100 protein-coding genes and 1 pseudogene (2 of these 101 running past the window's edge) are annotated in these 115,343 nt (G+C 49.5%); 35 read left to right on the top strand and 66 right to left on the bottom strand.

The window, feature by feature from the left end; genetic code table 11:
• From AWQ24_RS12680 to AWQ24_RS12665, 4 genes are all read right to left on the bottom strand, one after another.
• Nucleotide 1 carries a 1-nt sliver of a DNA-binding protein gene (locus tag AWQ24_RS12680; RefSeq protein WP_065717020.1) on the bottom strand. Its footprint begins 197 nt before the window's first position, so only 1 of the gene's 198 nt is visible here; its start codon straddles the left edge of the window (only 1 of its three bases is visible, at nucleotide 1); its stop codon lies beyond the left edge, outside the window.
• Nucleotides 2-149: 148 nt separating this feature from the next.
• Entirely contained in the window at nucleotides 150-1,544 is a 1,395-nt protein-coding gene (locus AWQ24_RS12675) for a hypothetical protein (RefSeq protein WP_232318817.1), read from the bottom strand.
• 70 nt (nucleotides 1,545-1,614) lie between these two features.
• Nucleotides 1,615-1,959, bottom strand: a complete 345-nt coding sequence (locus AWQ24_RS12670; protein ID WP_065717019.1) for a hypothetical protein — start codon at nucleotides 1,957-1,959, stop codon at nucleotides 1,615-1,617.
• A 12-nt stretch (nucleotides 1,960-1,971) separates the two neighbouring features.
• Entirely contained in the window at nucleotides 1,972-2,439 is a 468-nt protein-coding gene (locus AWQ24_RS12665; RefSeq protein WP_065717018.1) for an ABA4-like family protein, read from the bottom strand.
• Nucleotides 2,440-2,592: 153 nt separating this feature from the next.
• Between AWQ24_RS12665 and AWQ24_RS12660 the strand changes: the two genes are divergently transcribed.
• Nucleotides 2,593-2,955 (top strand): DUF1815 family protein, encoded by a 363-nt coding sequence (locus tag AWQ24_RS12660; protein WP_012308076.1) that lies wholly within the window; start codon nucleotides 2,593-2,595, stop codon nucleotides 2,953-2,955.
• 132 nt (nucleotides 2,956-3,087) lie between these two features.
• Here AWQ24_RS12660 and AWQ24_RS12655 read toward each other — a convergent pair whose 3' ends face one another.
• The 4 genes from AWQ24_RS12655 to chlP all read right to left on the bottom strand — a co-directional run bounded on the left by AWQ24_RS12655 (nucleotide 3,088) and on the right by chlP (nucleotide 7,607).
• A complete protein-coding gene (locus AWQ24_RS12655) occupies nucleotides 3,088-3,966 on the bottom strand; it encodes a phosphatidate cytidylyltransferase (protein WP_030007643.1) in 879 nt (292 codons plus the stop codon).
• 227 nt (nucleotides 3,967-4,193) lie between these two features.
• Complete coding sequence (gene cutA / locus AWQ24_RS12650) at nucleotides 4,194-4,517, bottom strand: divalent-cation tolerance protein CutA (protein ID WP_065717017.1); 324 nt, start codon at nucleotides 4,515-4,517, stop codon at nucleotides 4,194-4,196.
• A gap of 48 nt (nucleotides 4,518-4,565) precedes the next feature.
• Nucleotides 4,566-6,194 (bottom strand): sensor domain-containing diguanylate cyclase, encoded by a 1,629-nt coding sequence (locus AWQ24_RS12645; RefSeq protein ID WP_065717016.1) that lies wholly within the window; start codon nucleotides 6,192-6,194, stop codon nucleotides 4,566-4,568.
• A 189-nt stretch (nucleotides 6,195-6,383) separates the two neighbouring features.
• Nucleotides 6,384-7,607 carry a geranylgeranyl reductase gene (gene chlP, locus AWQ24_RS12640; protein ID WP_030007645.1) on the bottom strand — a complete coding sequence of 408 codons (1,224 nt, stop codon included), beginning with the start codon at nucleotides 7,605-7,607 and terminating at the stop codon, nucleotides 6,384-6,386.
• A gap of 21 nt (nucleotides 7,608-7,628) precedes the next feature.
• On the opposite strand from chlP, the gene AWQ24_RS16280 reads away from it, so the two are divergent.
• The gene (locus AWQ24_RS16280; RefSeq protein ID WP_143596766.1) at nucleotides 7,629-7,808 is read left to right on the top strand and encodes a hypothetical protein; all 180 of its coding nucleotides are present in this window, start codon (nucleotides 7,629-7,631) and stop codon (nucleotides 7,806-7,808) included.
• 12 nt (nucleotides 7,809-7,820) lie between these two features.
• Here AWQ24_RS16280 and AWQ24_RS12635 read toward each other — a convergent pair whose 3' ends face one another.
• The 5 genes from AWQ24_RS12635 to AWQ24_RS12615 form a co-directional block, all read right to left on the bottom strand.
• Nucleotides 7,821-8,552: a hypothetical protein gene (locus AWQ24_RS12635; RefSeq protein WP_065717015.1), complete on the bottom strand. Its 732-nt coding sequence runs from the start codon at nucleotides 8,550-8,552 to the stop codon at nucleotides 7,821-7,823.
• 87 nt (nucleotides 8,553-8,639) lie between these two features.
• A complete protein-coding gene (locus tag AWQ24_RS12630) occupies nucleotides 8,640-9,779 on the bottom strand; it encodes a glycosyltransferase family 1 protein (RefSeq protein WP_065717014.1) in 1,140 nt (379 codons plus the stop codon).
• Nucleotides 9,780-9,867: 88 nt separating this feature from the next.
• A complete protein-coding gene (scpB, locus tag AWQ24_RS12625) occupies nucleotides 9,868-10,362 on the bottom strand; it encodes an SMC-Scp complex subunit ScpB (RefSeq protein WP_065717013.1) in 495 nt (164 codons plus the stop codon).
• 47 nt (nucleotides 10,363-10,409) lie between these two features.
• Complete coding sequence (locus AWQ24_RS12620) at nucleotides 10,410-11,012, bottom strand: ribonuclease HII (protein ID WP_065717012.1); 603 nt, start codon at nucleotides 11,010-11,012, stop codon at nucleotides 10,410-10,412.
• Between the two features lie 3 nt (nucleotides 11,013-11,015).
• The gene (locus AWQ24_RS12615) at nucleotides 11,016-11,894 is read right to left on the bottom strand and encodes a lipopolysaccharide assembly protein LapB (RefSeq protein WP_065717011.1); all 879 of its coding nucleotides are present in this window, start codon (nucleotides 11,892-11,894) and stop codon (nucleotides 11,016-11,018) included.
• Between the two features lie 179 nt (nucleotides 11,895-12,073).
• Here AWQ24_RS12615 and AWQ24_RS12610 point away from each other — a divergent pair, with 179 nt between their 5' ends.
• Together AWQ24_RS12610 and AWQ24_RS12605 are read left to right on the top strand one after the other, a co-directional pair.
• Nucleotides 12,074-13,288 (top strand): DUF790 family protein, encoded by a 1,215-nt coding sequence (locus AWQ24_RS12610; RefSeq protein WP_012308066.1) that lies wholly within the window; start codon nucleotides 12,074-12,076, stop codon nucleotides 13,286-13,288.
• A gap of 155 nt (nucleotides 13,289-13,443) precedes the next feature.
• A complete protein-coding gene (locus AWQ24_RS12605) occupies nucleotides 13,444-13,971 on the top strand; it encodes an NADPH-dependent FMN reductase (RefSeq protein ID WP_065717010.1) in 528 nt (175 codons plus the stop codon).
• A 201-nt stretch (nucleotides 13,972-14,172) separates the two neighbouring features.
• Here AWQ24_RS12605 and asnS read toward each other — a convergent pair whose 3' ends face one another.
• From asnS to AWQ24_RS12580, 5 genes are all read right to left on the bottom strand, one after another.
• Nucleotides 14,173-15,555, bottom strand: coding sequence for an asparagine--tRNA ligase (gene asnS / locus AWQ24_RS12600; RefSeq protein ID WP_012308064.1), 1,383 nt, complete (start codon nucleotides 15,553-15,555; stop codon nucleotides 14,173-14,175).
• 71 nt (nucleotides 15,556-15,626) lie between these two features.
• Nucleotides 15,627-16,028: a thiol-disulfide oxidoreductase DCC family protein gene (locus AWQ24_RS12595; RefSeq protein WP_065717009.1), complete on the bottom strand. Its 402-nt coding sequence runs from the start codon at nucleotides 16,026-16,028 to the stop codon at nucleotides 15,627-15,629.
• On the bottom strand, nucleotides 16,021-19,563 hold the full coding sequence (metH, locus tag AWQ24_RS12590; protein WP_065717008.1) for a methionine synthase: 3,543 nt from the start codon (nucleotides 19,561-19,563) through the stop codon (nucleotides 16,021-16,023). The genes AWQ24_RS12595 and metH overlap by 8 nt, the downstream gene beginning before the upstream one ends.
• 122 nt (nucleotides 19,564-19,685) lie before the next feature.
• Nucleotides 19,686-20,726 (bottom strand): bifunctional heptose 7-phosphate kinase/heptose 1-phosphate adenyltransferase, encoded by a 1,041-nt coding sequence (locus AWQ24_RS12585; protein WP_065711285.1) that lies wholly within the window; start codon nucleotides 20,724-20,726, stop codon nucleotides 19,686-19,688.
• A 12-nt stretch (nucleotides 20,727-20,738) separates the two neighbouring features.
• Complete coding sequence (locus tag AWQ24_RS12580; protein WP_065717007.1) at nucleotides 20,739-22,028, bottom strand: TonB family protein; 1,290 nt, start codon at nucleotides 22,026-22,028, stop codon at nucleotides 20,739-20,741.
• A gap of 135 nt (nucleotides 22,029-22,163) precedes the next feature.
• Between AWQ24_RS12580 and AWQ24_RS12575 the strand changes: the two genes are divergently transcribed.
• Together AWQ24_RS12575 and AWQ24_RS12570 are read left to right on the top strand one after the other, a co-directional pair.
• Entirely contained in the window at nucleotides 22,164-24,206 is a 2,043-nt protein-coding gene (locus AWQ24_RS12575; RefSeq protein WP_065717006.1) for a thioredoxin domain-containing protein, read from the top strand.
• Nucleotides 24,207-24,275: 69 nt separating this feature from the next.
• Complete coding sequence (locus AWQ24_RS12570; protein ID WP_065717005.1) at nucleotides 24,276-25,235, top strand: cation diffusion facilitator family transporter; 960 nt, start codon at nucleotides 24,276-24,278, stop codon at nucleotides 25,233-25,235.
• Nucleotides 25,236-25,290: 55 nt separating this feature from the next.
• Here the strand turns inward: AWQ24_RS12570 and mscL are convergent, their stop codons facing one another.
• Both mscL and AWQ24_RS16075 read right to left on the bottom strand, forming a co-directional pair.
• Nucleotides 25,291-25,728 carry a large conductance mechanosensitive channel protein MscL gene (gene mscL, locus AWQ24_RS12565; RefSeq protein WP_012308058.1) on the bottom strand — a complete coding sequence of 146 codons (438 nt, stop codon included), beginning with the start codon at nucleotides 25,726-25,728 and terminating at the stop codon, nucleotides 25,291-25,293.
• Between the two features lie 360 nt (nucleotides 25,729-26,088).
• A pseudogene (locus tag AWQ24_RS16075) lies at nucleotides 26,089-26,895 on the bottom strand (IS5 family transposase).
• Between the two features lie 181 nt (nucleotides 26,896-27,076).
• Here AWQ24_RS16075 and AWQ24_RS12555 point away from each other — a divergent pair.
• Together AWQ24_RS12555 and AWQ24_RS12550 are read left to right on the top strand one after the other, a co-directional pair.
• Entirely contained in the window at nucleotides 27,077-29,683 is a 2,607-nt protein-coding gene (locus AWQ24_RS12555) for an EAL domain-containing protein (RefSeq protein WP_083993531.1), read from the top strand.
• An 80-nt stretch (nucleotides 29,684-29,763) separates the two neighbouring features.
• A complete protein-coding gene (locus tag AWQ24_RS12550) occupies nucleotides 29,764-31,239 on the top strand; it encodes a leucyl aminopeptidase (protein ID WP_065717004.1) in 1,476 nt (491 codons plus the stop codon).
• A 73-nt stretch (nucleotides 31,240-31,312) separates the two neighbouring features.
• On the opposite strand, the gene AWQ24_RS12545 is transcribed toward AWQ24_RS12550, so the two are convergent.
• From AWQ24_RS12545 to glyS, 5 genes are all read right to left on the bottom strand, one after another.
• Nucleotides 31,313-31,777 carry a DUF4870 domain-containing protein gene (locus tag AWQ24_RS12545; protein ID WP_012308055.1) on the bottom strand — a complete coding sequence of 155 codons (465 nt, stop codon included), beginning with the start codon at nucleotides 31,775-31,777 and terminating at the stop codon, nucleotides 31,313-31,315.
• Nucleotides 31,778-31,848: 71 nt separating this feature from the next.
• The gene (locus tag AWQ24_RS16585; RefSeq protein WP_397428276.1) at nucleotides 31,849-32,001 is read right to left on the bottom strand and encodes a DUF433 domain-containing protein; all 153 of its coding nucleotides are present in this window, start codon (nucleotides 31,999-32,001) and stop codon (nucleotides 31,849-31,851) included.
• 233 nt (nucleotides 32,002-32,234) lie between these two features.
• Entirely contained in the window at nucleotides 32,235-33,860 is a 1,626-nt protein-coding gene (gene groL / locus AWQ24_RS12540) for a chaperonin GroEL (protein WP_012308054.1), read from the bottom strand.
• A gap of 83 nt (nucleotides 33,861-33,943) precedes the next feature.
• Nucleotides 33,944-34,255 (bottom strand): co-chaperone GroES, encoded by a 312-nt coding sequence (gene groES / locus AWQ24_RS12535; RefSeq protein ID WP_012308053.1) that lies wholly within the window; start codon nucleotides 34,253-34,255, stop codon nucleotides 33,944-33,946.
• Between the two features lie 230 nt (nucleotides 34,256-34,485).
• A complete protein-coding gene (glyS, locus tag AWQ24_RS12530; RefSeq protein WP_065717003.1) occupies nucleotides 34,486-36,627 on the bottom strand; it encodes a glycine--tRNA ligase subunit beta in 2,142 nt (713 codons plus the stop codon).
• A 69-nt stretch (nucleotides 36,628-36,696) separates the two neighbouring features.
• Here glyS and nth point away from each other — a divergent pair, with 69 nt between their 5' ends.
• Nucleotides 36,697-37,359 (top strand): endonuclease III, encoded by a 663-nt coding sequence (gene nth, locus AWQ24_RS12525; RefSeq protein WP_012308051.1) that lies wholly within the window; start codon nucleotides 36,697-36,699, stop codon nucleotides 37,357-37,359.
• A gap of 8 nt (nucleotides 37,360-37,367) precedes the next feature.
• Here nth and AWQ24_RS12520 read toward each other — a convergent pair whose 3' ends face one another.
• On the bottom strand, nucleotides 37,368-37,556 hold the full coding sequence (locus tag AWQ24_RS12520) for a hypothetical protein (RefSeq protein ID WP_198158658.1): 189 nt from the start codon (nucleotides 37,554-37,556) through the stop codon (nucleotides 37,368-37,370).
• Nucleotides 37,557-37,972: 416 nt separating this feature from the next.
• Here AWQ24_RS12520 and AWQ24_RS12515 point away from each other — a divergent pair, with 416 nt between their 5' ends.
• From AWQ24_RS12515 to AWQ24_RS12500, 5 genes are all read left to right on the top strand, one after another.
• On the top strand, nucleotides 37,973-38,365 hold the full coding sequence (locus tag AWQ24_RS12515; RefSeq protein ID WP_159457021.1) for an STAS domain-containing protein: 393 nt from the start codon (nucleotides 37,973-37,975) through the stop codon (nucleotides 38,363-38,365).
• Between the two features lie 71 nt (nucleotides 38,366-38,436).
• Complete coding sequence (locus tag AWQ24_RS12510; RefSeq protein WP_065717002.1) at nucleotides 38,437-41,046, top strand: TIGR03960 family B12-binding radical SAM protein; 2,610 nt, start codon at nucleotides 38,437-38,439, stop codon at nucleotides 41,044-41,046.
• Between the two features lie 68 nt (nucleotides 41,047-41,114).
• Complete coding sequence (locus AWQ24_RS12505; protein ID WP_083993529.1) at nucleotides 41,115-42,041, top strand: flippase; 927 nt, start codon at nucleotides 41,115-41,117, stop codon at nucleotides 42,039-42,041.
• Nucleotides 42,038-42,451 (top strand): polysaccharide biosynthesis C-terminal domain-containing protein, encoded by a 414-nt coding sequence (locus AWQ24_RS16070; protein ID WP_083993528.1) that lies wholly within the window; start codon nucleotides 42,038-42,040, stop codon nucleotides 42,449-42,451. Before AWQ24_RS12505 ends, AWQ24_RS16070 begins: the two co-directional genes overlap by 4 nt.
• 14 nt (nucleotides 42,452-42,465) lie before the next feature.
• The gene (locus AWQ24_RS12500; RefSeq protein WP_065717001.1) at nucleotides 42,466-43,548 is read left to right on the top strand and encodes a glycosyltransferase family 1 protein; all 1,083 of its coding nucleotides are present in this window, start codon (nucleotides 42,466-42,468) and stop codon (nucleotides 43,546-43,548) included.
• A 49-nt stretch (nucleotides 43,549-43,597) separates the two neighbouring features.
• On the opposite strand, the gene AWQ24_RS12495 is transcribed toward AWQ24_RS12500, so the two are convergent.
• Nucleotides 43,598-44,449 (bottom strand): glycosyltransferase family 2 protein, encoded by an 852-nt coding sequence (locus tag AWQ24_RS12495; RefSeq protein ID WP_012308045.1) that lies wholly within the window; start codon nucleotides 44,447-44,449, stop codon nucleotides 43,598-43,600.
• Between the two features lie 275 nt (nucleotides 44,450-44,724).
• Complete coding sequence (locus AWQ24_RS12490; protein ID WP_012308044.1) at nucleotides 44,725-45,132, bottom strand: CAAD domain-containing protein; 408 nt, start codon at nucleotides 45,130-45,132, stop codon at nucleotides 44,725-44,727.
• Nucleotides 45,133-45,503: 371 nt separating this feature from the next.
• Here AWQ24_RS12490 and AWQ24_RS12485 point away from each other — a divergent pair, with 371 nt between their 5' ends.
• The 3 genes from AWQ24_RS12485 (at nucleotide 45,504) to AWQ24_RS12475 (ending at nucleotide 50,372) form a co-directional block, all read left to right on the top strand.
• Nucleotides 45,504-47,510 (top strand): hypothetical protein, encoded by a 2,007-nt coding sequence (locus AWQ24_RS12485; protein ID WP_223209907.1) that lies wholly within the window; start codon nucleotides 45,504-45,506, stop codon nucleotides 47,508-47,510.
• Between the two features lie 21 nt (nucleotides 47,511-47,531).
• Nucleotides 47,532-49,199: an ATP-binding protein gene (locus AWQ24_RS12480; RefSeq protein ID WP_065717000.1), complete on the top strand. Its 1,668-nt coding sequence runs from the start codon at nucleotides 47,532-47,534 to the stop codon at nucleotides 49,197-49,199.
• 63 nt (nucleotides 49,200-49,262) lie between these two features.
• Complete coding sequence (locus AWQ24_RS12475) at nucleotides 49,263-50,372, top strand: alkene reductase (protein WP_315862337.1); 1,110 nt, start codon at nucleotides 49,263-49,265, stop codon at nucleotides 50,370-50,372.
• 110 nt (nucleotides 50,373-50,482) lie between these two features.
• Here AWQ24_RS12475 and folE read toward each other — a convergent pair whose 3' ends face one another.
• From folE to accA, 3 genes are all read right to left on the bottom strand, one after another.
• Complete coding sequence (gene folE, locus AWQ24_RS12470; protein WP_012308040.1) at nucleotides 50,483-51,202, bottom strand: GTP cyclohydrolase I FolE; 720 nt, start codon at nucleotides 51,200-51,202, stop codon at nucleotides 50,483-50,485.
• 57 nt (nucleotides 51,203-51,259) lie between these two features.
• Nucleotides 51,260-51,634, bottom strand: coding sequence for a hypothetical protein (locus AWQ24_RS16275; RefSeq protein WP_157096866.1), 375 nt, complete (start codon nucleotides 51,632-51,634; stop codon nucleotides 51,260-51,262).
• Nucleotides 51,635-51,919: 285 nt separating this feature from the next.
• Nucleotides 51,920-52,897, bottom strand: coding sequence for an acetyl-CoA carboxylase carboxyl transferase subunit alpha (gene accA / locus AWQ24_RS12465; RefSeq protein ID WP_012308039.1), 978 nt, complete (start codon nucleotides 52,895-52,897; stop codon nucleotides 51,920-51,922).
• Nucleotides 52,898-53,053: 156 nt separating this feature from the next.
• Between accA and AWQ24_RS12460 the strand changes: the two genes are divergently transcribed.
• Entirely contained in the window at nucleotides 53,054-53,782 is a 729-nt protein-coding gene (locus tag AWQ24_RS12460; protein WP_012308038.1) for a Bax inhibitor-1 family protein, read from the top strand.
• A gap of 68 nt (nucleotides 53,783-53,850) precedes the next feature.
• Here the strand turns inward: AWQ24_RS12460 and AWQ24_RS12455 are convergent, their stop codons facing one another.
• From AWQ24_RS12455 to AWQ24_RS12435, 5 genes are all read right to left on the bottom strand, one after another.
• Nucleotides 53,851-54,438, bottom strand: coding sequence for a TetR/AcrR family transcriptional regulator (locus AWQ24_RS12455; protein WP_065716998.1), 588 nt, complete (start codon nucleotides 54,436-54,438; stop codon nucleotides 53,851-53,853).
• A 78-nt stretch (nucleotides 54,439-54,516) separates the two neighbouring features.
• A complete protein-coding gene (locus AWQ24_RS12450; RefSeq protein WP_065716997.1) occupies nucleotides 54,517-55,407 on the bottom strand; it encodes a hypothetical protein in 891 nt (296 codons plus the stop codon).
• A 136-nt stretch (nucleotides 55,408-55,543) separates the two neighbouring features.
• Nucleotides 55,544-56,248: a hypothetical protein gene (locus tag AWQ24_RS16465; RefSeq protein WP_012308035.1), complete on the bottom strand. Its 705-nt coding sequence runs from the start codon at nucleotides 56,246-56,248 to the stop codon at nucleotides 55,544-55,546.
• A 187-nt stretch (nucleotides 56,249-56,435) separates the two neighbouring features.
• Nucleotides 56,436-57,335: an ROK family protein gene (locus AWQ24_RS12440; RefSeq protein ID WP_065716996.1), complete on the bottom strand. Its 900-nt coding sequence runs from the start codon at nucleotides 57,333-57,335 to the stop codon at nucleotides 56,436-56,438.
• Nucleotides 57,336-57,644, bottom strand: a complete 309-nt coding sequence (locus AWQ24_RS12435) for an urease subunit beta (RefSeq protein WP_065717378.1) — start codon at nucleotides 57,642-57,644, stop codon at nucleotides 57,336-57,338.
• A 117-nt stretch (nucleotides 57,645-57,761) separates the two neighbouring features.
• Here AWQ24_RS12435 and AWQ24_RS12430 point away from each other — a divergent pair, with 117 nt between their 5' ends.
• A complete protein-coding gene (locus AWQ24_RS12430; RefSeq protein WP_065716995.1) occupies nucleotides 57,762-58,610 on the top strand; it encodes a GNAT family N-acetyltransferase in 849 nt (282 codons plus the stop codon).
• 77 nt (nucleotides 58,611-58,687) lie between these two features.
• On the opposite strand, the gene AWQ24_RS16270 is transcribed toward AWQ24_RS12430, so the two are convergent.
• Both AWQ24_RS16270 and AWQ24_RS12425 read right to left on the bottom strand, forming a co-directional pair.
• Nucleotides 58,688-58,834 (bottom strand): hypothetical protein, encoded by a 147-nt coding sequence (locus AWQ24_RS16270; RefSeq protein WP_156785474.1) that lies wholly within the window; start codon nucleotides 58,832-58,834, stop codon nucleotides 58,688-58,690.
• A 203-nt stretch (nucleotides 58,835-59,037) separates the two neighbouring features.
• Nucleotides 59,038-59,823 (bottom strand): CsgG/HfaB family protein, encoded by a 786-nt coding sequence (locus AWQ24_RS12425; protein ID WP_065716994.1) that lies wholly within the window; start codon nucleotides 59,821-59,823, stop codon nucleotides 59,038-59,040.
• A gap of 260 nt (nucleotides 59,824-60,083) precedes the next feature.
• Here AWQ24_RS12425 and AWQ24_RS12420 point away from each other — a divergent pair, with 260 nt between their 5' ends.
• Both AWQ24_RS12420 and AWQ24_RS12415 read left to right on the top strand, forming a co-directional pair.
• Entirely contained in the window at nucleotides 60,084-61,241 is a 1,158-nt protein-coding gene (locus AWQ24_RS12420) for a glycosyltransferase (protein ID WP_065716993.1), read from the top strand.
• Nucleotides 61,242-61,290: 49 nt separating this feature from the next.
• On the top strand, nucleotides 61,291-62,025 hold the full coding sequence (locus AWQ24_RS12415) for a sugar transferase (protein WP_065716992.1): 735 nt from the start codon (nucleotides 61,291-61,293) through the stop codon (nucleotides 62,023-62,025).
• On the opposite strand, the gene AWQ24_RS12410 is transcribed toward AWQ24_RS12415, so the two are convergent.
• The 3 genes from AWQ24_RS12410 to glyA form a co-directional block, all read right to left on the bottom strand.
• Nucleotides 62,022-62,783 carry a 5-formyltetrahydrofolate cyclo-ligase gene (locus tag AWQ24_RS12410; protein WP_065716991.1) on the bottom strand — a complete coding sequence of 254 codons (762 nt, stop codon included), beginning with the start codon at nucleotides 62,781-62,783 and terminating at the stop codon, nucleotides 62,022-62,024. The genes AWQ24_RS12415 and AWQ24_RS12410 overlap by 4 nt on opposite strands.
• Nucleotides 62,784-62,788: 5 nt before the next feature.
• Entirely contained in the window at nucleotides 62,789-63,850 is a 1,062-nt protein-coding gene (locus AWQ24_RS12405; RefSeq protein ID WP_012308027.1) for a glycosyltransferase family 4 protein, read from the bottom strand.
• Between the two features lie 113 nt (nucleotides 63,851-63,963).
• Entirely contained in the window at nucleotides 63,964-65,247 is a 1,284-nt protein-coding gene (gene glyA, locus AWQ24_RS12400; RefSeq protein WP_065711720.1) for a serine hydroxymethyltransferase, read from the bottom strand.
• Nucleotides 65,248-65,487: 240 nt separating this feature from the next.
• On the opposite strand from glyA, the gene AWQ24_RS12395 reads away from it, so the two are divergent.
• A complete protein-coding gene (locus AWQ24_RS12395) occupies nucleotides 65,488-65,688 on the top strand; it encodes a hypothetical protein (protein ID WP_012308025.1) in 201 nt (66 codons plus the stop codon).
• Between the two features lie 113 nt (nucleotides 65,689-65,801).
• Here the strand turns inward: AWQ24_RS12395 and aqpZ are convergent, their stop codons facing one another.
• From aqpZ to AWQ24_RS12380, 3 genes are all read right to left on the bottom strand, one after another.
• Nucleotides 65,802-66,557 carry an aquaporin Z gene (gene aqpZ / locus AWQ24_RS12390; RefSeq protein WP_065716990.1) on the bottom strand — a complete coding sequence of 252 codons (756 nt, stop codon included), beginning with the start codon at nucleotides 66,555-66,557 and terminating at the stop codon, nucleotides 65,802-65,804.
• A 145-nt stretch (nucleotides 66,558-66,702) separates the two neighbouring features.
• Entirely contained in the window at nucleotides 66,703-67,824 is a 1,122-nt protein-coding gene (locus tag AWQ24_RS12385) for an LptF/LptG family permease (RefSeq protein ID WP_030006909.1), read from the bottom strand.
• Nucleotides 67,821-68,951 (bottom strand): lipopolysaccharide assembly protein LapB, encoded by a 1,131-nt coding sequence (locus AWQ24_RS12380; RefSeq protein ID WP_065716989.1) that lies wholly within the window; start codon nucleotides 68,949-68,951, stop codon nucleotides 67,821-67,823. The genes AWQ24_RS12385 and AWQ24_RS12380 overlap by 4 nt, the downstream gene beginning before the upstream one ends.
• Nucleotides 68,952-69,021: 70 nt before the next feature.
• Between AWQ24_RS12380 and ppk1 the strand changes: the two genes are divergently transcribed.
• The 4 genes from ppk1 to katG all read left to right on the top strand — a co-directional run bounded on the left by ppk1 (nucleotide 69,022) and on the right by katG (nucleotide 76,012).
• Nucleotides 69,022-71,178 carry a polyphosphate kinase 1 gene (gene ppk1, locus AWQ24_RS12375; protein ID WP_062435799.1) on the top strand — a complete coding sequence of 719 codons (2,157 nt, stop codon included), beginning with the start codon at nucleotides 69,022-69,024 and terminating at the stop codon, nucleotides 71,176-71,178.
• A 77-nt stretch (nucleotides 71,179-71,255) separates the two neighbouring features.
• Complete coding sequence (locus AWQ24_RS12370; protein WP_065716988.1) at nucleotides 71,256-72,749, top strand: SulP family inorganic anion transporter; 1,494 nt, start codon at nucleotides 71,256-71,258, stop codon at nucleotides 72,747-72,749.
• Between the two features lie 15 nt (nucleotides 72,750-72,764).
• The gene (locus AWQ24_RS12365; protein ID WP_065716987.1) at nucleotides 72,765-73,628 is read left to right on the top strand and encodes a universal stress protein; all 864 of its coding nucleotides are present in this window, start codon (nucleotides 72,765-72,767) and stop codon (nucleotides 73,626-73,628) included.
• Between the two features lie 161 nt (nucleotides 73,629-73,789).
• The gene (katG, locus tag AWQ24_RS12360) at nucleotides 73,790-76,012 is read left to right on the top strand and encodes a catalase/peroxidase HPI (protein ID WP_315862307.1); all 2,223 of its coding nucleotides are present in this window, start codon (nucleotides 73,790-73,792) and stop codon (nucleotides 76,010-76,012) included.
• A gap of 66 nt (nucleotides 76,013-76,078) precedes the next feature.
• Here the strand turns inward: katG and lepA are convergent, their stop codons facing one another.
• Together lepA and AWQ24_RS12350 are read right to left on the bottom strand one after the other, a co-directional pair.
• Nucleotides 76,079-77,887: a translation elongation factor 4 gene (gene lepA, locus AWQ24_RS12355; RefSeq protein ID WP_012308017.1), complete on the bottom strand. Its 1,809-nt coding sequence runs from the start codon at nucleotides 77,885-77,887 to the stop codon at nucleotides 76,079-76,081.
• A 133-nt stretch (nucleotides 77,888-78,020) separates the two neighbouring features.
• On the bottom strand, nucleotides 78,021-78,473 hold the full coding sequence (locus AWQ24_RS12350; RefSeq protein ID WP_159457019.1) for a helix-turn-helix domain-containing protein: 453 nt from the start codon (nucleotides 78,471-78,473) through the stop codon (nucleotides 78,021-78,023).
• Nucleotides 78,474-78,577: 104 nt separating this feature from the next.
• Between AWQ24_RS12350 and AWQ24_RS12345 the strand changes: the two genes are divergently transcribed.
• Nucleotides 78,578-80,155, top strand: coding sequence for a hypothetical protein (locus tag AWQ24_RS12345; protein ID WP_065716986.1), 1,578 nt, complete (start codon nucleotides 78,578-78,580; stop codon nucleotides 80,153-80,155).
• 86 nt (nucleotides 80,156-80,241) lie between these two features.
• Here AWQ24_RS12345 and dnaK read toward each other — a convergent pair whose 3' ends face one another.
• The 5 genes from dnaK to ispE all read right to left on the bottom strand — a co-directional run bounded on the left by dnaK (nucleotide 80,242) and on the right by ispE (nucleotide 86,756).
• Nucleotides 80,242-82,170, bottom strand: coding sequence for a molecular chaperone DnaK (gene dnaK / locus AWQ24_RS12340; RefSeq protein WP_012308014.1), 1,929 nt, complete (start codon nucleotides 82,168-82,170; stop codon nucleotides 80,242-80,244).
• A gap of 171 nt (nucleotides 82,171-82,341) precedes the next feature.
• On the bottom strand, nucleotides 82,342-84,252 hold the full coding sequence (locus AWQ24_RS12335; RefSeq protein ID WP_157096865.1) for a hypothetical protein: 1,911 nt from the start codon (nucleotides 84,250-84,252) through the stop codon (nucleotides 82,342-82,344).
• Nucleotides 84,253-84,353: 101 nt separating this feature from the next.
• Nucleotides 84,354-85,147 (bottom strand): IS5 family transposase gene (locus AWQ24_RS16060; RefSeq protein ID WP_157096829.1). Its coding sequence is split into 2 segments (ribosomal slippage): nucleotides 84,354-84,814 and nucleotides 84,814-85,147, totalling 795 coding nucleotides; the frame shifts between segments, so codons are not numbered across the junction.
• A 245-nt stretch (nucleotides 85,148-85,392) separates the two neighbouring features.
• Nucleotides 85,393-85,572 carry a DUF2214 family protein gene (locus tag AWQ24_RS16770; RefSeq protein WP_041443622.1) on the bottom strand — a complete coding sequence of 60 codons (180 nt, stop codon included), beginning with the start codon at nucleotides 85,570-85,572 and terminating at the stop codon, nucleotides 85,393-85,395.
• A 233-nt stretch (nucleotides 85,573-85,805) separates the two neighbouring features.
• Nucleotides 85,806-86,756 carry a 4-(cytidine 5'-diphospho)-2-C-methyl-D-erythritol kinase gene (gene ispE / locus AWQ24_RS12315; RefSeq protein ID WP_065716984.1) on the bottom strand — a complete coding sequence of 317 codons (951 nt, stop codon included), beginning with the start codon at nucleotides 86,754-86,756 and terminating at the stop codon, nucleotides 85,806-85,808.
• 195 nt (nucleotides 86,757-86,951) lie between these two features.
• Here ispE and AWQ24_RS12310 point away from each other — a divergent pair, with 195 nt between their 5' ends.
• From AWQ24_RS12310 to AWQ24_RS12295, 4 genes are read left to right on the top strand one after another with little or no spacing between them, the layout of a single operon-like run.
• Nucleotides 86,952-88,361, top strand: coding sequence for a DUF697 domain-containing protein (locus AWQ24_RS12310; RefSeq protein ID WP_065716983.1), 1,410 nt, complete (start codon nucleotides 86,952-86,954; stop codon nucleotides 88,359-88,361).
• A gap of 52 nt (nucleotides 88,362-88,413) precedes the next feature.
• Nucleotides 88,414-89,436, top strand: coding sequence for a DUF2325 domain-containing protein (locus AWQ24_RS12305; protein WP_012308010.1), 1,023 nt, complete (start codon nucleotides 88,414-88,416; stop codon nucleotides 89,434-89,436).
• A 7-nt stretch (nucleotides 89,437-89,443) separates the two neighbouring features.
• Nucleotides 89,444-90,439 (top strand): glutathione S-transferase family protein, encoded by a 996-nt coding sequence (locus AWQ24_RS12300; RefSeq protein ID WP_065716982.1) that lies wholly within the window; start codon nucleotides 89,444-89,446, stop codon nucleotides 90,437-90,439.
• Nucleotides 90,440-90,480: 41 nt separating this feature from the next.
• Nucleotides 90,481-92,169, top strand: coding sequence for a DUF2079 domain-containing protein (locus AWQ24_RS12295; protein ID WP_065716981.1), 1,689 nt, complete (start codon nucleotides 90,481-90,483; stop codon nucleotides 92,167-92,169).
• Nucleotides 92,170-92,251: 82 nt separating this feature from the next.
• Here AWQ24_RS12295 and AWQ24_RS12290 read toward each other — a convergent pair whose 3' ends face one another.
• The 5 genes from AWQ24_RS12290 to trmD all read right to left on the bottom strand — a co-directional run bounded on the left by AWQ24_RS12290 (nucleotide 92,252) and on the right by trmD (nucleotide 97,307).
• Nucleotides 92,252-92,482, bottom strand: coding sequence for a DUF3134 domain-containing protein (locus AWQ24_RS12290; protein WP_041443620.1), 231 nt, complete (start codon nucleotides 92,480-92,482; stop codon nucleotides 92,252-92,254).
• Between the two features lie 91 nt (nucleotides 92,483-92,573).
• Nucleotides 92,574-93,329, bottom strand: coding sequence for an MBL fold metallo-hydrolase (locus tag AWQ24_RS12285; protein WP_065716980.1), 756 nt, complete (start codon nucleotides 93,327-93,329; stop codon nucleotides 92,574-92,576).
• Between the two features lie 51 nt (nucleotides 93,330-93,380).
• Nucleotides 93,381-95,732: an HD family phosphohydrolase gene (locus tag AWQ24_RS12280; protein ID WP_065716979.1), complete on the bottom strand. Its 2,352-nt coding sequence runs from the start codon at nucleotides 95,730-95,732 to the stop codon at nucleotides 93,381-93,383.
• A 73-nt stretch (nucleotides 95,733-95,805) separates the two neighbouring features.
• Nucleotides 95,806-96,600 (bottom strand): hypothetical protein, encoded by a 795-nt coding sequence (locus tag AWQ24_RS12275; protein WP_065716978.1) that lies wholly within the window; start codon nucleotides 96,598-96,600, stop codon nucleotides 95,806-95,808.
• Complete coding sequence (gene trmD, locus AWQ24_RS12270) at nucleotides 96,597-97,307, bottom strand: tRNA (guanosine(37)-N1)-methyltransferase TrmD (protein ID WP_065716977.1); 711 nt, start codon at nucleotides 97,305-97,307, stop codon at nucleotides 96,597-96,599. The genes AWQ24_RS12275 and trmD overlap by 4 nt, the downstream gene beginning before the upstream one ends.
• 235 nt (nucleotides 97,308-97,542) lie before the next feature.
• Here trmD and AWQ24_RS12265 point away from each other — a divergent pair, with 235 nt between their 5' ends.
• The gene (locus AWQ24_RS12265) at nucleotides 97,543-98,382 is read left to right on the top strand and encodes a cyanophycinase (RefSeq protein WP_065717376.1); all 840 of its coding nucleotides are present in this window, start codon (nucleotides 97,543-97,545) and stop codon (nucleotides 98,380-98,382) included.
• Between the two features lie 205 nt (nucleotides 98,383-98,587).
• Nucleotides 98,588-101,281: a cyanophycin synthetase gene (gene cphA / locus AWQ24_RS12260; RefSeq protein ID WP_065716976.1), complete on the top strand. Its 2,694-nt coding sequence runs from the start codon at nucleotides 98,588-98,590 to the stop codon at nucleotides 101,279-101,281.
• 52 nt (nucleotides 101,282-101,333) lie between these two features.
• Here the strand turns inward: cphA and pheA are convergent, their stop codons facing one another.
• The 9 genes from pheA to AWQ24_RS12215 all read right to left on the bottom strand — a co-directional run bounded on the left by pheA (nucleotide 101,334) and on the right by AWQ24_RS12215 (nucleotide 108,813).
• Complete coding sequence (gene pheA / locus AWQ24_RS12255; RefSeq protein WP_065716975.1) at nucleotides 101,334-102,212, bottom strand: prephenate dehydratase; 879 nt, start codon at nucleotides 102,210-102,212, stop codon at nucleotides 101,334-101,336.
• A gap of 42 nt (nucleotides 102,213-102,254) precedes the next feature.
• Nucleotides 102,255-102,542 (bottom strand): hypothetical protein, encoded by a 288-nt coding sequence (locus tag AWQ24_RS12250; RefSeq protein WP_030006891.1) that lies wholly within the window; start codon nucleotides 102,540-102,542, stop codon nucleotides 102,255-102,257.
• A 30-nt stretch (nucleotides 102,543-102,572) separates the two neighbouring features.
• Nucleotides 102,573-103,793 (bottom strand): M20 family metallopeptidase, encoded by a 1,221-nt coding sequence (locus AWQ24_RS12245; RefSeq protein WP_065716974.1) that lies wholly within the window; start codon nucleotides 103,791-103,793, stop codon nucleotides 102,573-102,575.
• Between the two features lie 249 nt (nucleotides 103,794-104,042).
• Complete coding sequence (psaK, locus tag AWQ24_RS12240) at nucleotides 104,043-104,306, bottom strand: photosystem I reaction center subunit PsaK (RefSeq protein ID WP_012307997.1); 264 nt, start codon at nucleotides 104,304-104,306, stop codon at nucleotides 104,043-104,045.
• Between the two features lie 148 nt (nucleotides 104,307-104,454).
• Entirely contained in the window at nucleotides 104,455-105,000 is a 546-nt protein-coding gene (locus AWQ24_RS12235; RefSeq protein WP_065716973.1) for a DUF2854 domain-containing protein, read from the bottom strand.
• 58 nt (nucleotides 105,001-105,058) lie between these two features.
• Entirely contained in the window at nucleotides 105,059-106,003 is a 945-nt protein-coding gene (locus tag AWQ24_RS12230; protein WP_012307995.1) for a MoxR family ATPase, read from the bottom strand.
• Entirely contained in the window at nucleotides 105,984-106,979 is a 996-nt protein-coding gene (locus tag AWQ24_RS12225) for a bifunctional riboflavin kinase/FAD synthetase (RefSeq protein ID WP_012307994.1), read from the bottom strand. The genes AWQ24_RS12230 and AWQ24_RS12225 overlap by 20 nt, the downstream gene beginning before the upstream one ends.
• A gap of 41 nt (nucleotides 106,980-107,020) precedes the next feature.
• Complete coding sequence (locus AWQ24_RS12220) at nucleotides 107,021-107,932, bottom strand: MBL fold metallo-hydrolase (protein WP_065716972.1); 912 nt, start codon at nucleotides 107,930-107,932, stop codon at nucleotides 107,021-107,023.
• A 227-nt stretch (nucleotides 107,933-108,159) separates the two neighbouring features.
• On the bottom strand, nucleotides 108,160-108,813 hold the full coding sequence (locus AWQ24_RS12215) for a 1-acyl-sn-glycerol-3-phosphate acyltransferase (RefSeq protein WP_065716971.1): 654 nt from the start codon (nucleotides 108,811-108,813) through the stop codon (nucleotides 108,160-108,162).
• A 465-nt stretch (nucleotides 108,814-109,278) separates the two neighbouring features.
• Between AWQ24_RS12215 and AWQ24_RS12210 the strand changes: the two genes are divergently transcribed.
• Nucleotides 109,279-109,617 carry a DUF1830 domain-containing protein gene (locus AWQ24_RS12210; RefSeq protein ID WP_030006887.1) on the top strand — a complete coding sequence of 113 codons (339 nt, stop codon included), beginning with the start codon at nucleotides 109,279-109,281 and terminating at the stop codon, nucleotides 109,615-109,617.
• Between the two features lie 130 nt (nucleotides 109,618-109,747).
• Nucleotides 109,748-111,118, top strand: coding sequence for an FADH(2)-oxidizing methylenetetrahydrofolate--tRNA-(uracil(54)-C(5))-methyltransferase TrmFO (gene trmFO, locus AWQ24_RS12205; protein ID WP_065716970.1), 1,371 nt, complete (start codon nucleotides 109,748-109,750; stop codon nucleotides 111,116-111,118).
• Between the two features lie 165 nt (nucleotides 111,119-111,283).
• Here the strand turns inward: trmFO and gltB are convergent, their stop codons facing one another.
• On the bottom strand, nucleotides 111,284-115,343 hold the 3' portion of the coding sequence (gene gltB, locus AWQ24_RS12200) for a glutamate synthase large subunit (protein ID WP_065716969.1). 575 nt of this gene lie beyond the right edge of the window; 4,060 of the gene's 4,635 nt are visible here — the last part of the coding sequence; its start codon lies off the right edge, out of view; its stop codon occupies nucleotides 111,284-111,286.

Below are 115,343 nucleotides of genomic sequence, written 5' to 3'. Positions count from 1 at the left end.
CGGCGATCGCCCTCCTGATATTTTTGTGCTAAGTCTAGCATCGACTCCAAACATTTAAGGATATCGAGAGAGTATCCCCTTAGTGATGGATGGTGGCGATCGCCCCTCAACAGATGATTGCTGCCTTGATTTGCTGAATCTCTAAAAACTTATTCAACTGTTTTCCAAAGCCAAAAGCCAACGCCAAGTAATAGAGCAATTCCAGCAATCCACGCAAATTTCTTCCAATTTGAAGCAGGCTTCACCGGGGGAGTCGGTTCGACTTGAAATTTTGGCGTACAGAGATGTGAAAGTAGATTTTCCGGCGTGGCAATATTCTGAAAAATCTTCGTGACCCCAGGCCAAACATAATCAGTATTGTAAGCATTTGGGCCATCTTTAACGCCGCCAAAATCCTTAAATAAAGCATCGTCATAATATTGCGTCGAAGTCACGGCTTGATTATGAAAGGCGACCAGGGGCGGATCGTTTTCTGGGTTGGAATAGGAAAAATAAATCGCCTTATTTTCACTGGCGATCGCCTCATAATTAGAAGTAGCTTGTCCCCGCATCGGATCAACCCATTGACTGGGCGGCACCAAGGTATCAGAACCACCATGTAAGATTGCTACGGGCTGCTTTAGATCTGGCCCCGTATCCTGAATCAAAATCGGGGCTGCCGTAAAAGGAGACCGGAACAACTTCAAGATCCAAATCGCAATTTTGGGGATGCCCATTTCCGTACTGGCAGCGGGATCCGCTGTGACGATTTGCTTCGGGAAAAAGCGATTGCTAGGCGAATCTTTCAACGCCGCAGGGAGACTCAAGGCAATCAATCCCCCCAGAGAATGACCAAAGGCAAAGGTCTCTAAGCTTTCCTGATTCCAGTGGGCATAGCGTTCTTGGGTCGTTAAATATTCCCAAGCATCTTCTGGGAGGGCGATCGCATTACTCAGCCATTCCGTTGGTGAATGCACTAGGCTCAAACCTACCGTAGACAAAAGATGAATCAAATTTTTCCCATACTCCCGCCGAAACCAGCTACACACAGTCAGCAGCAAAATAATCACGACCAAGGCCCAGGCCACGCGGCGCAAGTCTCCCGTCGTAAAGGCAGATAGGCCACGGCTTAAACCCGTATCATTCTGTTCGTAAATTTCTGAAAATAGAGGGTGAATATCTTCTGTTGCTAAGGTCTTCTGGGCTGACTTTTGAGTTTGCGTCGCAGCCGCTAACCATTGCTGAATATGGGGCTGAGATTGTCGGGGTGGCGTTGGCGTTTGGGGTGCTGTATTCGGATAAAAACTCCGTTGAAAGTCAGGAAAAAAGACAATGTACCCCTGCTTTACCAACTCAAGCAGATGGGCCTCATAAAAAGAAGGCATACAGAGGGCAAACCCATGGAGATAAAGAATGGCATTCAGCTTTTTTCCAGGTTGCGAGGCGGACTCTGGGACATACACGCGAATAAACGTCCCGTCTGCATGGCTGCCGCCCTGGTACACATAATATTCCCCCTCCGGCACATGCTCGCACATCCAAGATTCAGAAGCCGCCAGTGACATAGATTGTAGATCCCCCTAATGAGATGGTGTAAACGCAGATTTATATAGTGTTTTGGCGCTAGTCATACTTTTAACGCTTTTCCTCAGTTTTGTGGTTGAGTTTATAATCAGCCGCTGGCCAAATTTCATTAATCTCATCGGCCTGGTGCTGGGCATTAAATCGCTCCCAGATAATGCCATTCACATCCACTTCTTGGGTAAATTCCACTGCCGTAGGATCTTCCCAACCCAAATGTCTCAGGGAACCTGGAGGGCAGGTAGAATTTTGGCGCACTGAGATGTTTAAACTGCTGGTTCTCCAGAGGGCATATTCCCCCGGAATGAATAAGCAAGGCGCTGTCCCTAAACGGGCTGTGTAGTCCGCAACGGTTGCTGCAATTTTGTCGGTAGAAAGGGCGAGGTGTAGTTTCTTCATCGCTATTTATTTTTAAGATTCTGGGGCATCGGTCGCCGCGACCTTACTTTGGTTTCGCCAAATACCAGTGATCCCAGCCGTCACAATATGAGACAACAACCCAGTCGGCCCCGCAAAAAGACATAGGGCGAGGGAATGGCGGGTAAAAATTCCTTTTTCTAACCCCTGTTGATAAATCCAGCGCCCGACAAACAAATCCATCACGAGAAAATGCGTCCAGCCAGTGGCCATCACCGGCGGTAACGAAAATAAAGCCGCTAAATCACCCAAGGTGGGATTTGACCAGATTGCAGCTTGGTCTGGATCGAGGGAAAGGGCGAACAAACCGACATATACAACGGCCAGAATCCCAAAGGGCACCAGGGAATCCATTAGTTTTTGGGTGCCTTGCCATTGGGGGGCAATGACCATTAATCCCCAAAAGGGCAATACAAATAAGTTTGTAAGATTAAATACAATGTCTAAGTTTTCTAACGTCATATTACTGATAAGTAACGGTATAGACAGGGTTTGCGGCCCATTTGGGTATGATAACCGTAGCGTATCAATCTTGCTGACTTTACACGGTAAATTTAAATCTTAAAAAAGTATTAATAAGGTTTAGAATAGGTGTGTCACTATGGAGACAATAAGGTGTTTATTCGACTGGCTCAACAACATCGTGATTTCGTAAAAGACCTCGTCATGAGTCTACAGGCCCTGGCGATCGCCCTTGAGAACCGTGGTTACCTCGCGTCCTGCTATACCTGCGGCACCGAACTCAATAGCGCTTCCTTTATGGTGAGTCTAGGCGAAAATCATCTCATTCGTTTTCTCGTTTCCGATTACGGCATCACCTGGACAGAAATGCGTGATGAGCGGGAGCTGATGAAGCTAGAAGGCGCAGAAGCGATCAGCCAACTCCAGGAGCTCGCCAACATGATCAAGTACGAGCGGGAACTGCCCAAAGAATTTTCTTACCAGCGTCCTGAGTCTGACTCTTTGGTCACCCTCTAGGCCCTGGTTCAATTGCTTCGTCTAGAAATGATTTTTTAATTTCTCCTCAATTTTCGGACTGACTGCCACGGGTCTCCCGAATGGGTGGAGATCTCTTTTGCTTGGCGACTCATACTTTTTAAGGGTTGCTGTTTAGGAGCCAAAAATCGGCAGAAAAATGGTCACGAACAGATAAACGACTGGCGCAGTAAAGACATAGCTATCGGTGCGGTCGAGGATACCGCCGTGGCCCGGAATCAACTGTCCAGAATCCTTAAAGCCCGCATCCCGTTTCATGATGGATTCGGTTAAATCTCCGAGGAGGGTGGTGACGCTAATGAGCAGCCCCAGGAGTGCGCCTGTAATGGGCCACCATGACCAATCCAAATACCAAGCACCGGCGATCGCCACGAAGATAGTCCCCAAGGCTCCAAATACAGCCCCTTCGACGGTCTTTTTAGGGCTAATGGCCGAGAGCTTCGTTTTTCCTAGCCATTTGCCCATGAAGTAAGCCCCAATGTCGGCGGCCCAAATACAAACCATCACGACAAAGGTCAACTTGAGGGCCTGGGGTAAATTAAACCACTCTCCCCAGGAAGCCGGAAGATAGCCATAGAAGGGTAAATTACTGACTGCTTCCGTTTCTGCGAGGCTGCCCATCCTCAGTCGTACCCAGTAGCTGGGCATATAACCGCCGTAGAAGAGTCCCAAAATTGAGGTGGAGAGATCGGCAATAGTTGCCATTTTGGGCTGGAATAGAAGATAAAAGCAGATAAACGTCCCGGCGAGGGGAAAAAGGGCGTCAGCAAGGCTCGGACTCAAGGTCGCAATCACAAGCAACAATTGAGACACGACTAGGGTGGTTTTTACCGCTGGTGCTAATCCCTTTGCCCGAACCATCCGGAAGTATTCCTGTTGGCCGAGAAAGACGAGGATGCCCATTCCCAAGGTAAAGTACCATCCCCCCAAGACAATGAGGGTCAAGGCCAGGGCGATCGCCACTACACCACTAATGATTCGCGACAAAGACATAAAACTGCAAGCTCACGGCTGGGGGCTTCAATAAAAGAATTAAAGCGGGTTCCCCAGGGTTGTTAAAGAAAATTTTATCAAACGTTAACAAGATTCACGGTACAGACGCGATGAATTCACCCGGTGGGCGCGTCCCTAGTGTTTCCTGTGACGAAGTACAGTACCCAAAAAATGCTAACACAACTCCTTTGGTCGTAGCTAAAGACCATGGCCTAGAAGTGATTCGGTTAGGGATGTTTGGAGGTGACACTGGCATCGATCCAATGGCCATAGGCGGTTTCTACTTGATCAAGGGCGATCGCATAGATGGTGGGCAGTTCGTAGGGGTGGTGGGCTTTGATCGCGGTTTCCAAGGCAGCATATTGGGCCGCCGTGGTCTTAAAGAGGAGTCGAAATTCTGGTTCCTGCTGTAGCTGACCTTCCCAATAATAAAAGCTTTCAACTTCACTAATGTGGATACAAGCCGCGAGACGGAGATCCATAATTTGTTTGGCGATCGCCTGGGCTTCCTGGCGACTGCTGACGGTAGTAACGGCCATGAGATATTGCATCGACTTGATGAATCATTTACGAATACTAAAATTCAAGTTTAAGCGGATTTAAACGGCCTTCCAACGGATGTAGCGGCGCTTGCCAGCTTGTTTAGCTTGATAAAGGGCTTTATCCGCGAAGTCTAAAACCAGCAACACATCTTCATGGTCAATGGGCCAGATTGCTAAACCGATGCTCGTGCCAATTTCGACGGTATGGTGACTCAGTTCAAAGGGCTGGGTCAGGGCGAATAAAACTTTTTGGGCAATGATCCTCGCAATATTTTCAGCTTGCGCCATGGGCAGAGGCAATAACAATAAAAACTCATCGCCCCCAAGTCGAACTCCGGCTTGGCCAACCCGCAATTCCATACGCAACCGATTGGCCACCGCTTTTAAAAGCTCATCCCCCACGCCGTGGCCGTGGTGATCATTGACCTGCTTAAACCCATCAAGATCGAGGGCCAGCACTGCCAGGGCTTGATCATTGGGAATCGCCCCTTCTGGATAATCCGCGAGAAACAACCGTAAACCTTCGCGATTGGTAAGACCTGTGAGGGGGTCACGGCGGGAGGCTTGTTCTGCCAACTGCCGGGCTTTTTTTTGTTGTTCGCCTTCGTACTGGAGGTGGCGGATGGTTTGCTCTACGGTCTGGATCTCATCTGGGGCACGATACCGAGAAGAAATAGGCGTTTCTGGTGTAGACCATGCCTGCTGGCTCATGCGACTCAGACGGCGCAAAGGACGACTCAGCCAACCGGATAAATACCAAATCCCCACAATGGATAAACTACCAATCAGCAAGGAATAAACCCAGATATTGCGGGCTAAGCTGCGGGCCGGGGCGAGGGCGATCGCCTCTGGTTGTCTGGCTACCGTAAACCAGCCTAAACCAGGGTAATTTTGATAACCTTGGGTGCGACGAATATCCGTTAAATAACGGGTGCCGCCGGGCCAACGCAACACGAGGGAACGGGATTCACCTGGGGCGAGCTCCTCAAGGGGCAAAAAACCCATCAATGTTCCATCACTCCATTCCTCTGGGCCAAGCAGTTTATTTCCCTCAGCAGAAATGATGAAGAGTTCTTTTTGCCTTTCCCCAGCAATGGGCTCCATTAAAGTTGACTGGGTATTATCGGCCCATTCCCAGCTTAAGTGGGCGGCGAGGACTCCCTGGAACACCCCATCAATGCTCTCGACTGGTATTGCAATATCGACAAATTGAATTGGTTCTCCGTTGGGAAGAAGGGGAAATTTATTGGCCAATAACACTGCGTCATGGACATCCCCGATAAATTCTCCTTGGCGGCCCTCCTGAAAAACTGGGCGGCTGGCAATGGACTGGCCTTCGAGGATTCGGTCGGTGGCAATGCTGACGGTTCCCTGGGGATCGAGAAAGCCGATCCAGGTAAACATGGGTACGAATTCTTGGGCTTGTTCCAAGAGCCGTCTGGCTTCAGGATCCCGTTGGCGATCGCCAAATACAGGAATCACCGCGAGGGTTTTGACTTCATTGAGCCTTGCCCACATCCGCAGATCCAGCAGACTCGCAAACTGACGATTAATGTCCCCCAGATGTTCGGCGGCGGCGGCTTTATTGCTAACAATCGCCTGTTGACCCACCAGGGCACTCACTAACCCCCCCACAAACAATAGGGCAAATCCATAGAAAATAGTGAGACGTTGCCGATAATTCATCTCGTGGCAAAGCGATCAATGCACCCTAAATGATAATGCTAGGGGATGCTGTTGTTTAGCCTAGGGACACCAAAGACAGAAATCAAGGTTTACTTGTTTTTTATTTACAACAAAAAATAGGGGGTCATAAAAATGCTCCCCCCAAAAAGTCAACTATTTAATCTGTTAATTTGAGATCCACAGGCATAACTAGGGTGCTAAAGCATTACCCCGCAGCAGGCTACCAATGGTTTTCGCGGTAATCTTCATCTGCTTAAGGGGATTAGCGGGGACGACGGTCTTGTACAGGTAGCTGTCAAAGGTGAGCTTCTGTACATCGATGTCGGCACACATTTCCACAAAGGCTTCGCGGGTAGCATCGGAACGGTAGAAAACCCGCTGGAGAATGTCCAGGACGAGGTAAGTCGCACCATACTGCTTATCCCAACGCTTCAGGTATTGCTTGAGATCAGCTTCGGTGGGAACGCGCTGACCATTGTTAGAAGCTTCGACGATCACCTCGGCACACATCCGCGCTGATTTTGCCGCAAAGTAAATGCCTTCACCAGAGGACTTGGTGACAGTACCGGCTGCATCACCAACGAGGGCGACACGACCGACAACGCGCCGGGGTCTGGGGTGTTCGGGAATGGGGTGGGCTTCTACTTTGATGATTTCACCACCTTCGAGGCGTTTCGCCGCGCGGGCCCGGATGCCAGCTTGTAATTGCTTGATTTTGGCTTGGTTGACTTTCATGGTGCCAGTCCCAACAGCCACGTGGTCATATTTCGGGAAGACCCAAGCGTAGAAGTCAGGGGATACATCGTCACCGACATACATTTCGGCCAGTTCTTCGTAGTAGGCCATTTTGTCTTCGGGAAGACGAATCCGCTCTTGGAAGGCGATCGCATAGTTATAATCACCAGCATCGATGGCTTTGGCAACACGGGAGTTGGCCCCATCAGCACCAATCACCAGATCCACTTTCAGGGTTTTCATTTCCCCTTTCACTTCTCCGTTGGAGTGGTCGGAGTAGTGGAGAACGTAGGGATCAGTATTGTTGTTGGGAATTTCAAGCTTAAATACGGTGCCGTTGATCAGCGTTGCGCCGAGGTCAGCGGCTCGGTTGCGCATGAAGCTATCCATCACTTCGCGGCGACACATCCCGATGTATTCGTCGTCCTTGAGGGTTTGACCAATGTTGACTTCGATATTGGAAGGGGAAATCATCTTCATTTTCCGCACACGACGGTCGATGATCTCTGGGGGTAAGTCAAATTCGTCAACCATACAGAGGGGAATCGCCCCACCGCAGGGTTTGGCATTGTCCAGTTTGCGCTCGAAAATGTAGGTTTCGATGCCAGCTTTAGCTAAGATTTCGGCGGCGGAAGAACCGGCTGGCCCTCCTCCCACAACAGCGACCCGTAGTACCAAGGCTTTGCTCCTCGTCTCGTGATGAACTATACGTTGGGCATGGTATCACGGACTATCTGGGGCGTGCAGGCGATCGCCAAGGTTTCAGAAAATCTCGCAATAGACCTTAACAAGTTTGTTAAAAAAGTTAATGTTGATCGCCCTAAAAGCAATCTTGATCCTAGGGAATCCTCTATCTTGGTGCTCTGGTTGCCCCGTTGAAAAATTTCAGGTTCAAAAATTTGGGGTTTCTTGGGCGTCTTGGGGGAGTTTACGGCCTGTCACCCGAAAAGCAGCCACAAGGGTCGAGAGGGCGATCGCCCCCAGGGCAAAAGCATTCAGTCCTACCATGATCCTTGGCCCCCAGATCCGCCGCTGTAGATCCTGTAAAAAGGCTTGGTGGGAGCCGGCAAAAATTAAGATCCCCTCAACGCTGTGGGTAACTTCACCTTTTTGGGGGCCGGTAACCCGCGTAAATTCTTCTTTTTCGCCAATAATCACCACTTGTTGCCGAGGATTGAGAAAACGTAGATTTCGGTCTAGGGGCCAATTGCGCACTTTATAGGCGTCATCGTCCATGGCAATCTGAGCATCATCGAGATCGAACAGAATCCTTTGGGGCGTCCAAAGACCATTGTCATCTACATAGGCCAGATATTCATTGTTTCGACCCCGCACCGGGTTATCAGGGCTAGCCACCGCCACCACCGCCACAGGTTGGCCTGCTTCAATTTCCCGGAGAGTTGTCAAGGTCGTAATCGGTGGTAAATCAGCAGTGAATTGTAAGGTTTGCTTTGCTTGGTAAGCCCCTAGTAAATTAGCGCCCAAGAGGAGAATCAAAACACCAATTGCGGGCAAAAAACGCTGGGCAAAATTTTTAAACGTTTTGAAGCGCGGCAGACCGACCCGAAACAAACCAAAGGCGATCGCCACCACCCCACAGAAAATCAGAAGATTAATAAACATTGCAATCGAAACCACCTGCAATCACAGCTAAATGCCTTTAGGGTAGCGGCAAACGCTTTTTGGGGCTAAAAATGTCGGCAGTCTGGCCTAGGCAGCTAGGGAAAGGGGCTTACTTTTTTCTAAAATTTGCTGATAGTAACTCTGTAATTGTGCCGTTGCTGCGGCCCAACCCCATTTTTCTGCTTCCTGGCGGGCTTGTACCCGGAGCATTTCCCGTTGGGTTGCATCCATCGCGAGGAGTTGTTGGGTTGCTTTTACGGCTCCGTCAGGATCTTGGGGGTCAAACATATAACCATTTTCGCCATCGGTGACGATATCAGGAATGCCACCGGAATTAGCTGCCACCACCGGACAACCTGCTGCCATCGCTTCGAGAAGAACTAAGCCAAGGGTTTCTGTGCGAGACGGGAACACAAAAGCATCAGCAGAAGCAAAAGCAGACGCCAGTTCTAAACCCTGAAGATAACCGACAAAGTGGGTATTGGTGCCCGCAAAATGGGCTTCTAGTTCAGCGCGGTAGGGACCATCACCGACGATCGCCAAGCGCGATCCAGGGATCGCTTCGAGGACGGGTTTAATTTGATCAATTTGTTTCTCCGCAGACACACGCCCAACATAGAGCAGTAAGGGCGCTTCCGGGTGTCCCTGGGAAAGGCGATCGCGCATCTTCTCAGACTTCAAACTGGGCTGGAACATCTCCGTATCTACGCCCCGCTGCCACAGATCTAGATTTTTAATGCCATGGCTCCGGAGTTCTTCGACCATTGCTGTGGAAGTACAGAGGTTTAATTCCGCTTGGTTATGGGCCGCTTTGAGGAGTTCCCAGAGCAAGCCTTCGAGGGCACCGAGGCCGTAGTGCTGGAGATATTGGGGCAGGTGGGTATGGTAGGAGGCGATTAGGGGAATGTGGAGTTTTTTCGCGAAGAAAATCCCCCCCAAGCCAAGGATTGCGGGGTTGACCACATGAATGAGATCCGGCTGAAATTCCTCTAGGGCACGGCCCACCGAAGGCCCAGGAAATGCCATTTTTAGTTCGGGATATAAGGGGAGAGGATTGCCTTTAACGCCGTAGACCACGGCTCCTTTATGTTCCCGCAGGCCACCGTCGGGACAAAATACCATTACTTGATCTCCGCTGCGTTGGAGATGATCTACGGTGTGGCGCAGTCTGGTGACAATCCCATCGACTTTCGGCAAAAAGGTTTCGGTAAACAGAGCTATACGCATGGCGATCGCAAACGAAGAAAATAGTTTGTCTGTAGGGTATCAGACGGGGTGACATTTCTTGACAATGGATCGCGGTTTTAAGGGGAGATTAAGGGGTTTCTGGAAGGTTGGGGGATAGCCCTAGATCCTCAGCATCAAATTCAAAGTATTGGTGAAATTTCGCGCTCACTTCGAGCCAATAGGAACGCCCATCCTGCTGCCGTCGCCGTTTAATAAAGCCCTGGGCCAGCAGATCTTGGATGTGTTGGTAGGCACCACTACCCCGCAATTCGATTAGTTCCGTTTGCAGAATCGGTGATTTTAAGGCGATCGCCGCCAGGGTTCTTTGGGCACCAATGCTTAACTCTGTGGGGATGAGATTCGTCACGAGCGCTTGAAAGCTTTCCCGCAGTTGCAGGCTAAATCCGGTGGGGGTTTCTACCACTTCAAGGGCGCTGTCCCGGTGGGCATAATCATCCATCAATTCCAAAAGAGCGTCGGCCACCAGGTGCCGGGGTTGTCCAGCGGTATCGGCCAATTCTTCCAGACTCAGGGGTTGGGCTTTGATGTAGAGAATCGCCTCTAGGGTCGTCGCAAGCTTCATGGGGGCAGACCAAACGGGGTGGGGTTTAGCCTCCCACTGTATCGGCTTTATTCCTGCTCCGGCAAGAGTTCGAGCTGTTGGGGCGGCGGCTGAATTTTAAAACTTTGGCGGTGGTGGGGCGTCAGTCCGTATTGCCAGATAGCTTGGCGATGTTTTTGGGTGCCATAGCCTTTGTTATTGGCTAAATCATATTCAGGATAATGCTCTGCCAATTGAATAATCTCTCGATCTCGTTGCACTTTAGCGAGGATACTGGCGGCGGCGATCGCCTTTATTTTACTGTCCCCTTGAATAATCGCCTGTTGTGGGTAAGGCAGTCGGGGAATAGTTTGGCGGCCATCAACAAAAATTTCCGTGGGTTTAATTTGTAATTTTTCAACAGCACGGGTCATCGCGAGAAACGTCGCCTGCAAAATATTAAGCTGGTCAATTTCGGCCACTGACGCCGAGGCGATCGCCCAGTCCGTTACCAGAGCCTGAATTTGGGGTACGAGGGTTTCTCGCCGTTTGGCCGACAGCTTTTTACTATCAGTAACGCCCAGCTCCCCCAGGGCTTGTTCCTGGGTTGTATTAACCACCACTACCGCGGCCACCACCGGCCCAAACAAACAGCCCCGGCCCACTTCATCAACGCCCGCCAGTAAAACCATGGTCTAGGCTTGGGTGGACTGAGCTAATTGTTGGAGATTTTCCCAAGGAGCTAAGGAGCGTAGCGGTGCAAAACAGGAAGCCGTTTCTGCTTGGGGGAAATAGGTCAGCGGGTCGAGGGCGATCGCCTTTTCTAAACTCCGAAAAGCCCCTTGGCCATCACCGATCTGGGCCAAACAACGGGCTTGGGCATACCAAGTTTCTGCATCGTCGGGGGCATCAATTAGGGCTTGGGTAAAGGCGGCGATCGCCGCTGGGTAATTCCCCAAACTTGCGAGGGTGTTTCCCCGTTGGTACCAGGCCCAAAAATCATTGGGTTTTGCGTTGAGGGCTTGGTCGTAGCTGGCCAGGGCCGCTTCTGGTTTTCCCCAAGCTTGGAGGGCATCGCCTCGACGATACCAACACCAATAATCTCCAGGGCGAAATTCGAGGGCACGGTCATAGGCAGTCACAGCACGATCCTGACGGCCCAGGAGTCGCCAACATTCCCCTTGACGATAAATCGCCCAATAGTCGTTGGGTTGGGCGGCGAGGGCTTTTTCAAAACAGGCGATCGCCTGGGTGTAAACCTGGAGGACTTCCATGTAGAGGCAACCCTGGTCATACCAAGACCAATAGTTTTCTGGGCCAATGGCACAGGCCCGTTGGTAGGCGGTGATCGCCTCATCCACATGGCCTAATTTTTCATGGGCGATCGCCAGATGATACCAGGCCCAATAGTCATTGGGATAATATTCCAGGGCGCGATGGTAGCAGAGCAACGCTTCATCGACATTGCCTTCGAGCCAGCAGAGTTGTCCCTGCTGATACCAACCTCTATAACTGTCGGGACGGCATTCTAGGGGGCGATAGGTTGTGCGGGCTACGGTGAGTAAGTCTTCCATCCCAGGCGGTAATCTTGCGTTTTTTGGCAGATTAATAATTTTTCTATATCTAAGATAACGGATTTGTTAAGGTAATCTGAAGTCTGGATTTGACCTGCTTTGGGCGATTTTGCCCGGTTGAATAGGCCATTGGGACGGATTATTCACGCCGACGTTTTGTTACAAATTTTACGATTTTTATGCTGCCCACGGATTTACTCATGCACCGTCGCCAGGGGGAGAGCCTCATCCCGAAATATTTAGCTCCCAACAAGCAGGCGATCGCCTTAGCTGAAACTTTAATTGACTGTTTTCAACGGTGTCAGGGGGAACAGAAAAAAGTCCTCCAGGCGGAACTCCAGGAAATCGAAGGAGATAGCACCGATTTTAAAGTGCAGCGGGGTTTAGCCCACCTGTTGAAAAATCATTTCAGCACCTTTGAAATTGTCAGTCCCCTCGAACCCCAGATGTTGCGGGAAAAGGTGTTTGCCCAGGCCGCTGCAACGATGCCAATTCCCGAACAACAATTCAAAATCCTGGAGGCGATCGCCACCGAATTAAACAAAGCCCCGGATCAATCCGTCACCCCCGCAGCCGTTGCCACGGGTCTCTATGCCGATTTACCCGAAAATCACATTCTCACGGAGTTTTCGGCTCCCACTCCCCAAACGTTAATCGACCGCTATAACCTTTCCCAAGTCCAGGGCATTTTTTACAAAGCGAGCCAGCTCATCATCCATGCCCACCGCAATGACCCAGGGGAATACAAACTGCTATTCCGCTACCTGAAGCTTTTTCAACTGATGACCTACATCGAAGGCGATGCGGACACGGGCTTTACGATCACTATCGATGGCCCCACCAGTTTATTTAAGGCCAGTACCCGCTATGGCTTGGCGATCGCCAAAATGCTTCCGGCCCTGCTCCATGTGAGCAAATGGCAACTAGAGGCCCACCTGCAATACAAAGACACCTACAGCAACACCATGCGCCAGGGACAATTTAGCCTTGATGACAGTTGTAATCTCGTTAGCCACTATCCTCCCGGTAAACCCTATGACAGCATGCTCGAAGAATCTTTTGTGAAAGGCTGGCAAAAGCTGAAAACCGAATGGCAACTTGAACGGGAAGTTGATTTGATTCCGTTGCCGGGGAGTGTAATGATTCCCGATTTTCGTCTGGTGCATCCCGATGGCCAGGAATATCTTTTAGAAATTGTCGGTTATTGGCGACCGGAATATCTTCAGAAAAAATTCGCTCAGATTCGTCGCGCTGAACAACCTAATCTAATCATTGCCATTTCAGACCGTCTCAATCTTCAAAAAGCGGGCGTAAAATTCGACGATTTACCGAACCCAATTATTTGGTTTAAAAACAAACTGCCAGCTAAAAATATTTTGCAAATTATCGCATAAATGTCTACGTTGCTGACGCAATGAAAATGTCTAAATTTCTGACCTAATGAGCCTCTCAATGAATTATTGTCGCACGCATTGCCCCCAATCATAGAGTTTTAGAAGCTATATTAGAAACGTTGTCATCTATGTCATAAAAATCAGCAAGATCATAAATGAGTTATTTAATTATTGGTGCGAGTCTTAATCCTGAAAGCCGCAGTCAAATTCTCGCAGAACAAGCACAATTACTGCTGCAAAATCAAGGAAAATCTGCCCAATGGCTAGATCTTAGAAAGCTTGATTTACCTTTTTGTGCCGGGAGAAGCACCTACGATCACCCAAGCCTGCCTCCATTGAATGAAATGGTGACCGAAGCTGAGGGCATCATTGTCGCTACTCCTATTTACAATTACGATGTGAATGCTGCTCTTAAAAATTTCTTGGAACTCACTGGTCAGTCTTGGCAAGAAAAAACGGTGGGTTTTCTCTGTGCTGCGGGGGGCAAATCTAGCTATATGTCTGTGATGTCCTTTGCGAACAATTTGATGTTAGATTTCCGCTGTTTAATCGTGCCACGTTTTGTTTACGCGACGCGGGAAGCTTTTGCGGAAGGAAAAATTATAGATGAAACAATTGAAACCCGATTAGCAGAATTGGTACACGATTTGGTGCGAATCACAGAAGCCTTAAATACCCAATAAACATAGTTCCTGACAACTGGAATATAGCTAAAGGTTGAAGTTTATCTTTAATCCGATAACACCTTTAGCTAATCAAATTTCCAAGTTTATTTATTGCGGCGATCGCCTGCTATTCTGCACCCTAGCAATGTCAGAGATTTCAACAAGATCAACATGTCTTGATTGAATTCATTTGTGAATCGCAAAACTAAAGAACAAACCTTAAAATTCAGCGTTTAAAGGGGTACGGGGGAAAGGAATCACATCGCGGATATTGCCCATCCCGGTCATAAACTGCACCAGTCTTTCAAAACCAAGACCAAAGCCCGCATGAGGGACGGTGCCAAACCGCCGTAGATCGAGATACCACCACAGATCTGCTGCTTCGATGTTCATCTCCTGAATGCGTCGTTCCAGCACATCGAGCCGTTCTTCCCGTTGGGAGCCACCAATAATTTCGCCAATTTTTGGCGCGAGCACATCCATGGCCGCCACGGTTTTCTGGTCATCATTGAGGCGCATATAAAAAGCCTTAATGTCTTTTGGATAGTTGCTCACGATCAAGGGCTTTTTAAATAGGTCTTCGGCGAGATAACGCTCATGTTCTGACTGTAGGTCGATCCCCCATTCCACTGGAAATTCAAAGGTTTTATTGCTTTTTTCTAAAAGGGCGATCGCCTCGGTGTAGGTAATGCGGGCGAACTCATTCTCGATAATATTTTGAGCCGTGGCGAGGACAGAATTATCAATGCGCTTGTTGAAAAATTCCATGTCTTCAGGGCAAGCTTCCAGCACATACTTGAAGATGTAGCGCAAAAATTCCTCGGCCAAATCCTGGTCGCCGACAATATCGCAAAAGGCCATTTCCGGTTCGACCATCCAAAACTCCGCCAAGTGCCTGGAAGTGTTGGAGTTTTCTGCCCGGAAGGTCGGCCCAAACGTATAAACATCTTTGAAAGCCATCGCCATCACTTCTGCTTCCAACTGACCGCTCACGGTGAGATAAGCAGGTCGCCCAAAAAAGTCTTCGGCATAGTCAACGGCTCCCTCTTTTGTCCGCTTCGGATTGGCCAGATCAAAATTGGTGACCGCAAACATTTCCCCGGCCCCTTCGCAATCGCTGGCAGTAATAATCGGCGTGTGAGCCCAGATAAAGCCCCGTTCCTGGAAAAATTGGTGAATCGCGGTGGCACAGGCATTCCGCACCCGCATCACTGCCCCCATGGTGTTGGTTTTGCCGCGCAGGTGGCCGATGGTGCGCAAAAATTCGAAGCTATGGCGTTTTTTCTGGAGGGGATAGGTTTCCGGATCTGCTTCCCCGTGGACAGTCACCGCTTTGGCCTGGAGTTCGATGCGTTGCCCTTTACCTGGGGATTCCACCACTAACCCCGTCGCTGTAACCGCAGCCCCTGTATTGAGCTTTTTAATGATTGCTTCGTAGTCGGCCAGATTGCCATCGATAATCACTTGGAGGCCATTCATCGTGGAGCCGTCGCTAATTTCGATAAAAGAAAATCCTTTTAATTCCCGTTTGGTTTTGACCCATCCTTCGGCGGTGATGGTGCTGTTGATGGCGGCGGTGTTGAGGATTTCCTTAATGCGCATGGTCGTTGATCGAGTCTGAGGTAGAGGAACTGAAAACAAGTGCGCCCTTTATCTTACCGAGTTTGAGGGATTCAGGGCAGAAATGGGGAGGGTTTCGTCAAATCCATGGTGCGGCAGGTGCGTTGGCCAAACCAGCGGTAACGGTTGGTCGCCACCAGCCGATAGAGCCAATCCCGGAAGTTTTGCGGTAAAGGTCGGGCCAAGGTGAGTAGTTGCCAGGGGCCGCCCAGCCTTTGACAGATAGCCAAGCAAGCATCGGAGGCATAGTAGGTATTCACCCCATCAAAATAGGTGATCGCCCAGTCTTCTGGATTTTCGGGAAGGGGTGGTAAATATTGCTGGGCTGTTCTTCCTTGGAGGGGAGCGAGATAAAACTTTTGGTCTGGGTCGATTTTGAGCATCAAATCCACAAAACCATTGCAAAGATTGCATTCTCCATCAAAGAAAATAATTGGCTTTGCTTGATCAAACATTGAAGTATTTCGCGACAGGGTGGTAGGTAATGATCGCCGAGGTGGATTGTTCGGGATAAATTTGCTCACTTTCGTCCATGTACATCCCAATGCGGTCAGTTTTCAGGAGGTCTAATTGGGTATATTGATCCAAAATATTCGGACAGGCCGGATAACCAAAACTATAGCGAGAGCCTTGGTAGCGCTGTTTCAACATATCTTTAATATTGTCGGGTTCAGCATCCCCAAAGCCTAATTCCCGTCGAATCCGAGCGTGACACCATTCTGCAAGGGCCTCTGCCGTTTGGACAGCGATACCGTGGTAGTAGAGATAATCGGTGTATTCGTCGGCGGCAAAGAGTTTTCGGGCGTATTCCGTCGCAACTTCCCCCACGGTCACCGCCTGCATGGGAAATACATCTAAAACTCCCGATTCAGTGGACGCAAAGAAATCGGCGATGCACAGGCGTTTGCCGGATTTTTGCCGGGGAAATTCAAAGCGAGCCACTTCGCTAAGAGTCTGTTCGCTGACATATTCGTCGGGATCATAAACGATCAAGGTGTTGCCTTCCGATTGGCAAGGGAAATAACCATAAATCACTGTCGGATCAAGGATTTTTTCGGCGATCGCCTTTTGTTTCCATTGTTCTAAAAGCGGATGGACGGTGTCTTGAATGAACTGGTCATATTCCTCTTTAGATTGTTCTTTGGTTTTGCGGAATTGCCACTGACCGACAAATAACGCCTGAAGATCGAGATGCCAAAAAATTTCTTCTAGATCAATGTCTTCCGCCTGGAGAATTTTTGTCCCCCAGAAGGGAGGCCGGGGACGGGCGATATTATCCTCGACAAATTCAGAACGGCGGGTATCGATAACTTCTGGTTCTTGGGATTTGGTTTCTTCGACTGCAATTTCTTCACCATCGCCGCTATAGGTGCGCTGGTTCGCCTCGGCATAGTCCCCTAGGAAACCATCAAAATCGTCCCATTGCTGCTCGGCCTTAGCGGGCATGAGTTTATCCATGAAATGCAGATCCGCGAAGGCATCTTTCCCGTAAATCACTTGTCCTTTGTAGGTATTTTGACAGTCTTGATAAACAAATTTTGGTGTGAGGGCCGCTCCCCCTAATATCACGGGAACGGTAATGCCTTTTTCGTTAAAGGCTTCTAAATTGTCCTTCATAAAGGCAGTGGATTTTACCAACAACCCACTCATGGCAATACAATCTGCACCATTTTCTTCGTAGGCTTGGATAATGTTTTCGACGGGTTGTTTAATACCCAAATTAATTACTTTATAGCCATTGTTAGACAGAATAATATCGACTAAATTTTTACCGATATCGTGGACATCGCCCTTCACGGTGGCAATGATAAATGTGCCTTTACCGCTATCATCGCCTTCTTCTTTATCCATAAATGGTTCAAGGAAAGCAACGGCGGCTTTCATGGTTTGGGCTGACTGTAACACAAAGGGTAATTGCATTTGTCCAGAGCCGAAAAGTTCACCGACAACTTTCATGCCATCGAGCAAGAAGATATTAATAATATCGAGGGGCGGATATTGTTCTAAAGCTTCCGTCAATGCATCTTCTAATCCCAATCTTTCGCCATCAATGATGTGCTGTTTTAGGCGTTCGTTAATGGGGAGATTTTTATCAATTGCTTCGGTTTTTTTTGCTTTTTTCCCAGCAAATAATTCTGTTAGTTTTGTCAGGGGATCATAGGTACAAACTTCCCCCTCAAATTCACGGCGATCGCCAATCAGATCTCGGCAAATTTTGATATGCTCTGGATCAATTTTCGCCATCGGTAAAATCTTACTGGCGCTCACAATCGCCGAATCCATTCCCAACTGCATCGCATCATGCAAAAAGACAGAGTTCAACACCTGGCGCGCTGCCGGATTTAGGCCGAAGGAAATATTTGACACGCCCAAAATAATGTGGCAACCGGGCAATTCGTTATGGATTCTTGCAATCGCATCGAGGGTCGCCTGTCCGTTATTTCTATCTTCCTCAATCCCCGTGGAAATCGGTAAAGCCAAGGGATCAAAGAACACTTCATGGGCGGGCAGGCCATAGGCGATCGCCGCATCATAGGCACGTTTGGCAATCTCAAATTTCTTCTCGGCGGTGCGGGCCATTCCTTCTTCGTCGATGGTGCCGATTACCACCCCGGCCCCGTATTTTTTCGCCAAGGAAAGCACCTGATAAAAACGCTCTTCACCGTCTTCATAGTTGGTGGAATTGAGAATACATTTTCCGCCAGCCACCTTTAAACCAGCCTCCATTTTTTCCCATTCGGTGGAATCAAGCATCAAGGGCAGGGTGACGTTATTCACCAAACGAGAAGCCAATTCATGCATATCGCGCACCCCGTCCCGCCCGACATAATCGACGTTCACATCGAGGACATGGGCACCTTCTTTTACCTGGGATTTGGCGAGTGACACCAGGCTATCCCAATCCTCTTCGTTTAATAACGTACGGCATTTTTTCGAACCACTGGCATTTAAACGTTCGCCGACAATTAAAAAGGAGTTGTCTTGGATATAGGGTTGGGGACTATAGATCGAGGCCGCAGCGGGTTCATAGTCAGGGTGACGCTCTTTTGGCGTGAGTTCAGCCGCAATTTCTGCTAAGGCTTGAATATGTTCGGGGCGCGTCCCGCAACAACCGCCGATCACCTGCACGCCTAAATCCTCGACGAAGTGCATCATTGCCATCTTCATTTCGAGGGGGGTGAGCTTGTAGTGGGCCTGGCCGCCAACGTTTTCGGGCAATCCAGCGTTTGGGATACAAGACACGATGAAGGGGGAATGCTCCGACAAATATTTAACGTGTTCCTTCATCAGGTCGGGGCCAGTGGCACAGTTCAACCCTAAAATGTCGATCTTGTAGGGTTCGAGAATGGCAACGGCGGCGGCAATCTCAGTGCCCACTAGCATTGTGCCCATGGTTTCCATCGTCACCGAGACCATGATCGGCAGGCGATCGTCTTTTTTCGTAAAGGTGCGCTCAATGCCATTGAGGGCCGCTTTAATTTGCAGCACATCCTGACAGGTTTCTACGAGCATCAGATCCGCGCCGCCATCATAGAGACCTTCGGCCTGTTCCGCAAAGGCATTTTCTAGGGTGTCGTAATCAATGTGGCCCAAGCTCGGTAATTTTGTCCCTGGCCCAATAGATCCGGCGACAAAACGGGGTTTTTCGGGAGTCGAAAATTCTGCCGTGACGCTTTTGGCGAGTTCTGCGGCTGTTTTATTCAGTTCATACGCTTGGTCGGCGAGGTCATATTCCGCGAGCACCACCGATATACCACCAAAGGTATCCGTTTCGATCACATCGGCCCCAGCCGCCAGGAAAGCACGATGTACCGTCGCCACGGCTTCCGGCTTGGTTTTGACTAAATATTCATTACAGCCTTCATATTCGGCCCCCCCAAAATCTGCCGCCGTCAAATTCTGTACTTGCAGATTGGTGCCCATTGCCCCATCAAACACAAGGACAGGACGCTCAGGACTATGTAGGCGATCGAGGAAAGCACTTTTCATGGAGAAATGTTTCGGCGGTATTAGGATAAAAATAGATAATGGCGTCCTATATTTTAACCTGATTGCCCGGCCTGGGTTTGCTCATTTTCTCCAATTAATTGCGCAAAAGAGCTGCTGGAAGACTAATTTTCCAGACCTTCATCCAGCAACAATTGCAAAGTTTCCTGCATCTCTGTTACGGAAGTCGTCGCTGTGCCAAAAGTTCTCACAACAATACTCGCACCAAGGTTGCCCAAAACCGTTGCTTCCCAAGGTGTTGCCCCAGCACAAAAACCTAGAACCCAAGCGGCGACCACCGTGTCCCCAGCGCCTGTAACATCGAAAACGTCAGTCCGATTAAAGGCTGGAATATATTCTTCCTGTAGTTGATTATCTACAGAATGGAAAAGGCTCATGCCATCTTCCCCACGGGTAATTAACATAAATTTCGCTTGAGTTTGCTCTAGAAGCGTTTGAGCCGCTTGATTGAGGGCAGTGGGGGTTTCGATGAGTTGTCCAACGGCCTGTTCTGCTTCTGGTAAGTTCGGTGTAAAAACCATCGCTCCCCGAAAACGGTGTAAATCCCTTTGGGCATCGACAATCACATGGGGGTGCTCAAGAGCAGCTTCAATAACAGCTGCGTTGAAAACACCATCCCCATAGTCAGAGCAGACCACCGCATCAACGTGGGGAATTTGACTGCGTATATAAGCGACTAATTGGCTTTGAATTTCGTGACTGGGGAGGGCGTCGGATTTACGGTCAATGCGGACAATTTGCTGGGTGACAGACTGGCGGGCATGGCCTGAGATTCGGGTTTTGGTAACGGTTGGACGCTGGGCTTCATGGATAATACCAGTGGTATCGATACCCGCAGCAGCAAAAATTCGGCAAAGGGCTTCTCCCTGGGAATCCTGGCCGACAATCCCAGCTACTTTAACCTGAGCACCAAGTTTTGCAAGATTGTAGGCAGCGTTGGCCCCACCGCCTGGAATTTGTTGGGTATGCTCATGGCGGAGGATTAATACTGGAGCTTCTCGGGATAGTCGCTCCACGGCACCTACCAAAAATTCATCGAGGGTTAAGTCGCCGATGACGAGCACTTTAACCCGCTGAAAATCAGCCAGACAGGCATTAAGGCGATCCTGGTGCGCCTGTAGTTTTTGGAAAAAAGCTGGGGTCATTGCAGGGATAAGTTAGGGAGTTTCATCGGGGGCGATCGCCTCAGTTTCAGTTGAAGCCTCCGGTGCTTTCGGGGTCATACGCGCTGGTGCTGGCGGATTAGCCGGAGTCGAGTTTGTTGAATTGGTGGGGGCAGGTTGGGGTTTTGGCATAAACGCCGCACAAAAAGCGGGTTCGTATCTATAGTTCACGCTGACCCGGTAGTTGCTATTTTTCCCATCAAAACGGGCGTTACGAATATCTTGACTCGCTTGGTTATCCAAGGCATTTGTCCCAGAGCTTTGCACCAGGTTCCATTGGGAAGGACTACCTTCTGGGGACACGGTGACATTGTAAGTCGCGGTACCGCTAGCTTGGCTACTACAGGCCCCCTTGGGATAGTTTCCTGTCAGGCTACGATTGACTGCCGCTGTATTGCGGGCCGCCGTTTGGCTTGGGGGCGGTGTGTTGGTGCTGGGTGTGTGGGGGCGATTGTTCGTATTATTTGTACCACTATTACTATTGCTGCTATTACTACTACTGCCATTGTTATTGCGTAGTTCCCGTGGTTTAAGCAGATCAGCATCAAAGTACACTTCGCCCCTGTTGGGGTTATTGGTGCGGGGTTGGAGGGCGATCGCCGCTTCTTCTTCGAGTCGCCGTTGCCGTTCCACTAATTCCGGGTCGGGTTTGGTGGGAATCGTGAACTGTTGCTGTTGGCCAGAATTTCCATTGGGTCTGGGGGGTGTCAAGGTCGGTAAAGCGCCCCGCTCTGTCTCTGTTGGTGCATTAGGAAGCTGGGAACTGGTCTGGTTCGGAACGTTCGGTGGTGGCGGTAAAAAGCTCATATTCCGGGGGGGCGGCGGCGGTGCAAACCCGGTATAGCTACTGGAGATTGGGGGCGGACTGAGGGGAATAAAGGAAAAACTATCTTGCCCTAGACTAGGAGCCATGGGGGTCGGTAGGGTATTAAGGCCAGTAATGTACGTCCCGTTGGGATTCATTCCCTGACCACTTAAGCCAGACAAGTCTAAATTGAAATCCGGACTCGCCTCGAAAATTGATAAATCTAAAGATGCTGTTGTCGAAGGGAGACGATTTTGCACCTCCGGGGGTAAATCCATCACCCTCACTACCGAACGCTCCTGGGACTCTGGGGGCGCATTGTCAAAGCTGGCCCACAGGGGAATCGTTGCTGCTGCCAATCCATGCAAGGCAATAGAACCAATAACGGCTGCTCCCTGGGGACGCCGGGCATAATCACCCAAATTTCTGAAGCTTTGGAAGAATTGGTCTCTGGGACTAGCGAGGCTTTTGTCTAACATGAATCCAAAGGGGGCCGAGGGCAGATAGATGGCAAAAGATTGCTGTTCGATTCTAACTGATCACCCTGGCAAATTTGGCACAGAATCCATTCGCTAGAATGCCTTTAGAAATTCTTTCCAGGAGCAGCACTTTCCATGGCGAATCGCTTGGCCGACACCAAAAGTCTCTATCTCCGTAAACACGCGGATAATCCCATCGACTGGTGGTATTGGTGTGATGAGGCTTTGGCCCAGGCAAAGGTAGAAAATAAGCCCATTTTTCTCTCCATTGGTTATTCTTCCTGCCATTGGTGCACTGTGATGGAAGGGGAGGCGTTTTCGGATCCAGAAGTTGCCACCTATTTAAACGAAAATTTTTTACCAATCAAAGTGGATCGCGAGGAACGGCCAGACATCGACAGCATCTATATGCAAGCGTTGCAACTGATGACGGGGCAAGGAGGCTGGCCACTGAATATTTTCCTGACGCCGACTGATTTGATGCCATTTTATGGGGGTACCTATTTTCCTGTTTCCCCCCGGTATAATCGCCCTGGATTTTTGGATGTGCTGACGTCCCTGCGACGGTTCTTTGATGAGGAGCCGGAGAAACTCCAGGAGATTAAAACTGAAATTTTCACAATTTTAGGCCGTTCTGCTCAACTGCCCCAGGGCCAAGCGCCCCTCGATCAAAATCTGTTTCTCAAAGGCCTAGAGCCTTGCACTGCCATTGTGGGCCGGGGTGATGCGGGGCCAAGTTTTCCGATGATCCCCTACGGGGCGATCGCCTTACAGGGAAGTCGTTTTACCTCGAATGCGCGCCACAACGGTTTGTTAGTGAGTACCAAACGGGGTTTAGACCTTGCCCTGGGGGGAATTTATGACCATGTGGGGGGCGGCTTCCATCGCTATACCGTCGATCCCCATTGGACGGTGCCCCATTTTGAAAAAATGCTCTATGACAACGGGCAAATCACTGAGTTTCTCGCCAATTTGTGGGCGGAGGGGGTGACGGAGCCTGCCTTTAAAACGGCCCTAGAGGGAACCGTCGCTTGGCTCGCCCGGGAAATGACGGCCCCCCAAGGCTATTTTTATGCAGCCCAGGATGCCGATAGTTTTCTCGATGCCGGACACCCAGAACCAGAAGAAGGCGCTTTCTATGTCTGGGATTACGACGAACTCCAGGCGCAACTCACGGCGGCACAATTTGCTGAATTGGAACAGGCATTTTTTATTGCGCCGGACGGTAATTTTGAGGGGAAAATTGTTTTAAAACGACGGCAGTCCACAGAAATTTCGGAGAGCTTGCAAGGGATTCTCGACCAGTTATTTACAGAGCGCTACGGTACGCCCCGGCAGGCCCTCGATCAGTTTCCCCCCGCCCGCGATAACACCGAAGCAAAGGCAACAGCTTGGCCCGGCAGAATTCCGGCGGTTACAGATACGAAATTAATTGTGGCTTGGAATAGTTTGATGATTTCGGGATTGGCGCGGATTTATGGGGTTTTAGGCCTCGAAAAAGCTTGGGAATTAGCCGTCAACTGTGTCAATTTTATCCTCGAACACCAGTGGCAAGGGGGGCGTTTATATCGGCTAAATTTTGATGGGGAAGCAGACGGGATGGCCCAGTCGGAAGATTATGCCTTTCTTATTAAAGCTTTGTTGGATTTGCAGACTAATCATCCTGAGCAGACGCATTGGCTCGAAAAGGCGATCGCCCTCCAGACAGAATTCGATCAGCAGTTCTGGTCAACGGATTTGAAGGGGTATTTCAACAATCGCCAAAGTCCCGAACTCTTAATCCAAGAACGCAGTTACCAAGACAATGCCACCCCTGCGGCCAACGGCGTTGCCATCTGTAATTTGATGCGTCTTTTCTTGCTCACAGAAAACACCCAGTACCTCGACCGAGCCACGGATGCGTTGCAGGCCTTTGGGTCTGTGCTCGAAAAATCCCCGCAACAGTGCCCCACATTACTTTTAGCCCTGGATTGGTACTTGCATGGCACCGTCGTAAAAGCGAAGCCGCAGCAATTGTTGAAACTCAGAAAAACCCTGTTAAATACGGTGGTGCTTAAACCCACCCAGGAATTGCCTGCAGGGAGTATTGCCCTGGTGTGTCAAGGGTTAAATTGTTTAGAACCTTGTCGCAGCGAAAGTCAATTGGCGACTCAGCTTCAAACAAGTTTACAGCGGTGAGGGGTATGAATTAAGCAACTTCGGTTACGCTGGATTTGCGATTCAATCCGTCTTCTCCCCATAAGCACCATGCCAGAGCATAGTTATTCCTCGCATCACTTGCCCCAAGATAATCGCCGGGAGGTACGGCGGGTGTTGTGGTTAACGTTGTGGCTGAACTTGCTCGTGATGACGTTAAAGGCTGTGGTGGGTTTGATCACGGGTTCCCTGAGTCTCCAGGCGGATGCTCTCCATAGTTTTACGGATAGCGCCAATAATGTGCTGGGCTTATTTGCCAATAAATTCTCTTCACCGGAACCCGACCGGGATCACCCCTATGGCCATCAAAAGTTTGAAGCAGTCGGCGCTTTGGGGATTGGGATGTTTCTGGGGATTGCCTGTTTTGAAATTTTACAGGGGGCGATCGCCAAATTAATTGCTGGGCAAAGTGAGATCAGCATCAGCCTGGGGGAACTGAGTTGGCTCATTGTCGTGCTGGGAATCAATATTTTTGTGGCATTCTACGAGCGGCGGGCAGGCCAACGGGTAGGCAGTGCGATTTTACTCGCCGATGCCAAACACACCATGAGCGATATTTGGGTGACGATCCTTGTGATGTTGGGTCTCTTAGGGGTCTGGCAAGCGAAGGTTTGGGGGCTACCACAACTGCAATGGTTAGATGTGGTGCTGGCATTTCCCGTGGCCGCTTTAGTATTTAAAAGTGCCTGGGAAGTGCTCACTGATAATTTGCCCTGGTTAGTCGATGAAATGGCGATCGCCCCCGAAGCAATCCACAAACAAGTGATGACAATTCCTGGGGTGATTAATTGCCACGACATTGCGTCACGGGGTTTGCGCGGTCGGCAAGTCTTTATTGAAATGCACCTCATTGCCGCCGCCGAGGATGTGGCCACTGCCCATGCCATTAGCGAAAAAGTTGAACGTCACCTAGAGCAAATTTTCGCCCCAGCGAGGGTCACCGTTCACATCGAACCCAAAGCCTACAGTTCCGATCACATCGGCTTTGATGGCACCTCTTCTCACCCATAAAAAAGCCCCCACCAAAGGAGGCAATCCTTCCGTCAGGTATTGTGAGAATTCAGTTCTATTGCTGACGATTTTCCATTAAATTAGCTAGACGTTCGATGGCCGCCGTGAGGTTTTCTTGGGCCACAACTGCTGGATCTGGTGCAGGGGGCGGCGCGTCTATTTCTTCCATGGCTTTCGCTCGGTTAAATCGCCGTTGCATTTTTTCGATGGCCCGAATAACCAAGAAAATCGCAAATGCAATCACCAAAAAGTTAATTACAGCCGCCAAAAAAAGCCCGTATTTAATGCCATTAAAAGACAATTCACCCAGGGCATCTAAATTAGCTGCACTTAAGGCGGGTTGTAAGATCGCCGGCGTAATAATATCTGCAACTAAAGAATTGACAATTTGACCAAAGGCCCCGCCGATCACGACGGCTACGGCCAAATCAATCACATTCCCCCTCATGATGAAGGCTTGGAAATCACTCCAAAAACTACTTTTTTTTGCCATAAATGCTCATCTCTTTGTGATGGATTAAAAACGATAAACAAAGATAAAAATGTTATCGTCCCTATAAAGATAAGCGACCCGATCCAGCAAATCAATTTTCTTAACCAATTCTTAAAAAGAACCGGGGCAAAAAAGTAAAATCTAGCTGAAAACAAACCTTTAAATCAGCGTCGTCAACCGTCAAACAGTCGAAAATAAAATTACAAATTTTGTGCCCAACTTTACTTTAGGGCCGACAATTAATCACTTGTTGGCTATTTAGCCACCACTCCATAAACAATATGCTTCACTGGCAAAAATTCACGAAATAATGGCGTTGTAATATTTGTGTTACTTAGAGCCTATCTATAAAGTAAATCTTTAGGTAACCAATCGCCGTAGCATTAAGCGAGTCATGCAAGCATAAATTGCCGCCTCCGATACTTCGGGGAATTTTTCATATTCCTTACTCAGACGACGATACCAATTCAACCACCCAAATGTTCGCTCCACAATCCACCGTTTTGGTAGCATCTGAAATTCTCGCCCCTCTCTTTTGATTACTTCTACTGTCGCCTGTATCATCAGCCAAATCCCCAGTCCAAAGACCTCGCCACGATATCCGGCGTCGACCCACATTAATTTCACTCTCTCTAACAACTTTGGCTGTGTTTCTAATAACTCCATCACCGCCGCCTTTGCTAAGGTTCGTTCTGAGGCATTCCCCTCTGCCACCATGGCTTTATAGACCAGACCTAAGCTATCCACCAACAGGCCCCGGCATCTTCCCTTTACTCTTTTGCCTCCATGGAAGCCAAATACCTCCCCCTTTTTTCCGTCGTTTTTATCGACTGAGCATCTACGATTAACACACTTGGTTGTACTGATTTACCTACTTGTTGTCGACATAGGCCGCGCAGAGCATGGTTAATGCTTTCCCATACCCCTTTCCCATACCCCTTTCCTTTGCCATTTTCGATAGTAGTAGTACACCGTTGGGGAGGGCGGGAAATCCTTTGGTAAATATTGCCACTGACAGCCTGTTTTGAGGAGATAGAAGATACCATTGCAAACCCGTCTCATGTCAGTAGTCCGAGGATGACCACCGGGTTTGGCGGGGGGAATCAAGGGTTGGATTAAGGCCCATTCTGCATCGCTCAGGTCGCTAGGATAGACTTTATCTGTCATGGGTCAAAGCCTCACCACAACGCTCAGTTACCAACCAATCTAGCCTCTATCTTTTCCAATTTTCATCTTTTTTATCTTTACTTTATAAATACCCTCTTAATACTGTTGCCGTTAATTTTTTATCTTAATTATACTTAAGAAGCCTGTTCCCTCAGTTGCCATCTACTAACTTCCTAATTTAATGAATAAAAGCACTGTGCTCTTGGCTCTAGGTCTTGCCGCGATGCTCTCTGGCACAGAGGCGATCGCCCAAAATCAGCCAGCAAAAACGATTACCGTGGGGGTTTATCAAAATGATCCCAAGGTTTTTATCGATTCAGGTGGGCGGCCCCGGGGCTTTTGGGTAGATATTACGAGTGACATTGGGCGTGTGGAAAATTGGGCAGTGACCTATGTTCCCTGTGAATGGAATCAATGTCTCCAACAAATTGAACAGGGGCAACTCGATTTGATGGTGGATGTCGCCTATTCCGACACGCGAGATGAAGTCTTTGATTTTAATACCATCATCGTTTTGTCAAGTTGGTCACAGATTTATGCACGACGAGGTGTTCATTTAGAGACGATTTTAGACCTCGACCAACGGAGAGTCAGCATCCTCGCCTCTGGGATTCAACAGGAAGTCCTCCGAGAAAGAATTAAAGCCTATGGCATTCAGCCAGAACTGGTGCCCATCGATAGTTATCCCGGGATGTTTGAGCAGTTAGAGACAGGGGAAGTTGATGCTGCCATTGTCAATAATTTTTTTGGGAATAAATTTAGTCCCGACTATCAAGTCAATAAAACCAATATTCTGTTTAATCCGGCCCGGTTACATTATGTCGTTCCCGAAGGCGATCCCAAGCAGCTCCTGCCTGGCATTGATCGGCAAATGAGTCGCCTCTTACAAGATCGTGATTCTGTCTATTATCAGGCGATCGCCCAATGGTTAGAGCCGCCCGAAACATTTAATTGGATCAGCTTACAAAATTTTTTCTTTAGCCTGATTGTCTATCTACCATTCCTCTTTTTAGGATGGTTTATTCTCCGTAACTATAGCCTGAAAAAAGAAATTAAACGACGCAATCAAATTGAGACTAATCTCCTTGAAAGTCAACAGCGATACGCCAACCTCGCTAATACCGTTCCCATTGGGATTTTTCGCACTAATTTGCGCCATGAATGTATTTATGTCAACGATTACTATTGTAAATTGCTGGCAATTCAACCCGAAGAGGCTCTCCATAAAGGCTGGTTAGAAAAAGTCTATCCCGACGACATTGATTACGTTCGAGAACAATGGCTAAAATCTATTACTAATCAAGAACTATTTACCTTAGAATATCGATTTCAGCGTTCTGACGGTTCGATACTTTGGGTATATGGCCAGGGCACCGCTGAGCTTGATAGTAAGGGTGAACCCCAAGGCTATGTTGCGACCATTACCGACATCAGTACCCGGATCAAAATGGAGCAACAACTCAAACATGACGCCCTCCATGATCGTCTTACTGGCCTCGCCAATCGTAACCTACTAATTGAACGGCTCAACCTAGCCCTAAAACGTTATAAGCGATATCCCATCCATGAATTTGCCGCTCTATTTTTAGACCTGGATAATTTCAAAGTAGTCAATGATAGTCTGGGCCATGTTGTTGGGGACGAATTACTTATTGAAGTCGCCCATTTACTCAAATCTTTTATTCGCGATACAGATTTAGCCGCCCGCCTAGGGGGAGATGAATTTGTCATTCTCCTAGAGGAAATTCACGGGGTAGAAGATGCTGTGCATATTGCCGATCGCATCCTCAATACATTGAATATGCCTTTCCAGATTTCTAACTACGGCGTTTTTATCACGACGAGTATTGGGATTATTATCGGTGACTCTCGCCATGAATCAGCCCAGGATCTGCTCCGGGATGCCGATATTGCCATGTACCGAGCCAAACAAAATGGGAAGTCACAGTACGCAATTTTTGATCCCCAGATGCACCTACAGGCGATGAAGCGTCTCCAATTAGAAGGGGAAATCAGATTTGCCATTGAAGAAAAGCAATTTGTTTTGTACTATCAGCCGATTATTAATTTAGAACAAGGCAACATTGAAGGGTTTGAAGCGTTAATTCGGTGGCAACATCCCCAACGGGGTTTGTTATCCCCCTATGAATTTATTGATGTTGCCGAAGAAACAGGGCTCATTATTCCCCTCGGTGAATGGATTTTAGATGCGGCCTGTCGTCAATTATTTGAGTGGCAGCAGGCGTTTAAAACACCCCTGAAAGTCCATGTCAATTTATCCGTTAAACAACTCCAAGATTCGCTGTTATTTTCACTGGATCGATTATTAGAACGCTATCCGGTTTTTCCTAACACCTTAGGATTAGAAATCACTGAGAGTATGCTAATTCAAAATATCGACATCACTTGTCGTTTGTTAAACCAAATTCGCCTCAAGGGAGTTTTTATTAGCGTTGATGATTTTGGCACGGGGTATTCTTGTTTAAGCTATTTACACCAGCTCCCCATTGATGCACTAAAAATTGACCGGAGCTTTGTAAATATTTCTGAGTTGAATGACCGCAACCGGGTAATTGCAGAATCAATTCTCGCCCTTTCTAAATCCATTGGGATTAAAACTGTGGCAGAAGGTATTGAAACGAAACAGCAATACCAGTGGTTAAAGAGCCAGGATTGCCAGTTTGGTCAGGGTTATTTATTTTCTCGGCCTGTTTCTTTGGATCAAGCAACAGATTTGCTACAGGGTCACTCCTTCGAGGTGCTAGAGAAGTTGCGCTCTTCCTCGTAATGTTGCTCTAGGCAATTTCTTGGACAGGGTTTGCCGGAAATGTCAGACTAAAGGACAGTAACAAGTTTTGAGGTTTAGTTATGGAAATTCGCGGTAGTTCGCAAACGGCAGCGGCTTGGGCTGGTGAGGCGATCGCCTTGGGTTTTTTTGAAAGTGAAACGGTGCTCACGGTACCCGAAAGTTTGACGGCCCTGGACGAACGCTTATCGGGGGTGATCTCGGAAGTAATCGTTGAAACGGAATTTAAAGGCAAATCCGGCGAGCTATCGGTGACCCGTCTTGGGAGTGGTGCGCCGATCAAAAAGTTGATCCTGGTGGGTCTGGGCAATGCCGAGAAATGGAATAGTGCCGCCTTACGGAGTTCCGCAGCGGCGATCGCCCGGGCCGTGAAAGGGGACAAAGCCATCACAACTTTGGGTTTGCAGTTGCCAGTGGCCGAAACTGAGGCGATCACAGCGCAAATGGTCACAGAAGGGATGTATCTGGGCTTCTATGAAGATAATCGCTTCAAATCGGAACAAAAAGACCCCCCAGCCCTCGAAGCTGTTGAAATCCTTGGCATTGGCGACCAACCAGCGGCGATCGCCTTGGGCACAAGCCTCTGTGAAGGGGTGATCTATGCACGGGAATTGGTTAACGCTCCGGCCAACATTATCAATCCTGTGACCTTGGCGGCCTCTGTGGAAAGCCTCGCCAGCACCTACGGCCTGGAACTGAATATCCTCGAAGAAGCAGACTGCGAAGCAGCAGGAATGGGATCTTTCCTAGGGGTGGCGGCGGCCTCGGATTTACCCCCGAAATTTATCCACCTCGTTTATAAACCCCCAGGCACACCCCGGAAGAAGGTGGCGATTGTCGGCAAAGGGTTAACCTTTGATTCTGGCGGTTATAACATTAAACCCTCCGGCCCCAGCATCGCGATGATGAAAATGGACATGGGGGGCGCAGCGGCAACCTTTGGGGCGGCAAAGGCGATCGCCGAACTCAAACCCGATGTGGAAGTGCATTTCATTAGTGCGGCTACTGAAAATATGATCAGTGGTCGGGGGATGCGTCCGGGGGATATTCTCACGGCCTCCAACGGTAAAACCATCGAAGTGAACAACACCGACGCCGAAGGTCGCCTCACCCTCGCCGATGCCCTCGTTTATGCCGAAAAGCTAGGGGTCGAGGCGATTGTGGACATTGCCACCTTGACCGGAGCCTGCGTCATTGCCCTAGGTGACGATATTTGTGGTCTGTGGAGTGACAATGATGATCTCGCCGAGGCGATCGCCACCGCATCAGAAAAAGCGGGCGAAAAATTCTGGCAGATGCCCCTCGAAGAAAAATACTTTGAAGGCTTAAAATCTCCCATCGCCGACATGAAAAACACCGGGCCACGGGAAGGCGGTTCGATTACGGCGGCGTTGTTCCTCAAGGAATTTGTCGAAAAAACCCCCTGGGCACACCTTGATATTGCCGGGCCAGCCTGGTCAGAAAAAGACGCCGACATTTACAGCAAAGGCGGTACAGGGTTCCCGGTGCGTACCCTTGTGCATTGGGTTCTGAGCTAATTTTTGCATCTAAAGTTTAATTAAAAACCCCCTTGGCCAATCATTCCAGGGGGGGCTGTTTTATGAAAGTTATTTATTTCAGTAGTCTGAGATTAAAGGGATAACGATACATTTGCCCTTCTTGAACCTTGGTCGCCGCCAAGATTACGACTGCAATCTGAAAAATGGCGATCGCCACAATCAGCGCCAAAAAGATAAAGAAACCAATCCCCGTCACAATTGCCACCAGGGCCGCAAAGGGATTATTGCTGCCACCAATGCCCAACAGGATCATCAAAACAACTCCGGCGATGATCAAAATACTAAGAATAATTCCCGCCGCCAAACCATAAATGGTCATCGAAATCTGGAAATTAACCGATTCCTTTCCGTGGGCATCGATCAGCTCGGACTCCTCTTTTTTGAGATACCAGACCACCGCCGGCGCAATCACATTGACAAAGGGAATCGCCCCAATGCCGACAAAGGCTAAGACAATCCAAGCCAAACTCGACAGATGGCAGGCGATCGCCCAATTTCTTTCCTGTTCTGCATCCATAAATTTATAGTCCCTCCATATCTACCCCAAATATATAGCAGGCTCCAGCTTAACTGACATCAAAAGCAACATTAAGCAATTTTTATGGATTCAGCAGTAAAAGCAAAGACTTCACGAATTGATTCTGATGTGAGGGATGGATAATTTTCTAATATTTCAGCTTCAGACCGTCCATTTGCAAAAAGACTTAAAAGGAATTCAACAGAAATTCTGGTTCCTTTAATTAATTACAGGCTTGCCGACTAAAACATTAGAATCTGAATAAATATAACTTTGTCAATTCATAGTAGCTAGAGTCCAACATTTTTCAATAAAAAACAATTGCTTTTTTTTACTTTTTTATCTATCAATTTAGTGCTCAAATCTAATTGTATCTATAAAAATCCCCCTGAAATGAATCAGAGGGATTAAGTTAACTTAAATTAGTTTTGCAGATTTTGGAGTTGAAACTTCAGCCTTAGTAGTCGAAGTCACCGGCACCGGGAGCCGCACCAGCCTTATCTTTTTCAGGCTTGTCAACAACGATGCACTCAGTGGTGAGAACCATGCCAGCGATAGAAGCCGCATTCTGGGTTGCAGAACGGGTTACCTTAGCAGGGTCAACGATACCAGCCGCGAGCATATCAACAAACTCGTTGGTTGCTGCGTTAAAACCAGTATTGAAGTCTTTTTCCTTCACACGCTCAGCGATTACCGCACCGTTTTGGCCAGCGTTTTCAGCAATGCGCTTCAGGGGGGCAGTCAAGGCACGGGCCACGATCAAAGCACCAGTGAGTTGCTCCGCAGTGAGGTTATCATTCGCCCAAGTTTCTAATTCGGGAGCGAGGTGCGCCAGGGTTGTACCACCACCGGGAACAATCCCTTCTTCAACGGCTGCTTTGGTCGCGTTGATCGCATCTTCGAGACGAAGCTTACGGTCTTTCATCTCAGTTTCGGTTGCTGCACCGACTTTGATCACAGCGACACCACCGGAGAGTTTCGCGAGACGTTCTTGGAGTTTTTCTTTGTCGTAGGAAGAGTCTGATTCTTCGATTTGACGGCGGATTTGCTCACAACGGGTCTTAACTGCCTGCTCGTTACCATCGGCCACAATGGTGGTGTTGTCCTTGGTGATGGTGATGCGGCGGGCTTTACCGAGCATATCAACGCTGGTGTTGTCGAGCTTGAGGCCTGCGTCTTCGGTGATCAGTTGGCCACCGGTGAGTACAGCGATATCTTCGAGCATTTGCTTACGGCGATCGCCAAAACCAGGCGCTTTAACCGCAGCAACGTTGAGGACACCCCGGAGACGGTTCACCACGAGGGTAGCAAGGGCTTCTTTCTCGATATCTTCAGCGATGATTACGAGGGGCTTACCTTGGCGAGCAACCTGTTCGAGGATCGGGACGAGGTCTTGTACCAGGGTGATTTTCTTGTCAGTGATGAGGATGAAGGGATCTTCGAGAACCGCTTCCATGCGCTCGGTGTCGGTGACGAAGTAGGGGGAAGTGTAACCCTTGTCGAAACGCATCCCTTCGGTGATTTCGAGTTCGGTTTCCATGGATTTCCCTTCTTCGAGGGAGATCACACCTTCTTTACCGACTTTGTCCATGGCTTTGGCGATCATGTCACCAACTTCCTTGTCGTTCCCCGCAGAGATGGCACCGACTTGGGCGATCGCCGTCGAATCTTCTACCGGACGAGCTTGATCTTTGATGCGGCCAACGAGAAATTCAGTCGCTTTATCAATACCGCGCTTGAGGGCGATGGGGTTCGCACCAGCCGCGACGTTGCGGAGACCTTCTTTGACCATGGCGTGGGCGAGAACCGTTGCTGTGGTAGTTCCGTCACCGGCCACATCATTGGTTTTAGAAGCCGCTTGGCGAATCAAAGAAACACCGGTGTTTTCGATGTGGTCTTCGAGCTCGATTTCCTTGGCAATGGTCACACCGTCATTCACGATCTGGGGTGCGCCAAATTTCTTTTCGAGCACAACGTTCCGACCTTTGGGGCCGAGGGTTACCGCAACAGCTTCAGCGAGGAGGTCGATCCCTTTTTCGAGGGCGCGGCGAGCATCTTCGTTGTAAATAATAGATTTAGCCATAATGATTGAATTTCTAGGTTGAGCGTTTTACGAGAAAAAATAGAAAAATCTGAAACGATTGCTTAGGTCAAACCTAAAAATAATTACGCAACGGTTGCGAGGATATCTTTCTCAGAAAGAAGCACGTAGTCATCACCACTGAGTTTGATATCAGTACCAGCGTACTTAGAGTAGAGAACTTTATCGCCAACTTTGACATCAACGGCGGAACGGCTACCGTCATCATTGCGCTTCCCTTCACCAACAGCCACAACTTCACCGATTTGGGGCTTTTCTTTGGCGCTATCGGGGAGGAGGATCCCACCAGCAGTTTTCTCTTCAGATTCGCTGACCTTTACGAAAACGCGATCGCCGAGGGGCTTGAGGGTAGAAACATTGATGCTAATTGCTGCCATGGATAATTTCTCCAGATCAATAAACGACTAAATTTAGCTAGATTGAAGTTTAGCACTCTCAATCTCTGAGTGCTAATTTAGCGGAGAAAATTAAATCCAGACAACTCCTGATAATGTACGGGTTCCCGAACTTTAGATCGCCCCAAAAATTGAACTGTATTGCTTCTCAGGGGAAACCCTGACAGAGACAGCTTTCTGTCCCTGCCATGACTCTAAAAATAAACAAGGATCTACTGTTTAACGATCGCCCCGAAATCTGCCAGAACCCGCGCGTGGTTCCGCAACAGCCCAAGGAGATTGAGGCGATTTTCCCGCACAGCAGGATCTTCTGCCATCACCAAAACACTATCCTCCCCATCAAAGAACCGCTCAACTGTGGGGGCCAGGGCAGCTAACCCATCGATCAGTTTTTGGTAATCCCGTTCGGTGCGGGCCACTTCGGTGGTGGGCACGAGTTCCACTAAGCCGGCATAGAGATCGCGCTCGGAATTTTGCGCAAATTTCTCCGGGTTAATTACCCCTGTCGGATCAAGACTATCCGTGCTGAGGTTCCCCTTGGCGGCCAACTTTGCAGAACGGTTCACGGTGGCGTAGATTTTTGCGAGTTGGCCATCGTCACGAATGCTCTGTAAAAAGGCAGCGCGATCGCCGACATCCAGTAAATCCGTTAAGGCCCGTTCAGTGTATTCTGCATCATCACCCAGCACCGCATTCACCAGGTCATAATCAATACCTTTTTCGTCCTGGAGCAGAGTCTGAATCCGCTGAATAAAGAAGCTTTGCAGGGCTTCGAGGGGAGACGTTTTATCGGGGTGAGCCGTAACAAAATCCTTCGCACCCTGGGCTAACAGTTCTCCAAGGTCAATTTCAAGACCCGCGTCCCAAGCGACAGTAATAATTGCATTGGCCGCCCGTCGCAGTGCAAAAGGATCCGAGGAACCAGAAGGGATCATCCCCAGGCCGAAAATGCTCACCAACGTATCGAGGCGATCGCCCATGCCCACCACTTGACCGGCAAGGGTTTGGGGCAAAATATCATCGGCATTGCGGGGTAGATAATGCTCAAAAATCCCCTCGGCCACGGCGGGTGCTTCCCCACTGACCAGGGCATATTTTTGACCCATGATGCCTTGGAGTTCTGGGAATTCATAGACCATCTGTGTCACCAAATCCGCCTTACAGAGCATAGCGGTGCTGGCAATAATTTCTTTGTCCGCCTCAGACAGGCCAAGCTGTTCCGCGATTTGCTGGGAAATTTCCATAATGCGGTCTACCTTGTCCCGCATCGTCCCTAATTCTTCCTGGAAGGTGACGGCTTCTAGTTGGGGCAAATAGGTTTCTAAATGTTCATCGCAATCGGCCCGGTAGAAAAATTGACCATCCGCTAACCGCGCCCGGATCACCCGACCATTCCCCGCAGCGATGATCTCTGATTTCTTGGGATCACCATTGGAAATCGTAATAAATTTCGGGAGGAGTTTTGTTTTATCTTGGCGATCGCGCACCGCAAAATACCGCTGATGGGTGACCATCACCGTCGTAATCACTTCCGTGGGTAGCTCTAAAAATTCCGCTTCAATGTCGCCGACTACCGCCGTGGGATATTCCACCAAATTCACCACCTCAGCGAGGAGATCAGCGGGCATTTTTGCCTCACCACCAATCTCTGCTGCCGCCGCTTTGACGCCAGCAACAATTTTTTCTTCCCGCACCTGGGGATCAACTTCCACGAAGGCTTGTTGCAAGGTCGCCACATAATCAGCCGCATTGCTCAGGGTCACCTCCCCTTGATGTAAAATCCGGTGCCCACGAGAAATACGACCCGCTTCTAACTTACCGGAGCCATTCACCAATTCCAGGGGTAAAACAGCATCATTCCAAAGGGAAACCAACCAGCGAATCGGCCGCGGAAAGCGCAGATCACCATCGGCCCACCGCATAAAGCGCCGCCCTTCGAGGGCCGTAAACCAACCTAAAACCAATTCCTGCAAAATTTCTGGCGTCGGGCGACCGAGGGTTTTCTTTTGGACAAAAACAAAGTCTCCTTTTTCCGTGGGGCGCACCTCCAGGGCGGAGAGTTCAACCCCCTGTTTGCGGGCAAAGCCTTCAGCGGCCTTGGTGGGTTGACCTTCTTTGAATGCGGCGGCAGCGGGGGGGCCTTTAATTTCTTCTTCCCGATCAGCCTGCTGGTCTGGCAACCCTTGGATTAACACAGCCAGGCGTCGGGGGGTTCCGTAGACTTCGATTCCGTCTGGGGTGAGAAAATACTCCGTGAGGCTATGGGAAACGCGGTCTTTTAATTGGGCGATCGCCGCCGCGACAAAATCAGCAGGGAGTTCTTCTGTACCAACTTCAATGAGGTAGGTTGCCATGGGAAACGAAATCAGGTCAATAATGAATCTTGATTAGTTTACCGTGAAGCCACAGGAAAAATAGTGCCCATGGCAATTCATTACCCGCGTAGTAAGAAAAAACGGGCGATCGCCGTTCTCGAAAAACTCCACGAACTCTATCCCGATGCCACCTGTAGTTTGGACTATGAAACCCCCGTGCAACTCATGGTGGCAACCATTCTTTCAGCCCAATGTACCGACGAGCGAGTAAATAAAGTTACACCGGCGCTCTTTGCCCGATTTCCTGATGCGGCGGCCTTTGCCGGGGCAAATGTGGCAGACATTGAACAGCTAGTGCGCTCAACGGGATTTTATCGAAATAAAGCGAAAAATATTCAGGGAGCTTGCCAGCGGATTATGGCGGTTTTCAATGGGAAAGTGCCGCAAACCATGGAAGAGCTTCTGACCTTGCCCGGTGTGGCCCGGAAAACGGCCAATGTTGTTCTGGCCCATGCTTTTGGGATTTGTGCGGGGGTGACGGTGGATACCCATGTCAAGCGTTTGAGTAATCGTTTGCGCCTCACAAAATCTGAGAATCCGGTACAAATTGAACGGGATTTGATGAAATTAATTCCCCAGCCGGAGTGGGAAAACTGGTCGATCCGTCTGATTTACCATGGTCGCGCCGTCTGTAATGCCAGAAAACCTCAATGTGAGGTCTGTGCGATCGCCAATCTTTGTCCCTCAGCCCCCAAACCCCAGCCAGTTTAAGGGTCTTGTCAAAAGATAAAGCGACTGGGCACAAGCTGAATCCGGCCCGCATCCATTTCTGCCATCAAAAGTTCGAGGGCTTCATAATCCGCATCGGAAACATGGCCAAGGCGTGTCAACTCGGAGTTGATCGCGTTTTCAATTTCGGGGGTCATCTGTTTAATGAAAAGGGCTTTTTCCACTAAACGACGAATCATAAATGGCGTACTCACAATAGTAATGTTTCCCTAAATAAGGAACTGATTTCATTACAAAAGAAAGATTCTCTTATTGTCGCTGATTAAAGGTAAATAATGAATGGTCTAAATAGCGTAAAGTGGTGAAGTTTGTTTAGGTCATGGTTCCATTTTCGAGGTATTTACACAATTTCTCCCCGGTCTTAAATAATTTTTAAACTTCGGGCTTCTTTTTTTAGAAAAAATGTAAACAAACATACCGTTCTCGAAGCAATAAAGGATCTTTTGGTAACGAGATGTTTTTGTTCAGGATAAGTTATCATCACACCTGATTTTTGAGTCTCCCCCATACAATGGTTCTATCCCGAATCAAATGTTTAGCAGCCTTTTCAGGGTTTTTTCAACCGAAAAAGTTGTTTGATTTTTGTATAAAAGCTGTGACTAAGACGATGGGTAAACAGGGAAGTTCCCCTGGGGAGAGTCTACCGATGGATAAAAACCAACAGCCTGTTATTCTGCGCCCAAATTGTGCTTTGACAACCTCAAATCTTGACGTATTTTGGCGATCGCTCCATGGGGCGATCAATGACGAATTCAGTCGAGAAATTTTAGTCGATCTCCAGCAGGTAGAATTTATCGACAGTGCGGCGGCGGTGGTGCTCAGTCAGGGCACAAAATTGGCAGAATCCCATGGTAAACGCCTCGGCTGTTGTGGGATCAATTCCCAGGTGCGCATGGTATTAGAGCTGACCCAAATGGAGCAGTTTGTGCGCATTTTCAAAGATGAAGCTGCATTTTTGACGCAGACATCCCAGTTACTCGCGGCCTAGCATCTCGAAAGCTCTCCGGTATAATGGGGGACTGAATTGTTTCCCTCGACTCCCTTGGAGGTTCATCACCTGTGGCAACGGCTCCCTGTCTTCCTCAACCGGCTGATTACGAAGCGCTGATTACGACGGATATTTTCAAACCAGCGCGCTACTTGGGTAATGAACTGGGGGCAATCCATAAGCCTTGGCAAGGGGCAGTGGTGCGTTGGGTGCTGACCTATCCGGAAGTCTATGAGGTGGGTTCCTCAAATTTGGGCCATATCCTGCTCTACAACGTGATTAATGCCCAACCTCGACAGTTGTGCGATCGCACTTATCTACCCGCCGCTGATCTGAGCGAGAAGTTAAAGGAAAAAAATCTGCCGCTGTTTGCCCTCGAATCCAGGCGATCGCTGTTGGAATTCGACATTCTCGGCTTTAGCTTGAGCTATGAACTGGGGGCGACAAATATTCTCGAAATGCTTACCCTTGCCCAGATTCCCCTCACTTGGCAGGAACGAGATCAAGGAAATTATCCGTTCATTTTTGCGGGGGGACAAACAGCCACCTCCAACCCAGAACCCTACGCTGACTTTTTCGACTTTATCGTTCTCGGCGATGGCGAAGAACTTTTGCCCGAAGTGGGTTTTATCCTCGAAGAAGCCAAGGTTAACGGTCTGAGTAAGGAAGAAACTCTGCTGGATTTAGCTCAAGTACCAGGGGTCTATGTGCCTCGCTTCTATGCAATGGCGGCGGATGGTTCTGTGCATTCAACCCGTGACGAAGTGCCCAAGCGAATTTTGCGCCGTGTCGCCACGCCAATTCCCGCCTATTCCATTGGTTTAGTGCCCTATGTGGAAACAGTTCATGATCGCCTGACGGTGGAAATTCGCCGGGGTTGTACCCGGGGCTGCCGCTTCTGCCAACCGGGAATGTTAACGCGGCCTGCAACGGATGTCGAACCAGAGAAAGTCGTCGATGCCATTGAAAAAGGAATGCGGGCGACGGGTTACAACGAATTTTCTCTACTTTCCCTCAGTTGTTCTGACTATCTCTCGTTGCCAGCGGTAGGAGTCGAGATTAAAAATCGCCTCAAGGACGAAAACATTTCCCTATCTCTGCCTAGCCAGCGGGTTGATCGCTTTGATGAAAATATTGCCAATATTGTCGGTGGGACGCGTAAAGCGGGTTTAACCTTTGCCCCAGAAGCGGGCACCCAACGAATGCGGGATGTGATCAATAAGGGTTTGACGAACGAAGAACTGCTACGGGGTATCCAAACCGCGGTAAAAGAGGGCTGGGATAAGGTCAAGCTTTATTTCATGATCGGTCTCCCTGGAGAAACGGATCTCGATGTGTTGGGCATCGCGGAAACGGTGCAATGGCTGCGGCGGGAATGTGCGTCCCTGAGCAATCGCCGTTTAAACTTCAACATCACCATTTCTAATTTCACCCCGAAACCCCACACACCTTTCCAGTGGCATTCGGTTTCGACGACAGAATTTAAGCGTAAACAGGAACTGTTGCGGGAAGCTTTTCGACCGATTCGCGGCGTGAAGGTGAACTATACCGATGTGCGCATTTCAGCCATGGAGGATTTCGTTGGCCGGGGCGATCGCCGTTTGGGTAAAGTCGTCCGCCGAGCCTGGGAACTGGGGGCGGGAATGGATTCTTGGTGGGAGAATTTAGACAAAGCCTATGGCGCTTGGGAACAGGCGATCGCCGAATCCGATCTCACCTGGAAGTACCGCAAAGTCGAAAGTGGCGAGTGGAATGTTTTTGAAACCACCGACAACGACCCCCTCGACGCCCCCTTGCCCTGGGATCACCTCAACACAGGCATTGATAAGCAGTGGCTCAAGGACGATTTAAAGCGAGCCCTCGAAGCAGCAACCATTCCCGACTGTGCCTTTGATGGTTGTTCCCATTGTGGCGTCTGCAGTACTGATTTTGGCCATAATGTCGTCTATCAACCGCCCGAAATTCCCGAATTTGTCGGTCAATTTCAAAAGGATCAAGAACGCCTACAACGGTTCCGGGTTTGGTTCGGTAAGCAAGGGGATATGCGCCTGGTTAGTCACCTCGATTTAGTCCGTTTATTTGACCGAGCTGTGCGCCGCGCTTCAATTCCCGTGGCTTTTACCAACGGCTTTCATCCGAGCCCCCGCATTTCCATCGCCAATGCCCTATCATTAGGAGCCACCAGCTCAGGAGAAATTATTGATTTTGAGTTGCGCCAAGTCTTGGATTTAGAAGATTTCCGGCGACGACTCGCTGAACAGTTGCCCATCGATATGCCGATCTATCGCGTTGAGGAAGTGCCCGTCCGTTCTAAGGCTGCCACTGCGCTCCTTACGGAAGCAGAATACCTGATTGATCTTGAAACCGAAGAACCCGTTTCTGCCGTACAGTGGGAAGCCTGGCTCGAAGCTATCCGTCAGACTCCGGAAATTCTCCTCGAAAAGAAAACGAAGTCTGGCAAAATTAAGCAACTGAATCTCCGAGAAATGTTAACGGCGATCGCCCTCGAAAAAGTCATTAGCCCCACCCAAGTCCAACTCCGTTATCGAGGTAGTTGCCGCAATGATGGCACTTTATTACAAGCAGATCATATTCTTTATATGATGCATACTATGAGTCAGCAAAATATAAAATTGCTTAAGGTACACCGCTTTATTCTGTACTTATCTGAAGATATTTAATCTAGCTTAATTGATATTATCATTTCGCTTAAATATAACACCATCATCTGACTCGACTTCTCTCATTTATGTTCAAAAGACTGTCGTTATTCAAAAAGCAGTTGATAGGTGAACAAAAAGCCATTTTGAGTAACATTTCGTGGTTGTCATTTGAATATGCTGTTCGGATGATAATCGGTTTTTTTATGAGTGCTTGGATGGCAAGATATCTAGGAGCTGCTCAATTAGGTACATTGAATTATGCCGGGGCAATTATTGTTTTACTTCACCCCCTATCCAAGCTTGGATTAGATACTTTAGTTATTCGTTCTCTAGTTAATTTTCCTCAAGAAAAAAATAAAATTTTAGGCACCGTATTTTGGCTCAAACTTGTGATATCTAGCATTATTTCACTTGGGCTTATTGCTACAGGAGTTTATCTTTTTTTGGGAACAGACAATACTGAATTTAGCTTGATTTTTCTAATACTAAGTTCAAGTATTTTATTTCAAGCTTTTGAAGTCGTTAATTTTTGGTTTTCTGCTCAAGTTAAATCTAAATATATAGTTGCCATTAAAATTCTTGTATTCATAGTTGTCACTCTCAGTAAAGTTGCGCTCTTAATTCTACAAGTTCCATTGATTTATTTTGCCTGGATTATATTTGGAGAAGCTGCTCTGGAAGCAAGTGGTTTTGTCTTAGTTTATCAATTAAAAAAATGCCCGTTCAAACTTGAATGGAATACTGAGATTGCAAAATCATTACTTCATGAAAGCTGGCCCTTAATCTTATCTGGTTTGAGCATCATCTTATATATGAAGACAGACTTAGTAATGTTGGGGAGCATCGTTGGAGAAGAAGCAGTTGGCATTTATTCATCCGCAACTAAAATATCTGAAATATGGTATTTTATTCCTAATATAATTATTGCTTCAGTTTCCCCTTCAATTTACGCAGCAAAAGAAAAAACAAAAAACAATATTACGAAAAAATCAAAGACTTACTATCCTTTTTGATTCGTCTATCTTTGATGATTTCACTTCCCATTTTGTTCATTGCATCTCCTCTTATTTTGATGATTTATGGGCCAGAATATTTTGCTGCAGGGACAATCTTGAAAATTCATATCTGGGCAACATTATTTGTATTTATGGGAACAGGAATTTCTCCATGGTTTATTGCAGAGAAATTAAGCAATTATTCCTTCTGGATAACTTTTTCTGGCGCATTACTTAATATTATTCTAAATATCTTTTTGATTCCTAAATATTCTGGCGTCGGTGCAGCAATTTCTACAGTTATTTCTCAGTTATTTTCTGGATTTTTAATCAACGCTTTTTTTTCACAGACAAGAATTGTATTTCGTCTTCAATTAAATACTTTAAATCCATTAAAATTTCCAAAAAAAATCAATAAAAATACCTAAAATGCGTCTTTAATATGATACTCGTCAACTTATCTATCTTATCTAAAAAGCCGACAGGGATTAGTATTTATGCTCGCAATATACTACCATCCCTTTCTCAACTAAATTCTAAATTTCTTGTTTGTAATTTTGACAATCGATTTACAACTTTTAATTCTTATCTAATTCCAAAAGAACTTAGTCCAGATTTTGGCTTAAAGGGACATTTTAAACGGCTATATTGGACTCAGTTTGCTTTGCCAAAAATTTATCAAAAACTAGAGTCAAACTTGATTTTTTCTCCTTTACCAGAATCACCTATTTATACCACTGCTAAAACTGTTGTTATGGTTCATGATTTAATTCCATTACGCTATCCAGACAAGCGGTCTCCATTACACTATTATCAGAAATTTGTTTTACCTATTGTGTTAGATCAAAGTAAGCATATTATTTGTAACTCCCAAGCAACTGCAGATGACTTGATGAATTTTTTCAATATTTCTGCTACTAAAATTACACCCATTTATCTTGCTTATAATCCTAAAAATTTTTACATGCAATCGAATAAGTCAAAATCTAAAAAGCCTTATTTTTTATACTTGGGTCGCCATAACCCACACAAAAATCTCCCTAGAATGATTAAAGCATTTTCCCTGCTTAAGGATAAAGAAGATTATGAATTTTGGCTTATTGGGCCTAAAGATAAACGTTACACGCCACAGTTAATTGATTTGGTGAAAAATCTAGAATTAGAAAATCAAGTCTTATTTAAAGATTATGTTTCCTTTCAAGACTTGCCTATGATTCTTAATCAAGCATTTTGTTTAATGTTTGTAAGCCTTTGGGAAGGCTTTGGCCTCCCTTTATTGGAAGCAATGGCTTGCGGATTACCTGTCATCACATCTAATCAATCTTCATTAGTCGAAGTAGCAAAAGATTCTGCCATCTTAGTAGACCCAAAAAATGTTCAAGAAATACGTAGTGCGATGGAACGCATCACCAAAGATGATAATCTTTATGCTGATCTAATGCAAAAAGGACTCCAAAGAGCAAGTATGTTTTCATGGGAAAAAACAGGACAAGAAACCAGACAAATTCTCCGGAATTTAAGTTGATTTTCAGGCTTGTTTTTTGATCTACTTTTTTGAGAGGCTTTAGGAGTAATTATTTAGAAGAAAGCCAACCATTTAATCTACCTTGAAAAATAAGCCAATGGAATTTAGCCCGCCATCCCTGCATTTTAGTTGCATAATATAAAGTTCCCAAAATTGGCCTTAATAAAGCGATTGCAACAAACCAAAATGGATAACTATGCTTTTTTAATACACGGCCCGTTCCTGGAGCATACCTTTTTGCGCGTGCCAATGCTTGTTGGTCATACTGGGTAATTGGTTCAAGATGGTAGACTTTTACTTCTGGATCATAATATAGTTTCTTATTTTGTGATAGCAAGTTTAGAAGATAATCAGTCTCATCCGAGCATTGCCAAGGAGAGTCTGCACCTGGTCCAAGTGTCTCATCAAAACCTTGGGCGTTTGCAAGTGCATAGGTTCGCAAAAAAATGGATGAAGTAATTCCTCTACGCCAGACATTAAACTTATGAATTTCTCCTGGATTCTTATCCCATCTGCTTGTTGTCAAATTTTCTTTTAGATCAATAGTACAACCACTTAAAGCATCCCAATTAATATTATTTAAAAACCAAGTATTGACTGACATTAAAAGTATATCTGGATACCAGCAATCGTCATCAGGAAAACTGACAATTTCACCAGATACATACCTAAATCCAAAATTCCTCCCCGCTGATACCCCCCTTTGATCATGCTTCAGGTAAATCAAATTAATCTCATTAAAATAACTTTCTAATGTTACTTTGAGTTTTGAAGTCTCATTTTGATCGACAATAATCAATTCAAAATCCTGATGTTTTTGTTTTATTAAAGAGTGAATTAGGCGCACGATTTTATTATGCCTATCTTCACCTAATGTGCTGGTGATTAAGGAGAATTTCATTTTCTAGAGAACACTTATAAAAAAGGAGTTAAAATATAGCGGTTCCAAATAAAATACAAGAGTATTGCGACTTTATTTTCAGAACTACATGTAATGAAGATTCTTTTATAAGAATTTATTTAATCCAACAAAACTTTCAAGAGAGCATAGTTGGATTTTTAATTTTATAATTCTATTTTCACGATTAGAGAAAGCTGTTACTGACTATCTCTCTTAAAAATCAAAATTCCTCGGCACATGCCGAGGAGAGTCAAGTCCAGACGAGAAATCTAGGTTTATTTTTTACCCAACACTTGAGACTTAAGAGAATTGAATTCTGCTAGCAATTCATCACGGTTTGAAGCTTTAAGCAAATAGCGATAGACAAACCATGCTGTGTAAGAGATACCAATCAGCTCAAAGGTGGGCGCTAATAGGGGAATATCGTTAATGGCACCGATTAGTGCAAAGGTCAGCTTGACGGTAATCAAAGCTGCCACAATCAAACCAACGGTGATCAGGGGTTGTTTGTAGTCGGCGAAAAATTTCCCTAGCTCCTCAGGCAGTTCAGACAGAAAATCCGTGATGGGTTTGACTGCCTCTTGCCAAGGCTGCTCGGTTTGGGGGGAGGTCATGGGACCGGGTGCTTCGTTGTTAAACGGAGTTGTACCAGTTTCTACTTGGGTTTCAGGCTGTTGTTCCATCTTTCAAACCTATCCTTAACGATTTATATAGTACAGAGTGGTGATGGGGCAGTCTCACTAGGATGCAGCGGAGGTGCCTTTCAGATTTTGAGTAAGGGACGAATGATGCCCATATTATCAGACATATCTGTAAATCTCTGTCTACATCCTACCGAGAGAATCAAGAATAGCTGATATAAAATGGCCTTGGCGATATCTCTTCCTTAATTTATTGGAAAAGAACTTTGGAAAGGCTGTCAATTTTTTGGTTTGTGCTGCGCCCAAACGCTTAAGATGCCTATGCTATGATGATGCCAATTTTTATGAAATCGCGTAGAACGTATCATAGATCTTAGCTATCCATGTCTGCAAAATTTTAGCCTCCGGTTTATATGAGCCAGAAACCTGATCCCTCGCAAGTGCAATCCGTTTCTTCCGTTGGCACCCAATCGCAGCCAGTGTTATCGACTGAAGCAGGTTTATCGGAAGCGTCTGGGACGCAAGATTTAAGCATGGAAACGACGGCGATCGCCAATGGGGATCCAGAGCAAGCAACGGCAGAGACAGAGACAGAAATCCTTGAGGTTCCGCGTAAACGCCAATTTCTTCTCCCCAATTGGCAATGGTTAGGGTTGCTCTTAATTTTTCTGTCAGGGGGGGTCGGTTTTCTGGCGACATCGGTTCTCCTGAGCTTTAATGGCAGCAACAATTGCAGTGCCCTGTTCTTGCCTTTAGCCTCCGCCACAACCCGCTTATACTGCGCCCAGATTGAGGCGGAGAAACAAACCCTTGCCAGCTATCTAAAGGCGATTCGGATGGTGAGTGGTTTTTCGGAGAATCACCCCCTCCGGGCGGATATTGACCGCAACATTGAGGTGTGGGTTTCGCAAATTATTGCCCTTGCTGAAGTGGAATTCCAGGCGGGAAAGTTGGATGAGGCGATCGCCATGGTGCGCGATATTCCCGAAAAGGCCGGTTTTCAAGCAGAAATTGAAGCCCAAATCACGGCCTGGGAAGATATTTGGCAAGAGGGAGAAGCGATTCTAGCTAGCCTGCAACGGCAACTCGAAGCAGGGGATTTAAGCCAGGCGATGCGAACAGTCGTCCAACTCAGTTATTTAGACAATCGCTACTGGGCTACGGTGAAGTACGATGAGGCCATGGCGCAAATTCAGTTGGCTCGCAAGGAAACGGAGCAGCTAGAAGGGGCCTATGCAGCCCTGCGTCGGGGCGGTTTAGAAAATTGGCTCCAGGCGATCGCCCAGGCGAGCAACATTAGCCAAGATAGCTATGCTTACCCCCAGGCCCAACGTTTAATTAGTGACGCCCGCGAAAAAATCATTGACTACACCGACAACATTATTGATGAACGCCGCTGGGATGACTTACTGGCCCTCTGCGATCGCCTACCGGATCAACTGAACCTCGACAACGTGGTGGTCGATTGGCGGATTCTGGCCCAAGCTGGCCTTAGGGCGAACCAAGGAACCGTTAAGGATCTCGAAACAGCCCTGGTGCAAATCCAAAGTATTCAGCCCGCCAGCGCCGTTTACGACCAGGCCCAAGGTCTGATTAGTCGTTGGCAACGGGAAATTGAGGACGTGGCGATCCTAGAACAGGCTGAGGAATTGGCCCAGGGGGGAAATATCGCCGACTATGAACGGGCGATCGCCCAGCTCAACCGTGTCCCCTCAGGCAACCCCCGTTACGATGAAGCCCGCCAAAAAATTCGCCAATGGCGTCGCCAAATTGAAATCGCTGAAGACTCTCCCACCCTGGCCTATGCAAAAGATTTAGCGGCGACCAATCGTCTCCAGGAGGCGATCGCCGAAGCCCGCACGATCCAATCCGGTCGCGCCCTCTACAACGAAGCCCAAGAAAATATTCGTCAGTGGCGCAACACCATTGAACGGACTGAAGATCAGCCGATCTTTGACCGAGCTGTGGCCCTCGGCCAACAAAAACGCTTCGATGAGGCGATCGCCGTTGCCAACCAAATTGCCCCGAACCGTGTCCTTTATGACGAAATGCAGTCTAGGGTCAGGAGTTGGCGTCAAGAACAAACCGCGATCAATAATCTCAATCGCGCCTACCAAGTGGCCAATGGTAACTCCGTCTCTGCCTGGGTAGAAGCCATTAACCTTACCCAAGAAATTCCCAGCAGTGCTAGCCAACTGCGGGCCGAAGGAAAACAGGCCGCTGACCAATGGAGCTATCGGATTCTCTCCGTGGCCCAGAGCCAAGCCAATATCTCAATCCCCCAGGCGATCGCCACCGCCCGCCAGATCCCCCGCAATACCGCTGCCTACGACGCCGCCCAAACCCAAATCAACACCTGGCAACGTCTCACCACCCCCAGCCCTAGTCCCCAAACCATCGACGTTCCGACCAACCTCTAATCCCCCCTTCTTCAGTTGCCCATGACCACCGAACACCCCCTTGGCTCCGTAATTCAAGGTTCCCTAAGCCAAGGCCTCGAAGTCCGTCTCCATGGTGATGTGTCCGTCGAAGAAATGCGCGTCGGTAAATTTCTCGTCGTCAAAGGGAGCCGCTCCCAATTTTTCTGTCTCCTTACCGATGTTTCCCTAGGTACCTCTAGCCCCCGCATCCTCGCCGATCCGCCCAATCCCAACGACGATTTCCTTCAAGCCGTCCTCGCTGGAACCAGCACCTATGGCACCGTCGAACTCGCACCGATGCTGATGTTTACCCCCAGCCAAGCAGAAGAGCATGAAACAGAAAACTTTGAGACCCTTGAGCTACTGCCTGTAAAAACGATCCCTAGTCACTTCAGTCAAGTTTACGAAGCCAACGAACAAGACTTTCGGCGAGTATTTGGTTGGGAGGACGACCCCCACCACAAAAAATTTGCCATTGGCCGTCCCCTTGATATGGATGTGCCCATTTGCCTCGACCTTGACCGCTTTGTGGAACGAAGTAACGGCATTTTTGGTAAGTCTGGCACCGGCAAATCCTTCCTAACCCGGTTATTGCTGTCTGGGATTATCAAGCGACGGGCCGCCGTAAACTTGATGTTTGATATGCATTCTGAATACGGTTGGGAAGCGATTGAAGAGGGCAAAGGTGTCAGTACCGTTAAAGGTCTCCGGCAGCTTTTCCCCGGTCAAGTTGAAATCTACACCCTCGATTCAGAATCCACTCAACGGCGGGGGGTACGCGATGCCCAGGAACTTTACCTCAGCTTCGATCAAATTGAAATTGAAGATATTCGGCTCGTTGGCTTTGAACTAGGGCTATCTGAGGCGAGTCTCGATAATGCCAACGTCCTCTATTCTGAGTTTGGTCGTACCTGGATTGTCAAACTTCTGGAGATGAGCAATGAAGATATCCGCCTCTTTTGCGAAGAACGCCAAGGCCATGCTGGTTCTATTATGGCCCTACAACGGAAATTAAAACGACTCGAAAACCTTAAATATATCCGCCAAACTTGCCCCTTTAACTACATCGATCAACTGCTTCAGAGCCTAGATGCTGGCAAGCACGTAATCATCGAGTTCGGTTCTCAATCTAATATGTTGTCGTATATGTTGGCGACAAATATGATTACCCGACGCATTCACGCCGCCTATGTGAAAAAAGCAGATCTGTACCTGCAAACCAAAAACGTCCAAAATAAACCGACGCCCCTGGTGATCACAATTGAAGAAGCCCACCGATTTTTAGACTCTAAGATTGTCCACCAAACCATTTTTGGCACGATCGCCAGGGAAATGCGGAAATATTTTGTCACCCTCCTGGTCGTCGATCAGCGTCCCTCCGGTATCGACAACGAAGTCATGTCCCAAATTGGCACGCGGGTAACTTGCTTGCTCAATGACGAAAAAGATATTGATGCGATTTTTACGGGGGTCTCTGGGGGCGGCAACCTACGCTCTGTCCTGGCCAAATTAGATTCCAAACAACAGGCTCTCGTGCTTGGTCACGCTCTCCCGATGCCGGTAGTGATGCGGACGCGCTCCTATGACCAGGCGTTTTACCAGGAAATTGGCTGCCATGACTGGCAAACGATAGCGGATGAAACCTTGTTTGTCGAGGCAGATTTGGCTAAGACAGATCTCGGTTTTTAGGAAGATTGTTAAAAAAGTTTACAATGAACAAATATTTTATTGACCAAGTAGTCAAAAAGAACAATTAAATCTATGACAACGACTTTTGCAACGCTTTTAGAGCCCTTTCACCTCTGGGATCTCCCTTTGACAAACCGTGTAGTAATGGCTCCCATGACCAGGGCACGGGCTGGCAAAGATCGCATTCCCAACGCTCTCATGGCGGAATACTACGGCCAACGGGCTTCGGCGGGTCTAATTATTACAGAGGCCACAACCATTTCAGAACAGGCCAATGGTTGGAATGAATCGCCAGGTGTTTATACGGACGCCATGGTTGAAGGATGGCAACTCACCACCCAAGCCGTCCACGCCAAAGGCGGCAAGATTTTTTTGCAATTGTGGCACATGGGCCGCGCTTCCCATAGCAGTTTCCATGGGGGTCAATTGCCGATCGCCCCTTCTGCCCTCAAAATTGATAACGGCGAAGAAATCCACACGCCCCTTGGCAAGCAGCCCTATGAAGTGCCCAGGGCTATTGAAACAGAAGAAATCCCTGGGATTATTGAGGAGTATCGCCAGGCCGCAATTAGAGCAAAGGCAGCGGGCTTTGATGGCATTGAAATTCACTCCGCCAACGGCTATTTACTCGATACCTTTCTCCAATCGAAAACAAACCATCGCACCGACGCCTATGGGGGCAGTGCGACGAACCGTTGTCGGTTACTCTTAGAAATTTTAGATGCGGTGACAACAGTCTGGGATTCCCGTCGGGTGGGTGTTCGTTTTTCCCCTAATGGTTCCTTTAATGATATGGGGTCGCCTGATTTTCGGGAGCAGTTTACCTATGCTGCCAGTCAACTAAATCGGTATAATTTGGCCTATCTTCATGTGATGGATGGTTTGGCCTTTGGCTTCCATGAACTGGGAGAGCCGCTGACCTTGGCGGATTTCCGGGCCGTTTATGATGGTGTTCTCATGGGTAATTGTGGCTATGATCAAGGCAGTGCAGAAATGGCGATCGCCACTGGGCAAGCTGACCTAATTGCCATTGGCCGTCCTTTTATTAGTAACCCTGACCTCGTTGAACGTTATGCAAATAACTGGGCCTTAAACCCCGATGCAGATATGGCCACTTGGTATGCCCCCACAGGCGCGGAAGGCTATACCGATTTCCCGACCTATGCCGCCTAGGATGCTGGTCGATTTCCATTGCTGATAGGCAATTTAGCAAAAAGGACAGCCCTGAGGCTGTCCTTCTCTTACTTATGTTTTAGATTGCGACGCTACAATCCCAAATTGCCTTAAATAAAGCTGGGTTGGTGACGAATCAAGTTGAGAAACTCTTCACGGGTTTTTTGTTCTTTCTGGAAGCACCCAATCATGGCACTGGTAACAGTCCAAGAACCGGGCTTTTGGACACCCCGCATGGACATACACATGTGAATCCCTTCCATCACCACCGCAACCCCTTGGGGGTCAAGGATTTCTTGGACCGCTTCTGCAATTTGTCGGGTCAGGCGTTCTTGCACCTGGAGACGACGGGAATACATTTCAACGATCCGCGCTAATTTGCTGAGGCCCACAACTTTTTGATTCGGGATATAGGCCACGTGGGCACGACCCATAAAGGGCAACATATGGTGTTCGCAGAGGCTAAAGAAATCGATGTCCCGCACCAATACCATTTCATTGTGCCCTTCATCGAAAATTGCACCATTGACGATGTCTTCAAGGGACTGGTTATAGCCTTGGGTCAGAAACTGCATGGCTTTTGCCACCCGCAGCGGCGTCTTTAGGAGACCTTCACGGTCAGGATCTTCGCCAACGGCTTCTAGCATCGTATGCACAGCCTCTGCCATTTTCTGCTGGCTTTCTTCTGTGGCAGGGCGAATGCTTGCTGCTTTGCCATTGTGGCTATTGCGGTCTGGCCGAGTCACCAGATCATTGAGGTCACGACCTAGAGCATCAGTCGCCATGGTTTTTGTAGAACCATTGAAGCCGCTTGAAGAAGATGTTGTCATAATTCGGTATGGAATGAAGAAGTAAAAGGAACTGGGGCAGGGGAGAGTAGATCCTCGCTAACAATAAACTGTTGGATTCCCTGCTTTGGAGATCATGGTCAATTCTTCAATACTGGGCTCAACGGATGGTCGAATCCCTTGAAGAATACTTTGGGGACGCTTTCGGAAATAAAAATCCTGGAGCGGCCAAAACTTTAGCCAGACATGACTAAGCTGCGTCATTCGATGACGGCACAGCCGGGTGGGTCTGGGGATCAGGAGTTGCGGAATGGCAATGGATGAGGCGTTAAACAAAATCCCGAACCTGCCATGCTGTTGAACATTGAGCTTGGATATCAGGGGGGCTGCCATCGCAAAGGAAGGAAGAAAGGCCAAGGGTTTGCAAGAATTTAGGGGCAGAGGCGATCGCCAAAGGTGGACAGGAGAGATCATGGGCAGGGAACTGCACTCAACATAGCGCGATGGGTGGGCAAAAAAAATTTAGCTTAGTCCATAGAAAATCCCAGAAAAAATGTCCACGACCTAAACTCTGTTTACCAATGGAGACGAAAGGATATTGGTGATTTCACTGCCTTTCGAGAGAACAAAATTGGGGAAAGTCCCATAGTTCACATTAGGGCTCAGCGGCTTCTTATCCTAGCAAAATTTCGGAAATGTTACAAAATATTGCTAAATGATTAGAATCAGTACCCATGAATGCCAAACCAGATCCTAAAGTTAGGAACTTTCTAAAAACACACCAATTTTCCGGAACCGCTGGTAGCGCAATTCACGGCGGCGTTCTGGCGTCAGCTTCAGCAGGGCTTGGAGGTTATCTTGGATCGCTGCTTTCAGGAGTTGGGCGGCCCCAATGGGATCGGCGTGGGCGCAGGAGGCTGGCTCTGGGACAATTTCATCGATAATCTCAAGGCTTTTCAGATCCTCTGCTGTAATCTTGAGGGCGGCGGCGGCCTGCTCTGATTTCCCGGCATCTTTCCAGAGAATGGCGGCACAAGCCTCTGGGGTCGCCACTGTGTAAACGGAATTTTTTAACATCAAGACGCGATCGCCGACGCCAATCCCTAAGGCCCCACCGGAACCGCCTTCGCCAATGACCGTGCAAATAATCGGCACATCGAGGCTAAACATTTCCCGGAGGTTAAAGGCGATCGCCTCCCCTTGGCCCAACTTTTCCGCTTCTAAACCCGCCCAAGCCCCAGGAGTATCAATAAACGTTAAAATCGGCATCCCAAAACGGTTGGCATGGTCCATCAGCCGCATCGCCTTACGGTAGCCCCCAGGAGCTGGCATGCCAAAATTCCGGGCGACATTATCCTTCGTATCCCGTCCTTTTTGGTGCCCCAACATCATCACCGGTTGACCATCGAAGCGGGCCACCCCGCCAATGAGAGCCGGATCATCAGATCCACCGCGATCGCCATGGAGTTCAAACCATTCGTCCGCCATCATTTGAACATAATCAAGGGTGCTGGGACGCCGGGGATGCCGCGCCAATTGCAGCCGTTGGGCCGGGGTGAGGGTACTAAAAATTTCTTCCCGGAGCTGGTCTGCCCGCGCCTCTAGCTGCTGAATCTGTTCTGAAACATCAACATTATTCTCCGCAGCAAGATCACGAATTTGATGGATGCGTGATTCTAATTCCGAAAGAGGTTTTTCAAAATCAAGCAGAAACGTCCGGCGCTCCGTTTTCGGCATGGTGAGTCCAATTCACTGACGACAGTTCACAAATCAAAGTCTATTATCCCCGGAAGCCTCCCCAACAGTAAAGGAATCCGTACTGCCACCCCCGAAAAGTTTTGCCAAAATAGAAAGTAAGCAGTTTTAACTTTTCAAGCATCAAATCACTTATTTATGAGCAACACCAGTAATTTTCGTAACGCCATTCAGCAGGCCAAAGGTCAAGCCCTGGTTGGCCCAGAAGTCATTAAAAATGCCCTGCCCTACTTGGGGGGCGGCCTACTCCTGACAGCCCTCGGAACCTATGGTGGTTTGGGAGTAATCCAAACCAATCCCAGCATCTTTATGCCCACCTTCTGGGTTGCCCTGATCGCTGAATTGGCCCTCTTTTTCGTTGCCCGCGGAGTCGCTGAAAAGGGAAATAATAGCGTCGCCCTCCCTCTCTTGGCCGGCTACAGTCTACTTTCTGGGTACACCCTCACAGGGATTGTTGCCCTCGCTATTGGTACTGCGGGAGTTGGGATCCAAGGGGTTGGGATCGCAGCCCTCGGCTGTGGTATTACCTTCATTATTGGACGCAATATTGGCTCAAACCTCTCCGATGAAGATGGTTTAGCCCTGGCCCAAACAGTGCGCCTCGGAATTATTGCCTTGTTTGTGGTGCTGTTGGCCCAGCTTGGTTTTGCTTTCTTTGGAGTTTACACGCCCAGTTGGTTAGAGGTCGGGATCTCTGGCTTAGGGACACTATTATTTGCTGGTTCGGCGGTAGTTGACTTCTATGTGTTGCCTCGCGCCTACCGTAATGAGCAATATCTCTCGGCTGCTCTGTCGATGTATTTGACCTATATCAACCTATTTGTGTTTATTCTGCGCTTGTTGATTGCCATCAATAGCCGCGACTAACCCCCACTGTCTTCGACATCTCCCCCAGGGGAGAATGGGCTCTCTGGTTCATCGGCCAGGGGGCTTTTTTATTGGGGTTGCAGCACCATCAGGGCGAGATCGAGGGTTTCTCTAAGGTGTTCGGGGTTAGGCAAGCCTTTAATGCGGGTATTTAATCCTAGAAGGACGTGGTAGAGATAACGGGCAGTTTTCGGGCTGTCAAAATTGGGGGGCAATTCTCCTTTGGCGATCGCCTGATTGAGGGTACCCGTAAAAATTTGCTCGACATTGGTGGCAATATCTTCCACGAGGGCGGCCACCTGGGGATCGTGAGGCGCGAGTTCAATCATTGCATTGACGACAAAACAGCCCCGACAACCGAGGAGCTTGGCATTGTCGGCGGTTTGATAAAACAAATTTCGGAGATTTTCGAGGGGGGAAGCGGAATAATTGAGCCGCTCTTCTAGCTGGCGCACTGCGATTTTGCCGTAGTAGGCGATCGCCTCCAGGAACAAATCATGTTTATTGCCGAAGGTATTGTACAGACTTTGCCGCTGGATCCCCATGTAGTCCAAAAGTTCCGCAAGGCTTGTGGCGCTGTAACCCTTTTCCCAAAACAATTCCATCGCCTTTTCAAGGGCAGCATTACGGTTAAAAGCAAGCTTTCGGCCTACCATGGCGCAACCTAGATACAGTGCAGAAAAACTGGTTTTATCCTAAAGGAAATTTCTCTGCACCGTCAAAAAATCTCGTGATCAGGGGCAAGTGCCAGACCAGGGTATTGGTCGGTTTAGGGAGTTGCCATAGACCCCTTCAAACTGACAAGGCGTCGTAAAGGTCATCTCAAAATCTCTTAAACGGCCAGTGCCCAAAGGGGCACCCAGGAGTCCTAGTTGAACGGTTCCTTTGATTACATAGGTATTTTGATTTGCGTCCCAACCCTCTGTGGTGATAGTCATGAAATCAGTGCTATCCGGCCCCCCAACCGTCGACAATCCCCAATCGATATAGCCCTGCAGTTCCCCATTGGTATAGCTGTAAGTAGTTTCCCAAATTCCCCTTAAAGCAGGCCGGAATTGCCCAGAACCAGAAGGATTTCCGCTGGTAAATGAGCCATTTCCGGTATTCCCAGTATTCCCAGTATTTCCGGTGTTAGACGAGTTGTTATTGTTATTCGTGTTCGGCGTCGCTGGGTTTGTGTTTGGCGTGCCAGGATTACGGGGTCGATCATTAGTGTTACTAGTAGTCGGTGGTACTGGAGCTGTGCCTAGACCAACCACTTGCATACAGCCTTGAGTATTATCGTTAAACACTCGGAGTGTCGTAGATTCGCTACTTTGCATCAGTTTGGGGAGATACTGGGCAGCGCGGACACCAGTGTCACAAATCACATTGGGTTCTCCAGGTCGGAAAGCACGATCTTGCCAACTACATTCTCCCGGTTGTAAGCCTTGGGGGGCACTACCTGCCGCTGGCCGGAAGACAATTTTCACCTTGTTACCGCTGGTGTTGGTAATGCTTAAATTCCCGCCACCCCGACAGGTCAGGGGATAGTTTTGTTGAGCTTGGGCCGGGGCGATCGCCCCTTGGACAATTAGGAGGGAGGACATACCCAGATAGGCACAGGCTTCTTTAAAGACAGACATCGATTTCAGTCTCCAAAATAATGCTCAAGATAATGACATGGACAAAAAAACAAAAAGCGATGCAGAGGAGAAGCTTGAAGCCTATTTCAATTCCCCCTGCATCTTTCAGCCAAGCAGCGATTAGGCCACAACCATTTTATTGACAGGAACCAGTCCAGCCGCCACTTGTGCCGTTAGGGCGACTCCAGCTACCGGAAAACTCGCAAGCGGAGCTAAATATCATTTCAAATGGCCCGGCATCATTACTATTTGTGCGACCCCAACGCCCTTCGACAACATAGGCATTACGATTACTGTCCCAACCTTGGGAAGTGATCGCAATGGTCTGGGTTTGGTTGCGATACCAACCTTCTTGCCAGTGGATATTGCCATAGTTAGACTGCCAAATCTGGTTTAAGTTAGGGCGAAATTGTACTGCCGCTGGAATCCCAGGGGGAACATTGAGCACAGGGGGGTTGTTAAGGATCGGTGCATTAGCTTGCATACAGCCCTGGTTGTTATTAAAAACTTGGAGGGTTGCATATTCATTGCTTTGGACAAGTTTGCTGACATATTGCACTGCCCGGGCACTGGTATCACAAATGACGGTCGGCTCTCCGGAGCGAAAGGCGCGATCCTGCCAACTGCATTCCCCTGGTTGCAGACCTTGGGGAGCACTACCAGCAGCGGCCCGGAAATTAATTCTGACGTTATTGTTGCCCGTATTGACGATGCTTAAGCCACCACCACCCCGACAGACGAGGGGGTAACTTTGTTGGGCTTGGGCCGGGGCGATCGCCAGGGGAATTGTCAACAAAGAAGTGGCACTGCAAAAAGCAGATATTTGTTTGTAGAAAGCCATGGTTTAGGGATTCCAGGAGGATAACTAAGGGACGAGATTACTTTAGTTGTAGTTCCCCTAAACAGATGCAAATATCTCGTTTTCTAACTCATTGCAGTAAATTTCTATGACGTTTACGAGGTTTCCGTATTTTGGCGGAGGCTTTTTAAAAAGATCAAGCTAGCAGAGATGGCATCAATAATTCTCCCTAATTGTCCAGGGTATTTAAGATTTTTTCGAGGGCGAGTTTTGCTGCGCCCACCATACCGGCATTGTTGCCTAACTGGGCCTTGGTCAGTTTTAAATCCACCCGTGAGGAAGGAAGCACCCGCCGTTCAATTTCGGCGATCGCCGCTGGGAGGAAAAAGTCACTGCTGGCACTGATGCCGCCCCCCAGAATAATCATTTCCGGGGTAAAAATATAGATTAAGCTCGTCAGCCCGGCCCCCAACAGTTTGCCGTAGGTTTGCCAATGGGCGATCGCCTCAGCATCTCCCGCCTGGGCCAGTTCTCCTAATTCCCCAGGATCTTTACCAGAAATCCGCTTAATGCCATTGATCGAACAATATTGCTCGAAGGAACCATTATTACCGCTATTGCAGGGGGGGCCATCGGGATTGAGGGTAATTAGCCCCAACTCGCCAGCGGCACCGTAATGGCCCGTAAAAAGTTTTCCGTTGAGGATTACCGCCCCACCGACTCCCGTTCCTAGGGTGATGAGCAGGAGATTTTGGCGATCGCGCCCCGCCCCTAACCAAGCTTCCCCCAGGCCGGCACAGTTGGCATCATTATTTAACGTTGTGGGTAAACCTGTTTTTGCTTCCACCCAGTCCGCGAGGGGCACATCCTGCCAACCACTGAGATTGATCGCAACTTTGGCAATGCGCGCTGTACCATCTACCGGGCCAGGAATGCCGATCCCCACCGCTTTACAGGTGTGATCTTGATTTAACGCATTCACTAAATTGGCGATCGCCTCGGCGACAGCGGTTGGGGTACTGGGTTGGGGCGTAGGTACTGCTTTTTCCGCTAAACAAAGACCATCGGGGCTAAATTTCCCCCCTTTGATGGCCGTGCCCCCCAGATCAATCCCAATCACTGTGCCCATCTAGTCCAATGCTCCATCTACCAAATTATTCAGACCATACACATGGCGACGACCCGCCAAGGCCACTAATTCTACGTCCTTTTCGTCACCGGGTTCAAAGCGTACTGCTGTGCCCGCCGGGATATTTAAACGCATTCCCTTGGTGGCTGCCCGGTCAAACCGCAGGGCACGATTGACTTCAAAAAAATGGAAATGAGACCCCACTTGAATGGGGCGATCGCCGCTGTTAGCAACCGTAACTATCTTTGTTTCTCGGCCAGCATTCAGTTCAATTTCCCCGACTTGGGGGCGTAGTTCGCCTGGAATCATCGCCATGTCGCTCCAAAAACTGTTTTTATCCTACGCAATTATCAGGAAATGCAACAGAGCAAAAAGTCGCCAAAATATCCAAGCTAGACTGAAAAAAATTTACGGGGGCGATCGCCGATGAGCGGAACCTACACCATCAGAACCATGACCCGAACGGAACTGGATTTAGCCGTTGAGTGGGCGGCCCAGGAAGGTTGGAATCCCGGCCTACAGGATGCCGCCAGTTTCTATGCCGCCGATCCCACGGGATTTCTGGTGGGCTTGCTCGATGGGGAGGCGATCGCCAGTATTTCGGCGGTGAAATATGCCCCAAATTTTGCGTTTATTGGTTTCTATATCGTCAAACCAGAGTACCGTGGCCAGGGTTATGGTTGGCAAATTTGGCAAGCGGCGATCGCCTCCGTGGCAGACCGGAATGTTGGTCTCGATGGGGTCGTCGCCCAGCAGGAAAATTACAAAAAATCGGGCTTTAATCTGGCCTACAACAACGTGCGTTACAGTGGTCTTGGTGGTGGCCAGATCCCTGAACATCCCTGCTTGAAGCCCTTGACAGTGGTCAATATTGAAGCAGTTTGTCAGTATGACCAGCAGTTTTTTCCGGGCGATCGCCGCACCTTTTTAAAATCGTGGCTACAGCAACCTGACAGCACCACCTGGGTGATGGTCAATAATACTGAAATTACAGGCTATGGCATGGTGCGTCCCTGTCGTCGGGGTTATAAAATTGGCCCCCTCTTTGCCAACAATGCCGCAATTGCAGAAATTCTTTTTCTCGCCCTCAAAGGCAGTCTGCCCGCTGGTAGTGAACTTTTCCTCGATGTGCCCATGGCTAATCCAGAGGCGATCGCCTTGGCTCAACGCTACCAACTACAGCCCGTGTTTGAAACAGCACGGATGTACACCCAAGCGCCCCCAACAATTCTTGTCCAAAACATTTTTGGGGTGACCAGTTTTGAGTTAGGCTAGCCCACTCTGGGGTTTTAAGCCATGAAAAAAGCATATGTTTGAACACATATGCCTACCGTAAAAATTATTTAACTGACTTATTCGCCGTATTCGTTAAGAATTTCCTTTGCTTCCCGGACTGCATCCGCATTTTTGTTCTGGGCATCTTGCTGCTTGAGCATATGTCTCGCCCAAACCCGTTCCATCGCCCGGAGGGTTTCATTTTTTTCTTTACGCATCCGCATAGCCTTAAACTCCCTTTAAGAAAAAACTTGATTTAGTTACTTTTGATACAGAAACTATCTTTTTTATATTATATGCAGCCGCCGTCAAAGATTCAAGGGCTTTTTTGGGGTACAAGTCTTCTAAAAATGGGCAAAAAAAATCAGCGGCGATCGCTGACTTATATATTGATTGTCCCTAAAGGAAGGGCAACGAGCTCAACGGTCTAGAAAAGATCAAGGACACTCCGGGTATTTTCCCGACGGCGCTCGTCCTTCGCTTCATATTCGGCCATGCAGCCATTTTGTTCGACCATCACACAACTGAGATAATCAGTGGCTTCAATCAAGGCCGCCCGGAGCGCTTGGCCAACGGGAGCGCGATTTGTTTCGGTGCGATCGCCACCAAGATTAATCCCAGCAAAACTCGCTGTTGCACCTCCGGAAGTCGAATCAGACTTTGCCTTTCCTTCAACAGTACGCGCATAGAGCACTTCCCCAGTGGTTGAGTCAACAACCCGTAGATCCACGGCAACGTAGGCCTCTTCACTAGAGCCACGGCCACCACCGCCGAGCCGGACGCCACCGATCCGAATGCCACTGAGCCCAAAGCCAGTCGATTCTTCCTTGACCCCTTCTTCGTAGGAGGTGATCTGACCGAGCACGATGTATTGCGCCCCTGTGACTTGGCCCTGTTGGGCTCCCGTTTCTGGGCGAACAATTCCCAATTCAGCTAATTCCTGTTCTGACAGGACGGCCCCTAGGTTTTGCCGTTCAACGACGCGGAAGTTGCCAGTGGCAGTAAGCTCATTGCTGAGGGCATCGGCCAGTTCTTGGGAGGTGCTGCTGTTCCACCACCAATAGCTGCCATTGGTTTCGTTTTTAAATTCTGGGACAGAAATAGTCGGTTGCCACTGGGCCAGTGCTTTTTCACCCCCAAGTCCTAGGGTAAGTGCGAGAAAGGCCAGGGCAGTAGAGCGACTCACGGATGTTAAAAGCTGATTGGTTTTCATGGGTTTCTTTCAGATGCTACAGAATAAGGACAAAATTTTGGATGGTGCCGTATGCTTGCCCTTATATTTATACGCTTGTATGTATATGCCGCATACTGACACTGATGCACTTCATTGCACTTAAACATATACTGACGCTTTTGTCCCCTGCTGGGGTTCCCGGTTTGAGGATTTTGTGGGGTGAAATATACTAAAAGGCCTGGAATTCGCTAGAAGCTGGCATTTTCGGTTTGACCACTGCTTTGGAGAAGGGAGTCCCCATGACCCGTTACGCGCTTGTTCATGAATGGTTGACGCCCTACGCCACGGGGGGTTCAGAGCTGGTGGTGCGAGAAATGCTCCAGGACATTGAGGCGGATCTTTTTGCTCTGATTGATTTTGAATCGTCTAACCCTGATAGCTATCTCTATGGTCGGGCGATCGCCACCAGTTTTTTACAAAAATTTCCCCGGGCCAAGTACGGTTTGCAAAACTATCTGCCGCTGATGCCCCTGGCGATTGAGCAATTTAACCTCGAAGCCTACGATGTGATTTTGTCGTCGTCCCACGCGGTGGCGAAAGGGGTTTTGACACGGCCCCACCAGCTACACATTTGCTACTGCCACACACCGATGCGCTATGCCTGGGATTTAACCTTTGATTACTTAAATAATTCTGGCCTCGGCAAGGGCGTTAAAGGGATTTTGGCGCGATATTTTCTCCATCGACTGCGGCAATGGGATGTGATCAGTGCCAACCAGGTGGATTATTTTATTGCCAATTCCCACTGGACAGCCCAACGGATCTGGCGCTGCTATCGGCGACAGGCAGCGGTGATTTATCCCCCGGTCAATTTGGAGCGGTTTGCCTACCGAGAGGAAAAGGACGATTTTTATGTGACGGTGTCGCGGTTGGTGCCCTACAAAAAAGTGGCGTTAATCGTAGAAGCGTTTAACCAGTTAGGCAAAAATTTGGTGGTCATTGGTGGCGGGCCAGAATTAGAAAAGCTGCAAAAGATGGCAAAACCCAATGTGCAAATCCTAGGGCGGCAACCGGATGAAGTGGTGGAAGATTATCTGGCACGGGCAAAGGCCTATGTTTATGCAGGCTGTGAAGATTTTGGCATTGTTTTGGTCGAAGCCCAGGCCTGCGGGACGCCTGTGATTGCCTTCAATCGCGGGGGGGCTGCCGAAATTGTCGCCGATGGCAAAACGGGGATTTTGTTTCCTCAGCAATCGGCCCAGGCGATCGCCAATGGAGTCGAGCGTTTTGAGGCCCAGGCCCAAGACATTCAGCCGGAAGCTTGTTTTGTGAGAGCTCAGCAATTCGCCGCTAACATTTTTCGGCAAAGCTATGTAGAATTTGTAGACAACTGTCAAGAAAAATGGCGCAAATGGCGATCGCCCCGCTCCATTTTCCCAGGGTTTGACCAGTGGTGAGGCGTGACCCTAACAGCCAGGCAGTTTTTGGTGTGTGGAGAGGATCGTAATGGCAGTTTATCGGCAGTTTGATGCGCTGAAATTTGTGGCTGGGCTAGCGCGACAAGGCTCAGAATTTTTGTTTGCCCCCAGCGATGCTCGCTCCCTGTCCCTGCGGCGTTGGCTTGATGGGGCGGTGGCAAAACGTAGCTTTGACATTTGTTTTTCCCTCGGCGTTCTGGTGCTGTTTTCTCCCCTCTATTTGGCGATCGCCCTAATCATTAAACTCACCTCTCCCGGCCCTGTTTTTTATGTACAACGGCGGGTTGGCAAGGATTTTCGTCCCTTTGGCTGCATCAAGTTTCGGACGATGGTTATTAATGCTGACGCCGTACTCGAAGAAATGTTGCGGCGATCGCCAGAGTTGCGCGCCGAATTTGAACAGGATTTCAAGCTCAAAAAAGACCCAAGAATTACTGGCATTGGCCATATTTTGCGCCTCACCAGCCTCGATGAATTTCCCCAATTTTGGAATGTTTTAAAAGGCGATATGAGCATTGTTGGCCCCCGGCCCCTCGTCCCCAAAGAACTTTATAAATACGGTCGCCACATCGACAAAGTTTTGACCATTCGTCCGGGTCTCACGGGGCTATGGCAGGTGTCTGGGCGCAACGATATTCCCTATGGCACGAGGGTACGGATGGATTCTTACTATGTGCACCATCGCCATTGGTTTATGGATTTGTGGATTGTCTGTAAAACTGTTTTTGTGATGCTGTTCCCGAAAAATAACGGTGCCTACTAGGGCGACTTTTCCGAATTTTCTGCATAAAGCTTTTTGAGGATGGGGATGGTTTCCCACTGCTGGGGGCGAATCTGTCGCCAATCAAGGCCTTGGGGTTGCGGCTGGTTGTGGTGCGTTTGATAAATAGTTGTGGGGGTACAAAGCCAATCCAGGGGCCAGTCGTGGGCTTCTAAGGGTAACGCTGCGGGGGGCACCACCTGCAAATCGTGCACCGTGGTCACAATGGTCGTTTTTTCGTTCACCAAGCCAAAGTGCTGAAGCATCGCTAGTTCTAAATCGGCGAAACCTGCTCCTTTCCCCGTACGTCCGCCGGCTACACTCACCGCCACACAGCCCACCACCGCTAAATCAATGGTTTTCATTTCCGCGAATCTAACGGGACGGCCATATTTGAGGATGTTGTTTTTTTTAGCGGCGATCGCCAAATCGAGACCTTGGGGTAGCTGCTCCCGCGTGATGGCAACAAAGCAAGATTCATTCACCAACTGCGGCACCGCCATATACAAGGTTTTTCCCGCAGCTAAGGCTTGGTGACGTACAGAGGCCTGGGGCTGATCAGGATTGCACTTAATCACCGTTGCCCGTTGCCAACTTGCCAAGGCAGTTAACCTCTCAGCGGCGGTGATCGCCCCGACGAAATTCGGAATGTGGCCGTGGGGAGGCGTTACCGTTGTTCCAGCCGTTGCCAAGCGGTCCCAAATGGTTTGCCTAAGGTTTGCTTTTGCGGAGTTGTAATGCTGCCAAGGGGAATGTGCCATTGGTACTATTTGCGGTGGACGGGAAAATCGCGTCTGCGCCACAGTTGCCACCCCCAAACCCCGACAATCAGGGACGTAATCCCCGCATAGAGGGTGCCGCTGGGGAGCCCCGAAAAGGCGATCGCCAAACTCCCTGCCCAGAGGGTAAGGCCATAGATAAATAGAACCGTAGTGCGATGAGAAAAACCTGCCGCCAAAAGTCGGTGGTGCAGGTGCCGTTTATCTGGTTTGAAGGGGGAAGAGCCGCTACTAATCCGCGAAAAAACCACCGTGGTCATATCGATCAAGGGCACTGCCAAAATCACATAGGGCAAGAGCACCGCTGCCGCCGCCGTCGTTTTCACGAGGCCCACCACCCCCATCGCCGCCAGGGTAAAGCCCATAAAATAAGAGCCACCATCCCCCATGAAAATTTGGGCGGGGTTGAAGTTGTAGCGCAAAAAGCCGAGGGCCGATCCCGCCAAGGCCGCCGCAATAAAAGCCACCATGGGTTCGTTGAGATAGAGGGTCGTCACCAATAACACCGCCGCCGCAATCCCCGAAACCCCCGCCGCTAGACCATCGAGGCCGTCAATCCAATTGATCGCGTTGGCCATGCCCACGAGCCAAATTAGGGTCAAAGGTAGGCTCAACCAGCCCACAGAAAACACTTCCCCGGTAAACGGAATCGTCAAAAATTCGATTTGTACCCCCATTAACCAGGCGATGCCTGCTGCGACGAATTGCATCAACAGTCGAGATAAGGCGCTTAATTCAAATAAATCGTCCCCAAAGCCAATTCCAAAAAAGGCGATCGCCCCGAACAGCACCCCCAGGATCGGCCATTGTTCCCCAGGAAACAAAGGGGGGAACCAATCCATCTGCCAAGCCGTCCCTAGGGAGACGAGGGTGCCCATAAAAATCGCCACGCCGCCCAAGCGCACCATCGGTCGGTCATGGACTTTCCGCTCGTTGGGTCGGTCTACCCGGCCACTCCGTAAGCCAATCGCTTTCACAATGGGGGTACTAATCAGCACCACAACCAGGGCGATTAGACTCGTGACTAAATACAACAATTCCTTCGGCATATTGGCGTTGGCTAAGAACAGAGAGAGTAGAGCAAAACCGAAATAAGAAAAAACCCAGGTTACCTTTTTCATTAAACCTGAGCTTTCCATTATTTAAAAAGATATTAAAGAATTTAGGCGATCGCCGCTACCGGAATCTGCAAATGGGGGTAGAGGGGGAACTTTTCACAAAGATCCGCAACGCGACCCAGACAATCCTGTTTCACCGCTTCATCATCGGGATTTAACAGACGATCCGCAATGATGTTGGCAATTTCGGCAAAGTCTACTTCCTTGAGGCCCCGGGTGGTCATCGCTGGCGAACCGAGACGGATGCCGCTCCCAATCCAAGGCTTCTCAGGATCGAAGGGAACGGTGTTTTTGTTGGCGGTGATGTTGATCTCACTGATCAAAGCATCAGCCCGCTTCCCGTTCATGCCAATGGAGCGCATATCTACAAGCATCAGGTGATTATCTGTCCCGTTAGAAACGAGTTTAAAGCCACGACTGACGAGGGTATTGGCCATCGCCTGGGCATTAGCAATTACCTGGGCAGAATAGGCTTTAAATTCCGGCTTGAGGGCTTCGCCGAAGGCCACCGCTTTACCCGCAATGACATGCTCAAGGGGGCCACCTTGGCTACCAGGGAACACAGACTTATCAAATTTCTTGCCCAGTTCGGCGTCGCGGGTCATGATCAAACCACCCCGGGGGCCACGGAGCGTTTTATGGGTGGTAGTCGTCACCACATCGCAGTGGGGAATTGGGTTGGGGTGATGGCCTGTTGCGACTAATCCCGCAATGTGGGCAATGTCCGCCATCAAATAGGCACCTACTTCATCGGCGATCGCCCGGAATTTATCAAACTCAATAATGCGCGGGTAAGCAGAATAACCACAGATGATCAGCTTCGGTTTTTCCCGCAGGGCAATTTCGCGGATTTCATCATAATCGAGGCGTTCTGTCTCTTTATTAACGCCATACTGCACCACTTCAAACCATTTCCCCGACACATTCACCGGCGAACCGTGGGTCAAGTGGCCCCCATGGGACAAGTCCATCCCCATAATTTTGTCACCGGGTTCTAGGAGCGTTAGGAACACCGCAAAGTTTGCCTGGGCGCCGGAGTGGGGTTGAACATTGGCGTGGGCCGCTCCAAACAATTCCTTGACGCGATCAATGGCAATTTGCTCTACTTGATCGACAAATTCGCAGCCACCGTAATAACGCTTATTGGGAAGACCTTCGGCGTACTTATTCGTGAGGACAGAACCCTGGGCCGCCATCACCGCTGGGGAGGTGAAGTTTTCGCTGGCGATGAGTTCGAGGTGTACCCGCTGGCGGTTGAGTTCACTGGCAATCATCCCAGCAACAACGCTATCGGTTTGGGCTAAGAAATCAAGGTTAGTTTGGGTCACGGTGAGGTCTTCCTTTCGCAATCGCAAATAAAATTTAAAAATACTTCCTGCGGATGGCGCATTACACCATCGGCATCGCTAAAATTTTAACAAACATTCCTCGGCGGGCCGGACTAGGTGAATGGCGCTATGGCTCCCAAGGTTAAGCAGTGTAGCAAGTTTAACGAATTTATCAGCAGTTCCCTTTACAATAAAAATTGAGCAAGAGTGGTTGTTGGGTCCCATGGGAGGCAAGCGCAGATGTTGATGATCCTTACGGATGGACAGATCTTACCCACTGATCAAGTATGCCAGGGCTGTTTAATGGCCGATCAAAGTGGCACCCCCCGCGTACGCCAGGGCAAATTATGTTGCGGCCATCTCATCAATGGCAATTTTCCCAAGGTGGCGACGACCTATGAGTGCCAGATGGGTTTTCGGATTGCGGATGTTGGCGATTAGGCTCCTTGTCTCCAGCGAACTTAATTCCAGAGATTGACCATAAAAAATCCCCCAGGTTTTGAAAAATCAAGCGATGGGGGAAATATCAGGTAAAGATTATGTCTGGTACAGGCCTAAGCGATCGTCGGTGCCCCAGTACCCGTTATATCTTTTGTTTCGCTAAAGAAAGCACTGTAGGCATATCCTGCGGCGATCGCCCCAAAAATAGGTGCTACCCAAAAGAGCCATAGCTGACCGATTAATTCAACGTTGCCACAAAAGAGAGCGACGCCTGTACTCCGAGCCGGATTGACCGAGGTATTGGTGATTGGAATACTGATCAGGTGAATCAATGTTAAACCAAGACCAATGGCAACTGGGGCAAAACCAGCGGGGGCACGGCGATCTGTGGAACCCAAAATAATCATCAAAAACATAAAGGTCATGACAATTTCGGTAATCAAAGCCGCCAGTAAGCCATAGCCACCTGGAGAATGACTCCCAAAGCCGTTGGTAGCCAGGGGATTCGAGCCGGATAAGTCTAAGGCGCCATTGCCACTGCCGACTACCAAAATGACAAGGCCAGCTAAAGCTCCTCCCAACACCTGGGCCACGATATAGGGAAGTAATTCATGCCCAGGAAAGCGTTTGGCGGCCCATAGGCCAAAGGAAACTGCCGGGTTAAAATGGCCACCAGAAATATGCCCGAAAGCATAGGCGCCAGTCACAACTGTTAAACCAAAGGCCAGGGAAACCCCCAGAAAACCCAGACCTAACCCGTTGGAAAGGTCAGCGTCGGATAGGGCGACGACGGCGGCAAAAACAGCACTGCCACATCCCCCCAGAACCAACCAGAATGTCCCTAGAAATTCTGCAATGTATTTCTTCATGTATGTCGCCAATTACAAATAGACTACATACACAATTTTCTTTTCAACTCCAATGAAGAGGCGCTTTTTTGTCATAAGAGTTCACTAAAGATATTTACGTTCAGGCCTAGCCAATCAGCCCAGGATAAATTGCTGTGCAATGAGCTTACTTCGCGCTTTGCAGCACAAGACCAGAGGCGATCGCCATCACGATCAGGTTGGGTAACCAGGCCGCCAAAATGGGGTGCAAATACCCAGCTACGCCCACGGAACTGATCATAAAAGCGAGGAAATAATACCCAAAGATTAACCCCACACAGAGACCAAACCCGGTGGCTTTCCCTGCACTCTGGGGCCGCAAACCAATGGCGGCTCCCACCACACCCAGGGCGAGACAAATAAAGGGAAAGGAAATTTTCTCTTGGAACCGCACCCGCAACTTCCGCAACCAAGCCTCATCCCGGTCAGGGTCAGCGGCGACAGTCTGCATGTACTGCTGGAGTTGGGCTAGGCTCATATCTTCGTGTTTGGGTAATTCTTCGTCCACCCGTAGCTCGTTGCTGAGTTGAATTTGGTGGCGGTCAAAGCGCAGCACATTGCGGTAGGAGCCGTCGATATCAATGAAGTAGATAATGCCATTTTGAAAATTCCACTGATTACGGGCGAGATCCCAGCCAGCAGCATCGGCGGTGACAATTTGATTCAGGCTGCCGTTGGAGCGGTCGATGATCGTCAGATCTTTCATCTGCTGTCCGTCAAATTCAGCCGCATAAAATAAGCGTTTGAGGACGTCATCCTCGCCATATTCAGGATAAATAATTTTCTCATCTCGAAAGGGCGCTTGTTTTTGTAAAAAGGCTTGTTCCAGGGTTTGGGTGGCCTGGGCATTGGCGAGGGGGATCACTTGGTCTTTAAAAACGAAGGTGATTGCTGTGGCCAAGATACTGAAAATGAGGGCCGGTAAAACGAGGCGATAGACACTAATCCCCAGGCTGCGGAGGGCGATAATTTCACTGTCTCCAGAGAGGCGACTGTAAACAATGAGGGTCGCCAGCAAAACGGCCATCGGCAGGGCAAAACCGATAAATTCCGGCATTTTCAGAGCCATGACCTTCAGAGCCACATCAAAGAGCAACCGAGATTCTCGCACCTGGGCCAAAAGATCAAAGAGACTACCGACGGCGATTCCCAGGGCAGAAAATAGCCCCAAGCCAAACGCAAAGGCTAGATTGAGTTCACCGATGATGTAGCGGTCTAAAACGGCAAGATTTTTGAGCAAAGATTTCATTGAAGCGGCAGAGTGGCAATGGCTTGGGTGAAGTCGTTGATATTGTGGTTCAATTCTTTGGCGATCGCCAATCCCCTTTGGAGCGCAACGAGGGCATCGGGGTAGCGGCCCGCCTGTTCATAGAGGGTGCCGAGGGTGCGGTAGGTTTCCATCATCCCAAAGCGGTTATAGCTCGCTTCTTGGACGGTAATCAGTTGTTCATAGACCTGGAGGCCAGAGGCGTTTTTCTCTTGGGCCAGGTAAAGGGTCGCCAACTGGGTGAGGGCACTTTCGGCGGCGTCAAAATACTCCAGTTCCCAGGCGAGGGTAAAGGCATCGCGGCTAAAGCTTACGGCCTGGGGATAATCCTGGAGTTGCCTGTAATTTTCGGCGATTTGTTGGTAGGTGCGGATCAGTCGGGGCAAGTTTTGTGCTTGGAAATAAACAGCGGTGAGTTGCCGTTGCTGGGCGATCGCCTTTTCGGGCTGCTGGGTTTGCTCGTAGAGGGCGGCGAGTTGTTCCCGGTCTGCGTCCGTGAGGGCGTTGAGGGTTGCGATTTCTTCTAGGGCATTGAGGGCGGCCTTGGTGTTAAACCAATCTAGGGCCAATTGGGTAATTAGGCGCAAAATTTCTGGTTTGTAGGGATCTTCGAGGGTCTCTAGGTGCTGCCGATAGAGGGCGATCGCCCGTTGGGAATCCCGAATTTGTTCATAGGCCGTGGCCAGGGGCAGCAGGAGATTATAGTCTTGGGGAAAATTTTGTTGTTCGATGGCCACCAAACGTTCGGTAATAATGCGTACTGGCTCCGTTTGATTATCTTCCCAGGCGATCGCCCCGATCCGCCCCAGGCTTTCCACTTCGGCTTGGCGATCCGGTAAGACTTGCCGTAACCGCAGTTGCCGCCACCACCGAGAAAAAGCCGCCTCTTTATTTCCCGCGGCCCATTGCTCGAACCCCTCGGCCTCTAGGGTGATGATTGTCTGGGTTAGTTGGGCTACCTGGGACTCACTCAAAGGGCGATCGCCCTGCTGGGTTGGGAGTAAAGGATCTTGAATTGGCCCTACCAGAGATGTCGCCGAAACCTGCCCGGCCCCCATCATTAAGCTGAGGCTAAGAAAAAGCAAAAGTTTGCGATAACAATTGGTCATGGGGTTTACTCTATTAACAATGGCGAGAAAGGCTTCCCGTCACAGTTTCGATCCTCTGCATAAAAAGTATATGTCCTCTGCGAAAACCGCCAGTAAACTCAAAACTGACCTCGATAATCCGCAATATTATTTTAATCGGGAACTCAGTTGGCTTGAATTTAACCGCCGCGTTCTCAGTGAGGGATTGGACGACCGCAACGTACTGCTAGAGCGCCTCAAATTTCTCGCCATTTTTAGCAATAACCTCGACGAATTTTTCATGGTGCGGGTTGCCGGACTGAAGCAACAAGTGGAGGCCGGGGTCAGCAAACTCTCCTTTGATGGGCGCAATCCAGCCGAACAACTCCAAGATATTTACGAACGCCTCAAACCCCTCGTCCAACTCCAGGATCAGCATTTTCAACACACCCTTAAGCCCCTCCTCGCCCAGGAAGGAATTCACCTCGTTGACTACCTCGACCTCAACCGGGAACAACGGAACTATTTCCATGACTTTTACCAGGAGCATATTTTCCCCGTCCTGACGCCCCTCGCCGTTGATCCGAGTCACCCATTTCCCCACATTTCTAACCTCAGCTTAAACCTTGCGGTGGTGATTAAAGAACCAGAAAACGAAGAACAAGAAAGATTTGCCCGGGTCAAGGTGCCAGGGAACTTCCCCCGGTTTGTCACATTACCCCCAGAGCTTTGCTATTACCCCGATCAAGAAAAAGTGATTTGGGTGGGGGTGCCCATCGAACAGGTGATCGCCCACAATCTGGATACCCTCTTTCCCCAGATGAATATCCAGGAGTGCTATGCCTTTCGGGTCACTCGCAATGCGTCTCTTTCGGTGGAAGAAGACGAAGCCGACGATTTGATGATTGCCATCGAGGAACAGTTACATAAGCGGCGGTTTAGCGGTTCCGTGGTGCGCCTTGAAATTCACCATTCCATGCCGGAAGATGTGCGGCAAATGCTCATCAAGGAAATGGATCTCCAGGACATTGATGTCTATGAAGTAGAGGGTTTAATTGGTCTAGATTCTTTGTTTACATTCCTCGGTTTGCCCCTCAAGCACCTCAAGGACAAACCCTGGTCCCCCACTGCCCCGGCTTGGCTTGATGCGGGGAAGGGGAGCCGTTCTTCGGAAGATTTTGAGTCGGATTTTTTTGAGTTGATTCGCCAGGGCGATCGCCTTTTGCACCATCCGTACCATTCTTTTTCTGCCACCGTTCAGGCTTTCATTACCCAAGCGGCGAAGGATCCCGATGTGCTGGCGATTAAAATGACCCTCTACCGGACTTCCGGTGATTCACCGATTATTCAATCCCTCATCGAAGCCGCCCAAAATGGCAAACAGGTGGCGGTATTGGTCGAGTTAAAAGCCCGCTTTGATGAAGAAAATAATATTAACTGGGCCAGAACCCTCGAACAAAAAGGCGTTCATGTGGTCTATGGCCTGGCTGGGCTAAAAACCCACACCAAAATTGTCCTGGTGGTACGCCAAGAGAAAGAGAAAAAAATTCGCCGCTACGTGCACATTGGCACCGGCAACTACAACCCGAAAACCGCCCGCCTCTATACGGATCTAGGCTTACTGAGTTGTCGTGAGGATTTGGGAGCAGATCTCACGGATTTGTTTAACTTCCTCACGGGTTATTCCCGCCAAAGTTCCTACCGTAAGTTATTGGTGGCCCCCGTCACCCTCCGGTCTCGCATGGTGGCAATGATCGAGCGAGAGATTGCCCATGTCAAAAATGGCGGCAGTGGACGGATCGTCGCGAAAATGAACTCCCTAGTCGATCTAGAAATGATCCAAACCCTTTATCGGGCATCCCAAGCGGGGGTGGAAATTGATCTGATTGTGCGGGGGATCTGTTGTCTCCGTCCCGGCGTCGAGGGCCTCAGTGAAAATATCCGCGTCATCAGTATCATTGGGCGGTTCCTGGAACACTCGCGCATTTACTATTTCCAAAACGATGGGGCTGAGGAAATGTACATCGGTAGCGCCGATTGGATGACCCGTAACCTGAGTCGTCGGGTGGAGGCGGTGACCCCCGTAGAGGATCCCAAGTTAATTGGCGATCTCAACGAGATCCTGGGAATTATGTTGTCCGATAACCGCTTATCTTGGCAGCTCCAGCAGGACGGCCATTACCACCAAAAAGAACCCCATGCCGATGGCCACAGCGACAGCACCCACGATATTTTGATGCAGATGGCTCTCCAGGACAGCTTGGATTAGTTTTCGTTGTCGCGCGTTTCAAATTCTGTGGTAGCATCCTAACGCTTTTGGCTTAAACTTTTTGTTACGGAGACACATTGAATTTAAGCGTTTTAAAACGGGAATGGTTTGCCAATGTGCGGGCGGATATTCTGGCTGGTGCAGTGGTGGGATTGGCGTTGATCCCAGAGGCGATCGCCTTTTCGATTATCGCTGGGGTTGATCCAAAGGTGGGCTTATATGCCTCGTTTATCATTGCGGTGATGACAGCCTTTTTGGGGGGCAGACCCGGTTCTATTTCGGCGGCCACGGGAGCGATGGCGCTGTTGATGATTGATCTGGTGAAAGATCATGGCCTGGAGTATTTGTTTGCGACGACCCTTTTGACGGGCGTGATTCAGGTGATCTTTGGGTTCCTCAAACTGGGCCGCCAGATGAAATATGTGCCGCGGGCGGTGGTCTTGGGCTATGTGAATGCTTTGGCGGTGTTGATTTTCTTGGCCCAACTGCCCCAACTGATCGGGAAATCGCCAATGGTTTATCTTCTCACGGCGTTATCCCTGGTGATTATCTATGGTTTGCCCCGGCTGACGACGGTGGTGCCTTCACCCTTGGTGACTTTGGCGGTGATGACGGTGGCGGCGATCGCCTTAAATCTAGACGTTCCCACGGTGGGGGATATGGGCGAACTGCCCACGGCCCTGCCCTTTTTCCGTTTACCCCAGGTGCCCCTGAACTGGGAAACGCTGCAGATTATTTCTCCCTACGCAATCACCCTGGCGATTGTCGGTCTCCTGGCCTCATTTTTAACGGCTTCCCTGGTGGATGAGTTGACCGATACCCCCAGTGATAAAAACCAAGAGGCGAAGGGGCAGGGCTTTGCCAACATTCTCACGGCCTTTTTTGGCGGCATGGCGGGCTGCGGCATGATTGGTCAATCGGTGATCAATGTCCAATCCGGTGGTCGGGGCCGTTTATCGACCCTGTGTGCGGGGATATTTCTGTTAATTGCGATTTTGGGTCTCCAGGATTGGGTTCAACAGATGCCCATGGCGGCTTTGGTGGCAATTATGATCATGGTCTCCGTTGGCACGTTCCGCTGGTCTTCTCTCAAAAATTTGTCCCGGCTGCCGCGCAGTGAATCCATGGTGATGCTGGCGACGATGACGGTAATTATTCTGACCCGCAATTTTGCCCTGGGGGTCGCGACGGGCATTGTGATGAGTACGGTCTTTTTCTCCAATAAGATTGCCCAGGTTGTTTTGGTGGACAAGCGGGTGGAAGCTGGGGGCGATCGCCATGTTTATACTGTCCGGGGGCAAATCTTTTTTGTCTCTAAGGAAGAATTTTTTGACGCCTTTAATTTTGAAGAAGTCGTTGATCAAGTCGTCATCGATCTCAGCGCCGCCCACCTCTGGGATCAAGGGGCTGTGGAAATGCTCGACCGCATCGTGGCGAAGTTTCACCGCACCGGGGCCGAGGTGGAATTGCTGGGCCTCAACGCTGAAAGTGCGAAACTGGTAGATAAGCTGGCCACCTACAGTAAAAAACACACCGCGAAAGTGACCCCGGCCCCCGTAGACGTTTCTTGAAAAGCTTGAAAAACCATGCAACGAATTTTGTTATGCACCGACGGCTCTAACTTTGCCCAGAGCAATTATCAATATGCCGCTTGGTTTGGCGATCGCCTGGGGGCCACCATCGACGTACTCCATGTCACCGATGCCCGGAGTAGGGCTGCCGCCGATGCCCGTAATTTTAGTGGCAGCATTGGCCTGGGAACGTCTGAAAGTCTCCTTCAACGTTTGGTCGCCCTTGAACATGAAAAAGCAAAACTCGACCACGAACGGGCAAAATTAATTCTCCAAGAAGCCCAGGAAACCCTCACCGCTGCTGGCCAGCCCCCCGCAAAACTCCTCCATGAAGTGGGCTATTTTATTGATTGTCTCCAACACCTAGAACAAAATACTGATCTGATTATTTTGGGCAAGCGAGGGGAATCAGAAAATATCGCCCCCGATCACCTCGGAGCTAATTTAGAGCGTCTGATTCGGTCGAGTCATAAACCCTGCCTGGTCACTTCCCGCGAATTTCAACCCATTGATCGCCTCCTCATCGCCTACGATGACAGTCCCAGTTGCCGCAAACTCCTCGACTTTTTGAGTGAATGTGCCGCCCTCAAAGCCTTAGAAATCCATGTGCTGACCGTCACGAAAAAACCCGGTGATGCCACGACAAATCCCTGCCTTGCCCAGGCCAAGCAACGACTGAGCGCCGCTGGCATTGAGGCCCATTACCATCTTGTTCCAGGCAACTCCGAAACGGCGATCGCCCAATTCTGTGACCAAGCCAAAATAAACCTGTTAATGATTGGCGCCTATGGCCATAGCCGCATTCGCCACTTCGTCATTGGCAGCACCACCGCCCAAATCCTCCGGAGCAGTCGTATTCCCGTCTTCGTTTATCGCTAACTGTTTACCGACCTCCGAGGAACACTCCAGAAAGTAAAAATAAAAGTATCATCTGGGACATTACAAAAGAATCATTCCTATAATTTCTAGTTATGTAGTGCACAGGGATTGGCTGTTGGCCAGGGTGATGGCTTGGGATTACCACCATTGTGAGACCAACCATGGCAACAAGTATCTCTGTGTTGACTCGCAAGAGGAAATTATTAATGCATGACCACATCACGAACACCGGCGGCAAATGTCCAGTAATGCACGGTGCCCTGACCACGAGCAGCATGGCGACAAACATGGAGTGGTGGCCAAAAGCCCTCAATCTGGACATTCTGCACCAGCATGACCACAAAACCAACCCAATGGGCGCAGATTTTAATTATCAAGATGCAGTCAAAACCCTTGATGTTGATGCCCTCAAGCGGGATCTCCATGCACTAATGACAGACAGCCAGGACTGGTGGCCCGCAGATTGGGGACATTACGGTGGGTTGATGATTCGGATGACTTGGCACGCCGCCGGCACCTATCGGATCGCAGACGGTCGGGGCGGTGCTGGGACGGGTAATCAACGTTTTGCCCCGATCAACTCTTGGCCCGACAACACCAACCTAGACAAGGCCCGTCGCCTCCTCTGGCCGATCAAAAAGAAATATGGTAATAAATTGAGTTGGGCCGATTTAATCGCCTATGCTGGCACCATTGCCTATGAGTCCATGGGACTAAAAACCTTTGGCTTTGCCTTTGGCCGTGAGGACATCTGGCATCCCGAAAAAGATATTTATTGGGGTTCAGAAAAAGAATGGCTGGCTCCCAGTGATAACCCCCACAGTCGCTATTCCGGTGAGCGGGATTTAGAAAATCCGTTAGCTGCGGTAATGATGGGCTTAATCTATGTCAATCCTGAAGGTGTAGATGGTAATCCAGACCCCCTCAAAACAGCCCATGATATTCGGATCACTTTTTCGCGGATGGCGATGAACGACGAGGAAACCGTCGCCCTCACTGCTGGCGGCCATACCGTGGGTAAGTGCCATGGTAATGGGGATGCAACCTTACTCGGCCCAGAACCCGAAGCCGCCGACCTCGATGACCAAGGTTTGGGTTGGCTGAATAAGACCCAACGTGGCATTGGTCGTAACACCGTCACTAGCGGCATTGAAGGAGCCTGGACGACCTATCCCACCCAATGGGACAACGGTTATTTTCGACTATTGCTCAACTACGACTGGGAACTGAAAAAAAGCCCAGCGGGAGCCTGGCAATGGGAACCGATCAATATCAAAGAAGAAGACAAGCCCGTTGATGTTGAAGATCCATCGATCCGCCTTAGCCCGATTATGACCGACGCCGACATGGCGATGAAAATGGATCCGGACTATCGACAGATTTCTGAGCGGTTTTACCAAGATCCAGCCTATTTTGCCGAAACTTTTGCCCGGGCCTGGTTTAAACTCACGCACCGGGATATGGGGCCGAAGTCCCGCTACATTGGCCCGGATGTACCCCAGGAAGATTTATTGTGGCAAGATCCAATTCCGGCGGGCAAGACGGACTACGATCCGCAAGCGGTTAAGGACAAAATTGCGGCCAGTGGTTTAAGCGTTAGTGAAATGGTCTGTACAGCCTGGGACAGTGCGAGAACGTTTCGGGGCTCAGACAAACGCGGTGGGGCAAATGGCGCGAGAATTCGCTTGGCTCCCCAAAAGAATTGGGCAGGGAATGAACCAGCACGTCTAGCTAAGGTGTTGCCAGTACTAGAGGCGATCGCCACCGAGACTGGAGCCAGTGTCGCAGATGTAATCGTTCTGGCAGGCAATGTTGGCATTGAGCAAGCGGCCCAAGCGGCGGGAGTGGAGATTACGGTGCCCTTTGCCCCAGGCCGCGGTGATGCGACGGCGGAAATGACCGATGTAGAGGGATTCGCAGTGTTAGAACCCCTCCACGATGGCTACCGGAACTGGCTCCAAAAAGACTATGTGGTTAGCCCCGAAGAATTAATGCTCGACCGCACACAGTTGATGGGACTGACCGCTCCTGAGATGACTGTTTTGGTCGGCGGGATGCGTGTACTGGGCACCAATTATGGCGGCACCAAGCATGGTGTGCTCACAGACCGCGAGGGCGCATTGACCAATGATTTCTTCGTCAATCTGACGGATATGAAATATACCTGGAAGCCAGCCGGTAAGAATCTTTATGAAATTGGCGATCGCCACACCGGTGAAGTCAAGTGGACAGCCACGCGAGTGGATCTCGTTTTCGGCTGTAACTCTATCCTGCGGGCCTATGCCGAAGTCTATGCCCAAGACGACAGCAACGAGAAATTTATCCAGGATTTTGTTGCGGCCTGGACAAAAGTGATGAATGCAGATCGCTTTGATCTAGCTTGATTTCCGAGTTAAATCCCCACACTACCGCGCTTTTTTGAGTGGGTGAGTGTGGGGATTTAGAAAAAATTACTGATCTAGCTTGAGAACTGCCATAAACGCCTCTTGGGGCACATCGACCGTACCAATCGACTTCATGCGCTTCTTACCTTTCGCCTGTTTCTGGAGCAGCTTTTTCTTCCGGGAAATATCACCACCGTAGCACTTCGCCAAAACGTCCTTGCGTAGGGCTGGAATATGCTCACTGGCAATGATTTTAGAACCGATCGCCGCCTGAATCGGAATCTTAAACTGGTGACGGGGGATTAATTCTTTGAGCTTCTCGGCCATTGCCCGTCCCACATTGTAGGCCTTGTCCCGATGGACAATCATCGCGAGGGAATCCACCGAATCTTTATTTACTAAAATATCCAAGCGCACCAACTGCCCGACTCGGTAGCCAATAAGTTGATACTCCATGCTGGCATAACCCCTGGTGCGAGACTTTAACTGATCAAAAAAGTCCGTCACCACCTCCGCCAGGGGCAATTCATAGATAATATTCGTGCGACTTTCGGTGAAATATTTCATGTCCTTGAAAATGCCCCGTCGCGTTTGGCACAGATCCATAATGGTGCCCACAAACTCTTCCGGGGTAATGACATCCACTTGAATGTAGGGCTCTTCGATTTTTTCTCGTTTTTGGGGATCTGGTAATTGACTGGGATTATCAATTTCCATCACTTCCCCATCCGTTGTGGTAACTCGATACACCACCGAAGGGGCCGTTGTAATCAAATCAAGGTTATATTCCCGCTCCAAACGTTCCTGGACAATTTCTAAGTGGAGGAGGCCCAGGAAGCCACACCGAAAACCAAACCCCATGGCGCTGGAAGTTTCTGGCTCAAAGGAAAGGGCCGCATCGTTCAGTTTCAATTTATCGAGAGCGTCCCGCAGATCTGAATATTGGTCGGCATCGGTGGGGAAAAGACCGCAGAAAACCATCGGTTTCGCTTCGGTGTAACCCGGTAGCGGTGCTGGTGCTGGGTGGACAGCGGAGGTGATCGTATCGCCGACCCGTGCGTCTTCAACGGATTTGATCGCCGCCGCAAAGTAGCCTACTTCTCCGGCGTGGAGAGCGTCTACTTGCACTTGGTTTGGTGCGAGGACGCCCAGTTCGTCGATTTCATATTCTTTTTTGGAGGCCATCAGGCGCACTTTGTCGCCTTTTTTAACTTCACCATCCATCACCCGGAAATAAACAATTACGCCACGGTAGGGGTCATAGTAACTGTCAAAAATGAGCGCCCGCAACGGTTGATCGATGGTATCGGCCGGGGGCGGTACCTGTTGGACAATGGACTCTAAAATATCGTTGATGCCGAGGCCCTGTTTGGCGGAAGCTCGAATAATGTCAGTGCAATCTAAACCAACGACTTCTTCAATTTCTTCGGTAACTCGATCAGGTTCAGCACCGGGCAGGTCGATTTTGTTTAAAACGGGAATAATTTCTAGGTTGTTGTCCAGGGCGAGGTAAACGTTGGCAAGGGTCTGGGCTTCAACCCCTTGGGAGGCATCTACGACCAGTAACGCCCCTTCACAGGCGGCCAAGGAGCGCGATACTTCGTAGGAAAAGTCAACGTGGCCTGGGGTATCGATGAGGTTGAGGATATATTCTTCGCCATCCTTCGCCACATAACGCATCCGTGCGGCCTGGAGCTTGATGGTGATTCCCCGTTCCCGCTCCAGTTCCATGTTGTCGAGGAACTGTTCTTTCATATCCCGTTGCGCCACTGTTTGGGTGTCCTGGAGCATTCGGTCTGCCAGGGTTGATTTCCCGTGGTCGATGTGGGCAATGATCGAAAAATTACGAATACGAGAGACAGGAACGTCAGTCATGGAAGATCCACTAATTTTTGAAAAACTTTACTTATTTTAACTAATGAAGGGAGCCTTCATCGCGGAAAGACGAGGGAAGGAATCAGGATTGCCACGAATTTGGAGAGAATTTTCTGGAAAGTTAACGAGGGATTTAGGCTCGTTTGCGGCGACTGAGGCGAATCCCCTGTTCTTTGAGAATTTTACGCACGGTTTCGCGACAAATGTGTTTGACAATTTTTTGGGCTTTGAGTTCTCGTACCAGGAGACTGAGAGACCAATAGTCATGGTCGGGAGGTGGCCCACCGTGGTAGAGGGCAAGGAGTTTGGCGATCTTAGCGTCGCTGAGTTTGGGTTTGATCGGCGGGTGCGCCCTGGGTTTACGGCCGAGGGCTTGGGTTTCGCCGTCGCTGACAAAAAGTTTACGGACACGGGCGACGGTGTTGGGATGAACGCTCAGGGCCTGGGCGATTTGTTGATCTTGCCAGTTGCCGTCGGGGTGAGCGCGGTCGGCCATGAGTAGAATACGGGCATGGAGCATTTTCTTGGCTGGTTGGTATCCATTACGGGCGATCGCCCAGAGTCTTTCCCGTTGTTCAGTGCTCAAACACACCTTATATTTAGTCCGCCTGCCCATAGAACCCGATAAAATAAATTGAAAATTTGATTCAATCCTGCTCAAAATTCACAAAAAATCGCCCTTAATTTACCATGACTATTGCACCACGCAGACAACCCGGCCGTGCCAAACGTAATCGTACCAGTCTGCTTTTTGAGCGGGGTATGGCTCTCTTGGCCTCTGCTAATTTGGTGTTAGTCCTCTTTGACCTGAGTTACATCCCCCTGCGTAATTTCTGGTTACAGGGCCGAGTTCAATTTTACGCACGCATCGCTAAATATGAATGGAAATTTCCCGCCGAGCCGGTGCGCATTCTCCCGGTTAATGTAACCCACGCCTATGACTGGGTAAAAGGTATCGAAGAAAATCGAGACACCGCCTACTATCTCCAACGGGTCGAAGATCTGCAAACCAAAATTCAGCAAATTAACGATCTAACTCTCCGTTCGACGGGTTCGGGTAGTGGCATTGTTGGTTCTGGCGATCGCCAAGACATCACCACCCAACTCCGCCGCTACAACCAAGAACAAGAAGCCATCCTTGCTGAACTCCGGGAATTGAGCGTTGAGATGGTGGATACCAATCCCTTTGAAATCGCCAACAAAACAGGCACCCTTGAGAAGATTAAAAACCGGATGCGTCGTCACGTTTTTGGCGATGCCTCTGCCTCCTCCAAAGACGCCTTTCAACTCTTTTGGAGCAGTGAATATCTCTCAGAAAATGGCTGGCGTGAAGAATTCAACTTTTACGAACGCGAAATCGAACCCCTCCTAGAAACCAACTATTTCCGTCCCATTGGTGAAAATGGCAAATACATTGATAACTTTGGCATTCTCGATTTTCCCTTCTTTCTCGCTTTCCTCCTCGAATTTCTGGCCCGGAGTTGGTACATCAGTCGGCGTCGCACAGGCGTAAGTTGGTTTGATGCCATGCTCTGGCGTTGGTACGATATCTTTCTGCTGATTCCTCTTTTCCGTTGGTTACGGGTGATTCCTGTGATCGTTCGTCTCAATCAAGCCGACCTTATTGATCTCAGCGCAATCCAAAAGCAAGCCAGTCAAGGTTTTGTTGCTGGCATCGCCGAAGATATTACCGAAGTCGTTGTCATTCGGATTATCAATCAAATCCAAGGCTCCATCCACCGGGGTGAATTTGCCACTCTTTTGGCCCAAACCACCAGCCGAGAATATGTCGATTTAAATGACATCAATGAACCCGTCGAGCTCGCAAAGCTCATGGCCAACCTCTTAGTCCACCAAGTCTTACCCAAAATTCAGCCCGAGGCCGAAGCCGTCATTCGCCATACCCTGGATCGAGTCATTTCCATGTCCCCTGCCTACCAAGGCTTACAGATGCTGCCCGGCATTGGCGATCTTAAAGGCACCCTGGCCAAACAACTTTCCCATCAACTTTATCAAGTCACCGCAGATACCCTCAAAGCAGTCCTCGAAGAAGACCCCGTCTTTGAACAACTGCTCGAAGAACTCTTAACCCAACTCACCAGCAGCATCACCTCCGAGATCCAAGGCCAAGAAAGCCTCGCCCAAATGGAATCACTGATCAATGACCTCCTCGAAGAAGTCAAAATTAATTACGTTGAGAGACTCTCTGAAGAAGATGTCGAAGACATTCTGGAACAAACCCGTGCCCTGCGGCAGATGACCCGTTAAATTCACCCATAAAAAACGAGGGTAAATCACTTACCCCCGCTGTTTGTTTACATTGCCAATACGATTGAAATCACAATGGCGATCACTTACTTGGTTTCAGAGAACTCTGCATCAATGACATCGTCCCCACCATCGTTGCCGCCACTACCACCGGGCGCAGCGCCACCCGCTGCCGCATTCGGGTCAAAGCCTGCAGCGGAAGGATCACCACCAGCTTGTTGGTAGATGTTGCTGCCAATGGTGTAGAGCAACTGTTGCAGTTCCGGCATTAACGTCGAGATTTTCTCATCATTTTCCTGGGCAACCGCTTCCTTGAGATCTTTAATCATTTGGTCAGCTTTGCTCTTGTCGTCGGCGGGCACTTTGTCACCGAGCTCTTCGAGTTGCTTTTCAGCTTGGTAAACGAGGGAATCTGCCTGATTCTTGCGGTCAATTTTTTCGCGGCGTTCCTTATCTGCTGCGGCATTGGCCTCTGCCTCGCTAACCATCCGTTCTACTTCGTCATCCGGTAATGTCGATGCACCAGTAATACTGATGGATTGTTCTTTACCAGTGCCCTTGTCTTTCGCCATGACGTTCAGGATACCGTTGGCATCAATGTCAAAGGTTACTTCGATCTGGGGTACACCACGGGGAGCCGGCGGAATGCCATCGAGACGGAAGGTCCCAAGGCTCTTGTTGTCCTTGGACATTTCCCGTTCACCCTGCAGAACATGAATTTCAACGTTGGTTTGACCATCAACAGCGGTGGAGAAGACCTCTGATTTTTTGGTCGGGATGGTGGTGTTTCTGGGGATAATCTTGGTCATCACGCCACCGAGGGTTTCTACACCCAAAGATAGGGGCGTAACGTCGAGGAGGAGAATATCTTTAACCTCACCCGCAAGGACGCCACCTTGGATCGCCGCACCGATCGCCACAACTTCGTCGGGGTTCACAGTCTGGTTGGGCTTTTTACCCAGCACGCGCTCAACGACATCTTGCACGGCGGGAATTCGGGTAGAGCCCCCAACGAGAACGATTTCATCGATGGCAGACTTGTCGAGTTTGGCATCACGGATCGCGTTTTCAACGGGGATGCGGCAGCGGTCGATTAAGTCAGCACAAAGCTCTTCAAATTTTGCCCGGGTTAGGCTCATGTCAAGGTGCTTCGGGCCATCTTGGGTCGCGGTGATGAAGGGGAGGTTGATGTCCGCTTGGGTAACGTTAGACAGTTCGATTTTTGCTTTTTCAGCAGCTTCGGTCAGACGTTGGAGGGCTTGCTTGTCTTTGCGGAGATCAATGCCTTCGGTGCGTTGGAATTCTTCGGCTAAGAAATCAACGATCTTTTTGTCGAAGTCATCCCCACCCAGGTGTGTATCACCGGAAGTCGCGAGAACTTCAAAGACACCGTCACCGACTTCCAGGATGGAAACGTCGAAGGTTCCACCACCAAGGTCAAAGACGAGGATCGTTTCGTTGCTCTTCTTATCTAGACCATAGGCCAGGGAGGCCGCGGTGGGTTCGTTGATAATCCGCAGCACTTCTACCCCGGCGATTTTCCCGGCGTCCTTAGTGGCTTGACGTTGGGAGTCATTGAAGTATGCAGGAACAGTGATAACAGCCTGGGTAACGGGTTCACCGAGGTACTTACTGGCATCTTCGATCAGCTTGCGGAGTACCTGGGCAGAGATTTCTTCGGGGGCGAATTTTTTCTCTTTGGCGGGGCAATCAATTTTGACGTTGCCGGTGCTGTCGCGTTCTACTTTGTAAGCAACTTCGGTGGATTCGTTGCTGACTTCACTGTGTTTGCGGCCGATGAAACGCTTCACGGAGTAAAAGGTGTTGCCAGGGTTCATCACGGCTTGACGCTTGGCGATTTGCCCTACGAGCAGGTCTCCGTTTTTGGCGTAGGCAACGACGGAGGGGGTAGTTCTAAATCCTTCTGCGTTGGCGATTACAGTCGGCTTACCGCCTTCCATAACGGATACGCAAGAGTTGGTGGTTCCGAGGTCAATACCGACGACTTTTCCCATAGCAGTGTGACTCCAAAGATCAGCGATTTAACTTGAATAAGACTTTCAAATATTGGTGCAAGTATGACGACTAGATATTCTAGGTTCGTTCATATGACTATTCCTATAGTGCTGCGTGATCTAGGGATCCTGATAGTGTAGGTTCCCGAACCTGTGGGGACGGTTTGGAACTTAAAAATCGAACTTGCAAGCATTGTAGCGTGGGGTTGGCCCAGGAATAATTTGGCCGAATACTAAGCGATCGCCCATGATATCTGGGGTCAGGTTGGCGGGCTCATTGACTACATTTACCTGAAGATGAGGGTTTTGCTTAGCTACTTGCAATCCCACGAGGCGTTCATAAAATTGACTTTGGTGTACCTGTTCGCAACCGATAATCGTAATTGAGTTTAACTGCGACAGTTCTTTTTGTTGAGCTGGGCTAGGCATGGTGACCTGACCAGAGGGGAACGTCGTCGCATCAGTAATTTTGTAAATGTGGAAAATAACATGGGCGATCGCCAAACCCAAAACAGCCTGGCGTTGCCAATTTGCCTGTTGGCGGAAATAATCCTTTAACCAAACTACAACTGGTAACAAAGCAAAAATTCCGAGGGGATAAATGAGACTGATAGCGATTTTCCCAAGACGATAGGTGGATTCTAATGGAATATAAGCCAGCAAATAGAAACTATATAAACCCATACCAGTACAACCAGCCAAAAGATCACGTTTAATTACAAAATCTTTGTTGCGGCTGTAGGCTCGATAGAGTTGCCAAAGGCAATAGACACTAAATAATAAACCTAAAACCACATTGAACCAAACGCCAAAATCCTTGTTTGCTCCCATAGGTTTCGGCTTTTCTTGAAAAAGACTCCAGGGATTAAGGGGGACAAAATTCGTTCCATGGGATTTTAGTGGATTAATGCTCTTTTGAATTTCATCAAGAATAAATTGAGAATTGAACAGTGTATAAAAGATCAAGCCACAAATCAAAATCAAAATAGCATATTTGCTGTAATCAAAAAATAATTGGTTTAGACTTCTTTCGCTGTATTTTAAATAAATTAAAGTTGTGCAAAAATATACAGCAATAGTAATTGGCAAAAATGCTGGATAAAAAGAGAAAACAACTACTTGAGTGCAAAACAAGCAGAGGAAATTTTGGGTATTAAATAAATTCTCATGTAAAGAGGCATTTCGGGCTTGACGAAGAACCAAGGAAATGACAATAATAAACAAGGTATTTGAAAAGTAAGCACTTACTAAAAGCCAATATAATTGGGGAGAAAAAACTGCCCAAATCACTAAAGCAAGATCACTTAAATTCAAGGACTGATTCTGGTCAAGGGGAGTGGCACACCAGTCTTTAAAAAGGGCCATGAATAGAGTTGCCCCTAGCATGCCTTGAAATACTGTAATTCCAAAGGATAGATCAGAAAATAGATACGAAACTATTGCCCCTAAAAATGAACTAAACTTTTTGGGACTACCAAGAAAATAGGCACAAGCAGAATTGTCAGGAAATTCAAAACTATCCGTCATCCCATAAAAATTTAGATTAGTTGTAGTCATTGCGCCATAACGACGAACATAGGCCCAAAAATCAGGGTTTGTATTTAATACCAAGGTATCTAAATTAGAATGACGAGTAACCATGACCCATATTGAAAAAACAAGGCACCAAATACTCGTATAAATAACCAAATGACGATGGCGTTGGATTAAGCGAAATCCAAATAGATCAAAAGCCTTTCGTTGGGTATTTGGCAATAATAAAAATACCAGTCCAAAGACTAATTCAAGGATTACTGTTCCATAGAAAGCATTAAAGCAATGATTAAGATAGGCTGTTGATAAACTTAAGACAGCAATTGGCATTGCCCCAACTAAGTATACCGTTGTCAAGCCTAGTGGCCTAAAATAAAAGCAATCCAGCCCGGGAGAGGTAATTGTACTTGTATTAGGCTGCCATTTCTTGTTGCATAGATGGAGGCCATAAAATAATAATTGGCCATTGAGGTGACAAATAAACCAAAGAAAATATGTTGCCCCCAAGCTACTTAAAAATAGTAAACAAAGAAACGTTAACTTATCCATATTACAAGCTCAAAGAGGAAAATCCAAACTGGAGGAAGGATATTTACGAGTAGTTGATATTAATTATATCGTTACTCAGAGCCTATCTATAAAGTAAATCTTTAGGTAACCAATCGCCGTAGCATTAAGCGAGTCATGCAAGCATAAATTGCCGCCTCCGATACTTCGGGGAATTTTTCATATTCCTTACTCAGACGACGATACCAATTCAACCACCCAAATGTTCGCTCCACAATCCACCGTTTTGGTAGCATCTGAAATTCTCGCCCCTCTCTTTTGATTACTTCTACTGTCGCCTGTATCATCAGCCAAATCCCCAGTCCAAAGACCTCGCCACGATATCCGGCGTCGACCCACATTAATTTCACTCTCTCTAACAACTTTGGCTGTGTTTCTAATAACTCCATCACCGCCGCCTTTGCTAAGGTTCGTTCTGAGGCATTCCCCTCTGCCACCATGGCTTTATAGACCAGACCTAAGCTATCCACCAACAGGCCCCGGCATCTTCCCTTTACTCTTTTGCCTCCATGGAAGCCAAATACCTCCCCCTTTTTTCCGTCGTTTTTATCGACTGAGCATCTACGATTAACACACTTGGTTGTACTGATTTACCTACTTGTTGTCGACATAGGCCGCGCAGAGCATGGTTAATGCTTTCCCATACCCCTTTCCTTTGCCATTTTCGATAGTAGTAGTACACCGTTGGGGAGGGCGGGAAATCCTTTGGTAAATATTGCCACTGACAGCCTGTTTTGAGGAGATAAAAGATACCATTGCAAACCCGTCTCATGTCAGTAGTCCGAGGATGACCACCGGGTTTGGCGGGGGGAATCAAGGGTTGGATTAAGGCCCATTCTGCATCGCTCAGGTCGCTAGGATAGACTTTATCTGTCATGGGTCAAAGCCTCACCACAACGCTCAGTTACCAACCAATCTAGCCTCTATCTTTTCCAATTTTCATCTTTTTTATCTTTACTTTATAAATACCCTCTCATGTCGTAAGTTTAGCTCTCAGGAGAATAAGCCAAAATCCGAAAATTCAGTGCAAATTGACCAGGTAATGAGAGTATATTAGGTGAGAATAATTGCGGGGAATGCTCTTTAATTAAGTCTTTGATTAACCAGAAAATGAAAGTGATTTTAGAGTAGTCCTACCACAATAAAGATAGCGCTTTTCTGGACGAAAAGCGTGTGAAGAAGGTAGCATTCTGATTCTTTGGCAAAATAAAGCGCCCGGAGAATTTTCATAATAATAGTGCTTGCTGCAATGCCATATACATCATCTGCGATACCAACAATTAGAATATTTCTTTTTTGCAAAAGAGAGATTTCACAAATAGGGCGGCAAAACTAAGCATTAAACAAACTAAGATAGTGGAGATAAGCGACAACAGTACTTAATAATCATGATGCTATAAATAACATTGAAGAGATTTGATAGGGAGCATATGTGGGGGCAATCTAACTGCTTTCAGGTAGATTGCTTTTTGCTTTATTGCCTCTTAGTTATTTTAGGGACTTACTCAAAAGTGACTATTTTAAGTCATGGAAAGTTAACGGCAGTCGGCTTGGATGCCGGGGCTGGCAATGTGCGTCACCCAAAGATCGAGGGCTGGGTCGTTTAATTCTTGGGCAACTTGGACTTTGAGGGCTTGGGCTTGGGCGAGGGTCTCGCAGAGGGCAAACACACTGGGGCCGGAGCCGGACATCATCGTGCCGATCGCCCCATGTTTGGTAAAGCAGTCACGCAGTTGTTGCACCTGGGGAAATGCGGGTAAAACGACTTTTTCGAGATCGTTATGGAGTTCATGGGCGATCGCCTGGATATTTTTTTGTTGAATGGCTTTGATCAGGCCACCGGAATGAATTTGTGTCATGCGGGTATGCCAACTCGCCGCATCTTGGAGATAATGTTCCCCAAATTGGGCGCGGTAGGTTTGGTAGGCCCAGGGGGTAGAAACGGCAATGTTGCTGTACTTTGCAAGGACAATCGGGATGCCATCGAGATCAGGCAATGGGTCTAAAATTTCTCCCCGTCCGGTGGCGATCGCCGTCCCTCCACCAATGCAAAAGGGCACATCTGAACCCAATTCTGCTGCTAAGGTTTGTAATTCCGGTTGGGTTAACCCTAAATCCCAGAGCAAATTTAACCCCACCAATACCGCTGCGCCGTCCGTTGACCCCCCAGCCAGTCCCGCCGCCACGGGGATATTTTTTTCGATGGTAATGTCAACTCCACCACCCACCCTGGCGTAGATATCTGCAAAGCGCGTCATCATTAACTGGGCGGCTCGGTAGGCAATATTGCTAGCGGTGAGGGGGACTTCGGGATGCTGGCAATAGAGATTGATGTCACCGCTACGGTTTTGTCGCACCTCAATCCGGTCATATAAGCCAATGGTCTGCATCACCATCACCAACTCGTGGAACCCGTCGGGGCGATCGCCCAAAATTTCCAGGTAGAGATTAATTTTTGCGGGGGCAGTCAGAAGATAGGCGGACATCACACAGTACCAAGCAGTAAATCGAGACCATTATCTAGTTTCCCCTGTTTTTTTGGAAATCCCTCCCAATATGAGCCAAGCTTGACCCTTAATATTTCTTGAAAGATCCCCGGCGATCGCCCCCTACCCTTAAGGGCCAGCACCTTTCGCAGTAGCATAGATAGACGAATTGTTGTATGTGGCGGGGTAAAAACAATGCAAAAACCCATTCTTGTTGGCGGTTTAGGTTTAGCCTTATTTTTCGCAGTTTTGGGTCGCTGGCAGGGCAATATTTTCGACCTTGGCGAATGGCTATTTTGGGGGGCGATCGCCTGGGGCGGCCTCCTGCTTTGGCAGAAAAAACAACCCCAACACCCCCAGGATAATCCCCAAAATCCCCTTAAACGAAAAGACGTTGACCAAGCCATTGCAAACGCCCAACAGTGGGTGATGGCGCTCCAGCAAGAAGTGCCCGATCAAGATTTCACAACCCTTAGGCAAACCCTGGATAACCTTAATCAAGAATTTCAACGGGACCACTTCACCGTGGCGATCGCCGGTGGCCGGGGCACTGGAAAAACAACCCTCCTCAAGCAGCTCCAAGCCACCGCACCAACTTATACCCTCCAGGAAACACCGCCCCTATTTACCGACCTCGCCAGCTATGACCAAGCGGCCCAAAACCAAGTCTTTGCCGCCGACCTAGTGATTTTCCTGGTGAATGGGGATTTGATGGCCTCCCAATGGCAAACCCTCAACCATTGGCACCAAGCTCGCCAGACAATCCTCATCGCCTTTAACAAGCAAGATCAATATCAGCCGGAGCAACGGGAATTGATCCTGAACCAACTGCGGAACCATTGTCAGCCGGCGATCGCCCCCCAAAATATTCTCCCCATCACCGCCGCGCCCCAGGCCATCAAAGTTAAAAAAATCCAAGCCGATGGCACCGCCACCGAACATTTTGAACGCCCGGATCCGGTCGTTGCCCCCCTACAACATCAACTCCAAACTCTCCTCAGTCAGCCCGAAACCCAACAACAACTGCTGTGGTCAACCATCTGGCGCACCGCACGGCTCACCCAGCACAATGCCAAGCAAACTCTCAATCAATTCCGACGGGAACGGGCCTTACCGATCCTCGAAAAATATCAGTGGTTGGCGGCTGGGGCGACCTTTGCCAATCCCGTCGCTGCTTTAGATTTACTCGCAACGGCAGCCGTAACAGGACAAATGATTATGGATGTGGGAGCGGTCTATCAACAGCGTCTTTCTCTGGGTCAGGCCCAGGCGATCGCCACGACCCTCGGCAAACAAATGATCCAACTTGGCCTTGTGGAACTCTCCACCCAAGCCGTCGGCGGGATGCTCAAAACCAACGCGATCACCTACCTTGCTGGGGGTGCTGTCCAGGGGGTGAGTGCCGCCTATCTAACCCACATTGCGGGGCTGAGTTTAATTCAATATTTCCAAGAACAAAACCCCCAAACTGCCTCTGAATCCCTTAATTTCGAGAAACTCGGCCAGATTCTTAAGCGAGTTTTTGAGCAAAATCAGCGATCGCAATTTTTCGGGAATTTCGTGAAAGGCACCCTAAATCGCCTATCCCCCCAAACGATTAGCTAAGATCTATAGCTAGCCCAAAAAATCATAAAATTCATAACTCCCCTAAATTCCCATGGATATCGAACTCGAAAACCTAGAGGCCTCCGTTGAAAATTTGTTATCTGCGGCGAAGACCCACCTCGAAGAAAAAAAATTACAGCAGCAACGGGACGAACAATACCAAGATATTGTGCGCCAACGGGAAGCAAAACTGCACCCCCTGCTCAAAAAAGTCGAAGAGATGATCAGCACCTACCGGGCTGAAGGATATCATCATGCCGACATAATCCAACAATTACAAGAAAAAGCCGATGATATTCGCCGTGAAATAGCAGAAATACCCGAAAAAGCCACAGAAATTGTCGATGCCCAGCTTGTTCTCCGGGAAGAAAGACTTTTAGAAGAAAAAGCGCGGGAAAAAGTCCAACGCTGGCAGTCGGATCTCCGGGACGATCTGCTCGATATGATCTTTGAACAACAAGACTTTTTTAGTGCCACCGATGCGGCGATCGCCATCAAAGGCTATGTGGATGACCTCAAGGAAATAGGTTCCCTCGAAGAAGTGGTTGACGCCCTGATTAACCAAATAAACGAACACAGCGAAGAAGGCCCCGTGGCGCGACTGCGGGGAACCCATGAACAAACCCTGAATTTTATCTATAACAAAGCCCTCGAAAACCGTTCCCGTACAGAACACCATCCCAATATTCAACCCAAATCCCGCCACCGCAAATCGGACAAACGCCCGGAACTGTATGCAGACTTAGTTGGAAAAGTCTTAGTTTTTGGCGGACATGATCGTCTCCAAACCGCCGTAAAGAATCGCCTGCGCAGTTCCCAGGTGGAATTGCAATGGTATAGCGAACAGGATGGTCTACAACTTTCGGCCCAGGGGGAAGCCCAGGTTACCAATGTTGACCTCATTCTCATTATCACGGGCTACGCTAGCCATTCCATGACAGAGCGGGCCATGGAAGCCTGTAAAAAAGCAGATAGAAAATATGAAATTATCAACACCACAGGCATGACCAGGGTGCTAGAAGCCATCGAAGCAGGACTCAAAACCCAACAATTGGCGCAACTCTGGAATAAGTAATCGCTCTATGGCAGTTCCCCCGAAGTTTCTGATTCAAACGGCACAATTTGTCTGGCATCGCCTGTGGCAAACCCTGATGTCTCAATTGGCCCCCAGCGACCCAACGGGCAATTTTCAGCGGGTTGAGAGTCAATTTCGCCATTGGGTCGGTTCTGAGCAGTTTCCGCCAGAGCCAAACCGTTATCGACTCTACATTGGCCTTACTTGTCCCTGGGCGCACCGGACAGCCATTACCCGCATCCTCAAGGGTCTAGAGGACGTTGTGGATCTGAGTGTGGCGATCGCCGATGTGTCAGTGGGAGGCTGGCGTCTGGAAAATGACCCCACGGGCTGCCGCAGCATGAAAGAGCTTTATCAATTGGGCCAGGCGGGTTACAGCGGCCGCTGTTCTGTACCAGTGCTGTGGGATTGCCAAACTTACCAGGTCGTCAATAACGAGAGTGCAGAGATTATTGTGATGCTCAATGATGCCTTTAATCGGTTTGCGAAATTCCCAGAGCGAGACTTATACCCAGAACCATTACGACCAGAAGGCGATCACCTCAATGACCTCATCTATCACACTGTTAATAATGGCGTTTATAAATGTGGCTTTGCCCGCACCCAAGCCGCCTATGACCAAGCGGCAACGGCACTTTTTCAAACTTTGGATCAGTTAGACCAACGCCTAGGCGATCGCCGCTATCTTTTGGGCGACCAACTCACCCTCTGCGATATCCGCCTATTTACTACCCTCATCCGCTTTGATCTCGTTTACCATGGCCTCTTTAAATGCGATCGCCGCCGCATCTGCGATTACAAAAATCTCTGGGGCTATCTACGAGATATCTATCAACTACCAGGTGTTGCTGCTACCTGCCCCCTCAAAACAATCCAGCAAGAATATTACAGTTCCTTATTTCCTCTCAACCCCAGCGGCATTGTTCCCCTCGGTATCGATATTCATCGCTTTCAATCCCCCCATGACCGCCACACTTTAGCCATCAATTCCGACGATTCCTAACTCTGATAAGATTTTGGAGATTCATTGTTAGGCAGTGTTCTATGGTCAATCTTGAGGACATCAGACCCGTCAAAACCCCCTTTAAACAGGAAGAATGGCGGCCTATCCTGATTGTTAGCGGCATCTTTTTTATCATCTGTATGGCTTTGGTGCTGCACCGTCATTTCACATTCTATTCCTCCTATGACCAAGGCATCTTCAATCAGGTCATGTGGAATGGAGCCCATGGCCGTTTTTTTCAAAGTAGCCTCTCTTCACAGTTATCTACCAATGTTGTTCATGCAGGGGAAGTCCCAGATGTCAGCTACCATCGCCTTGGGCAACACTTCACTCCTGCTCTACTTCTGTGGTTGCCAATTTATTTCTTTTTTCCCCATGCTGCAACCCTAGCCGTACTTCTAGTTACCATGCTATCGGCAGCGGGTCTTGTTCTGTACCTATTAGCACGACATTATCTAGATCCAGTTCCTGCCCGTTGGATTACCTATAGCTATTACGGTGCAAATGCTGTAATTGGCCCAACTTTATGTAATTTTCACGATAATTTCCAGTTGCCTCTTTTTATGTTTACGTTGCTTTTAGCCATGGAAAAACGTTGGTGGTGGCTCTTTGGAATTATGTGTCCTTTGATCGTCATGATCCGTGAAGATAGCGGTATTGTTCTCTTCGGGGTGGGCGCTTATATGATCCTTAGTCGTCGTTTTCCAAAAATCGGAGCGGCGGTCTGTTTGTTTAGCTTTGGGTATATTCTGCTGCTAACTAATTTAATTATGCCGATCTTTTCCGAGGATATTTCTAAGCGATTTATGCTCGAACGATTTGGGCAATATACAGACGCGGCAGAGGCTTCCACCCTTGATATTTTATTGGCAATGCTCTCCAATCCATTGTTACTTCTTAGGGAACTGGTTACTCCTTTTGATCGGACAATTAAATATCTCGCAGGACAATTTTTGCCATTTGCTTTTGTCCCGGCAGTGGCTCCGAGTGCTTGGGCGCTCGCCGGATTTCCCTTGCTCAAACTTCTGTTAGGAAAAGGGATGTCTGTTCTCTCGATTAATATCCGCTATGCCCTTGCCGTTGTACCAGGTATTTGTTACGGGGTAATTTTATGGTGGTCTGGGGAAGGCTTTAATAATTTTTTCCGGAAAAACCAGCCCCGTCATCCCCGACAAATCAGCCCATTTTTTAAAAAATTCTGGATTACTTGTTTAACCTTATCTATCGCTTTTACCATCACAGCTAATCCTAACCGGACACTTTACTTTATGATTCCGGATTCTTTGCAACCTTGGGTTTATGTGTCCCCGATTGAGCAATGGTCTCGCAGTGTTGATATTCAGGGCATGATTGGCCGTATTCCTCAGGATGCAAGCGTCTCCGCAACAACCTACATCATTCCTCATTTATCTAGTCGTCGAGAAATTATTCGTTTACCCGGCATCGAAATTGAAAACGATCAACAAAACATCGAAAAAGTTGATTTTATTGTGGCAGATCTATGGCGTCTAGTGCGTTATCAAGTCGCTTTTGATGAGGATTGGCAACGATTGAAAGATTATGTTGGGGTAATTGATCAAATTGTTGATCAAAATGAATATGGCATTGTTGATTTTAAAGAAGGCGTTATTTTGTTAGAAAAAGGAAAAAGTTCAACACCTGATTCAAAACAGCAGTGGAGAGCCTATCGACAAACTTTGATCCCGATCTTAAGTAAAAACGATAATTGAATATAAAAAAATTACCCCCTAATATCTTTACGGTATTGGGGGTCAACGAGATAATTTAGAGATTCATTTTTGGGTATTCTGTTTAATCGAGATCAGTATCATCATCGTCATCATCATCTTCAAAGCCGTCTTCATCCATCAGCTCAGATAAATCTTGATCGTCTGCCATCTCATCGATCAAGTCGTCTTTTTTCTCGCGGTAAATAATGCGACCGTTTTCTTCTAGCCATTCTAGTAATGATGTCTTTTGCTCGAGGGCAATCACGGAAGCAGGCGCGTATCGAGGTTCTTGGCGCAGGGAAGGATTTTTCATAGTCAAAACTAGGCGATCGCTACGGATATGTGAGCAGCTTTTTAGTATAGCTCATTCAGGATTCGGGCAGGACTTTAGATGGGGTTATTTTTTAAGCCAAAACCGTACAAGGACTCCCTGGCGTCGGCTCCAAAACCAGGGTGTCGGGTTGTTTTTCATGGAGCATCTGCTTAAAGTCAGCGACCGTACCTTGGGGTTTGAGGAATTTCATCACCAGCCCTTCAAAGTTGACATCTCCACCAGCGGCGGTGGGCAAAATGACCTGGGGTTTTAGCCATTCACAAACCAGTAGGGCACTGGCTTGACCTTTGATCACGGGGCCGAGGAGGGGCAGGGTGAGATTAATCAATGGCGTCACCACAACGTCAATCGGAGCGTGCTGCTTCAACTCCGGGGAATGGTAGCCGTGGGGTTCGTAATAGAGAGTTTGGCCAGTGCTGAGATCCTTGAGCAGGTAGCCATTTTCCAAAGTGGTTGGCCCCACCGGAGACCCTTTCAGAGCCAGAATTTCTAAATTATCAATGGTGTATTTCTGGTGATGCTCTAGGGTGTGGATGGTTTGATAACCTAGAGACTCCACGACCTTGGCCGCATTAGGGGAAGCGACAACAGGTAATGCGTGATCCAACTGCTCTAGGGTAGGTACGTGGGCATGGTCCGGTAGCCCCTGGGATAGGAGTATTAAATCTATATTTTCGGGAATGGGACGATCCTGGGGGCGATCGCCTTTAAATAACCAAGGCGTATTCCCAAACATCAACGAACCCACTAGCCAAGGATCTAGCAAAATACGTTTTCCGGCCATCTCAATGAGCCAGCTATTACTGTCGAGGTATGTCAATTCCATGGGTCAGCCTAGAATACTTATTTACAGATCTTAACAATTTCTGTCCTGGGGTTAACGGCGAGACTCCAATACGGCCTGGGGATAAGCAATACGCTTATGGTTGTACTGCTCCCATACTTTTACAAAAACATCCACAATGGACGGCAACTCATTTTTTGCAATGCCAGATTCAGCTAATTGACCATCTTGCCAACGGGCCCGAAATATACGATTGACCATAATTGCCGCCTGGTCTGGGGTCGCTTCTTTCAAGGAACGTAGGGCTGCTTCACAACTATCTGCCAGCATTACAACCCCTGTTTCTCTTGATTGGGGGATCGGGCCAGCATAACGGAATAACTGTTCATCCACACTGTCTGGGGGGTGGCCTTCTTTTTCGGCAAGGGCACGGGCCTGGTGATAAAAATACGAAATTTGCATCGTCCCTTGGTGTTCTGGGATGAAGTCACGGATTGCCTTGGGTAGCTTGTGTTTTTTGGCCATTTTTTCCCCTTCCGTTACGTGCTTGCGAATAATCTCGACGCTTTCATAGGGGCTGAGTTGGTCATGTTTATTGGGGCCACCCTGCTGATTCTCAATAAAGCCTTCGGGGTCGTGGGTCTTGCCAATGTCATGGTAGAGGGTTCCGGCGCGGATTAATTCCACATCACAGCCTAATTGGCGACCAGCAGCTTCGGCGAGGGAGGCGACAAATAGCGTGTGTTGGAAGGTTCCGGGGGTTTCTTTAGCAAGCTTGGCGAGCAGAGGACGATTCGGGTTGGAAAGTTCAGCTAAGCGAATGGGGGTTAGCAGTTCAAAGAAGCGTTCTAGATAGGGGGATAGTCCGAGGGCAATAATAATCCAGACGGTGCCAGAGAAGCCGAAAATTAATGCTTCTGGTAAGAGGACATACCAGAGGGTCTCGGCACTGGCACTGGCAATGAGATTCCAGGCGAGGCTAACGACAGCTTGCATGGCCCCAATGGTGAAGCCAAGGCTGGCTTGTTCTTCGCGCGATCGCAATTTACCACTCTGTTGGGCGGCAATGATTCCGCCGACGGTGGCCGCAATGAGGTGATCCCATTTAATATTTTCGTTGCTAATGCCCGTAATCCCGGATAAGAGGGCCACTTGGGTGATCGCAATGTGGGGATGGTAGAGGCTACCGGTGAGTAATCCGACGGCTGGTAAGTTGTTGTTGTAGGGAAATTTTGTCAGGCCCAGGAGGGGGGTACTCAGGCTAATGAGCAGCAGCAGCACCCAATCACGCCGCCGCAGGTTTTTCTTGGTTTTGGTAACGACAAGGATGGTTATGGCAACGCCACCGCTAACCAGGAGCGCATAACCGCCGAGACCCAACCAGTTAATTTGGCGATCGCTAAGGCCAAAGCCATCGAGTAGCACAAAATCTTCTTGGCTAATTTGCTCTCCCTTGGTGACAATGACCTCGCCCGAATCAATGCTTACAACGACGGGTTCTACGGCGAGGGCGGCCTGTTCGGAACGGCGTTTGGTTTCTTCGCGGTCTTCGATCAGGTTGGGGCGCAGGGTTTGGCTTAAAGTATCGATGGCAAAGGCGCGCCCGGATCTATCGTTTTCGAGTTGTACCTGGATAGTTTCTTGGAGGAGGCTTGGGGAAATGCCTGGGGGAATCCCTTGGGTCAAAATGCGATCGCCAGCCTGGAGAATATCATTACGGACTTGCTCCCATTCCGCGTCAGACAGGCGGAGTAAAAAGGTTTGGTGGGTTTGAAACAGGTCGGTGTTAAAGGTGGTTTGGGCTTCGGCGATCGCCTGTTGGTAGCCTTCCCGGGCCACCATGATCGTCGTGATCACCCTTTGTACTGCCGCAGGGCCAGCTTCCCCGGCATAGGCGTAGAGTTCCCGGGTCGGGGTCGCCAAATTTGCATCCGTGGGCAGCAGGGTATCAAGGGGCGGCAGGGGAGAAATTTCGAGTTGATCGGCGATCGCCAATACCGTTTCCCACTGGGCAGCGCTGGCTTGGCGGAGTGTTGTTTGGCTCGGAATCGATAAAATTTGGGGATCGAGAAAGGGAAATTCACCGGAAATGGTACGGACTCGGCTAATGTCATCGAGGAGGGTTTTAAGGTCTTGCTTGATAGTTGGCGTAACTTCTGGATCTCGCTTCAAACTGGGGATTGCGCCCTGGCGAATTTCCTGGCGTTTTGCCTCAGTGGTCTTGGTATCCTCAAATTCACCATCGCTAGGAGCTGTAATTGTCTTCGGGGCAATGGTATCCACCGCCAGTTGCGGCTGGTTATAAAAGCGATCGCCAATCACGCTAGTCAAGGATGTAACCGCCACCACTGCCAATACCGAAGCAGAAAGTTGACTAGGCGATTTCCGCCGGGTGGGAGATTGCCCTTGGCCCCGATGCTGTTTGGAATTAGACCAAAAATTCATATGCAAATTGAAAAAAGATGCGATTCATTCAGACGTCCACCCAGTGCAGAAAGATGCAATCGATCACGGGATGCTAAACAAGGTGGCGTTGGGAAATAAGTTGAAGCTGGGGACGATATTGGAGAACGGACTGACTTGCAATAAGGGGTACCTGCTCCAACTGTAACTGATTTTCTGGGGGAAGTCCCGACCAGCGGCTCCAAAACCGTAAGACTTGGGTTTCCATTGCCTCTAAATCATGATGTAGCCGTAAACATAGGGGTAAATGGCGATCGCCCCGGAGGACACCGATAAAAATGGCGACCCAAAGGCTGATAATACTCGATTCTGACCGGACTAGGGCGAAACTCTCTGACCAACGCCCGTCACCATAGGCGATCGCCCCGTAAATTAGCAGGCGTTGCTGGGTTGCCCTAGGGGGGTTCCCTGCTCGAATCACCCGACCCAAGCTTACCCAGGTCTGCCCGGAAGTCCAGTGGGATTGCAGCAGTGCGCCCACTGGAGAATATCGCGCGATGTGGGTGTGGAAGTTCCCAGGGGTAAGCTTTTCCCGGAAACAAGCACTCAAGGCCCCGGCTAAATCTAGCACCACAGCGCAGTGTTCCTGGGGCAGGTCAAATTCCCCCAGGCGATCGCCTAAATCTTGGGGATCTTCATGGCAAAACACCAACAATGGCAACAACAAAAACGCATTTTCTAAAGGCTCCTCGGTAAACTGGGGTCGCCAATTACCCAGTGCCCCCATTTCGCTGTATTGGTTCATCAGGGCCTGCATTGAAAGGAGCAGGGGTGAGGTGTCATGGTCTTTAAACTGGCTGGCGATCGCCAACATCATGCCCCGTAATCGGTGATAAAGACTCACAATCATGCCTGAACCTCCCCCTCGGCAGCCTGCCACGCTTCCCACAGATCTGGTCGTCGTACTTGGGTGCGTTCAATTTGCTGGGCCAAGCGCCATGCCGCAATTTTTTGGTGATTACCAGACCGCAAGACCTCTGGCACTTCCCACCCCCGGAACTTAGCGGGGCGCGTGTATTGCGGATAGTCCAACAGCGGCACCTGGAAACTATCGGCTTTCAGGGACGCCTCTTTGCCCACCGTGCCCGGCAGTAAGCGAATCACGCCATTGAGCAACGTCAACGCCGGAATTTCGCCACAGGTCAAGACAAAATCACCCAAGGAAATTTCCCGGGTCACCAAATGCTCCCGCACCCGTTCATCGACCCCCTCATAATGGCCACAGATTAAAACCAACTGGTCATAGGTGGTTAATTCCGCCAAAAGCTGTTGATCAAGTCGTTGTCCCTGGGGCGTCATCAAAATCACCTCCCGTTTGGGTTGCACAGGTAAAGACTCCACTGCCGCAAAGAGGGGTTCTGGTTTTAATAACATCCCCGCCCCGCCTCCATAGGGTTCATCATCAACGCTCCGGTGTTTATCCGTCGTGAAGTCCCTGGGGTTGGTGAAGTGAACGGTGGCAATGCCTTTCCCTAAAGCTTTTCCCAGGAGGCCGGACTGGAGCGGCGAGGTAAAAAAATCCGGAAAAAGGGTCACAAGATCGAAATGTAAAGCCATAGAAAAAGGGGGAGTGAAAGTGATGGTTTTTTGACCTAAAAAAGAATAATCAGCTAATTTGAGAATGACAAGGACTATGCAATAATTGTGGGGATTTTTCTGGATTTCTCTGGTTCTTTTGGTAGGAGTTCAGACCGTAGGAATCTGGTCAATGGCTCGGGCCCAATGGTGGCTGCACCAAGTACAAACGGATCTGGAATTTCGCCACTCATCTGTCCTCAAGATTAAACTAATAATGCCGTCAGAAACTTCTCTTGCTCAGCAAACTTCTTTTAAGAGTTCCATCCTTGTCATTGGGGGAGCGGAAGATAAGGTTCATGGTAAAGAGATTCTCGCTTCGTTCTTCCGGCGGTCTGGGGGAACCGAGGCAGCGATCGCCATTATTCCGTCGGCATCCCGCGAACCGTTATTGATTGGCGATCGCTACCAACGAATTTTTGAGGACATGGGCGTCGCGAAGGTTAAGGTGTTGGACGTGCGCGATCGCATCCATGCTGAAGATCGCTATTACCAAGAATTTGTTGAAGATTGTACTGGCGTTTTTATGACGGGCGGCGACCAGCTTCGCCTTTGTGGTCTACTTGCAGATACGCCACTAATGGAACGCATTCGTCAACGGATTCGCAGCGGCGAAATCACCCTCGCGGGCACGAGCGCCGGGGCCGCGGTGATGGGCCACCATATGATCGCTGGGGGCAGTAGCGGCGAATCTCCCAACCGGGGTCTGGTGGATTTGGCCATGGGCCTGGGGATGATTCCAGAAATTATCGTCGATCAGCATTTTCACAACCGCAATCGCATGGTGCGTCTCCTGAGTACGATTGCCGTGCATCCAGACCGCCTGGGGATCGGCATTGACGAAGATACAGCGGCGGTCTTTGAACAGGAAGGGTACTTAGAAGTCCTGGGCCGGGGGACAGTCACCATTGTTGATGCCCAGGATTTGACCCACACAAATCAGTCCCGTGTCGATACATCGGAACCGCTGAGTCTCCATAATTTGCATCTGCATATCCTCTGCCATGGCGATCGCTACGACCTCAAAAACCATCGGCCAATGTCCGGAAACCTTTAAATGATGGTCACTAACCGACAAATAATCCACGAACAAATTGTCCTAGAATAATTAGCAATTCTAGGGCGATCGCCAAATGTCATACTCCAGTTCACCATTTCCCCTTGACAGGCCACTGCTGCGGATAGCATTGGTCTAGCGCCGCTTATCGTCCACCCAGCGGCATTTGCGCCCAGCCCCACCAGACTTTCAACCACGCCAACCTATGAGAATCCTCAAGACCCTAACCCTCAGAGGCCCCAATTATTGGAGTATTCGACGCAAAAAGTTGATCGTCATGCGTCTCGATCTCGAAGAAATTGCGGAAATCCCCTCCAACGAAATTAGCGGATTCTACGAAGCCCTCAGCGAAACCCTCCCGAGTCTCATCGAACACCATTGCTCCCCCGGTTGCCGGGGTGGTTTTTTAAGCCGTGTTCGGGAAGGAACCCTCATGGGTCACATCGTGGAACATGTCGCCCTCGAACTCCAAGAATTAGCGGGTATGCCCGTTGGGTTTGGTCGCACCCGGGCCACTGGCGATCATGGTGTCTACAATGTCGTTTTTGAATATATCTACGAACAAGCCGGACGTTATGCCGGACGGGCTGCCGTACGTCTCTGTCAATCCATCCTTGATACTGGGCGCTATTCCCCCAAAGAACTAGAGCAGGATCTCGCCGATCTCAAAGATCTCTGTGCCAGTTCAGCCCTCGGCCCCAGTACCGAAACCATCGTCAAAGAAGCAGAATCCCGTGGGATTCCCTGGTCATTGCTCAGTGCCCGTTCCATGATTCAACTGGGCTATGGCCTACATCAGCGACGACTGCAAGCCACCCTCAGCAACCAATCTGGCATTTTAGCCGTTGAATTAGCCTGTGACAAAGAAGGCACCAAAAATATCCTGGCCGATGCGGGTGTCCCCGTGCCCCGTGGTACCGTGATTCGCTATTTAGATGACCTTGAGGATGCCATTGAAGATGTCGGTGGCTATCCCATTGTGATCAAACCCCTCGATGGCAACCATGGCCGTGGCATTACCATTGATATCAAAACCTGGGCCGACGCAGAACACGCCTATGATCTCGCCAGCGAAGCCTCAAAAACCCGCTCCGTCATCGTAGAACGTTACTACAAAGGCAGTGACCACCGGGTATTGGTTATTAACGGTAAGCTCGTTGCTGTCTCCGAACGGGTACCAGCCCATGTGGTCGGGGATGGTCACTCAACCATTGAAACCCTCATCGAAGAAACAAACCGCGATCCAAATCGGGGCGACGGCCATGATAATGTCCTCACCCGCATCGTCATCGACCAAACAGCCCTAAAAGTGCTCGATCGCCAAGGCTTATCCCTGGACACCGTACTCCAGGACAGAGAAATTGCCTATTTGCGAGCCACGGCGAACCTCAGTACCGGGGGCATTGCCGTTGATCGTACCGATGATATTCACCCCTACAATGTGTGGCTCTTTGAGCGGGTGGCCAAAATTATTGGTTTAGATATTGCCGGGATTGATGTGGTTACTGAAGACATTACTCAGCCTCTCCCCGATACCGATGGGGTGATTGTGGAGGTCAATGCGGCCCCTGGTTTTCGAATGCACGTGGCGCCAAGCCGTGGTTTACCTCGCAATGTGGCGGCCCCGGTACTGGATATGCTCTATCCCGATGGTGCCCCCAGCCGGATCCCCATCATTGCCCTGACGGGAACCAATGGCAAAACTACTACCACCCGCTTAACGGCCCATATCTATCGCCAAACGGGAAAAGTCGTGGGCTATACCAGCACAGATGGGGTTTACATTGGTGATTATCTCGCCCAAAAGGGTGATAATACTGGCCCCCAAAGTGCGGCGATGATTCTCCAAGACCCAACGGTGGAAGTGGCCGTCCTGGAATCAGCCCGGGGCGGTATTTTACGGGCTGGTTTAGCCTTTGATCGCTGTGATGTAGGAGTCGTCCTTAATGTCGCAGCAGATCACCTAGGTCTAGGGGATATCAATACCATTGAGCAAATGGCCCAAGTCAAGGGCGTGATTGCTGAAACAGTTAGTCCCGATGGCTATGCGGTTCTGAATGCGGATGATCCCCTCGTTGCCGCCATGGCCGAAAAGGTGCGGGGTAAGGTCACTTATTTTTCGATGCAGCCGGATAATCCCTTGGTTTTAGAGCACATACGACGGGGTGGACTGGCAGCGGTTTATGACAATGGTTATCTGACGTTGTTAGAAGGGGAATGGAAGCTGCAGGTGGAGCATGTGAAGCACGCGCCGGTGACAATGGGGGGCATGGCTCCGTTTATGATCGCTAATGCCCTCGCTGCTTGTTTGGCCGCCTTTGCCCAGGGCGTTGATATTGAACATATTCGCCAGGGGTTACGCACCTTTAAGCCTTCGGCAGCCCAGACCCCAGGGCGGATGAACCTCTTTGATTTGGGAACGCACCATGCGCTGGTGGACTATGCCCATAATCCGGCGGGCTATGAGGCCGTTGGTGCCTTTGTGAAAAACTGGCCCGGCGAACGAATCGGTGTGGTGGGTGGCCCTGGCGATCGCCGCGATGAGGATTTAATTTTGTTGGGGCGCATTGCCGCTGCGGTTTTTGACCGAATTATCGTTAAAGAAGACGATGACAAACGGGGCCGCCATGCAGGGGAAGTAGCAGATTTAATCCTCCAGGGGATTCAAGAAGAGAATCCAGATTGCCAATACGAGACCATTCTCGATGAACAACGGGCCTTAAATATTGCCCTCGATGAAGCGCCCCAGGAGGCTTTGGTGGTGATTTTCCCCGAAAGTGTGACTCGGGCGATCGCCATGATTGAGCAGCGCCTACCCAGCCAAACTAACCCTGGCCTGAATGGGACGACGACTGTCTCTTCCGAAGCTCCGGTGAATTCTCCCTCCATCGCTAGTTAAGGGGTCGTTTGTCCGTAATTCACCTAATTTTTTCAAACAAAAAACGAGCATCCTACGCCTGGAGATCAGGGGCGGGCGTTGCCCCTAGGGAAACTAAAGGAATCGTGCGGTAGTTGCCGAGGATTTTTAAAATTTCTGTGTGGGTCTGGAGTTCCGTCAGGGCTGCTTGAACATCGGGATTTGTAAGACAACCATCGAGATCGACAAAAAATAAATATTCCCCCAGGGAGCGTTTCGTGGGGCGCGATTCAATGCGGCTGAGGTTAATTTTGCGGCGGGCAAAGACCTCTAGGGCACTCACGAGAACCCCAGGAATTTTTGCGGGCAGGGTAAAGGCAAGGGAAATCACATCCCCAGCCGTCTGGACGTCCTTCCCTAAAACCCAAAACCGGGTGCAATTTTGCGGAAAATCACCAATGGCATCTACCACGATGGGTAAGTGGTAAAGATGTGCTGCCCGGGGCGCGGCGATCGCCCCTAGGTGAGGATTGTCCTTGAGACTACCCAAGACCGCCGTGGTTGAATTCGCTTCAATGAGCGCCGCATGGGGCAGATGTTTTTCCAGCCACCGTTGACATTGGGCCAAGGCCTGGGGGTGGGAGCGGACTTCTTTGATCTCGCTAAAGTCTGGGGCGAAGGAAATTAGGGCATGGTGGATGGGGAGAATAATTTGATGGCAGATGGATAAAGGGTGCAATTCCCAGACCAAATCCAAGGCGATCGCCACCGACCCTTGAATTGAATTTTCCACCGGGATCACCGCTAATTGCACCTCATCGTGGGCGAGGGCATACAAACTCTGGGCAATGCTTTGGCAGGGTACTAGATCCACAGCCGGCGATTGTTCCCGCTGCAACCATCCTTGATAGGTCTGTGCCGCTGCTTCGGCGTTGGTGCCCGCTGGCCCAAGGTGAGCAATTTTTATGGTCATACCCGACGATCAATCTGCGAATGTTTCCAATCCTACCAATTTTTAAGGGCGTTGCCGCTGCCGTGGTCGCGTCGTCCACCAGATCATCGCCCCACTGGCCAGGAGCAAAAGCAAGCCCAGGGCATTGAGAAAAGGATAGATCACCTCTAAATTCACAGGGCCAAAATGTCCCCGGTGGAGCTCTAGTAACCAATAAAAATCCGCCGTATTGCCCGTCAAAGAAGCCACTTGAAACAGGGATCCCGTCAACACCGTAATCAACAGAGGCGCGACCATAATCGGCACAAGGCGGCGGTGGATTTGACGGAGATCGCGTTGGGGAAAAGCCATAGCTGCTGTTACCTCGAAAAATAATCCCCTCTATTGTGGGATGTTTTCCAGAGATTGGTGGCTTGGGGCCGGGGCTGTGGTTTGGAAATATTTGTGGGCCGTGTAGGCGAGGGTAACGACCCCTGTCAGAATTGCGCTTTCATCAATGTCAAAGAGGGGGTGGTGCAGGGGATAGTTCAAGCGGTTTTGGTGGCCGACCCCCAAGCGAAACATCGTCCCGGGGAGATTTTCGAGGTACATGGAAAAATCTTCGGCCCCCAGGGAAGGCTCCGGCAAAATTTCTACATGGCGATCGCCCAGGGCTTCCCGACTCGCTTGTTCGAGGATTTTTGTCAAACCGGGATCATTTTGCACTGAAGGTACCCCCCGCTGGTAGTTGACCTTATATTTCGCGCTGTAGGTATTGCAAATATTGGCGACAATATTTTCAATCCATTGGGGTAAATCCGCATGGGTTTCTGGGTGGAGCGATCGCACGGTGCCAGTCATGTGTACTTCATCGGCGATGACATTGGCGGCCCGGCCCCCGTTAATTTTGCCAATGGTGAGGACAATGGGCCGCAGGGGATTTTGGGTGCGGCTGATCGACTGTTGTAGGGCTGTGACCACCTGGGCAGCAATCCAAATCGCATCAATGGCTTGGTGGGGTCGCGCCCCATGGCCCGATTCACCGTAGATAAAAATTTCTAAATCATCGGCGGCAGCCGTCAGGGCACCATAGCGAATCCCAATGTTTTTAGCGGGAATGGTCGGGAAAACGTGTAAGCCAATCACCCCATCGATCCCCACCAAGGCACCGTCATCAACCATCCACTTCGCCCCCTGGGCAATTTCTTCAGCGGGCTGAAATAAAAAACGAATATTACCGGCGATCGCCTCCGGGAGTTGGGCCAAAACCATCGCTGCCCCCAAACCCACCGTTGTGTGTACATCATGGCCGCAGGCGTGCATCACCCCCATGCGAGTGGAAGCGTAATCTAATTTTGTACATTCTTGGATCGGCAGCGCATCCATATCGACGCGGATCCCTAGGGTGCGCGGATCGGTGCCTTGGCCCCGGAGGTTACCGATTACCCCTGTTTTTCCCACGGACTCCTGTACCGCAATGCCGCAGGAAGACAAAACCCCAGACACATAGGCCGCTGTCTGTTGCTCCTCGCCGCTCAGTTCGGGGTGGGCGTGGATATGGCGACGGATTTCAATTAAACGGGGCGCTAAGGTTTCGGCAAGGCTTCTAATTTCGGCGAGCATAGGGGCGGTCAACTTTGGACTGGCAGTTGCAATGGAGGTTTAGCCTTTTATTTTAAAACAGCTAATTTGCTGGCGTTGTTCGGAGTTGTTGCTCACTGACGGCGATCGCCCCTGGATTTTTTAAACCACCCCCACAACAAAAATCCCCAGAAAAACTCCGGGGATCCAACAACCTTCTCCAAAACAAAAGACAAAACGACGAATTTTAAATAATGACAAGCTCAAATCAAACCAGCAAACACAGGTTTTTTAGATGGCACCCATGCTACCTAGGCCGAGGATTACCCCAACACCGAGGATATGTCCGAAACTCGTGGTTGCTAAGAGCGCAGGGAGACCCATGCCACCGAACATATCAGGCATCGGCAATTCGGGGCCTTCGGAGGGGTGCTTAATGGTGGCTTTCCCAATGGCGATCGCCAAAACATTGCAGATCACCATCACAACAGCGACTTTGGGGCTCCAGGCCATGGTGGTGGGCACAGCAGCGGCAACGGTAAGGGCAAGGGACATAAATCTTGACTCCTAAATAACGATTAAATAAATTTTGGATTTTTTAGCGTAATTGTCCCTAGTTTTGCCCAAAGCTGAGCCTTTGCTTTATTTCCTTTGCAATACTTAGCAACATCGTAAAGTTTTATAAATAGATCGTCCCCATCGGCTACTCAGTACGAATTAATGCCAGTTCAATTTCATCTTCTGTGGGTTGGGCGATCGCCGCTGTAACATCGGGGCCAAAAAACCGTTCAATTTTCTCCTGGCGCGTCTGCCAATCTTCCAGGGAAAATAACGGCGACTTAAATTCCAGTACCAACGCATAGCGTCCTTCTCGGGATTCCTCGCGGATGTGGTGTAACAGGGGTCGTTCTTCGTCCGTCGGGCTTAATCCTAAGCGTTCTAGGGCATCATCTAAATGGCAATCTTGACCGTAGCGATACCGGGTCACATCTTTTCTGATTTGCTGTTGGGTCGCCGTTGCTTGGCTGTCCCGCAGTGCTTCTAATTCCGGTGAAAGCGCTTTGCTGTAGGCGATCGGTTTAATTTCCGCTGCCTTGAGGGCCAACCCCCCCAAAAGAATCGGGATGCCGTAGAACATTCCCGCCAAATTCAAGGTGGCATTACCAAAGCCATAGGCCGCAAAGCCGACCACCGAGAGAATACCTCCCACCACTAAACCCACACTACCCAGGGAAATTTTGCCGAACATCCAGTTGCCCCATTAATCCTAAAAAACACAAAACGTTACTAATCTTAACACGGTGATTTTAGGTCGTCGGCAAACTGTAATCGCTATTGGGCGTGGAAGGATCAGTAATTGTCGCCACCAAAGTCTTGATCACGTCCTTCGCGCCTTTGCCACCAGTGACAATCACCCGATGGGCTAAAACAAACGGTGCAAGGTATTTGATGTCATCGGTCGTAATGAAATCTCGATCCGCCAAGAACGCATAGGCCTGGGCCGCCCGCTGGAGAGCCACCGTACCCCGGGGACTGACCCCCAGAATAATCCCTTCGTAATTACGGGATTTTTGGACAATTTTGACGATATATTCCTGGATCGATTTTTCGACGTGGATTTGATTCACGAGACTTTGGAGTTCACGCATCTCCTCTAGGGAAATACAGGGCTTGAGTTCCTCTGGGGCAATGCGGGATTGGTGGAGTTGGAGCATATCCACCTCCTCAGAAAAGCCAGGATAGCCGAGGGTAAGCGAAAGAATAAAACGGTCCATCTGGGCTTCTGGAAGCGGGAAGGTGCCCTGGTATTCGATGGGGTTCTGGGTCGCAATCACGAAAAAAGGTTTAGGCACTTTACGGGCTTCACCATCGACGGTCACCTGTTGCTCTTCCATCACCTCAAGAAGTGCGGACTGGGTACGGGGGGTGGCCCGATTAATTTCGTCGGCGAGGAGGACATTGGCAAACACAGGGCCGGATAAAAATTCAAATTCGCGGCTACTGGGGTTCCAAATGTTGGTGCCTGTAATGTCACTGGGCAAGAGATCGGGGGTGCATTGAATCCGCTGAAAGCGGCCATTGACGGAACGGGCGAGGGATTTTGCTAAGAGGGTCTTGCCGACGCCGGGGACGTCTTCGAGGAGCACATGGCCGCCACTTAACATCGCCACAAGGACAAGACGAATGGCATCTTCTTTACCGACGATGGTTTTCGAGAGGTTATCGGTGAGGTCACGAATGCGTTCTTTCATGCTGATTGGAGGTGGTGGTGAGCAGGGTACGGGCGCGATCGCCATCCTGGTGAATTTGATTTTGGAGGGCCTGGAGGGAGGCAAATTTTTGTTCTGGACGCAGGTAATGGAGGAGATCCACCTTCAGGTTGGCCCCATAGAGATCCTGGTGATAATCCAAGAGGTGCACTTCCACCGTCGGCAGGGCAGTGGTTGTGACCGTGGGACGACACCCAATGTTTAGTATGCCCCATTGGGCGGTGGGCAAAACATCGCTGGTGACTTGCACCGCATAGACTCCGTATTTCGGTAAAAATTTCGTCGCTTCTCCCTGGAGATTGGCGGTGGGAAAACCGATTTGACGGCCTAATTTTTGACCATGGGTTACGGTGCCTTGGAGGGAATAGGGACGACCGAGGAGTTGATTTGCGTATTGAATTTGTCCCGTCGCCAGGGCTTCACGAATGGCAGAACTGCTAATTCTTGTTTCGGCTTCCCGGCACAGGGGCGTGATATGGACATCGATCCCAAAGCTTTTGGCGATCGCCTGGAGATCAGTGGCACTGCCACTCCGCCCCCGACCAAAGGAAAAATCACTCCCGACACTAATGGACTGGGTTTGTAACTGTTTGACGAGGATTTCGGCGACAAACTCCTGGGGAGAGAGGGCCGCGAGTTCCCGGTCGAAGGGGAGTAACACCAATTGTTCGATCCCAAACTGCGCTAGAAAGGCTTGTTTTTCTGGGAGGGGCGTGAGGAGATGTTGGGGGTTCCCAGAGAAAAACTCCCGGGGGTGGGGGTCAAAGGTGACAACGGTGGCGTGGATTTTAGGAGAATTTGAAAGGCGATCGCCCACCACAACCCCTTGGGACAGCGCCCTTGCTTGGGTAACCGCCGGGGCAATGACCCGCTGGTGTCCCCGGTGAACTCCGTCAAAATTGCCCAGGGCAATGCAAGTGGGTGTTAACGCTTCAGTTGTTGATGAGATTACCCGCACGCTTTACAGTCCGAAACATTTGACCGTATTTTATACCGATATCAGACGGATAGTGCTTGGGCCGACCCAGGCAGCCCAGGATTTCCTTCTCCGGAGGCTTGCAAAATAATGGTCTTTCCTTCTTGGGCGATCGCCGTTTGGGGAAAAACAGCCTGGGCCGCTGCTTGGACGCCATCAAGGAAATCATCACCATGGCTTGGATCATGGTGAAACAAAATTAATTGCTTAACGTTGGCGGCCTGGGCCACCTTCACCGCCTCTTGCCAGGTACTATGGCCCCAGCCCACTTTGCTATGGCGCGGATCATGATATTCCTCGTCCGTGTAGGTCGCATCCATAATGAGGACATCGGCCCCCTGGGCGAGCCGTAGCACTTGATCATCGAGGCGATCGCCGTAATGTTCCGTGTCTGTGATGTAGGCGACCCCCAAACCCTGCCAGTCCACTCGATAACCCACCGCGCCACCGGGATGATTCAAAGGCCCATTGGTGACTCGTACTTCTCCGAGGGACACCGTTTCCCCCAGAGCCAAGGCAACAAAATTTAACTCCGCCCGCATCACCTGGAGAGGCACCGGAAAGTTGGGATGGAGCATTTGGTCATGGAGCCGTTTTTGAATCGGGATCTCGTCGTCCGCAGTGACGCCATAGATATTGAAACGATTTTGCGGCTGAAAAGCGGGCGTAAAAAAAGGAAACCCCTGGATATGATCCCAATGGGAGTGGGAGAAAAATAAATGGGCAGCGATCGGTACCGATTCAGCGACTAACGCTTCACCCAGCAGGCGAAGTCCCGTACCGCCATCAAAGATTAGGCGTTGATTTCCCGCGCACATTTCCACACAGGAGGTGTTGCCCCCGTAGCGGACGGTTTCTCTCCCGGGACAAGGAATACTGCCACGCACCCCCCAAAACTTGATCTTAAATTCCGTCTGGGTCTGGGCCTGGGCCATGGCTCGTAAATATTACGTGAACATTAAATGAATTGACGTGGGAAGGGGGTCTTGCCTGAGATCGTTGGTTTTTGGCGATGCTAAGACTGCCCTAGGGCTTCGATGCGACCAGCATTTTTATTGGTAAAACAAGCAAGATAGTAAGAATAGCTACCGTTAGACTAACAAACCCTGCCATCGATTTAGGGGGTTTGCATCACTTACGTAGCGTGATTTGGATCACTAGATCAACGACCTAGGTGGTGCAGTTGATTAATAACCTCAGTACAGGTTTGGGTTACTTGGTTCAGGGATTCTTTTTTCACGGCTGGGGGTGGGGCGATCGCCTCACCGATGCGCACGGTTAAAGGTACCGATTGGGGCATTTTCTTCCCCTTGACTAAAATTTTCTCAGTGCCCCAAAGACTAATGGGTAATAAGGGAACCTGGGCTTTCGCCGCAATGAGGGCTGCACCAGGTTTAGGATCGGTGATCGTACCGTCTGGAGTCCGGGTTCCCTGGAGAAAAATACCTACGCCCCAACCTTGTTCGAGGGCTTTGATCGCCGCGCGGATCGCCCCCCGATCCCCAGCTCCCCGCTTCACTGGGTAAGCGCCATAGAGGGCGATCGCCTGCTTGAGAATTGGCACCTGAAATAATTCTTCCTTCGCCATAAAAGCCACCGGACGACAAAGGCAATTGGACAAAATCGGCGGGTCAAAGTTACTGGCATGGTTACTCACCGCGATAAATGGCCCCTCCCTGGGCACATGCTCAACCCCATACACCCGGCCCCGAAAATACGTCCGAAACACCGGGTTCACAAAGCCCCACTTAAAGGCACGGTAAAGAATCAGGCTACTCAAAGGTTCCCTGACGCGGGGAGATTCTAACTCAGGCATGGTGAAACAAGCGGCGAAACAACGGATTTGATCAGTCGATATTACCGCGATCGCCGGATCGATACCTAGACTCTCGGGACGAATTCAGAGAATTCTCTCCTTCGTGACCTGTGGTGATGGAATTCCTGATGATTTGTCGAGTTTTGCCCATTGGCTTTCGTCTTGGCCCCAAGCGTTATTTTGTAGTTTAAAGAACTTAATTTTTTCTTAAGATTCTTTTGGGGATCCAGAAACACTTTTAAGAATAAGGTTTTATATCAAAAATTGTTACTTAAATTACAAAAGAAAAATTCGGAAAACATCTTGCCAAAATGCGAATAGATAAAGAAATATCAAACTTTCAAGAAGAACTATTTTGCTTAGCTTATGTCTTTGTAGTAGACGTTACAACCATTGGGGATCAATCGGTGTTAGCTTATCATCGAGAGATATAAAAGACTATTTAAATATTTACCCAGGAATCCCATGGCTCAAATCCTTGATCCCATCCCAAATGATGACAACAAAGCTCTACTTTGCTGCTATGTAAATGCAACCAGTCAAATTCAAGTTGCGCGTATTACAAATGTTGAAGATTGGTATTTTGAGCGGGTTGTTTTTCCCGGGCAACGGCTAATGTTTGAAGCCCTCCCCCAGGCGATCTTAGAAATTCATACGGGGATGATGGCGAGTGCTATTTTATCGGACACGATCCCCTGCTATCGTCTGGCAATGCAAGAAACTGGCTCGGAAACAGATGAACCAGAGCCGGCCCCGGTGAATCAAGATATTCCTGCGGCTAGACCAGTGGCGATCGCCCCCTAAGTTTTTCCTTAAATTTTTGCCACGAGCCATCCTCCGGGGTGGTTTTATTTTGTCTTCCCCCATCGTTAAACCCCAAAGCCAAAATGTAAGATAGAATACCGCTCCTAACTCTATTTGACCTTGACCGCCCATGACTAAGACCCTGCCTTCTGTAACTGTAATTGGTGGTGGCCTCGCTGGCACAGAAGCCGCCTGGCAAATTGCCCAAGCCGGGGTTCCGGTCACTCTCTATGAAATGCGGCCCGTCCAAAAAAGTCCGGCCCACCATACCGCCGACCTCGCTGAATTGGTTTGTAGTAATTCTTTTGGGGCGGCCTCCAGCGATCGCGCCGCTGGATTGCTTCACGAGGAACTTCGTCGCCTCCAATCCGTGATCATCAGCACCGCCGACCAACACCGGGTTCCTGCGGGGGGAGCCTTAGCCGTTGACCGGGGCGTTTTTAGTCAAGATCTCACCCAAAAGCTTGCCGAACATCCCCTCGTCACCTTTCGCCGGGAACCCCTAGACCAAATCCCCAGCGAAGGAATTACTGTTTTAGCGACTGGGCCTCTGACCACCGCTGCCCTCGCCACAGAACTGCAACAATTCACGGGCTTGGAATATATGAGCTTCTTTGATGCCGCCAGTCCGATTATTGTTGGTGAAAGCATCAACCAAGACATTGCCTTTCTCGCCTCTCGCTACGACAAGGGAGAAGCTGCCTATCTCAATTGCCCGATGGATCCAGCCCAGTATCAGGCGTTTCGGGCTGCCCTTTGTGAAGCAGAGCAAGCAGAACTGAAAGATTTTGAACTGGAGACCGCGAAATTTTTTGAGGGCTGTCTTCCCATCGAAGAATTAGCCCGCCGTGGTGAAGATACTATGCGTTTTGGCCCCCTAAAACCCGTGGGTCTCTTTGACGCTCGCCTTGGGGATTTTCGCGCCCCCGAAAATAAAGGCAAACGTCCCTATGCAGTGGTGCAATTGCGCCAGGAAGATAAACAAGGTCAACTCTGGAATATGGTGGGCTTCCAAACCAATCTTCGTTGGGGCGAACAAAAGCAGGTGTTCCGAATGATCCCTGGGTTAGAAAATGCTGAATTTGTCCGCATGGGCGTGATGCACCGCAATACGTTTTTAAATTCCCCTGAGTTACTCGAAGCAACGCTTCAATTTAAAAAACGCCCGACCCTCCTCGCCGCTGGCCAGTTGATTGGCACCGAAGGTTATACAGCAGCCGCAGCAGGGGGATGGCTCGCCGGAACCAATGCCGCGCGGTTAGCCCAAGGATTAACTCCTTTGACCTTGCCGGAAACCACCATGATGGGCGCTCTCTTCGAGTTTATCCATAGTGCTTCCCCCAAGCATTTTCAACCGATGCCCCCCAATTTTGGCATTATTCCGCCCCTAGCAGAACGCGTACGGAGCAAGAAAGAACGATATGGCGTTTATCGCGATCGCTCCCTCACTGACCTGGAGCAATGGCGGGAAGAGTCTTGTCGTCCAGCCGCCTTAGTCTAATAATTTCGTAACATCCCCCAGGTTCACCAAGATTTTTGACTCAGCAAGCGTACTTTGATGGTGCGCTTTTTTTGTGAGTAGAGAAGTCGGCGATCGCCAAAAAAAATCCCCCGATGATTACCGGGAGATTTACGGGTTAATTAGGCGTAATTCACACAATTTACATTAAACAGAAGTGAGTTGCTTTGCCGCCGCATTAACATTGGCTTCAGGGCTATCGGCCTCAGAAGGAGGAAACACTTGCCAGAACTGGGGTAAATAGTTAGCCCAATTTGCAAGAATTGCCTTGGCTTTCGGGCTACCGGTTTTCTCGGCGTGGGCTGTGATCAGATCCTTCAATTGTTTTTCCCCTGCTGTAGTACCGACCCGTTGAATGTTCACAATCTCTGTATTCATCTTTTCGGGGAGAGTGTTGTGTTCATCGAGAATGTAGGTGAGGCCACCGGTCATCCCTGCGCCCACATTACGACCCACATCACCGAGCACCACAATTACGCCACCGGTCATGTATTCGCAACAGTGGTCGCCAGTCCCTTCAACAACGGCTTTACCCTTCGAGTTCCGCACCGCAAAACGTTCACCCGCACGACCATTGGCATAGAGGGTGCCGCCGGTAGCCCCATAGAGACAGGTATTGCCGATGATTACGTTATCTGCCGCTGCATATTGGGACTGGGTTGGGGGAACGATGATAATTTCACCGCCATTCATCCCTTTACCCACATAGTCGTTGGCTTCCCCTTCGAGGTGCATGGTCATTCCCAAGAGATTAAAGGCCCCAAAACTTTGACCAGCAGAGCCTTTAAAGTTAAATTTGAGTTCTCCTTCAAAGCCTTCATTGCCGTACTGCTTGGCGATAAAACCGGAAACCCGGGCACCGACGGAGCGATCAGTGTTGATGATCTTGATCTCTTGACTCAGGGAGCCTTGTTCACGGATAGCTTGCTGCACCGCTGCATTTGCCAAAATCTCATCGTCTAGGACAGGGCCATTACTGTGCACATCACCATGGTTCAACCAATCGCGATTGTCGCGGACATCGGGCAGGTTGGTCAGGCAATCTAGGACGAGACCACTGGTCTTCGTGAGCTTGACGTTTTCGCGGGGCTTGAGCAGATCGGCGCGGCCAATAATCTCATTGAGACTCCGGTAGCCGAGTTTGGCCAAGATGGCACGAATTTCTTCGGCGATGAAGTAGAAGAAATTAACCACGTGCTCAGGAATGCCCTTAAAGCGATCGCGGAGGCGCTGTTGTTGGGTTGCGACCCCGACGGGACATTGATTAGTGTGGCAAACCCGCGCCATGATACAGCCTTCGGCAATCATCGCGATGGAACCAAAACCATATTCTTCGGCCCCCATGAGTGCGGCCATGATCACATCCCAGCCGGTTTTTAGACCACCATCGGCCCGGAGGATGACGCGATCGCGCAATTGATTATCCATGAGGGTCTTGTGCACTTCGGTCACACCCAATTCCCAGGGGCAACCTGCGTGCTTAATGGAACTGAGGGGCGAGGCACCGGTACCACCGTCATGGCCAGAAACCATAATGACATCGGCATTAGCCTTGGCGACCCCAGCGGCAATGGTTCCAATGCCAATTTCGGCAACCAGCTTCACAGAAACCTTCGCGGCAGGATTGATCTGGTGAAGATCGTAAATCAGCTGGGCGAGATCCTCGATGGAGTAAATATCGTGGTGGGGGGGCGGAGAAATAAGGGTAACACCGGGCTTAGAATTCCGCAGCATCGCGATGTATTCACTGACTTTTTTGCCGGGTAGTTGTCCCCCTTCGCCAGGTTTCGCCCCTTGGGCCATCTTGATTTCTAGCTGACGACCACTCATCAAATACTCAGGAGTTACCCCAAAGCGACCGGAGGCAATTTGTTTGATGGCAGAGTTGGCGGTGTCGCCGTTGCGCAAGCCGTGGAGATGGGGCAAGGTGGGAGAATCACCGCTCGCATTCACATCGTCGAGGATCTTAAAGCGCACGGGATCTTCGCCCCCTTCGCCGGAGTTGGATTTGGCACCGAGGCGGTTCATGGCGATCGCCAAGGTTTCGTGGGCTTCCCGGGAAAGGGAACCTAAAGACATCCCACCGGTGCAGAAGCGTTTGACGATACTTTCTACGGACTCGACTTCACTAAGGTCAATGGCTTGGCGATCGCTCTCGAAATCAAGCAAATCCCGTAGTGCCGTCGCAGGGCGATTTTCTAGATAATCCTGATAGTTGCCGTAGTGATCAAAGGCTTCTTGCTGATCGTCGTTGTAAGCTGCCACCGCCTTATGGAGAGCCTTGGTCATTTCAGGGGAATTCATGTGATATTCACCCCCCTTGCGGTAATTCACAAAGCCATAATTGGCCAGTTTACTGCCGGAAAGTTCAGGGAAAGCACGACTATGGAACGCAATCCCTTCCTGGGATAGGTCGGCGAGGGTCATGCCACCCACCCGGGACGTGGTGCCCTTGAAGGCGACATTAATCACTTCCATGCCGAGGCCAATCGCTTCAAAGATTTGGGCACCATGGTAGGACTGGAGCAGGGAGATCCCCATCTTGGACAGAATTTTTAGTAGCCCCGCTTCAATGGCATGGCGATAGTTGTCCTGGGCCTTTTCGATGGTCATGGCTGGAATTTGCTCGGCGGCCATTTGCTTCTGGACTCGGGGAATATGCCACCAGTGACGGACAGCTTCAAAGGCGAGGTAAGGACAAACGGCAGAGGCTCCATAGCCCACGAGACAGGCAAAGTGATGGGTACTCCAACATTGGGCCGTATCTACCACAATGGAGGCACTCAAGCGGAGGCCAACGCTGATGAGGTGGTGATGCACAGCCCCCACTGCTAGGAGGGGCGGAATGAAGCTGTGGTCTTGATCAACGGTGCCGTCGGCGCGATCGCTCAGGATAATAATTTTATTGCCAGCCCGAACGGCAGCTTCGGCCGCTGCACAGAGGCTTGTGAGGGCACCCTGGAGACCATCGGGGCCATTGGCGATCGCATAGGTCGTTGCCAGGGTCGTGCCCCCCAGTTGGCTATCCCGGACCCGTTGCAGTTCTGCTTCGTTGAGAACGGGGCTATTCAGCTTGAGCACCTTGGCATCTTCGGTGCCGCAATCCAAGAGATTACCCCGTTCGCCGAGGTACATGTTCAAGGACATGACCAGGCTTTCCCGCAGGGGGTCAATGGGGGGGTTGGTGACCTGGGCAAAGCGTTGCTTAAAGTAGTCGTAGAGCAGACGGGGCTTGTCGGACAGTACCGCCAGGGGAATGTCATCGCCCATGCAGAAGGTCGGTTCTTTGCCCATCTCCGCCATGGCATTGATGATCATCTCAACGTCTTCGGCGGTGTAGCCAAAGGCCGTTTGGAGCCGGAGCAGATCGGCTTCGCTTTGCTGGCGATCGCCAACGAAATCCTGGGATTCGAGGACTTGACGATTTTCCTTGAGCCAGGTGCCATAGGGTTGGGATTCAGCAACCCGCTGTTTGATTTCCCAGTTTTTGAGGAGTTCTTGGGTTTGGAAATCAACGGCGACCATCTGGCCAGGGCCGAGGCGACCTTTTTCCACAATATCTTCGTCGAGGACATCCACAACCCCCGCTTCCGAAGACACAAGAATATAGCCGTCTTTGGTGATGCAATAGCGGGCTGGGCGTAAACCATTCCGGTCTAGGGTTGCACCGACAGTTTTACCGTCACTGAATACGAGGAGGGCCGGGCCATCCCAGGGTTCTTGCATACCCGCGTAGTAGTCATAAAAATCGGTGATTTCCGGGTGTTCTTTGAGGCTGGGCTGATTTTGATAGGCTTCCGGCACGAGGATCATCGCCGCTTCCATGGGCGATCGCCCAGCCCGAACCAACAGCTCCATCGCACTGTCTAAATTGAAAGAATCACTATTATCGGTATTGACAATCGGGTGGAGGGCTTCAATATCATCCTTGTCCCAACCGGGAATTTCGAGGATATTTTCCCGGGCCTTCATCCAGTTGATATTCCCGATGAGTGTATTGATTTCCCCATTGTGACCCAACAAACGCATCGGGTGCGCCAGGGGCCACTTAGGCATGGTATTCGTGCTAAAGCGACGGTGGTAAACCGCAAATTCACTCTTATACAGCGGGTTGGTTAAATCCTTGTAGAACTTACCCAAGACTTCCGACTGCACCATGCCCTTATAAACGATGGTGCGACAGGATAAAGTACACACATAGAAAACA

The organism is Picosynechococcus sp. PCC 8807, assembly GCF_001693295.1.
Classification (GTDB): Bacteria; Cyanobacteriota; Cyanobacteriia; order Cyanobacteriales; family MRBY01; genus MRBY01.
The sequence above is the reverse complement of the archived record's forward strand: the minus strand, read 5'-3'. Positions and strand labels throughout refer to the sequence as shown.

Excerpts from the sequence above, each read along its gene's own strand:
- AWQ24_RS12365 (WP_065716987.1), top strand. The coding sequence starts at position 72,765 with ATGCAACGAATTTTGTTATGCACCGACGGCTCTAACTTTGCCCAGAGC.
- AWQ24_RS16275 (WP_157096866.1), bottom strand. The coding sequence starts at position 51,634 with ATGATCTCTCCTGTCCACCTTTGGCGATCGCCTCTGCCCCTAAATTCT.
- cutA (WP_065717017.1), bottom strand. The coding sequence starts at position 4,517 with ATGCAATATCTCATGGCCGTTACTACCGTCAGCAGTCGCCAGGAAGCC.
- katG (WP_315862307.1), top strand. The coding sequence starts at position 73,790 with ATGGCAACAAGTATCTCTGTGTTGACTCGCAAGAGGAAATTATTAATG.
- AWQ24_RS12220 (WP_065716972.1), bottom strand. The coding sequence starts at position 107,932 with ATGGCCCAGGCCCAGACCCAGACGGAATTTAAGATCAAGTTTTGGGGG.
- psaK (WP_012307997.1), bottom strand. The coding sequence starts at position 104,306 with ATGTCCCTTGCCCTTACCGTTGCCGCTGCTGTGCCCACCACCATGGCC.
- AWQ24_RS12275 (WP_065716978.1), bottom strand. The coding sequence starts at position 96,600 with ATGATTGTGAGTCTTTATCACCGATTACGGGGCATGATGTTGGCGATC.
- aqpZ (WP_065716990.1), bottom strand. The coding sequence starts at position 66,557 with ATGAAGAAATACATTGCAGAATTTCTAGGGACATTCTGGTTGGTTCTG.
- AWQ24_RS12395 (WP_012308025.1), top strand. The coding sequence starts at position 65,488 with ATGTTGATGATCCTTACGGATGGACAGATCTTACCCACTGATCAAGTA.
- mscL (WP_012308058.1), bottom strand. The coding sequence starts at position 25,728 with ATGGCAAAAAAAAGTAGTTTTTGGAGTGATTTCCAAGCCTTCATCATG.
- AWQ24_RS12300 (WP_065716982.1), top strand. The coding sequence starts at position 89,444 with ATGGCAGTTCCCCCGAAGTTTCTGATTCAAACGGCACAATTTGTCTGG.
- AWQ24_RS16280 (WP_143596766.1), top strand. The coding sequence starts at position 7,629 with ATGAACTATACGTTGGGCATGGTATCACGGACTATCTGGGGCGTGCAG.
- ppk1 (WP_062435799.1), top strand. The coding sequence starts at position 69,022 with ATGTCCTCTGCGAAAACCGCCAGTAAACTCAAAACTGACCTCGATAAT.
- AWQ24_RS12675 (WP_232318817.1), bottom strand. The coding sequence starts at position 1,544 with ATGTCACTGGCGGCTTCTGAATCTTGGATGTGCGAGCATGTGCCGGAG.
- asnS (WP_012308064.1), bottom strand. The coding sequence starts at position 15,555 with ATGCGCATTAAGGAAATCCTCAACACCGCCGCCATCAACAGCACCATC.
- AWQ24_RS12405 (WP_012308027.1), bottom strand. The coding sequence starts at position 63,850 with ATGCCGAAGGAATTGTTGTATTTAGTCACGAGTCTAATCGCCCTGGTT.
- AWQ24_RS12310 (WP_065716983.1), top strand. The coding sequence starts at position 86,952 with ATGCAAAAACCCATTCTTGTTGGCGGTTTAGGTTTAGCCTTATTTTTC.
- AWQ24_RS16270 (WP_156785474.1), bottom strand. The coding sequence starts at position 58,834 with ATGCGGATGCGTAAAGAAAAAAATGAAACCCTCCGGGCGATGGAACGG.
- AWQ24_RS12420 (WP_065716993.1), top strand. The coding sequence starts at position 60,084 with ATGACCCGTTACGCGCTTGTTCATGAATGGTTGACGCCCTACGCCACG.
- AWQ24_RS12215 (WP_065716971.1), bottom strand. The coding sequence starts at position 108,813 with ATGCCTGAGTTAGAATCTCCCCGCGTCAGGGAACCTTTGAGTAGCCTG.
- AWQ24_RS12520 (WP_198158658.1), bottom strand. The coding sequence starts at position 37,556 with ATGATTCGTCGTTTAGTGGAAAAAGCCCTTTTCATTAAACAGATGACC.
- AWQ24_RS12450 (WP_065716997.1), bottom strand. The coding sequence starts at position 55,407 with ATGTCTGTCTTTAAAGAAGCCTGTGCCTATCTGGGTATGTCCTCCCTC.
- AWQ24_RS12610 (WP_012308066.1), top strand. The coding sequence starts at position 12,074 with ATGCTGCCCACGGATTTACTCATGCACCGTCGCCAGGGGGAGAGCCTC.
- AWQ24_RS12605 (WP_065717010.1), top strand. The coding sequence starts at position 13,444 with ATGAGTTATTTAATTATTGGTGCGAGTCTTAATCCTGAAAGCCGCAGT.
- AWQ24_RS12285 (WP_065716980.1), bottom strand. The coding sequence starts at position 93,329 with ATGGAATTGACATACCTCGACAGTAATAGCTGGCTCATTGAGATGGCC.
- accA (WP_012308039.1), bottom strand. The coding sequence starts at position 52,897 with ATGCCGAAAACGGAGCGCCGGACGTTTCTGCTTGATTTTGAAAAACCT.
- AWQ24_RS12235 (WP_065716973.1), bottom strand. The coding sequence starts at position 105,000 with ATGTTCGGCAAAATTTCCCTGGGTAGTGTGGGTTTAGTGGTGGGAGGT.
- pheA (WP_065716975.1), bottom strand. The coding sequence starts at position 102,212 with ATGACCATAAAAATTGCTCACCTTGGGCCAGCGGGCACCAACGCCGAA.
- lepA (WP_012308017.1), bottom strand. The coding sequence starts at position 77,887 with ATGACTGACGTTCCTGTCTCTCGTATTCGTAATTTTTCGATCATTGCC.
- dnaK (WP_012308014.1), bottom strand. The coding sequence starts at position 82,170 with ATGGGAAAAGTCGTCGGTATTGACCTCGGAACCACCAACTCTTGCGTA.
- AWQ24_RS12505 (WP_083993529.1), top strand. The coding sequence starts at position 41,115 with ATGTTCAAAAGACTGTCGTTATTCAAAAAGCAGTTGATAGGTGAACAA.
- AWQ24_RS12555 (WP_083993531.1), top strand. The coding sequence starts at position 27,077 with ATGAATAAAAGCACTGTGCTCTTGGCTCTAGGTCTTGCCGCGATGCTC.
- metH (WP_065717008.1), bottom strand. The coding sequence starts at position 19,563 with ATGAAAAGTGCTTTCCTCGATCGCCTACATAGTCCTGAGCGTCCTGTC.
- AWQ24_RS12670 (WP_065717019.1), bottom strand. The coding sequence starts at position 1,959 with ATGAAGAAACTACACCTCGCCCTTTCTACCGACAAAATTGCAGCAACC.
- AWQ24_RS16465 (WP_012308035.1), bottom strand. The coding sequence starts at position 56,248 with ATGGCTTTCTACAAACAAATATCTGCTTTTTGCAGTGCCACTTCTTTG.
- cphA (WP_065716976.1), top strand. The coding sequence starts at position 98,588 with ATGAGAATCCTCAAGACCCTAACCCTCAGAGGCCCCAATTATTGGAGT.
- AWQ24_RS12415 (WP_065716992.1), top strand. The coding sequence starts at position 61,291 with ATGGCAGTTTATCGGCAGTTTGATGCGCTGAAATTTGTGGCTGGGCTA.
- AWQ24_RS12595 (WP_065717009.1), bottom strand. The coding sequence starts at position 16,028 with ATGTTTGATCAAGCAAAGCCAATTATTTTCTTTGATGGAGAATGCAAT.
- AWQ24_RS12580 (WP_065717007.1), bottom strand. The coding sequence starts at position 22,028 with ATGTTAGACAAAAGCCTCGCTAGTCCCAGAGACCAATTCTTCCAAAGC.
- AWQ24_RS12430 (WP_065716995.1), top strand. The coding sequence starts at position 57,762 with ATGAGCGGAACCTACACCATCAGAACCATGACCCGAACGGAACTGGAT.
- AWQ24_RS12545 (WP_012308055.1), bottom strand. The coding sequence starts at position 31,777 with ATGGATGCAGAACAGGAAAGAAATTGGGCGATCGCCTGCCATCTGTCG.
- trmD (WP_065716977.1), bottom strand. The coding sequence starts at position 97,307 with ATGGCTTTACATTTCGATCTTGTGACCCTTTTTCCGGATTTTTTTACC.
- AWQ24_RS12335 (WP_157096865.1), bottom strand. The coding sequence starts at position 84,252 with ATGGATAAGTTAACGTTTCTTTGTTTACTATTTTTAAGTAGCTTGGGG.
- AWQ24_RS12585 (WP_065711285.1), bottom strand. The coding sequence starts at position 20,726 with ATGACCCCAGCTTTTTTCCAAAAACTACAGGCGCACCAGGATCGCCTT.
- AWQ24_RS12410 (WP_065716991.1), bottom strand. The coding sequence starts at position 62,783 with ATGGCACATTCCCCTTGGCAGCATTACAACTCCGCAAAAGCAAACCTT.
- AWQ24_RS12655 (WP_030007643.1), bottom strand. The coding sequence starts at position 3,966 with ATGTCTTTGTCGCGAATCATTAGTGGTGTAGTGGCGATCGCCCTGGCC.
- AWQ24_RS12345 (WP_065716986.1), top strand. The coding sequence starts at position 78,578 with ATGACTATTGCACCACGCAGACAACCCGGCCGTGCCAAACGTAATCGT.
- groES (WP_012308053.1), bottom strand. The coding sequence starts at position 34,255 with ATGGCAGCAATTAGCATCAATGTTTCTACCCTCAAGCCCCTCGGCGAT.
- scpB (WP_065717013.1), bottom strand. The coding sequence starts at position 10,362 with ATGAAGCTTGCGACGACCCTAGAGGCGATTCTCTACATCAAAGCCCAA.
- AWQ24_RS12665 (WP_065717018.1), bottom strand. The coding sequence starts at position 2,439 with ATGACGTTAGAAAACTTAGACATTGTATTTAATCTTACAAACTTATTT.
- ispE (WP_065716984.1), bottom strand. The coding sequence starts at position 86,756 with ATGTCCGCCTATCTTCTGACTGCCCCCGCAAAAATTAATCTCTACCTG.
- AWQ24_RS12570 (WP_065717005.1), top strand. The coding sequence starts at position 24,276 with ATGCCAGAGCATAGTTATTCCTCGCATCACTTGCCCCAAGATAATCGC.
- AWQ24_RS12265 (WP_065717376.1), top strand. The coding sequence starts at position 97,543 with ATGCCGTCAGAAACTTCTCTTGCTCAGCAAACTTCTTTTAAGAGTTCC.
- AWQ24_RS12440 (WP_065716996.1), bottom strand. The coding sequence starts at position 57,335 with ATGGGCACAGTGATTGGGATTGATCTGGGGGGCACGGCCATCAAAGGG.
- AWQ24_RS12460 (WP_012308038.1), top strand. The coding sequence starts at position 53,054 with ATGAGCAACACCAGTAATTTTCGTAACGCCATTCAGCAGGCCAAAGGT.
- nth (WP_012308051.1), top strand. The coding sequence starts at position 36,697 with ATGGCAATTCATTACCCGCGTAGTAAGAAAAAACGGGCGATCGCCGTT.
- AWQ24_RS12485 (WP_223209907.1), top strand. The coding sequence starts at position 45,504 with ATGAGCCAGAAACCTGATCCCTCGCAAGTGCAATCCGTTTCTTCCGTT.
- AWQ24_RS12490 (WP_012308044.1), bottom strand. The coding sequence starts at position 45,132 with ATGGAACAACAGCCTGAAACCCAAGTAGAAACTGGTACAACTCCGTTT.
- AWQ24_RS12305 (WP_012308010.1), top strand. The coding sequence starts at position 88,414 with ATGGATATCGAACTCGAAAACCTAGAGGCCTCCGTTGAAAATTTGTTA.
- AWQ24_RS12290 (WP_041443620.1), bottom strand. The coding sequence starts at position 92,482 with ATGAAAAATCCTTCCCTGCGCCAAGAACCTCGATACGCGCCTGCTTCC.
- AWQ24_RS12380 (WP_065716989.1), bottom strand. The coding sequence starts at position 68,951 with ATGACCAATTGTTATCGCAAACTTTTGCTTTTTCTTAGCCTCAGCTTA.
- AWQ24_RS12230 (WP_012307995.1), bottom strand. The coding sequence starts at position 106,003 with ATGAAAGAACGCATTCGTGACCTCACCGATAACCTCTCGAAAACCATC.
- groL (WP_012308054.1), bottom strand. The coding sequence starts at position 33,860 with ATGGCTAAATCTATTATTTACAACGAAGATGCTCGCCGCGCCCTCGAA.
- AWQ24_RS12575 (WP_065717006.1), top strand. The coding sequence starts at position 22,164 with ATGGCGAATCGCTTGGCCGACACCAAAAGTCTCTATCTCCGTAAACAC.
- AWQ24_RS12635 (WP_065717015.1), bottom strand. The coding sequence starts at position 8,552 with ATGTTTATTAATCTTCTGATTTTCTGTGGGGTGGTGGCGATCGCCTTT.
- AWQ24_RS12210 (WP_030006887.1), top strand. The coding sequence starts at position 109,279 with ATGGCTCAAATCCTTGATCCCATCCCAAATGATGACAACAAAGCTCTA.
- trmFO (WP_065716970.1), top strand. The coding sequence starts at position 109,748 with ATGACTAAGACCCTGCCTTCTGTAACTGTAATTGGTGGTGGCCTCGCT.
- AWQ24_RS12500 (WP_065717001.1), top strand. The coding sequence starts at position 42,466 with ATGATACTCGTCAACTTATCTATCTTATCTAAAAAGCCGACAGGGATT.
- glyS (WP_065717003.1), bottom strand. The coding sequence starts at position 36,627 with ATGGCAACCTACCTCATTGAAGTTGGTACAGAAGAACTCCCTGCTGAT.
- AWQ24_RS12435 (WP_065717378.1), bottom strand. The coding sequence starts at position 57,644 with ATGATTCCAGGCGAACTACGCCCCCAAGTCGGGGAAATTGAACTGAAT.
- AWQ24_RS12645 (WP_065717016.1), bottom strand. The coding sequence starts at position 6,194 with ATGAATTATCGGCAACGTCTCACTATTTTCTATGGATTTGCCCTATTG.
- AWQ24_RS12455 (WP_065716998.1), bottom strand. The coding sequence starts at position 54,438 with ATGGTAGGCCGAAAGCTTGCTTTTAACCGTAATGCTGCCCTTGAAAAG.
- AWQ24_RS12280 (WP_065716979.1), bottom strand. The coding sequence starts at position 95,732 with ATGAATTTTTGGTCTAATTCCAAACAGCATCGGGGCCAAGGGCAATCT.
- AWQ24_RS12630 (WP_065717014.1), bottom strand. The coding sequence starts at position 9,779 with ATGCGTATAGCTCTGTTTACCGAAACCTTTTTGCCGAAAGTCGATGGG.
- AWQ24_RS12385 (WP_030006909.1), bottom strand. The coding sequence starts at position 67,824 with ATGAAATCTTTGCTCAAAAATCTTGCCGTTTTAGACCGCTACATCATC.
- AWQ24_RS12495 (WP_012308045.1), bottom strand. The coding sequence starts at position 44,449 with ATGAAATTCTCCTTAATCACCAGCACATTAGGTGAAGATAGGCATAAT.
- AWQ24_RS12295 (WP_065716981.1), top strand. The coding sequence starts at position 90,481 with ATGGTCAATCTTGAGGACATCAGACCCGTCAAAACCCCCTTTAAACAG.
- AWQ24_RS12620 (WP_065717012.1), bottom strand. The coding sequence starts at position 11,012 with ATGGTTTTACTGGCGGGCGTTGATGAAGTGGGCCGGGGCTGTTTGTTT.
- AWQ24_RS12550 (WP_065717004.1), top strand. The coding sequence starts at position 29,764 with ATGGAAATTCGCGGTAGTTCGCAAACGGCAGCGGCTTGGGCTGGTGAG.
- AWQ24_RS12615 (WP_065717011.1), bottom strand. The coding sequence starts at position 11,894 with ATGGAAGACTTACTCACCGTAGCCCGCACAACCTATCGCCCCCTAGAA.
- folE (WP_012308040.1), bottom strand. The coding sequence starts at position 51,202 with ATGACAACATCTTCTTCAAGCGGCTTCAATGGTTCTACAAAAACCATG.
- AWQ24_RS12250 (WP_030006891.1), bottom strand. The coding sequence starts at position 102,542 with ATGGCTTTTCCCCAACGCGATCTCCGTCAAATCCACCGCCGCCTTGTG.
- AWQ24_RS12480 (WP_065717000.1), top strand. The coding sequence starts at position 47,532 with ATGACCACCGAACACCCCCTTGGCTCCGTAATTCAAGGTTCCCTAAGC.
- AWQ24_RS12425 (WP_065716994.1), bottom strand. The coding sequence starts at position 59,823 with ATGAAAACCAATCAGCTTTTAACATCCGTGAGTCGCTCTACTGCCCTG.
- AWQ24_RS12245 (WP_065716974.1), bottom strand. The coding sequence starts at position 103,793 with ATGCTCGCCGAAATTAGAAGCCTTGCCGAAACCTTAGCGCCCCGTTTA.